Here is a 115,343-nt window from a genome sequence, read left to right on the forward strand (position 1 = left end):
CGTTCATTCTGGCGATGAACGCCAAGGCCAAGGCGCTGGGCATGAAACACACGGCCTACGTCGAACCCACTGGCCTGTCGGTGTACAACGTGTCGACCGCACGCGACCTCACCAAGCTGGTGATGGCGGCGCGCAAATACCCGCTGCTCAGTGAACTGAGCACCACCGAGCAGAAGACTGTGACGTTCCGCAAACCGACCTACACCCTCGGTTTCAGCAACACTGATCATCTGGTGCGCAAGGACAACTGGGACATCAAGTTGACCAAGACCGGCTTTACCAATCAGGCCGGTCACTGCCTGGTGCTGCTGACCAGCATGGCCAACCGCCCGGTTTCAGTGGTGATTCTCGATGCGTTCGGCAAATACACGCACTTCGCCGATGCCAGCCGCATACGCAAATGGATGGAGACCGGCCAGAGCGGCCCGGCCCCCGAAGTGGCCCTGCAGTACAAGAAGGAAAAGAATCTGGTCATGAGACAGACCGGTATTCAAGCAAGAGACTGAGTCACACAGGCAACGAAAAACGGTCGCGATGCTTGCACATCGCGACCGTTTTTATTTACCCGAGCAACGCTCAGTTGTATTGAGTGACCAGCTTGGTATTCAGGTAAGCCTCAATGGCTTCGGTGCCACCTTCGGAACCGTAACCGGAATCCTTGATCCCGCCAAACGGCACTTCCGGCAAGCCGATGCCCTGATGGTTGATCGACAGCATGCCCGCTTCGATATAGGTGCTCAGCGCCTGAGCAGTCTTCATCGACGTGGTGAAGGCATAGGATGCCAGCCCGAACGGCACGCGGTTGGACTCGGCGATCGCCTCCTCTAGTGTGTCGAACGGCACCAGCAGCGCAACAGGGCCGAAAGGCTCCTCATTCATGATGCGCATGTGCGGCTTGAGGCCACTCAACACCGTCGGCTCGAAGAAATAGCCCGGTCCTTCGCCAGCCTTGCCACCCGCAGACAGCGTCGCACCACCGCGCACCGCGTCATCGATCAGATCGACCAGCGCAGGAATACGTCGATCATTGGCCACCGGGCCCATGGTAGTGCCCGCCTCCAGACCGTTGCCAACCTTGATTTCACGGGTCAGCCCGACGAATTTCTCGGTGAACGCATCCAGCACCTTGCGCTGCACCAGAATTCGCGTCGGCGATACACAGACCTGCCCGGCGTTACGGAACTTGGCGGTGGCCAGCACGCGAGCGGCGAGATCGATATCCGCATCATCGAACACCAACGCCGGTGCATGGCCGCCCAGCTCCATGGTCGCCCGTTTCATGTGCTTGCCAGCCAATGCGGCCAGCTGCTTGCCGACCGGCGTGGAGCCGGTGAACGTGACCTTGCGAATGACCGGATGCGGGATCAGGTAACCGGAGATTTCTGCAGGGTCGCCGTACACCAGCCCGATGACGCCCGCTGGAACGCCCGCATCGGCGAATGCGCGGATAAGCTCGGCAGGCGACGCCGGCGTCTCTTCCGGGGCCTTGACGATGATCGAGCAGCCCGCAGCCAGCGCCGAGGACAACTTGCGCACCACCTGGTTGATCGGGAAATTCCACGGCGTGAACGCAGCAACCGGACCGACCGGTTCCTTGATGACCTTCTGCTCGATGGACACGTTACGCGATGGCACGAGACGGCCATAACTGCGACGCCCCTCTTCGGCCAGCCAGTCGATGATGTCCGCCGCCGACAAGGTTTCCATGCGCGCTTCGGCCAGAGGCTTGCCCTGCTCCTGCGTCATGATTCGGGCAATGCTGTCGGCACGCTCGCGAACCAGGTTTGCCGCTTTCTGCATCAGCTTGTAGCGATCATAAGCCGAGGTCGCACGCCAGGTGGCAAAGCCACGCTCGGCCGCCGCCAGGGCTTCATCAAGGTCGGCGATACCGGCATGCGCCACAGCGCCCAGCGCCTCGCCCGTCGCCGGGTTGATGACTGACAGCGTGCGGTTGTCGCGACTGGCGCGCCACTGACCATCGATATAAAGCTGTACGTCTGGATACATGAACACTTTCTCCATAAGTCGCTGAAAGGAACGGTGTGGCCGATGGATCAGACTCGCTGATCAGCACCGGCCATCGGCAAAAATACCAAGCGCTACGGCTCGTCGATCTTGCGACGCGTCGTGACGCGCGTCGACAATCCCACAACACGTTTGGGCCCCGTGGTCTCATTGGCCTGCGCTATGCTGCACTTAAGACAATACTCAACTTACACAGCCTGGATTCGAGCCACCAGTCAGGGATGACGGGATCATGAACGCACAGTCTGCCGCACTGCATCATCATACGCCCCGCCTGACTGTCATTGATCCTCGCGGGCTGGAGATTCGCGCGATTGATTTCTGGCGCAACCCGTTAATCGACACGCCGGAACGACTGGTAAACCGCGCCGCTCATGACGCTGCCGGGCATCCGGTCAGCTGCTGGGATGCAAGGCTCTGGGAAAGCCAGGCTGCGGTCAATATTGCTACTGTGTTCTCCCTGAGTGGTCAGGCGCTTTTCAGCGACAGTGTCGATGCCGGTTGGCGGCTGATGCTGGCCGGTGAAAGCGGCGAGGTCGTGGTGAGCCGGGATGGCCGTGGAACTGAGCGAAGTGTGCAGTATGACGCCCAGCTCAGACCCGTTGCCATTATTGAAAACGGACGCTGCGTCGAACGGCGGCAATACGGCGGCGCGGATACTCAGGGCCATAACCAGTGCAACCAATGCATACGCCATGATGACCCGGCTGGTTCACGAATGGATGCCGAGTTCGCCCTGACGGGCGGCGTACTTGAACAGACGCGGCATTTCCTCTTCAATCCCGAAAATGTCGACTGGCCAGAACCGCTGGCAGAACGTGATGCCTTGCTCGAATCTGGTCCAGGTGCAACTACGCGCTGGGCACGCAGTCCGCCTGGCGATGTCATCTCGCAAACGGACGCCCAGCGTAACGTCCAGACCTTTGCCCATAGTGTGGCAGGTCATATCGAGGCCATTTCACTCAGCCTCCCCGGGCAGACAGAGCGAGTTCTGGTTCACAGTATCGATTACGACGCTCAAGGCCACGTAACCTCGGAAACGGCTGGCAACGGCGTTATGACCAAGGCGTTGCATGACGCCGCAAATGGCCGTCTGATTGAACTCGAAGGCACACGGGCAGATGGCCAACTGCTGCAACATCTGCTGTATGACTACGACCCGGTGGGCAATGTCCTGCGTATTGAAGATCGCGCTCAGCCGACGCGGTACTATCGCAATCAGCGCCTTGAACCGGTGTCGACTTATCAATACGACACGCTGTATCAGTTGATCCAGGCTACGGGCACGGAGTCCGCGAAACGCAATCAAGGCCCGGTTTTTCCATCATTCCAGTGTCCCCTCGACCCGACGCAGCTGGCCAAATACACGCAAACCTATCGTTATGATGCGAGCGGCAATCTGCTGCAACTGACTCACACTGGCACCCAGTCCCACTCGCGCACCCTGGTCACTTCGCAAACCAGCAATCACAGCCTGCCGGTTATCAACGATCGACCGCCGGATGAAGCGGCCATCGCTGCCGCGTTCGACGCCAATGGCAATCTGAGTGAGCTGCAAGCCGGGCAAGCGATGAGCTGGGACTGGCGTAATCAGTTGCAGCAAGTGCGGCCGGTGGTTCGGGCAGCGGGTGACGACGACAGAGAGCGCTATGTCTACGACGCCAGTGGGCAACGCCTGCGCAAAGTCCACACGACCAGGGCGAAAGCCGTCGTGCACAGTGCCGAAGTGCGCTATTTACCAGGCCTGGAGGTGCACAGCAACAGCGCCACAGCCGAGACTTTGCACGTTATCGTCACCCAGGCCGGGCGCAACGAGGTACGGGTGTTGCACTGGCAGGCGGGTCAACCCGAAGGACTTGAGAACGATCAGGTTCGCTACAGCTTCGCCGATCATCTGGGGTCCGGCACCCTGGAGCTGGATAAAAACGCGCACATCATCAGCCAGGAAAGTTACTACCCGTTTGGTGGTACCTCGTGGTGGGCAGGGCGCAGTACGATTGAAGCCAGCTATAAAACCATTCGTTATTCTGGCAAGGAACGCGATGCAACAGGGCTGTACTACTACGGCCTGCGCTATTACGCGCCATGGTTGCAGCGATGGATCAATACGGATCCGGCGGGCACAGTGGATGGGATGAACCTGTATCGTTTTGTCAGGAATTCGCCTTTGCGGTTTGCTGATCAACAAGGGGCTGCTCCTTACGACGTGCCCATTACCGTTGTCGTTGCAAAGGACCTTTCCGAGTTCTCGCCTGAGCAGCTATCCAAAATGTATGACGCCAAGGATGCTGCCGTTTCGTTATTGGGGTTCACGCGTTCCGAGCTGCTAAAAGCATCACCGAGGCGAGACGTAAACAAGGCTTTCGACGCAACCTTTGGGGCGCTGGCCCCCAGCGCTCGCGCCGCTACGAGTATCGACGTGGAGGATTCCTTACGGCAGATGCATGAGCTCATTGAGGGCATCGGCAGTCCAGAATCCGATCTGACGCTGTTTCTTTTTGATGGACCCGAGCACATTCTCGCGTCGACTCATTTTCAAGGCGAGTTTGATGAATCGGTCGAACGGATTGGGGTGTCGGCCTCCCTGCTTGCCAACTACGATGTGCTGGAAGTTGCACGTTCTCTTATTCACGAGGCCTCCCATGTCCGCCTGAATACAATGGATGCGTTTTATTATCTGACGGATCCTGACAAGCTCCTCGTCGATGGAGCGGATACCGCACAGGTCAAGGCGTGGTCCGGCGAGTTGCGAAAGTCATTAAGAAAAATCTCGAAGCATGGCCCCAATGAAAAACGATTCGATCCAGCCAACTATATAGTCGCCATGCAGGCGTTGACCGAGAATGCGCACACCCCGGCACAGCGAAAACAAGAGTTCCTGAGCACCACAACGACCAGAACTTCATTGTTGCTGATGAATGCCGACACGCTTTCGTCGCTGGTCATGGCGACCGGACAGTCTGCCCGGTATGCGCAAACACGGATAAATCAGTCTGGACATTAGACGATTAATGGCAGTACCCGCTTGTGCAAATACAAAGTGTCATTGACGCCTGAAAAAACGGTGCCTGCCTGGGCACCGTTTCAACAAAATAGGCGTTGTCGGGGTAATTACAGAATCGGCTTGCCGCCCGTCACTGCATAGCGCGAGCCGGAAATGTAACTGGCTTCGTCCGAGGCCAGCAGCACATAGATCGGCGAAACCTCCACCGGTTGCCCCGGGCGCCCCAGCGGTGTCTCGCTACCGAAGCTTTTCACGTCTTCATCGGTCATGGTCGCCGGGATCAGAGGCGTCCAGATCGGGCCGGGTGCCACGCTGTTCACACGGATGCCCTTCTCGCCCAGCAACTGCGCCAGGCCACCGGTGAAGTTGGCAATCGCGCCCTTGGTGGTCGCGTAAGCCAGCAGCGTCGGCTTTGGCATGTCCGAATTCACCGAACTGGTATTGATGATCGAGCCGCCCCGTGGCATATGCGGAACCGCAGCCTTGCAGATGCGAAACATCGCGGTGATGTTGATATCGAAAGTCTTGACCCACTCTTCGTCGGAGATTTCGTCCAGCGTTTCATGCGTCATCTGGAACGCAGCGTTGTTGACCAGCACATCGATGCGACCAAACTCTGCAACGGTCTTGCTCACGATGTCTTCGCATTGCTGCTTCTGTGCCAGGTCGCCCGGCAACAGCAGGCATTTGCGGCCCGCCTCTTCGACCCAGCGCTTGGTTTCTTGCGCGTCCTCATGCTCGTTCAAGTAGGAGATCGCGACCTGCGCGCCTTCCCGTGCAAAGGCAATCGCCACTGCGCGGCCGATGCCGCTGTCAGCGCCGGTGATCAGAGCGATCTTGCCCTGCAGACGTCCGGAACCCTTGTAGCTCTTTTCACCGCAATCGGGATAGGGGTCCATCTTGCCCTGCATGCCTGGAACTTCCTGTGGCTGACTGGCAAATGGCGGCTTTGGGTATTCTTCGTTCATCTGAATAAATCTCGCTGAATAAAAGTTCTGACTGAAGTGCTGAAGCCCTTGCCGATCGCCTGTGGCGGATAGGACAAGGGCTTTCAACCAAAGGGCTGGTCAAACGCGGCTATCACGCACCTGGCTTGAGCACTACCTTGGTCCAGCCTTCATCACGCGCATCGAAGTGCTTGTAGGCGTCAGGGCCCTCTTCAAGCTTCAGGCGATGGGAAATGATCTGCGACGGCTTGGCGCGACCGTGGTGGATCAGCTCGGCGAGGCGACGGTTGTAAGCCTTGACGTTGGCCTGACCGGTACGGATCTGCTGGCCCTTGAACCAGAACGAGCCGAAGTCGAAGGCCATCTTGCCTTCCTTGGCGAGGTCGCTTTTGGCGCCCGGATCCTGTGGCACGAAAACGCCCACGACACCGATTCCGCCAGTCGCCTTGGTCGAGGCAACGAGGTTGTTCATGGTGACGTGATTGGCCTCGTGACCATGACGGTCGCAGCACTGATAACCGACGCACTCACAGCCTCGGTCGGTGCCTTTGCCATCGGTCAGATTGAGGATCTGATCCACCGCGCCCTGCTCCAGCGAGTTGATCGGCGTCGCGCCCATCTTCGCCGCGAGGGCCAGACGATCAGGATGGTTGTCGACCACGAACACCTGCGAGGCGCCCTTGATCATTGCCGAGTGGGCAGCCATCAGACCGACCGGGCCGGCGCCATAGATGGCAACGCTTTCGCCAGGCAGCAGCCCGGCCAGCTCGGTGGCATGCCAGCCGGTAGGAAATATGTCCGAGAGCATGACGTAATCTTCTTCACGCTCGGCGGCATCTTCGGGCAACAGCAGGCAGTTGAAGTCGGCATACGGCACGCGCAGCAACTCGGCCTGGCCACCTTCGTGATCGCCCATATCGGCAAAACCATAGGCCGCGCCAGCGCTGCCAGGGTTGGCGGTCAGGCAATAACCGGTCAGGCCCTTCTCACAGTTTTCGCAAAAGCCGCAGCCGATATTGAACGGCAGGCACACCCAGTCGCCCACCTTGATGCGGTCAACGCCGGCGCCCACTTCAATCACCTGGCCGAGGTTCTCATGGCCGAAAATGCGCCCGGTCTCGAACGACGTGCGGCCTTCGTACATGTGCAGGTCCGAGCCACAGATATTCGTGGAGGTCACTCGGACAAGCGCATCTGTCGGCTTCTGAATCTTCGCATCCGGTACGTTTTTGACACTGACGTCACGCGGACCGCTATAGACGATGGCTTTCATGTTCGGAGTCTCCTCAGTAAAAAATTCGTTAGGGCTTTTTAGGGCTCACCGAATATCTGTCACAACCAGAAGGCGCCTGTTCAAAGCGATTGCCTTTACACCTGACGAATGGTCATCGATGAGTGCGAGATAGGCTCTGTACGAAAAGTCGGCGAGCGAAGGTCAGGCGAGGCAAAAACAGGCGAGGAAGCGGAGTCTACGTGTTGTAAATGAGCATTCCGAGCCTGTTTTTAACGAAGCATCACCGAGCGCAGCCACTTTTCGTACAGAGCCTAGAGCTGTGGGCGCGTATGGATTGAGGTAAATGAGATTAACGACAAGCCCGGTAGCCGCCGCAAATAAAGGATTTGCATGCTCGATCTTATGGTATACCATCAGACGAAATACAAAATTACTCGCTCTGGGAGTCATTCATGAGCTTTGAAATTCGCAAGATCGTCACGTACACCGAAGAAACCTTTATCGAGGGCGGCAAAGCCACCGACAAACCGGTCACCATGATCGGACTGGCGGCGGTGATCAAGAACCCCTGGCTGGGCCGTGGTTTCGTCGAAGACCTGAAGCCGGAGATCCGCGCCAACTGCTCTGCACTGGGCGAGCTGATGGTCAAGCGCCTCACCGATGCGATTGGCGGTGCGGAAAGAATCGAGGCCTACGGCAAGGCTGCAGTGGTCGGCGCGGAAGGTGAAATCGAACACGCCTCGGCAGTGATCCATACCCTGCGCTTTGGCAATCATTACCGTGAGGCCGTCAAGGCCAAGAGCTACCTGAGCTTCACCAACAAACGCGGCGGCCCAGGTACGTCGATCCAGATTCCGATGATGCACAAGGACGATGAAGGGCTGCGCTCGCACTACATCACCCTGGAAATGCACATCGAAGATTCGCCCCGCGCCGACGAAATCATCATAGTCCTTGGCGCCGCCAACGGCGGACGCCTGCATCCGCGAATCGGCAATCGGTATATCGACCTGGAAGAGCTGGCCGCCGAAAAGGCCCAGTGATCCATCCCCTTTAACGTCCGCGCAGGAGCGATCCATGATTCAGCTCACCGCTGAACACACCCCGGCGGGTACCAGCTATCTGGCTACCGGCCAAGGTCACCCCGTGGTGTTGATTCACGGGGTGGGCCTGAATAAGGAAATGTGGGGCGGCCAGATCGTCGGGCTGGCCACGCATTATCAGGTCATCGCCTACGACATGCTCGGCCACGGCGCCAGCCCGCGCCCCGATCCGGACACCGGCCTGCCGGGCTATGCCGAACAACTGCACGAGCTGCTGACACATTTGCAGTTGCCGCAGGCGGCGGTCGTCGGTTTCTCCATGGGCGGCCTGGTGGCGCGTGCGTTCGCGCTGGAGTTTTCCCAGCACCTGTCGGGGCTGGTGGTGCTCAACAGCGTCTTCAATCGCAGCGCGGAACAGCGTGCCAGCGTCATTGCGCGCACCAGCCAGGCTGCCGAGCATGGCCCGGACGCCAACGCGGGCGAAGCGCTTTCGCGCTGGTTCAGCCGTGAGTATCAGGCGGCCAGCCCGGCGCAGATTGCAGCCATTCGGCACAACCTGGCCAGCAACGATCCGCAAGGTTACCTGACCACGTACAAGCTGTTCGCCACTCAGGATATGTACCGCGCCGGGGATCTGGGCGATATTCGCGCACCGACGTTGATCGCCACCGGCGAACTTGACCCGGGATCGACGCCGGAAATGGCCCGCGAGCTGGCCGCACGCATCCCCGGTGCCGAGGTCGCGATATTGCCCGATCAACGCCATATGATGCCGGTTGAATCGCCGCGTCTGGTCAACCAGGTGTTGCTTGGTTTCTTCGAAAAGATCGGCCTCGACAAACCGGCGTCCGCTCACCATTCGATCAAGGGGATTGTTGCATGAGCCTTACCCGCTTTCAGATGTGCATCGACGGTCAGTGGGTCGATGCGTTGTCCGGCAAGACCTTCGACAGCCTCGACCCGGCGCTGGCCGAACCCTGGGCGCAACTGCCGGATGCTGACGAAGCCGATGTCGAACGGGCCGTTCAGGCCGCCCAGAAAGCCTTCGAGGGTCAGGCCTGGCGCGGCCTGACCGCCACGGCGCGCGGCAAGCTGCTGCGCAAGCTGGGCGACCTGATTGCCGAAAACAAAGAGCAACTGGCGCAGCTGGAAAGCCGCGACAACGGCAAACTGATTCGCGAGACCCGCGGGCAGGTCGGCTACCTGCCGGAGTTCTTTCATTACACCGCAGGGCTGGCTGACAAGCTCGAAGGCGGCACCCTGCCCCTCGACAAGCCGGATCTGTTCGCCTACACCGTGCACGAACCGATGGGCGTGGTGGCCGGGATCATCCCCTGGAACAGCCCGCTGTACCTGACCGCCATCAAGCTGGCACCAGCACTGGCTGCTGGCAACACCATCGTCCTCAAACCTTCGGAACACGCCTCCGCCACCGTGCTTGAACTGGCGCGTCTGGCACTTGAAGCCGGCATTCCGCCTGGCGTGGTCAACGTCATCACCGGTTACGGCCCGACCACTGGCGCAGCCCTCACCCGGCACCCGTTGGTGCGCAAGATAGCCTTCACCGGCGGCGCGGCCACGGCGCGACATGTGGTGCGCAGCAGCGCGGAGAACTTCGCCAAACTGTCGCTGGAGCTGGGCGGAAAATCACCCAACATCATCTTCGCCGACGCCGACCTGGACAGCGCCATCAATGGCGCCGTCGCCGGCATCTATGCGGCGTCCGGGCAAAGCTGTGTTTCCGGCTCGCGACTGCTGGTGCAGGACGAAATCTACGACGAATTCGTTGAACGCCTGGCCGAACGCGCCAGTCGGATCCGGATCGGCAATCCGCAGGATGAAGGCACCGAAATGGGCCCGATGGCCACCGCCCAGCAACTGGCCGTGGTAGAAGGCCTGGTAGCTGACGCGCTGGCCGAAGGTGCACGCCTGCGTCTGGGCGGCAAGCGACCGGAGCTGGACAGCAAAGGCTGGTTCTATGAACCTACGCTGTTCGAGTGCGATCACAATTCGATGAAGATCATGCAGGAAGAAGTGTTCGGTCCGGTGGCCTCGGTGATTCGTTTCAAGGACGAAGCCGAAGCGCTGGCCATCGCCAACGACTCCCAGTTCGGCCTCGCCGCCGGCATCTGGACCCGTGACCTGGGACGCGCGCACCGTCTGGCGCGGGATATTCGCTCAGGTATCATCTGGGTGAATACGTATCGAGCCGTGTCGGCCATGGCGCCTATCGGTGGTTTCAAAAATAGCGGCTACGGTCGTGAGAGCGGGATAGACTCCGTGCTGGCCTACACCGAACTGAAAACGGTGTGGATCAACCTTTCGCAGGCGCCCATGCCTGATCCATTTGTCATGCGTTAACGAGGCCGCTGCGATGATAGAACCCGGTATTTACAAAGAAGTCATGGCGTCATTCCCTTCGGGCGTGACCATCGTCACCACCCTGGACCCTGAGGGCAATCTGGTCGGCATTACTGCCAGCGCATTCAGCGCGCTGTCCATCGACCCGGCACTGGTGCTGTTCTGCCCCAACTACGAATCGGACACTTACCCGGTGTTGCGCGACAGCAGGAAATTCGCGATTCACCTGCTGTCTGCCGATCAGCAGACAGAAGCCTATGCGTTTGCCAGCAAGGGCAAGGACAAGACCAAGGGCATCGAGTGGCAGTTGAGCGAGCTGGGTAACCCGCTGCTGGGCAACTCCACAGCGATCATCGAGTGTGAACTGTGGCGCGAATACGACGGCGGCGATCACGCGATCATTGTCGGCGCGGTAAAAAATCTGATCCTGCCCGCGACGCCGGTCACACCGATGGTCTATCACCGGGGCAAGATGGGCGCACTGCCGGCCATCGTCTGAGGCGGCGCAGGGCGGTTTTGGTGGTTGCAGGCACGGGCGTGATAAACTCGGCCGCGACCCGGGTTCATCCGTCCGGGCCATGCAGCAGCCCGCGCAGTGTGCGGGTTGCCGACATGAGCGAGACTTTATTTCCAGTCACGTTTTTACTTTGACAGCCCCATTCCGAGCACACCCGATGAAACGCCTGCCTCTCGACGACACCTTCAAGGTCAACCGCAACCCCGTCACGCTGCGCGAGATCGTGCTGGACAAGCTGCGCAGCGCAATCATGAACTTTCAGCTGCTGCCGGGTGACCGTCTGGTCGAGCGTGATCTGTGTGACCGCCTCGGCGTGAGCCGCACCTCGGTGCGCGAAGCACTGCGCCACCTGGAATCCGAAGGTCTGGTCGAGTTCGCCGATGCCAAGGGCCCGCGCGTTGCCATCATCACGCTGGCTGACGCGTGCGATATCTACGAGCTGCGCTGCGTGCTCGAAGGCCTGATCGTTCAGCTGTTTACCCTGCGGGCCAAACCCAAGGACATTCGCGCACTGGAAAAAGCCCTGGAGGAAAATCGTCAGGCGCTCAAGGAAGGCGAACTGCAGCAGGTGATCGACTCGGTCCAGGGTTTCTACGATGTACTGTTGGAAGGCTCGGGCAACCATGTGGCCGCGACCCAGCTACGCCAGTTGCAGGCGCGCATCAGCTACCTGCGCGCCACCTCGGTATCCCAGGAAAACCGCCGCGGTGCCAGCAACAAGGAAATGGAGCTCATGGTCGAAGCGATCAAGAGCGGCGACCCGCTGGCCGCGCATCAGGCGTCGGTCGATCACGTACGCAACGCCGCACGCGTGGCGCTGGAATACCTCAAATCCAAGCAGGACGAAGTCAGCAAAGTCCGTGACATCGTCGCCCCCGTCGCGCTGAAAGAACCTCGCATAGGTCGCTGAAATGGCCACACCGCGCTTCTGTCCCCAATGCGGTAGCGCTGATCTGGTTAAGCGTGTGCCGTCGGGCGATACGCATGTGCGGTTGGTCTGTGGCGGCTGTCAGTACATTCACTACGTCAACCCGAAGATCATCGCGGGTTGCATCATCGAGCAGGAAGGCAAGTACCTGCTCTGCCAGCGTGCCATCCCGCCGCGCCCCGGCACCTGGACGCTGCCTGCCGGTTTCATGGAAAACGGTGAAACCACCGAGCAGGCGGCGCTGCGTGAAGTCTGGGAAGAAACCGGTGTACGCGCCGAGATTCTTTCGCCCTACTCCATTTTCAGCGTGCCGCGCATCAGCGAAGTCTACATCGTGTTCCGTGCCATCGCGCTGGAGGTGACCGGCCAGTTCGGCCCGGAAACCCTGGACTACAGATTCTTCGCCGCCGAAGACATACCGTGGGACAGCATCTATTACCCCGCTATCCGGCAGATACTGGAACGCTATATCGAAGAACGTCAGGCCGGTGTCTACGGTATTTATATCGGCAACGACGACACCGGCAAGGTGCACTTTATCCGGTGAACGCCTGAAGCTTTCAGCTCGCCACTGAACGCCTAAAACTGCCCCTCGACGATCACGATCTCGGCCTTGGAAGCGCCCTGCCTGTGGCTCATCGCATTCTGATACTCGGGCGACTGATAACAGGCCAGCGCCTTTTCGTAGGATTCAAATTCGATAATCACCGTGCGCTGCGGCGTGCCGCGCCCTTCAAGCGCCTCGGAACGCCCGCCGCGCGCCAGGAACCTGCCACCGAACAGCTCGAAAGCCGCCGGGGCGCGCTGGGTGTATTGGCTGTACTGCTGGGGGTCGGTCACATCAACGTGTGCAATCCAATAGGCTTTCATCGCGATCTCACTGTTTCATTGATAGGCAATCTGTGAAATATTCTGTCTTATGGTATACCACGATTCATCCACCCATAAAACCGGGAAACTGACTATGGCGTTCGATCGCATCGAAGACATCATTGAAGACTACCGCCAGGGCAAGATGGTGTTGCTGGTCGACGACGAAGACCGGGAAAACGAAGGCGATCTGCTACTCGCCGCCGACTGCTGTTCGCCGCAGGCAATCAGCTTCATGGCTCGCGAAGCGCGCGGTCTGATCTGCCTGACGCTGACCGACGAGCACTGTCAGCGTCTGGGCCTGGAACAGATGGTGCCCAGCAACGGCAGCGTATTCGCCACCGCGTTCACGGTATCCATCGAGGCGACGACGGGTGTGACCACCGGCATCAGCGCGGCAGATCGTGCGCGTACCGTGCAGGCCGCCGTCAACCCGCACGCGGTACCGGAGGACCTGGTGCAGCCGGGCCATATCTTTCCATTGCGCGCTCGCGACGGCGGCGTGCTGACCCGCGCCGGGCATACCGAAGCGGGCTGCGACCTGGCCCGGCTGGCCGGTTTCACGCCAGCGTCGGTCATCGTTGAAGTGATGAATGATGACGGCAGCATGGCCAGAAGACCCGACCTGGAAGTGTTCGCCAAAAAGCACGACATCCGTATCGGCACCATCGCCGACCTGATCCATTACCGCCTGAGCACCGAACACACCATCGTCAGGATTGGCGAGCGCGAACTGCCGACCGTGCACGGCACCTTCCGTCTGTTCAGCTACGAAGACCGCATCGAAGGTGGCGTGCACATGGCCATGGTGATGGGCGACATCCGGCGCGACGCCGCCACGCTGGTACGCGTGCATGTGGTCGACCCGCTGCGCGACCTGGTCGGCGCCGAATACAACGGGCCTGCCAACTGGACACTCTGGGCCGCCCTGCAACGTGTCGCACAGGAAGGTCACGGTGTGGTAGTGGTGCTGGCCAATCACGAATCGTCCCAGGCGCTGCTGGAGCGCATCCCGCAACTCACCCAGCCACCCCGTCAATACACCCGCTCGCAATCGCGCATTTATTCCGAGGTCGGTACGGGCGCACAGATCTTGCAGGACCTGGGCGTCGGCAAGCTGCGCCACCTCGGCCCGCCACTGAAATACGCAGGGTTGACCGGCTACGATCTGGAAGTGATTGAAAGTATTCCGTTTCCCGGCTGACCAGGCAAAAACTCGTCACGCGAGCCCGATAATCCGCCGCCTGCAACCACAGGCGCTGACCGGAAACCGGACCATGAAGGCGTTTTGAGAGGGCAAAACGCTTGCAGAAAGTTTGGAATACCATAATATGACATTCCATAAATACAAGATCTGGTCAGACGCGCCCGACAAGGGACAGCACTAATAACAGCACCTGACCTGTACAAGGTTTCAAGGCCCATTGGACCTACTGCTCCCGATTACGCGGGCAAGAAAAGCCCGCTCAAAACACAACAAATGAGGGCGTAAAAATGGTGTTGAACAAACGTGCAACAGCAGTCCTGGCCGCTGGCGTGCTGGCTTTCTCGAGTGTCGCCGCTATTGCCGCCGAGAGCGTCAACTTTGTGAGCTGGGGAGGCTCCACGCAGGACTTCCAGAAGGAGGCCTGGGCGGCTCCATTCAGCAAGGCCAGCGGCATCACCGTCGTGCAGGATGGTCCTACCGACTACGGCAAACTCAAGGCCATGGTCGAAAGCGGTAACGTGCAGTGGGACGTTGTCGATGTCGAAGCCGACTTCGCCCTGCGCGCCGCCAGCGAAGGCCTGCTGGAGCCTCTGGACTTCAGCGCCATCAAACGCGATGAGATCGACAAGCGCTTCGTGACTGACCACGGTGCCGGTTCGTTCTTCTTCTCCTTCGTGCTCGGCTACAACGAAAGTAAAGTCGGCGGCAAGGCGCCTGGCGACTGGGCCGCGATGTTCGACACCAAGACCTACCCGGGCAAGCGCGCGCTGTACAAGTGGCCAAGCCCCGGCGTGCTGGAACTGGCCCTGCTGGCCGATGGTGTAGCGCCCGACAAGCTTTACCCGCTGGACCTCGACCGCGCCTTCAAGAAACTCGACACCATCAAGAAGGACATCGTCTGGTGGGGCGGCGGTGCGCAGTCCCAGCAACTGCTGGCCTCCGGCGAAGTGTCGATGGGGCAGATGTGGAACGGCCGGGTCTACGCCCTGCAGCAGGATGGCGCCCCGGTGGGGGTGAGCTGGAAGCAGAACCTGGTCATGGCTGACTTTCTGGTCGTACCCAAGGGTGCAAAAAACAAGGACGCCGCGATGAAATTCATCGCCAACGCGACCAGCGCCAAAGGCCAGGCAGACTTCTCCAACCTGAGTGCCTATGCCCCGGTCAATACCCAGAGCGTTGCGCGCCTGGACTCTACGCTGGCACCTAACCTGCCGACCGCGCACGTTGCCGATCAAATCACTCTCGACTTCGCATACTGGGCCAAGAACGGCGCTGATATTGCGACACGGTGGAACGAATGGCTGGTCAAGTAAAGATGACAGCGGTTGCTCCTCGTCAATCCATGCCGGCCGGGGGTGCTTCCAGCCCCGCTGGCGCGGCCAGCCAGAAGGCGCCGGGCATGCCGCCATCCCCTTCCCTCGCACAGCGCTGGCGTGGCAGCCGCAATCTGCTTCCGGCGCTGATCTTCCTCGGACTGTTCTTCTTCGCGCCGCTGATTGCTCTACTGCTGCGCGGCGTGCTTGAGCCGGTGCCGGGCCTTGGCAACTATGAGCAACTGTTTGCCAACTCGGCCTACTCGCGGGTGCTGCTCAATACCTTTTCCGTAGCCGGTCTGGTGACGCTGTTCAGCCTGCTGCTGGGCTTTCCGCTCGCCTGGGTGATCACCCTGGTGCCGCGCGGCTGGGGCCGCTGGATTCTCAATATCGTGCTGCTGTCGATGTGGACCAGCCTGCTGGCCCGCACCTATTCGTGGCTGGTGCTGTTGCAGGCCTCCGGGGTCGTCAACAAGGCCTTGATGGCCATGGGTATCATCGATCAACCGCTGGAAATGGTGCACAACCTGACCGGTGTGGTGATCGGCATGAGCTACATCATGATTCCGTTCATCGTCCTGCCATTGCAGGCGACCATGCAGGCCATCGATCCCATGGTGCTGCAGGCGGGCTCGATCTGCGGTGCCAGCCCTTGGAGCAATTTCTTCAGAGTGTTTCTGCCACTGTGCCGTCCGGGGCTGTTTTCCGGAGGCCTGATGGTGTTTGTCATGTCACTCGGTTACTACGTCACCCCGGCACTGCTCGGCGGCGCGCAGAACATGATGCTGCCCGAATTCATCGTCCAGCAGGTGCAGTCGTTCCTCAACTGGGGGCTGGCCAGTGCCGCCGCTGCGTTGTTGGTGCTGATCACGCTGGTGCTGTTCTACTTCTACCTGAAGCTCCAGCCGGAATCACCGGTCGGCGCCAGCAACGCGAGGTAAACCGCCATGCTCCTGACACCCAATGCCATGAGCCCCGGCTTGCGTACGGGCCTGTACCTGACCACCGCCCTGATCGCGCTGTTCCTGTTGCTGCCGATCCTGTTCATCGTCCTGCTGTCGTTCGGTTCCTCGCAGTGGCTGGTGTTCCCGCCGCCCGGCTGGACGCTGAAGTGGTATCAGCAGTTTTTTTCCAACCCGGACTGGATGGCCGCGGCCATGTCCAGCTTCAAGGTCGCGATCCTGACCACCCTCGCCTCGGTGGCGCTGGGCCTGCCCACCGCGTTCGCACTGGTGCGTGGCCGGTTTCCGGGGCGTGATTTTCTGTACGGCGTCTTCACACTGCCGATGATCGTGCCGCTGGTGATCATCGCCGTCGCGGTCTACGCGCTGTTTCTCAAGCTCGGTTACACCGGCACATTGTTTTCCTTCGTCGTCAGCCATGTGATCGTCGCGTTGCCGTTCACCATCATCTCGATCATCAATTCGCTGAAGCTGTTCGACCAGTCCATCGAGGATGCTGCGGTCATCTGCGGCGCTTCACGCTTGCAGGCCATCTACAAGGTGACCTTTCCCGGGATCCGGCCGGGCATGATGGCCGGCGCGCTGTTCGCGTTCCTGGTGTCGTGGGACGAGGTGGTGCTGAGCGTGATGATGGCCAGCCCGACCCTGCAAACCCTTCCCGTGAAAATGTGGACCACCCTGCGTCAGGACCTGACGCCGGTCATCGCCGTCGCCTCAACGCTGCTGATCGCCCTGTCGGTGCTGATCATGTTCATCGCCGCGACCCTGCGTCGCCGCAACGAAGCCAGGAGTACGTCATGAGTGCCGTGATCAAAGACCCCGCCCATCAGCCACACAACACACTGGTCAGCCTGTGTAATCTGAACAAGCACTATGGAAATTTCGCCGCCGTCGACGACATTTCCCTGGACATCCAGGACGGCGAATTCCTGACCTTCCTGGGCTCCAGCGGCTCGGGAAAAAGCACCACGCTGTCGATGCTCGCCGGCTTCGAAACGCCCAGCTCGGGCGAGATTCTGGTGGGTGGCAAATCGCTGGTGAATGTGCCGCCACACAAGCGCGACATCGGCATGGTGTTTCAGCGCTACTCGCTGTTCCCGCACCTGTCGGTACGCGACAACATTGCCTTCCCGCTGGCGATCCGCAAGCTGCCTGCGGCCGAGCGCGAGAAGAAAGTCGATGCGATGCTCAAGCTGGTTCAGCTGGAAGCCTTTGCTCATCGGCGCCCGTCGCAACTGTCAGGCGGCCAGCAGCAGCGGGTCGCCATCGCCCGAGCGCTGGTTTACGAGCCGCGCATCCTGCTGATGGACGAGCCTCTGGGCGCACTGGACAAGAAGCTGCGCGAAGACCTGCAGGACGAACTGCGCCAGTTGCATCGCCGGCTGGGCATCACCATCGTTTACGTAACCCATGATCAGGAAGAAGCCATGCGCCTGTCACAGCGCATCGCCATTTTCAGCCATGGCAAGATCGTCGGTCTGGGCTCGGGCTATGACCTGTATCAGGATCCGCCGAATGCCTTCGTCGCCTCGTTTCTCGGCAACTCGAACTTCCTCAGGCTCAAGGCCCAGGGCAATGCCGTGGCGACCTTCGAAGGCAGCACACTGGCGATTCGCCTGACCGCAGGGCTGAAGACCGATCAGGAGGTGCTGCTCATGGTGCGCCCGGAGAAAGCCCAGGCGCTGAGCGTGTCCCAGGCAGCGGCCATGCCGCTTGAAGCAGGCTGGAACGAGGTAAACGCCACGGTTACTGAAGTGCTTTTTCTCGGCGAGAGCCAGACATGCTCGGTGGTCTCAGCCGGAGGCACTGCCATGACGGTCAAAGCGCTTTCTGCGAACGGCATGTCGCTCAAGGCGGGCGACCCGGTGCGCGTGCGCTGGGCGGCCGCAGACGCGTGCATCTACACCGAGTGGAGCGACAGCGACCTGAACAAGGCAGCCGGCACCCACTGACAGGGCGTTGCGTGCCTCAATGGTTGACCGGTGAAGGATGCAGGGCAAGGTAGTCGCGCAGAAACTCCACCGTGACGCGGACCTTGGCCGAACTCATCAGCGGCGAGGTATGCACCGCCCAGATGTCTGCATCCTGGCGGTAATCCGGCAACACCTGAACCAGCCGGCCCTCGGCCAGGTCAGTGCGCACATCCCATAGCGAACGCAGCAACACCCCGCGCCCGTCCAGGCACCACTGACGGGCGATTTCGCCGTGGTTGGTAGACAGGCTGCCGGTCACCTTGACGGTTTCGGCACCCTGCGGCCCGTTGAGGTGCCAGATGCCGAATGGCCGGTCGCGCTCCTTGATCACCAGGCAATCGTGATTGGCCAGCTCACCAAGATTAAGCGGCGTGCCATGAACGTCGAGGTAGCCGGGGCTCGCGCACAGAACCCGCCAGTTGTTGGCCAGATGCCTGGCGCGCAGGTGCGGGGCGATTTCGTTGCCGACGCGGATATCCAGATCGACGCCCTCCTCGATCAGATCGACCAGCCGGTCCTGAATGTCCAGGCGGATATCCAGCTTCGGATAACGCGCCGCCAGCTCCGACAACGCAGGCGCGACGAAACGGCGGCCAAAGCCCTGACTGCTGACGACCCGCAACAAGCCACTCGGCTCGCCGTGCAGCGCCGCCACTTCGTCACCCATCTGCTGCACTGAATCGAGCATGCCCTTGGCCCACTCGTAGACGCGCTCGCCATCTTCGGTAATCGACACCTGCCGGGTCGAGCGGTGCAGCAACACCACACCCATACCCTGCTCCAGCAAACGAATACGTTTGCTGACGTAGGCCGCGGACATGCCCAGCTCATCCGCAGCCCCGACGAAGCTTGAACGCCGGGCCACATGAACGAACACATTCAAATCATCGAGGCTGGGATATTTATTCACGATTCGTGTTTTCTCAGTCCATTAATCAGCTGATTATCTTTATATCGTGCGCTTATAGCATGGATGGTCTGTGCAACTCATTGATTGCACACCCGCAATGGATCGATTCAGAGAGAGCGCCACCATGAACAACAAGAAACTGCGTATCGCTGCCATCGCCGGTGACGGCATCGGCCTGGAGGTGCTGCCCGAAGGAGTGCGCGTGGTGCAGGCCGCCGCCGCACGGCACGGGCTGGAACTGGAGTTCGAATACTTCGAATGGGCCAGCTGCGATTACTACCTGAAGCACGGCAAAATGATGCCAGACGACTGGTTCGAACAGCTCAAGGGCTTTGACTCGATCTTCTTCGGCGCCGTGGGCTGGCCGGAAAAGGTTCCCGATCACATCTCGCTGTGGGGATCGCTGCTCAAGTTTCGCCGCGAATTCGATCAGTACGCAAATATCCGCCCGGTGCGGCTGTTTCCCGGCGTGCCCTGCCCGCTGGCCAATCGCAAACCGGGCGACATCGACTTTGTCGTGGTCCGGGAAAACACCGAAGGTGAATACTCGTCGCTGGGCGGGATCATGTTCGAAAACACCGACAACGAATTCGTGTTGCAGGAATCGGTGTTCACCCGTCGCGGCGTTGACCGCATTCTCAAGTTCGCCTTCGAGATGGCCAGCAAACGCGAGCGCAAGCACGTTACCTCGGCGACCAAATCCAACGGCATGGCTATCAGCATGCCGTACTGGGACAAACGCACCGAAGCGATGGCCAGCCAGTACCCCGGCATCAGCTGGGACAAGCAACACATCGACATTCTCTGCGCCCGTTTCGTGCTGCAACCCGAGCGCTTCGACGTGGTGGTGGCGTCCAACCTGTTCGGCGACATCCTCAGCGACCTCGGCCCGGCGTGCGCAGGCACCATCGGCATTGCGCCGTCAGCCAACCTCAACCCCGAGCGCCACTTCCCGTCGCTGTTCGAACCGGTCCACGGCTCGGCCCCGGACATCTTCGGCCAGAACATCGCCAACCCGATCGCGATGATCTGGTCAGGGGCGCTGATGCTCGAATTCCTCGGCCAGGGCGATCAGCGTTTCACCGCGGCCCATGACGAGATCATCACCGCCATCGAGCAAGTGATCGCCAACGGCGACGTCACGCCGGATCTGGGCGGCACGCTTTCGACTCAGCACGTGGGTGCGGCGATTGCCGAGCGGGTTTCTGCAGGCCGTTAAACGTTCGCCGGTTCGCTGCGCTGTTCCAGGAGTTCGACAAAGCGGGCCAGGCTGCGCGACACCGTGCCCCGGCGCCAGATCAGCCAGGTGTGCAGGTAGCGAAACTTCTCGGACAACGGCCAGATACTGACCGTGGCGCAGCCGGGCATGCTTTCCAGCATGCTGCGCGGCATCAGCGCCAGCCCGGCACCGGCGCTGACGCAGGCGAGCATGCCGTGGTAGGACTCCATTTCGTGGATCTTGCCCGGCACTGCCGCGTCATCGGTGAACCAGCGTTCAAAATGATGGCGGTACGAGCAATTGGCACGAAACGCATAGAGACTCTCTCCGCTGACATCCCGCCCGCGCTTGACCGGCGCATGATTGAGCGGCGCGATGATGACCATTTCCTCTTCGAAGACCGGCACGCCGTCGAGCGACGGATGCTGCACCGGCCCGTCGACGAACGCAGCCACCAGTCGACCGGCCAGCACGCCGTCGATCATGGTTCCGGACGGGCCGGTGGACAGGTCCAGCTCGACCTTGACGTTCTGCTGGTTGTAGGCGGCCAGCAGCGCAGGAATCCTGACCGCAGCCGTGCTTTCCAGCGAGCCCAGTGCAAAAGGCCCCTGTGGCTCCTCCCCGGAAACGGCGGAGCGCGCTTCCTGCACCAGATCCAGGATGCGTCGCGTGTAGTCGAGAAAATTCCAGCCTGCAGGAGACAGGCGCAAGCGGTGCTTCTCGCGAATGAACAGGTCGACGCCCAGATCCTGCTCCAGCTGCTTGATGCGCGTGGTCAGGTTCGAGGGCACCCGGTGGATGTGCTGCGCGGCGGCGCTGATGCTGCCGTGTTCAGCCACTGCCTTGAAGATCTCCAGCTGAACCAGATCCATATCATTCTCCAAACATGAACGTTACGCTCATTATTATTCAGTTTTAGAAAGCATTGCACGCCTATATTCTGGTCCCACTTCCACCTCAACAGGATGGCGCAATGACTACTGTCACCAGCAACACCCATGCAATCTCGATCAACCCTGCCACCGGCGAGCAGATCGGCCACTATGCCTTCGAATCCGCCGCCGCGCTGGATCAAAGCCTGTCGCGTGCGGCTGCCGGTTTTGCCGGCTGGAAGCGCACGCCGGTTCAGCAACGTGCGCAACTGATCGTCGCCATGGGCCAGGCCCTGCGCGATGACGTCGAAAACATTGCCCGCATGATCAGCCAGGAAATGGGCAAGCCCGTTGCCCAGGCCCGAGGCGAGATCGAGAAATGCGCCCAGTTGTGCGACTGGTACGCGGCACAAGGCCCGGCGATGCTGGTGGCCGAAGCAACTCAGGTCGAGCATGACAAGGCGCGGATCGAGTACCGTCCGCTGGGCCCGATTCTCGCGGTAATGCCGTGGAATTTTCCGGTCTGGCAAGTGCTGCGCGGCGCGATTCCGACCCTGCTGGCCGGTAACACCTATGTGCTCAAGCACGCGCCCAACGTAATGGGCTGCGCTTACCTGATGCTCGGCGCCTTCAAGCGTGCCGGCTTCCCGGAGGGTGTGTTCGAGGTCATCAACGTGACCCCGGAAGGCGTTTCAAACGCCATTGCCGACCCGCGCATCGCAGCTGTCACTCTGACCGGCAGCGTGCGTGCCGGCCAGGCCATCGGCGCCCAGGCCGGTGCGGCACTGAAGAAGTGCGTGCTGGAACTGGGCGGCTCCGACCCGTTCATCGTGCTCAATGATGCGGACCTGGATCAGGCTGTGAAGGCCGCGGTGATTGGCCGCTTCCAGAACACCGGGCAGGTCTGTGCAGCGGCCAAGCGTCTGATCATCGAGCAAGGCGTGGTCGAGGAGTTCACCCGCAGGTTCGTCGAGCAAACGCGTCAACTGGTAACGGGCGATCCTCTTTCCGGCGAAACCTACATTGGCCCCATGGCGCGCTTCGATCTGCGCGACGAGCTGGATGCCCAGGTGCAGGACACGCTCGCCGAAGGCGCCACGCTGTTGCTGGGCGGCAAAAAAGCTGAAGGCCAGGGCAATTATTACGAGCCGACCGTGCTCGGTGACGTCACCGACCGGATGACTTCGTTCAGGCAGGAGCTGTTCGGGCCGGTTGCGTCGATCATCACCGCCCGCGACGCGCAGCACGCTCTGGAGCTGGCCAATGACAGTGATTTCGGCCTGACCGCGACGGTTTATACCCGCGACCTGCAACTGGCCGAGCGCATGACCGAGGAACTGGAAACCGGCGGTGTGTTCATCAACGGCTACAGCGCTTCAGACCCGCGCGTGACCTTTGGTGGTGTGAAGAAAAGCGGTTTTGGCCGTGAGCTGTCGCACTTCGGAGTACGCGAGTTCTGCAATGCACAGACTGTGTGGCGGGATCGTCACTGAGGGTGCAGAAGATACAAAGCCCTTGCGGGACTGGCCGGGATGGCGATTCGCGTTGCTCACCAAGGAGCAGGTGTAGCCGCTGAGTATTGACTGATCAGTCAGTCCCCCTTCGCCAGCACGCTCGCTACCACCCGAGCCATCTGTGGGAGCAATGAGTGTGCTTGTGTGGGAGTGAGCTTGCTCACGAAGAGGCCCTTACGGTCGGCGAGGATCGTCAGGGCCAGACATCGCGATTACTCGTCGCCCGTATCCACCACCGCAGGCTCACCGATCGTATAGAAATGCCCGCCCGCGACGTAATGCAGGCTGCGCCATTTCGGGTCGGCCTTTTCGAATTCCCAGTGCCCGTCGTTGAACACGCGGTTGTCAGCCCAGGCGCCGACGACTTCACCGATGAACAAGTCGTAGGTCTGCTGATTGTGCGGCTCGGGAATGACCTTGCAGATCAGCCAGGCCGAACATCCGGCCACCAGCGGCGAGTCATGCCCGTCGATGCGAAACAGGTCCACATTGGCCTTGTCCAGCTTGTCCGGAGTGAAGACCTTGCTCTGGGTGCCGACGTCGAAGGTCATCTGCAATTGATCCAGATTGGGTACCTGCAGGGCAAAGTAGCCGCTCTTCTCCACCAGTCCGCGGGTCTTGGTCATCTTGTCGATGACCAGCGTCACCTTCGGTGGCGAGAAGTCCAGCGCACAGGCCCAGGCCGCAGCCATGACGTTATGCGTGCCCTCGTGGCTGGATGAGACCAGCACGGTCGGCCCGTGGTTGAGCAAACGGTAGGCTTTTTCCAGCTCGACAGGACGAATATGATTGTCCACTTGAAACCCTCGAAAAACATGATTCGTGCCGCTACCGGCAAGGCAGCGAAATAAGGCATTGTGCGTGCATCGGCAGAACTGCAGGGTGCGCCGCGCAAACCGCACGCGCCCTCTCCTTTCACCCAGTCATAAGGTTTCGGATTGAGCAGCATAGACAGCCAGATCCCCGAAGTGTTCGCCCTGGTCCTCGCAGCCGGCCGCAGCAGGCGCTTTGCCGGTGACAAGCGGCAGGCGCTTCTGCCGTGCGGGCGGACCCTGCTGACGGCAAGCCTGGAAAACGCGCAAGACGCATTCGCCAAAACGGCGTTGATATTGCGCCCTGATGACCAGGCGGATGCGCTGGGGGTTGCCTCGAACATCACGATCATCCGCAGCGAACAGGCCGAACTGGGGATGGGCCACAGCCTGGCGAGCGCCGTTGCGGCAGTGATGGACTCCTCTGCCGATGCGGTTGCCGTTGTTCTTGCGGACATGCCCTGGATACAGCCGCAGACCCTGCATGACCTGGCCAGAATGGCCGATCCCCAGCGCATCGTCCTGCCAATGCATGAAGGCCAGCGTGGCCACCCGGTGATCATCGGTCGACGATTCTGGCCGGCACTGCTGAAACTGGAAGGCGATCAGGGCGCGAAGGCCCTGATCATGAATAACCCCGAGGCGTGTGACCTACTGCATTGCGATGACCCTGGCATCCTGCGCGACGCCGACACCCCTTCAGCGCTGGCGGAAGCCTGCCGGCAACACCTCACACCTCGGCACGACTGACGCCGTTGGCCACCCGCAGGATGTCAGCCATCACCGCAATGGCGATCTCGGAAGGCGTCTTGCTGCCCAGGTTCAGGCCGATCGGCGCGTGGATCCGGTCCAGGACCTGAGCGTCCAGCCCGCCAATCCGCCCCAGACGCTCCAGACGTTTGCTGCTGGTGCGCATCGAGCCCATTGCACCTATGTAGAACGCCTCGGTACGTACCGCCTCGAGCATGCTCAGATCGTCCAGCTTCGGATCGTGCGTCAGCGCCAGCACGGCCGTCGAACTGTGGCAGCCGCCCTCGGCAATGAACACCGCAGGCAGCACGCCACGCACCTCGACACCTGGCATTGAAAACCCTGAGGTCACTTCGACACGAGGGTCACAGACGATCACCTCATAGCCCATCGCAACGGCAAAACTGGCGCAGAACTCTGCCACCGGCGACAGCCCGGCGAGCAGCACACGATACACCGCGCCCATGCGGATGCTGATCCGTTCACCATCGACCTGCACACGCGACTCGCCCATCGTCGCCGGCCCGATCGCTCTCTGCACACCGCCCAGGTGCACCTGCCTGCTGACCAGTTCGCGCCCGGCCAGCGCCTGCTCGATGGCCGCCAGATGTGCATCGACCTCAGGTTTTGGCGCAATGAACTCGATCAGCACATCCAGCACACCGCCGCACGGCAAGGCCCGCGTTGGCGCGAAGCCGCCGTCGCCATAGCGAACCACCTGATTGACCGGCTCGAACTGCCCCGCGGCAACGCGCTCGAGAAAATCCTCTTCCACGCAACCACCCGACAGAGAGCCGCGATGCTCACCGCTGCCCAGCGCCACCAGCATCGCACCCGGCCCGCGTGGGGCCGAGCCGAACGTGGAAAGAACCGTGCACAGCCAGACGGCCTTGCCGCTGGCCAGCCAGTCACGCGCCTGTTGTACTACCTGCAAATCAAGCTGTTTCATTGTTACAACCCTGCCATCAGTTTTTCCTTGCTGATCGGCAGGCTGCGCACCCGTTTGCCGGTCGCGTGATACACCGCGTTGGCCACTGCTGCGGCCAGCCCGGTCACACCGATCTCGCCGATACCTCGTGCGCCGAATTCACCCAGGTTGTAATCCGGATAATCCAGCAGCAGGACGTCGATGTCCGGTTGATCCGCATGCACAGGTACCACGTACTCGGCGTAGTTGTTATTAACCGGCATGCCGCTGCGCGGATCGTATTCACCGGCCTCGAACAAGGCCATGCCGATGCCCATCACAATCGCGCCTTCCACCTGATTGCGTGCCGCCAGCGGGTTGACCACTTTGCCCACGTCAATGGCGCTGACCACCCGCGAAACGCGCAGGCTGGAAATGCCCGGGTCCCAGCGCACCTCGACAAAATGCACGCCGAACGAGCGGAATGAGTACTTGCCGGCCTCAGGCATGCCACTCTGGAACGTGCCCTCGGCACGCGACAGACGCTGGCCATTGAGCACATCGACGAAGCTCGCACGCTGCTCACCCATGACCAGTTGACCGTTCTCGACCTTGATCGCTTCGGCGTCCTGTCCGGCGAACACGGCATCCTTGCTGACGGCGTACTGGCGCAGTTTCTGCAACGCTTCGCGGGTGGCGCCGGCAATCGCCGGCATTACGCTGGCAGTGACCCACGAGCCACCGGACACCGGGCCTGCCGGGAACGACGAGCTGCCCAGTTCCACTTCGACGCGCTCCATGGGAATGCCGGTCAACTGGCTGACGGTTTGCGCGACGATGGTGTAGGTGCCGGTGCCGATGTCCTGCAAGCCGCACTGAGCCAGAGCCGTGCCGTCGGAACGCAGAATGACCCGCGCATCAGTGGGCACCTGATAGGCTTCCCAATTGCAGGCGCCCATGCCGTAACCAATGATTTCATCGCCTTCGCGCATCGAACCGACGTCGGCCTTGCGTGCCTGCCAGCCAAACCGTTCGGCGGCCTTGTCGATGGCTTCAGGCAGGTGATTGCTGGACCACGACAGGCCTGCGCTCTGATCCTTGTCAGAGAGGTTCAGCTTGCGGAATGCCAGAGGCTCCATGCCACTGGCCAGCGCCATTTCATCAATGGCCGACTCCAGTGCAAACAGACCCGGTGCCGCGCCCGGCGCACGCATGGAGGTCGGCGTACCGCGGTTGATGGGGCTGATCTTGTGGCTGACCAGTACGTTATCGCAGGCATACAGGCTTTTGGTCACGCCACCGCAGTTTTCGGTGTAGTCATCGAGCATCGAGGTGTTGTTGAACGACTCGTGACGAATCGACACCAGCTTGCCGCTCGCATCGGTGGCCAGACGCAGGCGCTGGCGAGTTTCCGGACGGTGGCCCACCGTGGTGAACATCTGCGCACGTGGCAACACCAGTTGCACCGGTCGCCCGGTGACTTTGGCAGCGGCGCACGCTGCGACCGAATGCGGCCACGGCCACAGCTTGCCGCCGAACCCTGAGCCGATGAAGGGCGCGCGCACTTCCACCCGGTCGGGGGACAGGTCAAAGACGTTGGCCAGCAGGTTGCGGTGGTTGACCACGCCCTGGGTGCTTTCATAGACAAACAGTTTGCCGTCCTGCCACCAGGCGGTGCTGGCGTGCATTTCCATCGGGTTGTGTACTTCCACCGGCGTGGTGTAGGTCTGGTCGACTTTGACTTTTGCGCCATCGAACGCGCTGTCCGGGTTGCCCCGGTTGTGCCCGGCACCGCCATCGCGGGCGCCGTTGACGCGCATGCCTTCGGCAAGGTCCTTGACCGCCGGACGCTCGTCGTAATCCACCGTCACGCGATAGGCCGCCGCCCTCGCCTGCTCGAAGCTCTCGGCCACCACCAGGGCCACAAACTGGCCAGGGTAGTAGATACGGTCATCCTCGAACGGCAGGCGATGCTCGTCCGCCTTGCTGGCCGAGAGCATCTTGGCAAAGCTCAGTTTGGTGTTCGGAGTACGGTGCAGCGTGGGGAAGTTGTCATGATGAAAGATATCGACCACACCAGGCATCGCCTTGGCCTGCTGATCCTTTATGGCCAGCACGCGCCCGTTGGCGATGGTGCTGTAGACGCCATAGGCGTAAAGCATCTTGCCCATCGGATGGTCTGCGGCATAGCGCGCCTGACCACTGACTTTCTTGCCGCCGTCGATACGACGCTGCGGCACACCAATGATGTTTTCGCTCATGAGAAATTCCTAGGCCGTGAGGTCACGAAGGTTGCGGACGATGACCTGCTGACCCAGGGGGATCTTGAAGGCGTTGTGTTCATAGGCCCGCGAGCCCTTCATCGCCAGCGCTGCGACCTGCGCAAAGGTGTCCGGGTCGGCACGCTGACCAATCAGCGCACGTTCCGCCTCCAGGGCACGCCACGGCTTGGTGCCCACGCCGCCCAGCGCAATGCGCGCATCGGTAATGCGTTTGCCGTCCATCACCAGAATCACGGCACTGGATGCCAGGGCGAACTGGTAAGAGGTTCGGTCGCGCAGCTTCAGGTAAGAAGAGCGGCTGCCTGACAGCGGCGCGTCGAGGGTCACATGCGTGATGAGCTCATGGGGCGCCAGCGCGTGTTCGCGCTCTGGCGTATCACCCGGCAGCAAATGAAAGTCGGCGAGCGGGATATCCCGCGAGCCGTTGGCGCCCTGGACGGTAACCTGCCCGCCGATGGCCGCCATGCCGACACACATGTCTGACGGATGCGTGGCAATGCAGTGTTCGCTGGTGCCCAGCACTGCGTGCACACTGCGGTTCATCCCGCCAATGGCTGCACAGCCAGAGCCCGGCTGGCGCTTGTTACAGGCGGAAATACCATCGCGAAAATACGGGCAGCGTACACGCTGCATGAGATTGCCGGCGGTGGTCGCCTTGTTGCGCAATTGGGTCGAAGCACCGGCAAGAATCGCCTCGGACAACACCGGGTAGCGCTGCTGCACCAGCGGGTGGCTGGCCAGGTCGGTATTGCTGACCAGCGCGCCGATGCGCAGGCGACCATCGGGCAGCGACTCGACCTGCTTCAACGCCAGATGGTTGATGTCCACCAGTTGCTGCGGTTGCATCACGTCGAGCTTGACCAGGTCCAGCAGTGTGGTGCCACCGGCCAGATAGAAGCGTTGCCCTTCACCGGACGCTGTGCTGAAAGCCTGCGCGGGCGAAGCGGCGCGAGCGTAGTCAAAAGTTCGCATCAGGCGACACCTCCCATTTTCGAGCGCGCAGATTGCACGGCAGACAGAATGTTCTTGTAGGCACCGCAACGGCAGATATTGCCGCTCATGGCCTCTCTAACGCTGGCGTCGTCGGACGCAATGTTCGGATCCTTGAGAATCGCGACCGCGCTCATGATCTGTCCGGAGGTGCAATAACCACACTGGTAGGCATCGTGTTCCCAGAACGCTTCCTGTACCGGGTGCAGCTTGCCGTTCTCGGCCAGCCCTTCGATGGTGGTAATGCTGTCGCCCTGGTGCTGAACGGCGATCGACAGACAGGAGTTGATCGCCACGCCGTTGACCAACAACGTGCAGGCGCCGCATTGGCCGTGATCGCAGCCTTTCTTGGTGCCCGTCAGTTGCAGGCGGTCACGCAGCACATCGAGCAGAACGGCATTGGCCGGCACGTTCAGGGTATGAACTTGGCCATTGACCTTCAACTGGATGCGCTGCTCACCCGCTGCGGGCGCGTCACTGTCTTCGACCACGGGGGCCGCAGGTGCCAGAGGCGCCGCCTGCAGCATGCCGTCGGAGGGGATCCAGGTAGACAGCGTGGCCGCAGCAATGCCGGAGGCACCGAACTTCAGAAAGTTTCGGCGTGAGGGCTGCACGGTACTGCTGTCGCCAGCAGTTTCCTTGTGCTTCTTGGGTTCGGTCATCAGGATCACTCGGTAATAGCCGTCGCTGCTGTAAAGCGACGGGCGTTATGGTGTGGTCAGCGGCCCGGGCGTACTCCTGCTCACTGACGTGCTGCCTTTATTTTCAGGGGGTAATCAAAGCCAAAACGCTATCACCCGTTACAAGTGTTTAACTGGTATGCGCTACTAAAGTTCCAACTGTTTGACGGACGTCTGTATCCGGACATTGCCGCCACCCGCATGACAGCCGAGTACGGACCCTAACAGGAGGTCAGCGCGCTGATTAGCCAGCCAAGGTCACACGCCGTTATGAGCCTGGCTCATGAATGCATGGGAGCCGGATGAGCGCGTTGTTCGGAGCGGGTTGCAGACCGAGTGAGGGCCATATCCGTCTGACGGCTAAAGACCCGGGCGAAAATGCCGATACAGATAGGCAGTGGAAGGCTGTGAAGTGTCTAAATCAACGCATTCGTGGCCAATTTGATGATGGCACCTCGCAACCGGGGTGCACATTATGCGAAAATACCGCGTCTTTGCCGGTATGCCACCGAGGATGTGGCGCAGTACGCGTACATAAAATTGCGCGTCAGGCGTGCCTCCATGCTCCGATGCGGCGTCCCAGACTCCGTGAACAGGCTGACCAGGTGTGTCTTCGCACGTGGCTCAGAGGGCAAGACCCTCGGGCATCGCAGCGCACCAACAGAGCAAATGTCACTCATGACGCTGAATCCAATGATGATAAGAAGTCAGCGCAGCAGGACATAAATTGAGGTCTCGAGCGGTATTATATTGGCCTTGTATGTCCACCTCTAGTCCCCGTGGGTGCGAGTGTTTGTCGCAGGCTCGATGCATGTGACAGGCCGTTTCCCCAGGAGTAGTCGGCGGATGGCGTTTATCAGATGGATGACAGAATGTTTAAGAAAGTGAACACGGCCCTCCTGGGTCTGGCCATTTCCATGGGCCTGATGCCCGTGCAGGCGGCTGAAACCAAGAAAGTCGACGTACTGCTCGTCGGCGGCGGCATCATGAGTGCAACCCTCGCTGTCTGGCTCAACGAGCTGGAGCCGAGCTGGTCGATGGAAATGGTCGAGCGCCTCGACGGCGTTGCCGAAGAAAGCTCCAACGGCTGGAACAATGCCGGTACCGGTCACTCGGCGCTCGCCGAACTGAACTACACCCCTGAAGACAAGAACGGCAACGTCGACATCTCCAAGGCCATCGAGATCAACGAAGCGTTCCAGATCTCCCGTCAGTTCTGGTCCTGGCAGGTCAAGACCGGCGTCCTGAAAGACCCGCGTTCGTTCATCAACTCCACACCGCACATGAGCTTCGTGTGGGGCGACAACAACATCCAGTTCCTGCGCAAGCGTTACGCAGCATTGCAAGCCAGCCCGCTGTTCAGCGGCATGCAGTACTCCGAAGACCACGAGCAGATCAAGAAGTGGGTCCCGTTGATGATGGAAGGTCGTGACCCGGCGCAGAAGCTGGCCGTGACCTGGAGCCCGATCGGCACCGATGTCAACTTCGGCGAGATCACTCGTCAGTTCGTCGCCAACCTGAAAGCCAAGCAGAACTTCAATCTGCAGTTGTCGAGCGAAGTCGAAGACATCAATCACAACGACGACGGCACCTGGCGCGTCAAGTACAAGAACCTGAAAGACGGTACCGTTACCGAGACCGACACCAAGTTCCTGTTCATCGGCGCCGGCGGTGCAGCGCTGCATCTGCTGCAGGAATCCGGTATTCCTGAAGCCAAGGAATACGGCGGCTTCCCGGTCGGCGGTTCGTGGCTTGTCACTGACAACCAGACCCTGGCCATGCAGCACATGGGCAAGGCCTACGGTATCGCGTCGACTGGCGCGCCACCCATGTCGGTTCCGCACCTGGACACCCGTGTTCTGGACGGCAAGCGCGTGATCCTGTTTGGCCCATTCGCGACCTTCTCGACCAAGTTCCTGAAAAACGGTTCCTACTTCGACCTGCTGACCAGCACCACCACGCATAACGTGTGGCCGATGACTCGCGTCGGTATCGAACAGTACCCGCTGATCGAATACCTCGCCGGTCAGGTGATGATGTCTGACGACGATCGCTTCGCTGCTCTGAAAGAGTACTTCCCGAACGCCAAGAAAGAAGACTGGCGCCTGATGCAAGCCGGTCAGCGCGTACAGATCATCAAGCGTGACGAAGAGAAAGGCGGCGTTCTGAAGCTGGGTACCGAAATCGTTGCTTCCAAGGACGGCAGCATTGCCGGCCTGCTGGGTGCTTCGCCAGGCGCCTCGACTGCAGCGCCGATCATGCTGGGCGTACTTGAGAAAGTCTTCAAGGACAAGGTAGCGACTCCGGAATGGCAGGCAAAACTGCACCAGATCGTGCCTAGCTACGGCACCAAGCTGAACAACAATCCGGATCGTGTTGCCGAGGAATGGGCTTACACCGCCGAAGTCCTGCAACTGACTCCACCGCCGCCGGTGAACAAGACAGGTAATGCTCCAACACCTGCACCTGCTGCACAGCCAGCGAAAAGCAATCCAGCCAGTGACATGGCGCTCTAAGGCTTTCAGAGCTTGAGCAAAGCCCCGCCAGACCTCGTCTGGCGGGGCTTTTTTTTGCAGCTGCTTTCTCACGCAAACCGTGCCGACATGAAAACACGTCGAACTCTTCGCGCCGTTCGTTCCTCCAAGCAGGACGACACACAGAGAGGAACTGCAATGAGCAAGCATACTGACAAGCCTTCCAGCCACACGCCTGTACAGTCCGCGCCAACGACAGACCAGTCCGGCAAGCCGGTTGATGTGGTGCGCAAGGACATTGCGCAGGAAAACCCCGAAACCGAAGGCGTAGACAAGGTCATCACCCCGACGTCCATCAAGGAAAAAGAGCAGGATGCCGAAACGCTTCGCGCAAAGAATCGTGAGCTGGAACGCAAGTTGAACGGCCAGGGCTGATTGCCCAAGCGGGCCTGTAGCAACCCAGCACTTGCCGATAATTCGCTAAAAAATGGCAGGCAGGGCCTCAAAAGGCCCACACCTGCCAACTTGCAGGCATTTCCCCGACATAGTCAGTTAAAGCTACGCGTTCAACGGGCACCTGTTATGGTGGCCTACTTCCTTCCATCTCTGGCTTGTATCAGCAGAGCGCATCGTCCAGGTCTCCACGCCGCACTTTCGCGGCAACCTCGCATTTTCTTGCGCTGTCCATCCGGGCCGCTGGCCGCTCAAATTTTCGTTGCGGCCGACAAAAAAACCATCTGAACCGCGTTTAGCGTTGAACGACTGCACGTCGTACCAAGCAGCGGCTGGCTGTTCCCGGCTGAAACACCCTATGGAGTTCACGCAATTGATCAAGGACATGCTGGATGCAAAGCCTGACGCAGCGCTTGAAGCTGCGCTGGCCGAATGTGCCCGAGAGCCGATCCGTGTTCCTGGCGCGATTCAGCCGCATGGCGTACTGCTCAGCGTTGCAGGCGATCCCCTTTGCATTGAGCAGGTCAGCGCCAATTGCGCAACAGAATTCGGAATGGCCGCTGACGAGTTGCTGGGCAAGCCTTTGTCATGGCTGTTATCGCCCGAACAGTCGGCCCTCATCGACCATGCGTACGGCCACCCCGCTGCCCCACACATTGACCCGATAAAACTGACGATCGGAACAGCCCACTACAGCGCCTCGCTGCAGCGTGCCGACGATGTGCTGATAATCGAGCTGGAGCCCTTCGTGGAAACCGGTCATGGGCAGTCCAGAATCATTACCCGGGTATTGCGCAACCTGCAGGCAGCCACGACGCTGGAAACACTGTTCGATATCAGTGTGCACGAGATTCAGGCGCTTACCGGTTACGACCGGGTCATGATTTACCGGTTCGAGCCCGAGGGCCATGGCCAAGTCGTTGCGCAGGCACTGACCGGGCCACTGCCCAGCTACAGCGGCCTGAACTTCCCCGGTTCGGACATTCCCGCCCAGGCGCGAGAGCTGTATCGGCTGAACTGGATCCGTGTGATTCCGGACGCCACCTACGTTCCCGTACCCCTGATACCAACACTGCGCCCGGCGACCGGGCAACCGCTCGACCTGGGCTTCTCGACGCTGCGCAGCGTGTCCCCGGTGCATTGCGAATACCTCAAGAACATGGGCGTGCGCTCGTCGATGAGTATCTCCTTGCTGGACGGCGGCGAGCTCTGGGGCCTGGTTGCCTGCGGTCACCCCGAACCGTTGCGGGTGTCCAGAGAGTTGCGCGATGCCTGCGCGATGATCGGTCAGTTACTGTCGGTGAAAATTTCCGCCATTGTCGCGACTAATATCCAGCGCGAGCGGGAAGAGAAAGTTGTCCTGCTCGGGCAACTGGCAGACGCCATGAGTCGCGCCAATCATGAGGTTCTCGACGGGCTGGTGAGCCGGCCCGAGCTTCTCATGTCGCTGACCCTGGCAGACGGTGCCGCGGTGCTGATTGACGATCAGGTTTATCTGTTCGGCACCTGCCCTTCAATCGAACAGGTGCGTGAGCTGTACACCTGGATACGCGACACCGGCCTGGCCAATCAGCGATCCAGACAGCGGGCGACGGGCTTGCAGGGTCTGGGGGTTTTCCACACCAACTCCATGCAGAGGGAGCTTGCCGACAGCGCCGTTTACAGAGACATCGCAAGCGGCGTCATCGCGTTCACGCTGCCCAAGCCGATTGATAATGCAGTGATGTGGTTTCGCGCCCAACTCACCTCCACGATGAACTGGAGCGGTAACCCGACCCACCACGTCAGTACCCGTCCGGAGAGTTCCGCGAGTCATCGTCTGCACCCAAGGCAGTCTTTCGATGTCTGGGAGCAAGAGGTTACCGGCATTGCCAGCCCGTGGTCGCGCGCAGATCTTTATGGCGCTGAAGACATTCGTCGTTCTGCTCTGGAAAGCGACCTGGAGCGCCAGGTACAGCGCGAACAGGAAGCGGTCCGTTTGCGTGATGAACTGGTCGCCGTGGTTTCCCATGACCTGCGTAACCCGATGTCGATCATCATCATGCAGTGCGGCATGATGCAAAGCTGGGCGGTGGGCGACACACACTTTGAAAATCGCAACATCCGGCGTGCGCTGGGCACCATCGAGAAAGCCACGACGCGCATGAACAGCCTCCTGGAAGACCTGCTCGATACCGCGCAGATCGAAGCCGGCCGCTACCAGCTTTCGCGCCTGCCGCTGAGTGTCACCAGCCTGCTGGAAGAAGCCTGCAGCCTGCTGGTGATGCTGACCACCGAAAAGAACATCGAGCTCAACTGCACCGCCGCGCAAGGCCTGGTGATCGATGCGGACCCGGAACGAATCTTTCAGGTACTTTCCAATCTGGTCGGTAACGCCATCAAGTTCACCCCGAAAGGTGGCCGAATCAACATCGATGCGGTAGCCGATCAGAACGAAGTGCTGTTCAGGGTCAGTGATGACGGCATAGGCATTCCGGCCGAACACCTGCCTTTCATTTTCCAGCGCTACTGGTCTGTCAAGGAAGGCAACCCGCGCGGCAACGGCCTGGGCCTGTATATCTGCCAAGGCATTATCACGGCCCACGGCGGGCGTCTGTGGGCCGACAGCTCACTGGATTCGGGCAGCGTATTTTCCTTCACCCTGCCCGTGCATCAGGGGACGGACAGTATTGGCGAAACGACATTTTTAAAGCAGAGCGGTACGACCCATCGGCTGGCGCAATCGATCTCCAGCAAACTGGAACGCCAGCAACTGGAAGACCGGCTGACCCGCGCCGGATTGCTCAACGAACTGAATCATCGGGTAAAAAACACTCTGGCGACCGTTCAGGCCATAGCCTCTCTCACCGTCAACAGCTCTGCGTCACTGGAATCCTTTCACAAGAGCTTCGGCGCGCGCCTGTTTGCCCTGAGCCAGGCGCACGATGCACTGGCGCGTGCGGAATGGATCTCTACCGAACTGGTCGACTTGATTGAGCAGCTGCAGGAGCAGGATTCGGGGGCACACAGGATCAGTTTCGAAGGCGATCCGGTGACCCTGGAACCGCGTTTTTCACTGACACTTTCCATGGTGCTCCATGAGCTGATGGCCAATGCAGTGCAACACGGTGCGCTTTCTTCGGCCTCAGGTCATGTGACAGTGACCTCTACGCTGACTGCCGAACACACTCCCCCGACGCTGAAGATCGAATGGAAGGAAACAGGCGGCCCGCCGGTCGTCGCAACCACGGTGAAAGGCTTTGGCTTGCGCTTGATACGCCGCAGCATCGAGCGAGAACTCAAAGGTCAGGCCGACATTCAGTTCGCCCGAACAGGAATCATCTGGTCAATGCTGATTCCCTGGCCAGACAAACCGGAAAGCCGTTTATGAGTTCAGAATCAGACGACCGGACCTCGCACCCCAAAGTGCTCCTGGTGGAAGACGAGACCATGCTCGCCATGTTGATGGAGATGATGCTCGAGGATCTGGGTTTTGCGACCGCCTACCACGCCAGCACGCTGAACGACGGCATTGAATATGCGCGTAACGGCGAGTACGACCTGGCCATCCTGGATATCAACATTATTGGCGGAGACTCGTTCCCGATAGCCGCTGCCATTGCCGATCGCGGCATACCCTTCATGTTTTGCTCGGGGTACGGCCGGCTGGGGATCCCCGACGCGTGGCTCAACCGGCGTTGCGTCGCCAAGCCGTTCAGTGCCGAGCAACTGAGCGAAGCGTTGAGTGAGCTGCTTGAGGTCTGAGCACTGCACCCGTTCGCACCTATTACCCAGCCCTGTTGCGCTCAACCAGTGCCTGCAGCGCGAGCGCGTCACGGACGGCGGCTCCGCTGGCCGTGTTGTCAAAGATGCACCAGGTCTCGATTTCCCGCGCCACAGACGCCGACGCTCGCCCAGCCAAACCTTCCAGATGCTCGACGGAATAGGCACTGTGATAAATTTTCGGCGCCCCGTGCAGGCGCCAGTAGTGAGCACCCTGCCACCCACCGGGCAAGTGCCCTTCACTGATTACTGACGGATCGGCGGCTACCTGCGCAATGTGATGCTCGATCAGCAGCGCCTGAGCCTGCCGCCAGGATTCATGGCGCGGTTCCAATACCACGCTGCCGGCGTACTGATTGCGTAATGCTCTGAAAAACCTCTCAGCTACCTGCGGTGCATAGTCCAGAGAGGGCGGAAGCTGGACCAGCAGACAGCCCAGTTTGTCACCCAGCGCAGTGCATTGAGAAAGGAACGTGGTCAGAACGGTCTCGCACTCGCGCAGTCGGTGTTCGTGGGTAATGAGTTTCGGCATCTTGACCGAGAAGCGAAACCCGGCGGGCACCGCCTGCGCCCAGCGTGCGTAGGTCTGAGCGCGATGAGGGCGATAGAACGAGCTGTTGATCTCGACCGCGTTGAAGCGCGAAGCATAGCGTTGCAAATGGCTGCCTTGTTCAGGAAAGTCGGGCCAGTACTCACGCGCAAGGCTCCAGCCTGCACAAGCGATATAAACTGGCGGCATAATCAATACAGCACCTTGCCGGCTTCGCGCATGAATATCTCAACAGTCTTGGGGCCGACACCGGCAAACTCGCAGAGTCGCTTCTCGAATTGCTTCCGATCCTCACTCACTTCGCGAATTCGACCTATCTTGCCCGCGTATTCGTCATTGAGCTTTGCGCACAGTGCAGACAGTCGATGCGCCGTTGACTCGTCATAGCGCACATAATGTGCCTGCCCCAGCATGGCGACCAGTTCCCGGTGAGTGCAGTGAGCAAGCTTGCGTGGAGTGTCACGCTGATGCTTCTCGACGATAACGCGATAGGCCTCGCAGGCAATGTCTGCCTGAATGCGCTTGCCCATCAGAAAGCTGGCAACGAACCACTTGAATAAGGCCTTTTCGAGGTCCTCGCTGAAACAGATATTCAGCTCTGCAGCATCAATGGTTCGTTTCATGACGTCTGTTACACCTCGCTGACGTTGCCACCGGACGCACCGTTCAAGCGCGCCTCTTGTGTACAACCGACCCTTGCTCATCAGCGGCGGTTTTCAAATAACATCGAACAGGCGACAAACGGTACCCGGCCTGACTGCCAGGTGAGCAAGATCGCTACGGTGCTGGCTGCTGATCAGGGCGCACCAAACAGCATGGTCCAGTACACACCGTAATCAGCATGGGTAGCCGTCGCATAAGCCGCGCCGACTTCGGTAAACATCGGGTTCATCAGGTTGGCGCAATGCCCCGGGCTGGCCAGCCAGCTCGCCATGGCCTTGCTGGCCGTGCTCTGCCCTGCGGCGATGTTTTCACCGATCTGCCGTCCGCCGTAACCGGCAGCGCGCGCGCGATCTGCCGGCGAGTCATTATCGAAACCGCGATGGGTAAAGTAATTCTCGCTGGCCATAGACTGGCTGTGCCCCTGCGCGGCCGTTTCCAGGGTGGTATTCCAGCTCAACGGCCGAGCCGACGGGAAAGGCCGCTTGCCACACATGCGCGGCTTGGCACGCGCGGCGTTGACCTGCGCCAGCAGCGCCCGTCCAGCCGAGCGCGCGTCTTCAAGGCTCTCGTCGATCAACGGTTTCGCCAGCACCACACGCCAGTCGCTCCCCTGCCGGGTGATGCCGATGTCCGCGTATTGCGGGTCGAGCAACGCACCGCAGTAGCGGCTCCTGAGCATGTCGAACGCTGCGTCGGCGCTTTGCACACCGGCCAGTCGTACGGTCCGCACAGTGACCGCCTGATAGCCGGCTGCCTTGAGTGCGTCACGTAAATTACCGCTGAAACCGATCGGCAGTGCCACGCTGGAATTGAGCGCCAGGGCTCTGGAGATGTTTGTCGTACGCGCTTCGCAACGCTGCGGCTGGCCGCGAAAATCATTGATTGCCTGGACCAGTTGTCGTTCTTCGGCAGCACTGACAGGGCTCGCGTAGATCGGCAACAGAGCGACCAGATACAACCAGATGCGCCAGGAAAAACGGGGCAATGCGGGCATGAGAACAGACTCTGGAAGGAAACAGCGTGGCATCAATTTCAGGGCCGGAATAAGACCTGGAAAATTGCTTATGGTTCACGCCGCACGCTTGAGGATGGCGCTGCCATTCGCTCAAAGCTTGCCGATCTCTCCAGTGGCCTCACCTATGCTGGCAAGCGTTACTTCCATATTATCGATGGCCTGTTCCAGCGTCGCGAACGATTGTTGAACGACCTCCCTGTCGTCCACCGTCTGATGACCGCGCAGGCTTTCGGCACGCTCGAGTTCACTGAGCTGCAGATCAGCCACTTCCTTGCGTAACACTTGCAGGGTTGCCCAGACTGACCTGAACTGTTGTTGGCTGCTATGACTCATGTGCGCCTCTTGGCTGATCCATCAAATGTCTCATTGAGACCTCTGCGCGACGCAATGCTCCACCTTTTTTGCAAGCAGTGTCTATTGCAGCATCAAGCCGGCAAACAGCGCCGCTGGTCCAGGCCAGCCACCATCGTTTTGAATTTACCTGTCGCGCGACGCTCTGCTGTTGATACCCGCACCTGCAGAGAAAGGAATCCTTGACCATGGCCACTGCCGAGACTTCATCGCTGCGCCGGGCAATCACGGCGCCCATGCTGACCCTGTTCATCCTTGGCGATGTGCTCGGGGCGGGCGTCTACGCATTGGCCGGCACGATCGCCGGACGCGTCGGCGGAGCTATCTGGGCGCCCCTGCTGATTGCCCTGTGCTTTGCCTTGCTGACCGCAGCGTCCTACGCCGAACTGGTGACCAAATACCCGCGTGCGGGCGGTGCCGCGGTGTACGCCGAAAAAGCCTTCGGCAAGCCGCTACTGTCGTTTCTGGTTGGCTTCTCCATGGTCGCAGCAGGCGTTACCAGCGCTGCCGGGCTGGCCGTGGCGTTCGCCGGCGACTACTTCCAGGCGCTGCTCAACTGGCCTGCGCAGTGGGTCTGCGTGGCATTTCTGGTCATCGTCGGCCTGCTCAATGCACGCGGTATCAAGGAATCGCTTTCAGCCAATCTGGTCATGACGGTCATCGAGCTGAGCGGCTTGCTGATGGTGATCGCGGCAGCGATCTGGTTCGTCAGCCAGGGGCAAGGCGTGCCGCAACGGGTGTTCGAACTGGATAGCGCCTCGCCTGCGACGGCGATTCTCGGCGCATCGCTGCTGGCGTTCTATTCGTTCGTGGGGTTTGAAACCTCGGCCAATCTAGCCGAAGAGATCAAGGACGTGCGCAAGGTCTATCCACGTGCCCTGTTCGGCGCGCTGCTGGCGGCGGGTGCGGTGTACATGCTGGTTGGCATGGGCGCAGCGATGGTCCTGCCCGTCGAGCAACTCAAGGATTCGCAAGCCCCCCTGATGGACGTGGTCAGTGCCTCGGGCCTTGGCATACCTGCGCCGTGGTTTGCGGTCATTGCACTGATTGCGGTGGCCAACGGCGCACTGCTGACCATGATCATGGCCAGCCGACTGACCTTCGGCATGGCGCGCGAAGGCCTGTTACCTGCGGTGATGGGTTCGGTGCTGCCCAAGCGGCGCACGCCGGGGCTGGCAATTCTGGCGACCACACTGGTAGCCATTGCCCTGTCCTTCACCAGCACCCTGACCATCCTCGCCGAAACCGTCGTGCTGTTGCTGCTCTTCGTGTTTCTCAGCGTGAACATCGCCGTGCTGGTGCTCAAGCGCGACAAGGTCGAAGCCGGGCACTTTCAGGTCCACTGGGTTATCCCGCTGCTGGGCATTCTTTCGTGCCTGTTGCTGCTCACTCAGCAAGGTCCGGAAACCTGGCTGCGGGCAGGCATCATGCTGGCGGTCGGTGCTGCGCTTTACGGACTGACCCGGCTGGGCAGCTCGGCGTTCGCTTCGCATCCCCGCTGAACGGCGCAGTCATTGCTTCAGCGCTTGCCGGTGCCTTGCTGGAGCCCGGCAAGCGCAAGATCCAGACCGTCGATGATGAGCTGCAAGCCGAACCTGAACTCATCCTCCACGGAAACGCCAGGTAAATGGCGTCCGGCAGCCGCAATCGCCGGGTATTCATCCGCATCCAGTGCGGAGAAAAACTCGACCAGGTCCTCGCCGTCCGAGGCTTTGCTTGCAACGTTTGAATGCTGCTGTATGGCGAAGCCCAGTACATAGTGAGCGACCGACGTATAGGCGCGGGCAGCCAGTTCGGCAGGAAACCCGTTGGCCAGAAACAACGCAATGCCCTGCTCGCGGCGCTTGAGCCCGTTAGGTCCGATCGGTATCTGAGACACCAACAGCGGCAAGATACCCGGATGCTTGCGCAATACGCGATAAAGGCGTTCGGCGCCTGATGCGCAGGCTTTTTGCCAGGCATGCTCATCGCCGCCCTGCTCCTGCGGTGCTCCTTCAGCGGCATCGGATTGATCCGCACTCATTTCGCCCAGCACGCTATCGACCACGTAAACCAGTATCTCGTCCTTGCTGGCGAAATGCCGATAGAGCGTCGCTGTACCGGACTCGAGCCGCTCCGCAAGCATGCGCATATTGAACGCCTGCGCGCCGACCTCGTCGACCGCCTCCAGGGCAGTTGCAATGATCCGTTCTGCCGAAACGGAAGGCCTGCCTCGACTTCTGCTTTTTTCCACGCGACGTACGCGGTTCATCCACCAGCGAGGGCTTCCAGGAACGGCTTGGCAATTCAGGTCTTCAGTCATTTGCAGATTATAAGCCCAACGTGATCGATTACCGCCACCCCGGTGATGCGCCAACCTGGATCACCGTCCGTCTGCTTGGCTGCCTTGTGAATGATCTGATTTATTGACACAACCCTATTTCGGATACATCGTATCCGAAATAGGAGAGACAACCACCTGCCGCTGGAAGTGGCCTACACAAAAGCGGAGTTCAGGTATGTCAGACGGCGATATTCATTTCCAGTCAAACACCTTCAAATTGAATACACATCAGCCTGTTGAGCAGGACGTTTGCGACGTCCTCATAATCGGCTCGGGGCCGACCGGACTGACGCTGGCCTGCGATCTGGCCAGGCGCGGGATCAAGGTCAGAATCATTGAAAAATCGGCTGTCCCCTTCAATGGTTCTCGCGGCAAAGGCATACAGCCACGAACGATCGAGGTGTTCGATAACCTTGGCGTCGCCCAGCCATTGTTGGGCGTCGGGCAGCTTTATCCGCCGATGAAGTTTCATGTTTCTTTCCTGAAGATCAAATGGAACATGATGAAGTACCAGAAACAGACAGCGGATATCCCGTACCCGAACGTCTGGCTCGTACCGCAATGGCGCACAGAGCAGGTGTTGCGTGATCGACTGGCTGAACTGGGCACTCAGGTTGAATGGGACACTGGAGCACTCCAGATCAAACAGGATGCCGAAGGTGTCTCTGTTCGGGTTGCTTGTCAGGGAGAGCCTCGTATCGTGCATGCCCGCTATCTGGTCGGCGCTGACGGCGGCAAGAGTTTTGTGCGCAAGCAGCTGGGCGTGAACTTCACGGGCTCCACGTCTCAGGAAGGCCGGATGATCGTTGGCGATCTGCACGTAGAGGGGCTTTCCCGGGATGCATGGCACATATGGCCGACGCGCAAAGGTGGAATGATCGGCCTGTGTCCGCTTCCGCATTCGAACCTGTTCCAGCTGATGATGCGTCTGGACGCCGACGAACCCGCTCCGGAACTCTCAGAGCATGCTATCCAGACCCGCTGGCTGGCAGCTACGGGCTCCAGGAAGATTCACCTGCACAGCCCGACCTGGCTTTCGGTATTCCGCCCCAATGTGCGGCTGGCCGAGCGCTATCGGGTCGAGCGGGTGTTCCTCGCCGGCGACGCCGCCCATGTGCATACCCCCGCAGGTGCTCAAGGCCTCAACACGGGCGTGCAGGACGCCTGGAATCTGGGCTGGAAACTGGCAGCGGTGCTGGACGGCGCGCCCGAGGCACTGCTCGACACTTACGAAGAGGAACGCAGGCCTGTAGCTGCTGCGGTGCTGGAGTTGTCCAGCGAACTCTTCAATAACACCACTGGCACCGGCTTGCCCACATTCAGGCGTGGCGACAAGGAGCGGCAGTTATTACTCAACTACCGCGCCAGCTCGCTTTCCGTGAACAGCGCCGACATCGTCGATGGCAAGGTCCAGGCAGGTGATCGCGCACCCGATGCCACCTGCTCGCAGCAGCACGGCGGACGCACGCGATTGTTCGACGTTTTCAGAGGTGGGCATTTCACCTTGCTGGCCTTCGGTACGCAGGCCATCGCTGCAATGAATACTTTCGGCAGCCATGACGAGCGATTCCTGCAGGCATTTGCGGTTCGCCCCGCGCACGTCAGTAATGACCGCTACGGTCTGGTCGATGAAACCGGTCAGGCACGTGACGCTTACGGCGTAAGCCTTCAGGAAAACATCATCTTTCTGATACGTCCCGACGGGTACGTCGGCCTGACCGCCACGGACGATTTCGTACCGGCAGTCCAGCGTTACCTGGCCACCCTGTCCCGCACACCTGGCTCCCTCGCTGGCTGCGACGCCGACATGCAGGCGACACGCGCAGTCGCACACTGATTCACGCCAGAAAGACCACTCAGAGAGCCTCGACATGAAGCACCTTTTCCTTCCTGCACTGACTGTTGTCGTATTGCCTGCCCTGTCTTTACAGCTGGCCCACGCCGAACCGGGCGATTTCAGTCTGGGCCTGGGCGCCGCCATCAGCGAAAGCCCTTACGCAGGCGTCGGCACGCAGGTCAACCCGATCCCGCTGATCAGGTACGAAGGAGAACGCTTTTACGTCAACGGCGTAACAGCGGGTTACCACCTGATCAACACCGAGTCGTTTGCCCTTGATGCCATTCTTGCCCTGCAGATGGACGGTATTGATCGTGACGATTTCGGTCGTCGCGAACTGGCTCGAAACGGCATCAACCGCGACCTGCTGGAAGACCGCGACAATGGCATCGACGCCGGATTGGCGGCAAAGCTGCGCGGTGATGCCGGCCTGCTTGAACTGGTCGCCAAAAACGATATCAGCGGTGCCAGCGATGGCTATTCGTTAAACCTCGAATACGCGTACCCCTTTACCTTGGGCAACACCCGCTTCAAACCCAACATCGGTGCCACCCACCTGTCCGGCAATAGGGTGGATTACTATTACGGCACCCTGAACGAGGAAGAACGACGCGGCATTGCCGAGTATCGTCCCGGTAGCGCCACAGTGTCCTATGTCGGCATTGGCTTTTCTCAGCCAATCGGTAAACAGTGGGAAGTCTCGGGTAACCTGCGCTATAGCGCCCTGCCGGATGAACTGAGCGACAGCCCGCTGGTGGAGCACGACACAGACAGCTCGACGTCGATGTTCATCGGCATATCGCGAAAGTTCTGATGCTGAAGACCACTCTGATAACGCCTCGAACCCACTCACCGGGAGCCCGCCGTGCTCGAACGATCACTGAGCGTCTTGATTGTCGAAGATAACCTGGCGCTGGCCGCCAACATGTTTGATTACCTGGAGGCTTGCGGGCATACGCCGGACGCCGCACCGGATGGCAAGTCGGCCATCCGCCTGCTCGCGGAAAACCGTTACGACGTCATTGTGCTGGACTGGATGATGCCGCGCATGGACGGGATCTCACTGCTGCGTCATCTGCGCAATGAATTGAATAACCCGGTGCCAGTCATGTTGCTGACTGCCAAGGACCAGCTGGATGACAAGCTGGAAGGCTTTGAATCGGGTGCGGATGACTACATTGTCAAACCGCTGGCCTTGCCTGAACTGGAGATTCGCCTGCGAGTGCTGGCAGCGCGTAACCACACGCGGGCAGACAGGCGACAAATACTGGAAATCGCTGACCTGCGCTTCGATCTCGGCACGCAATTGGTGACGCGCGATGGCATACCGTTACCGTTCTCGCCGATCCGACGAACGCTGCTGGAGGTGCTGATGCGCAACTCACCGCACGTGGTCACACGCACGCAACTCGAATCACTCGTCTGGGGTGACAGCGTGCCCGATGGCGATCTGCTGCGCTCGCACATGCACCTGCTCAGAAAAACCATTGATGGCGAGCGTGCTGCCGGGCAAAAATTGCTGCATACCGTGCAGGGCATCGGTTTTCGTCTGTGCGTGTGCGCACATGATTGACTTCGCTCGCCGACGTGGCAGCCTGCATCGCCTCGTCAGCGTGATAATTCTCGGTTTCGGGCTGCTGATGACCACCGGCCTGACCACCCTCGCGTTCATGAGCCAGGACCTTGTTGATCATCCGATCTGGAAGGATCTGCTTGAGACCGCGACCGCCAACACGCTTGCAGACGACGTGCTGCCCGCGGCGCAGAAAGACGCCAGGATCCAGGTCTGGAAACTGTCAGGCAGCACGCCGGCAGCCGGTATGCCGCCCTCTCTCGCTGCACTCGCACCTGGCTATTACAGTGAGGGCGATCTGGACCGCCAGGACGCTGACAATGGCGATCGCGACTATGCGGTGCTGGTGACCTCGCTTGGCAGAGAGCGCCTGATCGCCGCCATCGACATCAGCGATCTGGAGCGGGAGCAGAACTTCATCGCGCTGGTGGGGGCGATGTTTCTGGTACTCAATCTGATTCTGATCATTGCTGTGATCGCCTGGTTGTACGTGCGCCTGCATCTTCCGGTTCAGGGGCTGGCACTGGGCATGAAGCAACTCGACCCGGAGCGCCCCGCCCAGCGATTGCCAGTGCACTACGCTCAGGAAGAGCTCAAGGACATTGCCTGCGGAATCAACGCGCACCTGGAACGGGTCGAACAATTCATGGCCCGCGAACGCGCGCTGCTGGATCAGGCCAGCCACGAATTCCGCACGCCTATCGCCGTGATCAGCGGTGCGCTGGATATCCTCGCCAGGCAAAAACTGCCGCCGCGTGCAGCGCCGCCACTGCAACGCATGCGAGCCACCGTGGAAAACCTGACGGAAATCATGGTTGCGCTGCTTTACCTGTCGCGTGAGCCGTTGACCTCCAACCGGGATGACCCGATCGAGCTTGATCGTCTGCTGCCCGGCCTGGTCAAGGATCATGAGCATTTGCTCGACGGCAAGCCGGTGAAGTTCTCGGTGCAGATCCACCAGACCCTGACTCTGCACGTGCCGGAAGCAATGCTACGCATTGCCGTCGGCAATCTGTTGCGCAATGCGGCAGATAACACCTACGACGGCACCATCGCTGTGCGACTCAAGGATGATGTGTTGAGCGTGACCGATTCGGGTGAAGGGTTCGACACCGAGCAGGCTTCCCGGCATTACCTGTCGCTGCTGAGGAACCCGATCAGGACGGGCAGTGGCAAAGGCCTCGGGCTGTTTCTGGTGCGACGTATCTGTGAACGCTTTCAGTGGACACTGACGCTGGAGTCAATGCCGACGCTGGGCACCCGGGCAGGACTCGACTTCCGCAGTCGGCCGGTTTGACCCGCAATAAAAAGCCCCTGCCATACATAGACAAGGGCTCTTTAACTGCGCTGGCCGGTCAGCGGCGCTTCATGCGGTCGATGATCACCGCCAGCAACAGGATCGTGCCGCGAATCACATACTGGTAGAACGTATCGATGTTCTTCAGGTTCATCGCATTCTCGATGATTGCAAGAATCAGCACCCCGGCGATCACATGCCGGATCATGCCGATGCCGCCACTCAGCGAAACCCCGCCCAATACGCAGGCAGAGATGATCGTCAGCTCGAAGCCCTGCCCGATCATCGGTTGCCCCGAAGTCATGCGCGAAGCCAGGACTACGCCAGCCAATGCACCGACCAGGCCGTGGACGGCGAAAATGATGATCTTGGTGCGGTCCACGTGGACACCCGCCAGCAGCGCGGCTTCCTGGTTGCCGCCGATGGCCATGGTGTTGCGCCCATAGGTGGTGTAGTTGAGCAGCCAGCCGAAGAATATGAAGCAGGCAATGGTGATCAGGATCGGCACCGGCACGCCATACACCTGGCCATTGCCAAAGATGAAGAAGTCCTCGTTGGAAACGCCGACGGCCTTGCCGTTGGAGAAAATGTACGCCAGGCCGCGCACGATCTGCATGGTTGCCAGAGTCGTGATCAGGGCATTGATGCGCAGCTTGGCGATCACAATGCCGTTGATCAGACCCACGACCAACCCGAGCGCCAGGGCTGCCGAGACACCCAGAAATACGCTGTCGGTGTCGCGGATGACGATACTGGCGATCACCCCGGAACAAGCCAGCACCGAACCGACCGAGAGGTCGAAGTGCCCGGACGCCAGGCAAAAGAGCATGGTGCAGGCAGCGATACCTACAGTGGAAATCGCCAGGCCCAGACCGCGCATGTTCAGCGGCGACATGAAGTTATCGATGAACACGGCACACAGCAGGAAAATCCCCACGGCGGCCAGGAGCATCACCCAGTCATCGGCGAAACGACGCAGGTTCATGCCCTGACGGGGAGCCTGCAGGCTGGATTCGGTAGACATACGCACCTCTTTTTTATTGTTCATGGTCAGGGACCGATTGTCAGCCGCGCGTGCGAGGCAGAGCCAATTGCAGGAGTCGCGACTCGTCAGCCTCGTCGCGATTGAGTTCACCGGTGATTGCGCCTTCGCTCATCACCAGAATGCGGTCTGAAATGCCCATCACTTCCATCAGATCGCTGGAGACCACAATCACCGCGATACCGTCCGCGGCCAGGTTGTGAATGATCTCGTAAATCTCGGACTTGGCCCCGACGTCGATCCCGCGAGTCGGCTCGTCCAGCAGCAGGACTTTCATGGGCATCGACAGCCAGCGGCCAAGAATCGCCTTCTGTTGATTGCCGCCGGAGAGGAACATGATCTGCTGCTCGGGCGATGGCGTCTTGACGTTCATCGACTTGATCTGGCTGCGTGCGTTGTCACGCTCCCAGCGACCCTGAATCAGGCAACCGAGGTTCACGTGCCGGGGGCGCGCACCGATGTTGATGTTCTCTGCGACGCTGGACAGCGGCACGATGCCTTCTTTCTTGCGGTCCTCCGGGCAGAGCAGAATTCCAGCCTCGATGGCATCTCGGGGAGACTTGAGTGTCAGCGGTTTGCCGTCCAGTTGCAGGGTGCCTGCAGAGCTGCGGGTAAGCCCCGAGAGCAGCCGGAACAGCTCGGTACGCCCGGCGCCGACCAGTCCGAAGAAGCCCAGCACTTCGCCCTTCTGCACGGCGAAGGTGACCGGCTCGTGCAGGCCCGGCCCCAGCAGGCCGGTAACCCGCAGGCTCGGCCCCTGATGCTGGCGAGGGCGGTAGTTGTAGATGTTCTGGATATCGCGACCGACCATGCAGGTCACCAGTCGGTCATGGTCGAGATCGGCCATTTGCTCGAACGTCTTGACGAAGCGTCCGTCCTTGAACACCGTCACCGCATCACAGACGCGGAAGATTTCTTCCATGCGATGCGACACGTAAAGAATCACTCGGCCCTCGTCGCGCAGGCGCACGATGATCGCCATCAGTCGGTCGATCTCACGCGCCGACAGGCTGCTGGTGGGCTCGTCAAAGGCGATGACATGAGCATTGCGCGACATGGCCTTGGCGATCTCGACCAATTGCCGCTGCCCCAGCGAAAGGTCGCCCAAGCGTGTGTGCGGGTCAATTTCGTCAGCCAGACCCTTGAGCAGCTCGCCGGCCCGGCGATACATCGCACCGCGATTGATCAGCCCGAAGCGATTGGGCATGTGCCCGAGCAGCAGGTTCTCGGCAACGGTCATTTCCGGCACCAGATGCAGCTCCTGGTGAATCACCGCCACACCCGCCGCGATGCTCTCGGCGGTGGACTTGAACTGATAGCTCTGCTCGCCGATCTGCAAGGTGCCGCTGTTGGGCTGATACGACCCGCCAAGGATTTTCAGCAGCGTGGATTTGCCGGCACCGTTCTCTCCCATCAATGCGTGAACACTGCCGGGGCGCGCTTCGAAACTGATGTCCGAAAGCGCCTTGACGCCGGGGAAGACCTTGCCGATGCCGTTGAAGCGCAAGGCACCGCCTGTGGCGTATTGCTCGATAGCCTGTTGCATGAACCAATCTCCTAGCACGTGTGAGGGGCCTGAACATCAGGCCCCTCGTTCAGCTCACTTCCACAGACCACGCTCGGTCAGTATTTCCTGGAAGTTGGTGCGCTTGATCAGTGTCACGTCGTCCAGGGCGGTGTACTTGGGTGGTTCTGTGCCCTTGGTGGCCCACTCGTAAACATGCAACGCGGTGTCATAACCCTCTTTGCCAGGGTTCGGCAGCATAGAGCCAAAGAAGCCGCTTTCTTTCTTCTTGAGTTCGTCGATCGCATCGGTGCCGTTGATACCGATCCCGATCACGTCATCCGCTTCAAAGCCATTGGTAGAAGTCGCACGTACCCCACCCAATACGGTGTTGTCGTTCATACCGCCGATGATCAGCCTCTTGGCATCGCCTGGCAGTTTTGGCAGCGCCGAGTTGGTGGCGTCCATGCTACCTGGCACATCGAGGGTTTTCTGTGCGGTGAAGACGATATGGTCCTTCGGCAAGCCGGCTTCCTCAAGCGACTTCACCGAACCATCCGTGCGTTTCTTGCCGGTATCCAGCTCGTTATAAGTGTTGATGATCGCGTAGGTGCCTTTCCAGCCATCCTTGTCCCACTTGCGATTTTTCGCTTCCTTGGCCATTTCGACGCCCTGCTTCTGGCCTACTTCAAAGGCAGCCATGCCCAGGTAAGGCACGTCCTCCATGAAGTTGCCCTTGGCGTCGACAAAGCGATCATCCACAGCCATGACTTTCAACCCCAGCGCTTTGGCCTTGGCCACGATCGCAGGGCCGAGCGACACGTCAGGCGGGCAGATCACGAAACCCTTGGCACCGTTGGCGGCGAGGTTATCGATAGCGGTCAGGGTCTTTTCACCGTCTGGCACGGCAATCTTGATGACGGTAAAGCCATGCTCCTTGCCGGCTTTTTCGGCACCTGCCCATTCGGCCTGGAACCACGGCTCTTCGGCCTGCTTGACCAGAAAGCCGATTTTGACTTCTTCGGCAGCGGAGGTGATGCCACTCATGCCCAGAATGGCGGTAGTGACAGCGGCACAGCACAGGGAACGAATCCCGTGACGACTCAACATAGCTAACTCCTTATTTTTATTGAATAGCTACAGCGACCAGCGAGGTGGCGGTTGCAAACGCCGGAGCGTCCGAAGCCGATCAAATAGTCATACCATATAACGGATGACCGCTATGTAACCTAATGTCACCCTTGCATCTACAACCACGCTCCCGTCGTAAACAGACGGCGGCGCGACGTGTTTCTCAACCTCTCAACCGGCGAACCGCTGACACGGCGTGCCCTTGACGCCAACCTGCGCCATCAGCAGCGCGCCGTCGAAGCGACCATTTGCATCGGCAGGGGCGGCACTGGTGACGTACAACGTCTCCAGGCCAGGACCGCCGAATACACAACTGGTGGGATGGCTGACCGGCAGCTCGACAACCCGGTCAACGCTGCCATCCGGGGCAAAGCGGATCAGGCAATTGCCACCCCAGCGCGCATTCCAGACATACCCTTCGGCATCCATCGCCGAGCCGTCGGGTGAGCCTCGATCGTGTTTCGCCGCCCATACCTTGCGTGGCCCCAGACCACCGTCTGCAAGCACCGGATAGTGATAAATGACGTCGTCCAGGGTATCGGCGCTGTACAGCACACTGCCCTCTTCATTCCACAGCAGGGTGTTGACGATGCCCTGCCCGTCCAGCAAACGAGTCACCCGGGCATCAGGTTCAACGCGGAACAACCCGCCTGAACGACGCACTAAAGGCACGTCGCCGCCCTCGGCATCGATGTTGTTCTGCATGCTGCCAAGCCAAAGGTGACCGCGCGCATCGCAGCGGGCTTCGTTGGCCCGATTGCCGGGGGTGGGGTCTGCCACGCAGAATGGTCGTAAAGAAGTTTTGTCGGAGCCCAGGTCCAGGCGATAGACGCCGCTGGCCAGTGTCACCAGTGCATCACCCTGCTCGGTCGGAATAAATGCAGAGACCGGCTCGGGCATGCGCCATTGGCGGATCTGCCCGGCGACCAGCCGACACACCAGAAACCCGGCAATGTCGACCCAGTACAAAGCCTGCTCCTCGGCATCCCAGAAGGCGCCTTCGGCCAGCTTGAAACGGTGCTCGGAAACGGGCAGCCAGTTCATGAAAAATGTCCTTTGTTATTGTTGTAAAGGCACTTTTGGATATTTGTGTCGCGGTCTTGTCCAACCTTTGCCTGCACCGACCCGTTGCACGGCGTTCGGGCTGCATGGCAAAAAATTCGACAGATCGGCTAAGGTGAGTCACAAGCCTTCCGCGACGATGGCACTACTAAATAGTATTACAATTTATTTTTCAAGCACCATTTTATAGGCTATACATCCATGCATCGGCTTGAATCCGATCAAATAGTCTTACCAATAACAATAAAAGCAGGCAGATCAGATGAAAAAACATGCGCTTCTCAGCACCCTTGGACTGTCCTTGATGATCAGCACCCTGACCGCACAGGCCGCCGCACTCTCCAGCGAACACAGCGCGTTCGGCCAATTGCCTGACGGCTCTGCCGTCGAAAAATACACCCTGCGCAACAGTCATGGCGTGCAGGCCAGCATCATCACCTACGGCGCGACGCTGCAATCGCTGCTGGTACCTGACAAGACCGGCAAGGTCGAAGACATCGTCCTGGGTTTCGACGATGTGCAGGGCTACCAGAACAACGGCACGGTCTATTTCGGCGCGACCATCGGCCGCTTCGGCAACCGGCTGGCAGGCGGCAAATTCAGTCTGGATGGCAAAACCTATCAGGTCCCGCTCAATGACAAGACCAACGCGCTGCACGGCGGCACGCAGGGTTTTGACAAGCGTCTGTGGAAGGCAGAAGAAACCAAGAGCGGTGATTCGGTCGGCGTGAAGCTGACCTACCTGTCGCCGGACGGCGAGATGGGCTTTCCGGGTGCCCTGCTGACTGAAGTGACCTATAGCCTGAATGAAAAAAACGAGCTGAAGATCGACTACCGCGCCACCACCGACAAACCGACGGTGCTGAACCTGACCAACCACAGCTATTTCAACCTGGCCGGCGCTGGCAGTGGTGATGTGCTCAAACAGGTCGCCACCCTTCACGCCTCGCACTACACCCCGGTCAACGACAAGCTGATCCCGACCGGTGAACTGCCTGCTGTGGCTGGCACGCCCATGGACTTTCTCAAGCCCACCGCGTTCGGCAAACACATCAAGGCTGATCACCAGCAGTTGAAATACGCCGAACCCAAGCAAGGCGGGTTTGATTTCAACTGGGTGCTCGACACCAAGGGTGATGTGAAGAAACTGGCCGCCGAGGTCAGCGATCCGCAATCAGGCCGCAGACTGCAACTGTTCACCACAGAGCCCGGCGTGCAGCTGTACACCGGTAACTTCCTGGATGGCAGCATTCACGGCAAGGCAGGCAAGGTCTACCCGCACTGGGGCGCCTTTACCCTGGAAACGCAGCACTATCCCGATGCGCCCAACCAGCCGAAATTCCCCAGCACCCGACTGGATCCCGGCAAGGCCTACACCCAGACCACTGTGTTCAAATTCCTCAACGACTAAAGCGTTGAGCTGCCCGGCGCCTGTGATCAGAGCGCCGGGCAGCTTCAAACTCACTGATTGCGCTTCATCGCCGCAGTCAGGGTATCGACGTTGTAACGGAACATCTTCGCGTAGGTTGACGCCGGGCCGTCGGCAGGCGACAGGGATTCCACGTACAGTTCACCCCCTGGCTGAGCGCCACTGGCTTCGGCTATCTGCTTGACCAGGCGCGGGTCGCTGGAGTTTTCGAAGAAGTAGGCACTGACATGTTCAGTCTTGATCTGACGGATCAGTTTCGACACATCGGCGGCCGACGCCTCAGACTCGGTAGACAAGCCCAGCGGCGACAGGAAGGTCACACCATAGGCATCGCCGAAGTAGCCGAACGCGTCATGAGAGGTGAGGATCTTGCGTCTGGCAGCCGGAATCGAACGGATCTGATCGCGGGCGTAGGTGTCCAGTTGCTGCAACTCGACGATGTAGCGATCACCATTGGCCTGATACACGCTGGCCCCTTCCGGATCGGCTTTCTTCAGCGCTGCGACGATGTTACGCACATAAATCACGCCATTGGCCGCGCTGTTCCAGGCATGCGGGTCGACAATGCGCTTGCCGTCCTCATCCATGCTGCGGGTCTTGATGCCCTCGGACAGCACCACCGGCTGCCCCTTGTAGCCTGAAGCCTTGATGAGACGATCCATCCAGCCCTCCAGATGCAGGCCGCTGACAAATGCCAGATCGGCGTTTTTCAGCGCCTGGGCGTCACTCGGTGTCGGCTCGTAGACGTGTGGATCGCCGTTCGGACCGATCAGTGATCTGACGTGCACACGATCACCGCCGACCGTACTGACCATGTCGGCAATGACCGTGAACGAGGCAACGGCTTCGAGCGGTTTGGCCTGAGCCAGGCTGGCGAATGCCGACAACGCCAGTGCAGCCAGGGAACTCAACATCATCAATCGTTTCATGACGTACCTTTTCAGTGAGCCAGGTGAGGTTTGGGAAACAGCCGGCGCACGATGCCCGTGCGCCCGAACAACAGGGAGATGCCGTAGAACGCACTGGCCGTGAGCACGATGGCCGGCCCCGAGGCGACGCCAAGGTGGTAGGAAACGATCAGCCCGATCAGCCCGGACAAGGTCGCCAGCAGCGTCGAAATCACCATCAGGCCACTCAGCGAGTGGGTCCAGAAACGTGCGGCGGTTGCCGGCAGCATCATCATGCCCACCGCCATCAGCGTGCCCAGCGCCTGAAAGCCTGCGACCAGGTTGAGCACCACCAGCAGCAGGAACAGAACGTGGTACAGCGAGCCGCGCCCGCCGACCGCACGCAGAAAGCCCGGATCGAAGCACTCCAGCACCAGCGGGCGATAGATGATCGCCAGCAGAATCAGGGTGAAGGAGGCAATGCTGCCGACCATGTAGATCGCCGTGTCATCGATGGCCAGAATGGTGCCGAACAGCACGTGCAGCAGATCGACGCTGGACCCGTGCAGCGAGACAATCAGCACCCCGGCGGCCAGCGAGGTCAGGTAGAAGCTGGCAAAGCTGGCGTCTTCGCGTAACGAGGTCAGTCGACTCACCAGACCGGACAGCAAGGCCACTGCCAGCCCGGCGATCAGGCCGCCGAACCCCATTGCCGGCAACGACAGCCCGGCGACCATGAAGCCCACCGCCGCGCCCGGCAGCACCGCGTGGCTCATCGCATCGCCCACCAGACTCATACGCCGCAACATCAACAGCACGCCGACCGGCCCCGAGCCGATGCCCAGCGCCAGACACGCCACCAGCGCGCGGCGCATGAAGCCGAATTCGATAAACGGCTCAACCACCAGGCTATAGAGCATCATGCGTCGTCCTCGGCATCACACAACAAGGCATCCGGGCTCCAGTACTCAGCCATGTTGCGCGCCTTGCGCAGGTTGGCAACGCTGAGCACTTGCGCTGTCTCGCCCCAGGCGATGGCTTCGCGAGCCATCAGCAAGGTTTGCGGAAAGTGCTGACGGACCTGTTCGATATCGTGCAGTACGGCAATCACCGTGCGCCCCTGCCCGTGCCAGGCGCGCACCAGTTGCAACAGATCACGCGTGGTGCGCGCGTCGATGGCAGTGAACGGCTCATCTAGCAGAATCACCGAGGCGTCCTGCAACAGCAGCCTGGCGAACAACACCCGCTGAAACTGGCCAGACGACAGCGAGCCCACGCTACGCCCTTCAAAACCCTCAAGGCCGACAGTCGTCAGCGCCTCGCCGGTCAGACGCGCGTGATTGCGGGTCAGGCTGCGAAACGGGCCGATGCTGTGCCAGGCGCCCATCGAAACCGTATCCGCAACGCTCAGCGGAAAGCTGCGATCGATTTCTGCGGCCTGCGGCAGATAGCCAATTGTGCGGGTTGCCAGACGCCCCCGGTCGACGCGCCCCTGAGCAGGCTTCATGGTGCCGGCGATGGCCTTGATCAGCGTCGATTTACCCGCGCCGTTGGGCCCGACGATAGCCGTCAGGCTACCGGCCTCGAAGCGCCCGCTGATGTGGTGCACGGCCGGGCGGCGTTCATACGCCACCGTGAGGTTTTCCAGAGCGATGGCGGCACTCATGGAATCGCCACCGACCAGCCAATGGCCAGCCAGAGCAATATCAGTATCGCCAGGGAAAACAGGACGCGCTTCCAGGCCGACTGAGCCAGCACGGAACCTGCTATCGAAGCGCTTGCTGTCGAAGCGTCAGGAGGATTTTTCAAGTAAAAGTAACCTGCAACTATTTGTTACAGTATTACATATCAACCGGATAAATGTTATTAAATAACATTCATGCCGGCACCTTGCTTTCCAGCCACGCAGATAAACTCCCGCGCAGATCAGTTTCAGAATCGCCACGCACAACTCCGCCGTGCGGTACTTGTGACACTGCACGCCTCCCTATACTGTATATACAAACAGTCAAGGGGCACTTCATGCAGCTTATCGACAAGCTCAGCATTCTGGCAGACGCCGCCAAGTACGATGCGTCGTGCGCGAGTAGTGGAGCACCCAAGCGCAGCTCGCAGGACAAGTCCGGGCTCGGTTCCACCAATGGCATAGGCATCTGCCACAGCTACACGCCGGACGGGCGTTGCGTGTCGCTGCTGAAAATCCTCCTGACCAACTTCTGTCTTTACGACTGCCAGTACTGCGTCAACCGTCGCTCCAGCGATGTGCCCCGTGCGCGCTTCACTCCCGAAGAAGTGGTCACCCTGACCCTGGACTTCTATCGCCGCAATTGCGTGAGCGGGCTGTTTTTGAGTTCCGGGATCATTCGCTCCGCGGACTACACCATGGAGCAACTGGTCGAAGTTGCCCGGCTGTTGCGCGAGGTGCATGAGTTTCGCGGCTACATCCATCTCAAGACCATCCCTGACGCCGATCCGGCGCTGATCGAAAAGGCCGGCCGCTACGCCGACCGTCTCAGCGTGAACATCGAGCTGCCAACTGACCTGAGCCTGCAGACCCTGGCCCCGGAAAAAGACGTCGCGTCGATCAAGCAGGCCATGCAGACGATTTACACCGGTGAGCAGACGGTGCGCAACGAGCCTCGCTCGCCGCGCTTTGCGCCTGCCGGGCAGAGCACGCAGATGATTGTCGGTGCCGATGCCACCGACGACAGCACCATCCTGCACAGCGCGCAGTCGCTGTACAGCAACTTCAAGCTGCGCCGGGTCTACTATTCTGCGTTCAGCCCGATACCCAACAGCCCCAACAGCGTTCCCCTGGCGGCACCGCCTCTGATGCGCGAGCATCGCCTGTATCAGGCTGACTTTCTGCTGCGCGGCTATGGTTTTACCGCGGGTGAACTGCTCGACGGCCCCGGTGATCTGGCGCTGGACATCGACCCTAAACTGGCCTGGGCGCTGGGCAACCGCCAGGTTTTCCCGCTGGACCTGAACCAGGCGGACCCGGCGCTGATCGCCAGGGTGCCGGGTATTGGCATCCGCACCACGCAGCGGCTGGTCGAGCTGCGCAGACAGCGACGCATCCGCTACGAAGACCTCACCCGCATGCGCTGCATACTGGCCAAGGCCAAGCCGTTCATCATTACCAGTGATTACCACCCGCCGCACGCGGAAACCACCAGCGAGTTCCTGCATCACCAGTTGCGCGACCGGCCTCAGCCTCAGCAAATGGGCCTGTGGGGATGATCTGCCTCGACTGCGACGACCTGTTCGAGACCTGGCGACAACAGGCTCGCTGGCTGTTGAGCCATGAAATCGACCCCAGCCAGGTCAGCTGGAAGTCGCCGGATGCCGCCGACCTGTTCGGCAGTGAAGAAGAGTACCCCAGGGAAGCCGGGCCTTTTCAGGCACGGGTTCCGCTGGAGTTGGTGCAGTTGCTGGAGAGCGCCTCGCACTATCGGGGCGATCAGCGCTGGAGCCTTCTGTACGAAGTGTTGTGGCGCGTGACCCACGGTGATCGCACCGCCATGATGGCCGGTGACAAACTCGGCAGTGAATTGCATCGCCGCCTCAAATCGGTAAGGCGTGAGGCCCATCATCTGCATGCGTTTCTGCGGTTTGTCGCGCTGCCGCCCGTGGCTGCCGACGAAGCTCTGATGCGTCCGCAGTACGTGGCCTGGCACGAACCGGCCCACGATATTCTGCTCAGTGCCAGCGAGCATTTCATCGGCCGTATGGGTCAGCATCGCTGGATGATCGCCACGCCTCAGGACGGCGTGTATTACGACGGCCAACAACTGATTCATGAGCGACGCTGCCCGCAAGCCTGGCAGACCATGGCCCGGCAGGTGGAAGACCCGCATGGCGAACTGTGGCTGACCTACTACAGCCACATCTTCAACCCTGCGCGCCTGAACCCCAAGGTCATGGAAGGTCACTTCCCTTCGCGCTTCTGGAAAAACCTGCCGGAAGGCCCGCTGATCCCTGCCCTGATCACCCAGGCCCGCACCGGCAAGCAGCGTGACGGCCAGGCCAGCGACATCGCCGCCAGACGCGGCAAGAAGATTGCGCTGAAGGATTGAGCGCGTCGGTATACACAAGTCTGTTTTGACTAACGCGCCAATGCTCCGAGTTGGCATGCATTTCGTGACGCTCCGCGTCACACATCTGCTGCCTGGTATCAAGGGCAAAGGAGTCTAAGGCTTTGGTGCTGCCTGTATCTCGCACATGGGGCTTTCCAGCCCGATCCTCTAGAGCGTAACCCTTCCGTCGATGCACGTCACAGTCGAGCCGCCCACCCAGATATCCTCACCTGCACGCTGAACGGACACCCGCCCCTTGCGTCCGAGCGCAGTGCCCTGACTCACGACATAGCGCTCCGGTGCCAGGCCTTCCTCCAGGAACCAGCGAGCGATGCCGGCATTGAGACTGCCGGTCACCGGGTCTTCAGCCATACCGTCGCCGGAAACAAACGCACGCACCTCGAATTGGGCATCTACACCGTCCACATCAGCGTCCCACGCTCCGATAACGCCGATTTTCAAGCCGTCCAGTTGAACATGGTCAGGCTGCAGAGCAAGAACGGTTGCACGATCTTTCAGCCGCAGTGCGACCCAGCCAGGGCCATTATCGACCCAGCGGGCGTCCAGAATGCTCTCGGAAGCCAGCTTCAGACCGAGGCGAATCCGCTCGACAAACGTGGCGTCCACGGCGCCTGAGCGCAACAGCGGCGGCGCGGTAAATGCCAGCCCGGCGGCATCCTTGCGGATACGCACCAGGCCGATGCCGCATTCCTGAATGATTTCCTCACCGCGAGGCACGCCACCGCTTTCCAGCCAGGCGTGGCAACTGCCCAGGGTGGGATGGCCAGCGAACGGCAGCTCTTCAAGGGTGGTGAAAATACGCACGCGATAGTCGGCACGCGGGTCTGTCGGCTTGAGCAGAAACGTGGTCTCACTCAGGTTGGTCCAGCGGGCAAAGGCGGCCATCTGCTCGTCACTCAGCCCGTCAGCGCCCAGCACCGCCGCCAGCGGATTGCCGAGCAGAGGCTGATCAGTGAAGACATCCAGTTGCTTGAAATCGAACGAGCGCATCGGGGCGTCCTTTCCGGTATAAAAAACCAGAGTGCCACGTCCACAGCCGGGTGAACAACGGGATATTGAACCAACGTCGGCCACGGCGGCTCACAGCTGTGGCAGTCGCAACGCTACCTGCATGCCAGATGATAATGTGTCCAGTCACAAGAGGCAGGCCACCCGAGGTTCAAACATGCTCGACAGCCCAATCCGAGATCTGCTCGACACGCTATGCCAGGTAATGGCCGACAAACCGTTTCTGGTGGTGACCGGCGCAGGGATCAGCACCGCATCCGGCATTCCGGACTACCGCGACAAGAATGGCGTGCGGCGCGGCAAGCAGCCGATGATGTATCAGGAATTTCTCGGCAACCCTGCAGCGCGCCAGCGCTACTGGGCACGCGCCATGCTCGGCTGGCCGCGGATCCGCGCGGCACAGGCCAATGCCGCGCATCTGGCCCTGGCTGCGCTGCAGGCTGAACACGCCATTACCGGACTGATCACCCAGAACGTCGATGCACTGCACACACAGGCCGGAAGCCGGGACGTCATCGAGCTGCACGGCAGCCTGCACCGGGTGCTGTGTCTGGATTGCCAGCAGCGCAGCGACCGTGCAGGAATTCAAGAGCAGATGCTGGCGCACAACCTTTATCTGATCGGCGTCCACGCGACACAGGCACCGGACGGCGATACCCTGCTAGACCCGGCGTTCGAAGCCAGTTTCGAGGTGCCCCGCTGTCCGCACTGTGGAGGCGACAGGCTCAAGCCGGACGTCGTGTTCTTCGGTGAAAACGTCGCCGCGCAGACCGCTGCCAGGGCTACGCAAAGTGTCGAGGACGCAGAAGGTCTGCTGGTGGTGGGCACGTCATTGATGGCCTGGTCGGCATTCCGCCTGTGCAAGGCCATGGCCGAACAGGGCAAACCGGTCATCGCCATCAACCATGGCAAGACCCGGGCGGACGAGCTGCTTGAAATGAAGATCGAAGCGTCCTGTGAGCAGGCCTTGCCGTGGCTCGCCGAGCAATTGGTTTCGCTTTAAAACAGCCCCAACTGCCCACCGATCAGGGTGCTGAAATCGTCGTCCACAAACGGCAGGATCGCGTCAGCCAGCGGTTGTAACTGACGAGTCACGTAGTGATCGTAGTCAATCGGGGCGTGACGAATCTCCAGCGGTTCCGGCCCGGCGGTGGTCATCACGTAGCTGATCCAGCCGCCACTCTGGTACTGACGCGGTCGCCCCTGCTGGTCGTTGTATTCATCGGCCAGCCGTGCAGCGCGTACATGAGGCGGCACGTTGCGCTGGTAGTCATCGAGCTTGCGACGCAAGCGCTTGCGGTAAATCAACAGGTCATCCAGCTCGCCTGACAGGGTGCGTTGCACGTAGTCACGCACGTAATCCTGATACGGCTGGCGTTTGAAGATCCGCAGGTACAGCTCCTGCTGAAACTGCTGAGCCAGTGGCGACCAGTCGGTGCGTACCGTTTCGAGGCCCTTGTAGACCATCTCCTCGGAACCGTCAGCACGGGTCACCAGGCCGGCGTAACGCTTCTTGCTGCCCTCCTCCGCACCGCGCACGGTGGGCATCAGGAAGCGCCGAAAATGCGTTTCGTATTGCAGTTCAAGGGCACTGTGCAAACCGTACTCGGCGTGCAAGTGCTCGCGCCACCACTGATTGACCTGCTGCACCAGCGCTTTGCCGATGCTTGCTGCCTCCTCCTGCCCATGAGGACGGCCCAGCCAGACGAATGTCGAGTCGGTATCGCCATAGATCACCGTGTAGCCCTGCGCCTGAATGAGGTCGCGGGTCTTGAGCATGATTTCATGCCCACGCAGGGTGATCGATGAAGCCAGGCGCGGATCGAAAAAGCGACAGCCGCTCGAGCCCAACACGCCGTAGAAGGCATTCATGATGATTTTCAGCGCCTGGGACAAGGGGGCGTTCTGCTCGCGCTTGGCCGCTTCCCGACCTTGCCACACGCGCTCGACGATGGCTGGCAGGCTGTGACGGGTGCGCGAGAAGCGCGCGCCGCGAAAGCCCGGCACCGACTCGCTGTCCGCTGGATGGCGCAGGCCTTCGATCAAGCCCACCGGATCAATCAGAAAGGTACGAATGATCGACGGATAAAGGCTCTTGTAGTCCAGTACCAGCACCGACTCATACAGCCCTGGCTGGGAATCCATGACAAAACCGCCAGGGCTGGCCTCCGGCAGGCGCTCGCCCAGGTTGGGCGCCACGAAACCCTGACGATGCATCAGCGGGATATACAAATGGCAGAAAGCCGCAACCGAACCACCGCTGCGGTCGGCAGGCAGACCGGTGACCGTGGCGCGCTCGAGCAGAAAGGTCAGCAATTGGGTCTTGGCAAGGATGCGCGTGACCAGTTCGCAGTCCTTAATGTTGTAACGCGCCAGCGCCGGTTTGTCCTCGGCGAACATGCGGTTGATTTCGTCCATACGCTGATAAGGCGTGTCGATGGCCTTGCCTTCGCCCAGCAGAGTCTGCGCGACGTATTCGAGGCTGAACGACGGAAAGCTCCAGGTCGCCGAGCGCAATGCCTCGATTCCGTCGATGATCAGCCGCCCGCTCACTTCGGCAAAAAAATGGTTGTTGCGACTGCCATGCTCACGCCAGCCCATCGCTTCACCGCCACGCCCAAGCCTTAACGGCACTTGCAGGCGCTGGGCATGCTCATGCAGCACGCGTAAATCGAACTGGATAACGTTCCAGCCGATAATCGCATCAGGGTCGTGCAGCGCCAGCCAGTCGTTCAGGCGTTCGAGCAACTGCGCGCGGGTATCGCAATAATCGAGCTGAAAATCCAGCGTCTCGTCACCACCGTTGGCCGGCCCCAGCATGTAGACCTGGCGCTGCCCACAGCCCTCCAGTGCAATCGAATACAGCTCGCCGCGGGCGGTGGTTTCGATATCCAGCGAGACCAGCCTCAGATTAGGACGGTAATCGGGCGATGGTCTGATCTGCGCGTCGCACAGCACCCCATCGGCATCCGGCGTGCCGCCAAACTGCACCGGCGCGGTGATGAAGCGTTCCATCAGGTAGCGTTCCGGCGGGCGAATGTCCGCTTCATAGACGTCTACATTGCCTCTGCGCAGCAATTTTTCGATGTTCATCAACTGGCGGTGCTGCTGGCAATACACACCCAGCACCGGACGGTGACGAAAATCACAGAGCTCAAGCGGACGCAGTTCTACGCCACGTTCGGTACGCAACAACGATCGGGCCCGCTCACCCTGTTCGGCAGGAATAAAGGCGACAGAGGGCTGGCAAGGCAGGCGAATATGGCGCGGGCCCTGATCGGTGGCCAACCAGAAGTCGACCTCGGTCCCGGCGGGCGTGTCTTGCCAGTGCCGACTCAGGATAAAGCCCTGCTGTACATCCAACGCTGTTACCTCGACCGCCCGGTGAAACAAATGATTCTACTTGGCTATGAGGCTAAAGGCGCGTCTGGAGGCGAATTAGCGGCACATTGAGGGGCATGGACAATTGATTCCTCCTATTCCCGTGATCCTTATTTACTGCTTGCTCGATTCTGCGCGCTGGATGATTCTGTAGTGGTTCTGGCAATGCACTACAGCCACCCAGGTCCCGATCACGGAGAGCCCCATGAAAACCGTCGCCCAGCTACTGAAATTGAAAGACCTGCAGAACCAGCAAGTGCATACCATCGGACCGGATCAGATGGTGCTCGACGCACTCAAGTTAATGGCTGAAAAGAACATCGGTGCGCTGCCGGTGGTCGAGGGCAACGTGGTGGTCGGCATCATCAGCGAGCGCGACTATGCGCGCAAGGTGGTGCTCAAGGGACGCTCGTCGGTGGGGACACCGGTCAAGGACATCATGAGCAGCAAAGTGATCACTGTCGACTCGCAACGCAGCGTCGAAGCGTGCATGGGGATCATGACCGACAGCCATCTGCGCCACCTGCCGGTCGTGGAAGGCGGCCAGTTGCTGGGCCTGCTGTCCATCGGTGACCTGGTGAAGGAAGCCATTGCAGAACAGGCGAACCTCATTCAACAGCTCGAGCAGTACATTCGCGGCGAATGACCTGAGCAACACATCAGGCGCAGCGCGCGATTGCCGCGCGCCACACCGTTCACTCAGTCGTCCAGCGTCTTGCCAGGCGCCGCGCCCTTGACCGGCTTGCCGGGTTTTTCGGCAGGCGCGGGTTTGGCTGGCGGCTCGGGAGCCGGTGCGGCAGCTTCCTGCTCGCGCATCGGCATCTGATCGATAGTGGCGAAGATTTCCTTGGGCTCTATCGATTCCGACTTTCCGACAGTCTTATCGATCTTTTTCTCGCCGTCCTTGCCCACCAGAATGACCTTGGTCCCCACACCCGCCCCCAGCTTCAGCTCACGGATCAATGCCATGGTCGACTGCGGGTCCATGCTTTTGCCGTCGCGCTCGCCCATGGTGTTGACCACCGTGAACAGCACCATATTGCGCTGCGCAAAAGCCTCACGGTTGGCAGGCTCGTCCAGTGACTTCTTGAGCTTGATCAGCACCGGATCGATGCTGCTGGGGGCGATGATGATCAAGGGACGCGACTTGCCGCGCTCCTGTGCCAGAGGGCCATCGCTGTCAGCAGCCAGCGCTGTACCGGCAGCGACAAGCAGGGTGGCGAGGGTCAGGGACCGGATTAACATGGTGGGCTCCTTTCAAATCCATTGGGTAGCCATCGCGTACAGACCGACACGATGCTGATCTGTTCTACCGCATATGGGTCATCCCGGTACAGCCCGATGTAGTCCTTTTCCTTAATCCGTTGCGTCAGGCAGAGCGTGCAAACGACCGATCACAGGCGCTGTCGAGGCTCGCCATCAGGCCTTGGACAATCTGCCCCACTTCAGCGGCGTCCAGCACCAAGGGCGGCAACAGACGGATGATCTTGCCGCGAGTGACATTGATCAACAGGCCATGTTGCTCGGCTGCGATGCGCGTCAGTTCGGGTATCGCCTGGCGCAACTCGATCCCTATCATCAAACCCTGGCCACGAACTTCCAGCACGTTCGGGTGAGCACCCAGCGCAGTGCGCAGCCCTTCCAGCAACTGCCGGCCTTGCAGTGCGGCGTTTTCCACCAGCGCCTGCCGTTCGATGATGTCGATCACCGCGCAGCCGACCCGACAGGCCAGCGGATTACCGCCGAAGGTGCTGCCGTGGCTGCCGGGCGTGAACAGTTGCGCCGCCCTGCCCCGCGCCAGGCAAGCACCAATCGGTATACCGTTGCCCAACCCCTTGGCCAGGGTCATGACGTCGGGAACGATGCCCTCATGCTGAAAGGCAAACCACTTGCCTGTCCGGCCCATACCGGTCTGGATTTCGTCGAGCATCAACAGCCAGTCACGCCGTGTGCAACGCTCCCTCAAGGCCTTGAGATACCCGGCGGGTGCCACCTGCGCGCCGCCCTCGCCCTGAATCGGTTCGACCAGCACGGCGCAGATCCGATGCCCATACGTCGTACAAACCTTGTCGAACGCTGCCAGATCGCCAAAGGGCACTTTGATGTAATCGCCCGGCAAGGTACTGAAACCCAGGCGTACGGCCGGCCCGTCACTGGCCGACAATGTGCCCAGGGTGCGGCCGTGGAAGGCGTTTTCCATGACCACGACCAAAGGCCGTTCGATGTACTTGTGCCAGCCATGCAGGCGCGCCAGCTTGAGCGCAGTCTCGTTGGCCTCGGCACCGGAGTTGTTGAAAAACACCGCGTCCAGCCCTGACAAGGCCGTCAGTTTCTGCGCCAGGCGCTTCTGCCAGTCGATGGTGTACAGGTTGGAGGTGTGCAACAGCAGACCCGCCTGATCGCGAATCGCCTCGACCAGCAGTGGATGCGAGTGCCCCACATTGGTCACGGCTACGCCCGCCACGGCGTCCAGGTACTCGCGTCCGCTCTGGTCCCACAGACGTGTGCCCAGACCATGTGTGAAGCTCAGGGCCAGAGGTTGGTAAGTGCTCATCAGGCAGGTGGCGGTCATGAGGTGAAGCTCCTTGGGTATGTTTCGGTTTTTGCAGTATCGTTAACCACCTCAAATGGATAAACAGCGAAATACTTCAATCATTTTAAAGCCAGGATTGATAATGGATTTGTTTCAGGCAATGCGCGTGTACGTGAAAGTGGTCGAGGCAGGCAGCCTGACGGCAGCGGCGCAAGCGTGTTCGATTTCCACCACCATGGTCGGCAATCACTTGCGCGCACTGGAGGAGCGCTTGGGCGTCAGCCTCTTGCAGCGCACCACACGCCGTCAGCGATTGACGGAATTCGGTACCGCGTATTACGAGCGTTGCCTGGAAGTATTGGGGCTGGTGGCAGAGTCCGAGCAACTGGCCGAGCAGGCTCATGGCGATCCCACAGGTACGCTGCGCATCACCGCACCACTGACATTCGGTTCGGAAGTGCTGGCGCCTGCGCTGGTCGAATTCTCGCGGCGTTTTCCCGAAGTCAGGCTCGACCTTGTACTGACCAATCAACGTCTGGACATGATCGACAATGGTTTTGACGTCGCCATTCGCTTGGGCAACATTCCAGAATCGTCGCCACTGATCGCCCGTCCCCTGCAGGATTACACCTTGACCATCTGCGCCGCGCCGGACTATCTCGCCCGCCACGGCACGCCGACCCATCCCGAGGATCTTCGTGAGCATAATTGCCTGGCGTTCGCCTACCCGGCGGGAGACGAATGGCGGACTGCCGGTACACAATGGCGTATGACCGGCGCAGACGGCGACGTGCTGGTGGAGGTCAGCGGTTCGATGGTGGCCAACACTTCCGCCGGTCTTTATCAGGCGGCTCGTGCAGGCATGGGCGTCGTGATGCTTCCGGATGCACTGGTACAGCGCGACCTGCAGGAAGGCCGGCTGTTTGCGTTGTTCCCGGACTACCATTTGCCCCGACGACCGATGAACCTGCTGTATGTGCAGGACCGTTATCGACTGCCCAAGCTGAGAAGTTTTGTGGAGTACGCGACGGGGCTTTGGGGGCGGTAAGGACTTACCGCCGGAGGGTCACCGGGTCGCCCCCTGCGCGCGGCCTTTGCGGTGCGCGCCGGGGTTTACCGGGAATGAACGTCAGACCCGGAATCGACTGACCAGGCTTTGCAGATGCACGCCCAGACGAGCGAGCTCGACGCTCGACGCAGCCGTCTCTTCACTGGCGGAAGCCGTCTGTTCGGAGATGTCTCGCACATTCAGGACACTGCGGTTGATCTCTTCGGCAACGGCGCTCTGCTCTTCGGCGGCAGCGGCGATCTGATGGTTCATCGTCTCGATCGTCGAGATTGCCTGCGTCATGTTATTGATGGAAACACCCGCATTGCGTGTCAGCTCGACACTGTTTGCAGTCAGTGCCTGGCTGTTGTCGAGGATCGTCGCCACCTGCGCCGTGCGGGTATGCAGGCCGCTGATCAAGGCCGCGATCTCTTCGGTCGACGTCTGCGTGCGCTGGGCCAGGCTTCTCACTTCGTCAGCCACCACCGCAAAGCCTCGGCCTGCTTCGCCCGCACGCGCTGCTTCGATTGCAGCGTTGAGGGCCAGCAGATTGGTCTGCTCGGCAACGGCCTTGATGACATCGAGCACGCCACCGATCTTGTTGCTTTCGTTCTTGAGGTCGTCCATCGCGGACTTGGAGTGAGTGACCTCAGTCGCAAGCTTCTCGATCTGCGCAACAGCCTTGGACACCACGCCGTCGCCTTCGCGAGCTTCTTTCGAGGCGTTGACCGCAGCGTGTGAAGCCTGCTCTGCGTTGCGTGCGACTTCCTGAACGGTCGCAGACATTTCGTGCATCGCAGTGGCGACCTGATCGGTTTCGTTCTTCTGGCTGTTGACGCCGGCACTGGTCTGCTCGGTGACGGCCGACAACTGTTCGGCGGCACTGGCGATTTGTGTCACGCCATCGCGCAGACCACCAATCAGCTCGCGCAGGTTACCGGTCATGCGCATCATGCTGCCCTGCAGCTGGCCCAGTTCATCCTTGCGGGTAACCACCTGGTTGTGCGTCAAATCACCATCAGCGACACGCTCGGCCAGTTTCAGTGTGTCACGCAGCGGGCCAACGATAAGGTTGGTAATGACCCATGCCGCCAGGGCGCTCATGATCAATGCTGCAATCAGCCAGACAGAGAGCAGCATCTTGGCCTGACTCACATCCTCCACTCTCAGGTTGACCTGGTTCTCGGACAGCTTGTCAGCGCATTCAAACAGGATGCCGATGTCTTTGGTGATGCCTGCCTGAGCCAGATCAATCCTGGCCTGCGCCGCGGTGAACTGATTCAAGGTGTTCTGGTAGCTGATCATCGAGTCCACAAGGTGCTTGATGATCGCCGACTGGCCATCGAAACCTTGCAGATTTCTGACAAACTCGATAACCGTGTTCATCGATGTTTCCGCTGGAGCACGGTTTTCCGCCTTCAGCGAATAGGTGTAGCCACGCAAGTCGAAGCGCATTTTCTGGAACAGCGTCATCGCCTGCACGATGGCATCGCGCTGCGCGGGAGTCCCGTCATCGGATCGGGCAACGGCGTTGAGCTTTTGCAAATCATCAGCGCCTGCATCGGCGTACTGGCCAAACACCGAACGGGTCGCCTCACGGGCAGCGGTTGCCTGCATGAGGTTGTCGTAGTGAATACGGTAATCCTTCAAGGCGTCTGCGGCAGTATTCACCAACGGTACGTTCAACGGAGAATCGAACACCTTCTGCGCGTACTTCACATGATTTTCGAGACCTTCGAGCGCTTTCAACCAGTTGCTGGCGCGCTCGGCGTCATAGTTGACCGAATAGGCCAATCGGGCAATGCGGACATCTCGCGTGAGTGCGCTCAGCTTGCCGATGTCGGAAATCCGCTCGCTTCGTTCGCTCAGTGAGGTGATGCCTGTCCAGCCTGTCAGCGCGATCAGCACCGTCAGTACGATGACCAGAGCAAACCCGAGCACGAGCTTGGACCTGACAGAAATATTGCGCAGAGTGTTTATCACAGGGAGTCGCTCTTTCGTTGGTCATCAGTGGAGTACAAGAGGCCTGTCCTTGCCAGCTAGAGTGGAGTACAAGAGGCCTGTCCTTGCCAGCTAGCCATACAATCCACAAATGTCGGCAGCGAGGCTTCAAACTTTAAAACTGGCGTCAATATTTCGCTTGAAAATAAATCCTCGCAGGCGCGACCAACCCCGATGGCATTTTCATTGCAGTCAGTTAGCATGGGCCGTTACCCACACTTGGGTATTCTGGAGAAGTACATGAGTCTGGAATTGATCGCCTCAAAAAGCAGCTTGTTGACCATCGAGGAGCGCGCTGCGATTGCCGAGATCGAGGCCACGACCAATGTGCTGCGCCTTGTCACTCGCCTGACAGGCATGCGCTTCGCTGGTATCGCCAAATTTACCGACGCAGACTGGATCGCCTGTTCTGTCTATGACCCCACTGACCTGGGTATCGACGACGGCGATGTGTTCGAACTCGAGACCACGCTCTGTAACGAGTTTTGTACCAATCCCCAGGCACTGTTCGTGCCGCAGATCAGCACGAACGGCCGGTATGCGAACCTGCCAGTTGTGAAGCGCTACGCCATCGAAAGCTATGCTGGCGTGCCGATCTACCTTCCCGACGGACAGCTGTATGGTGCGTTATGCGCTCTGGACTCAAGAACGACACTGTTCGACGACCCCGATCTGGCGGAAACCCTGACCCTGTTCGCCCGATTGATCGGGTGCATTTTCTTCGCCAACATCAACGAAGGCAGCTGATCCGGGGCTGCGTCCTGAAGCAACGCTGTCGACTCACGGGCTGCTCTGCCAGCGCATGCAGCGGCTAAGACTCGAGCAAGTCGCTGCTGAACTGGCCTTCGTCGAGTTGCAGGCGATGTCGGGACGGTACAGGTGTGACCGGGTGATCGCCGTCCAGCAAGGCTTCTGCAGGCAGATCAATCCCGAAATGAGGAAATGGCTCCTGAGCCAACCAACCGCCAGCGGCCAGAACCAACAATAGAAAAATACCCGCAATGGGTTCTTTGGGTCTGCACATTCTCGTTTCTCCAATCCGGCAAAACGATCCGGCTCACAATGAGCCATTCAGTATAAAAGCCTGGGCGTCAACCGGCTCTCGCAGTCGGCGCATCAGGCGAAGGGCTCTTCGCCCTGCAACTTGGTACGATGCATCATCCGCCCGCACTCGGGGTCATAGGCTTCGGCCCGGTGCATGGTGCCGGTGTTGTCCCAGATCACCAGATCACCGACCTGCCACGCATGGCTGTAACTGAACGCCTCGGACGTGGCCCACTCGCGAAGGCCGACCAGAATCCGCGCACTTTGCGCCAGGCTGAGGCCAACGACCTGCTGCGCGGTGCAGCCCAGAATCAGCGACTTGCGACCGGATCGGTGCTTCCAGACCAGCGGCAACTCCTTCTCGCCGATCGCCTGCATGGCCTCAAGCATTGCAAGGCCAGGCTCCGGATTGTAATAGAGTAACGATGCCCATGGGGCATGAATGACGCGCAGACCGTCGTAATGCTGTTGGTCAGCGCTCGATAACCCCTCGTACGCCGCGTAAGTGTTACAGAAACCCGTGTTGCCTCCCCAACTGGCGCGCACCTTGCAGGACAACAACGACGCCAGAATGGGTGAATCGCTGCTCGTACCGTCGATGTGCCAGTAGAGCGAACCTTTGAGAAACTCCGCACCTGCCGGATTCTCTCTCACATCCAGGCTGATCCGGGTGATGTTCTGCCCATCGCCGGGTTCAGGGCAGAACGTACCCAGGGTGCGAGTAAAGGCAATCTGCTCTGCGTCGGAAAAATGAATCTGCGGGAACACCAGCACCCCTCGCTGCTCCAGCAGTTCCCGGATCTCCCCAGCGAATCGACCCGACAGCAGTTCCTGCTTGCCGTTGAAAATACGCGAGCCAATACCTGGCTTTATGGGTTCCTGCGACAGCTGAACGAGCGAAGTGGCTAACATGGTGCGACCCTCTTCATAAGTGAACACAACGGTACACTTATGAAGAAATGGAAGCAATAGCCCTGTTTTGCCGCGGGACGTTTTAAAGGGAATGCAGGTAATTACCCAAGTGATCGTGCAGGAAGAAAGCGAGCAATACTCCGATAAGCATTGCCAGCAAATCCAGCGCTCTGGCCTTGCCCCATATCGGCGTGCGCTCCCGGAGTCGAAAATACCAGGGGCCCGTACAGAGAATCAGACCCTGCCCCAGGAACCAGACAAGGGCAATGAAAAGCCCAGTGCTTAAAAGGCTATCGTTTCTGACAATCAGAGAACCTGTCGACTGACTCAAGGCAGCAAAATAAAGGCCGACCACCCCGATGACCGCCATCACCAGCCCAATGGGCCAGGCTGGAAAGCCACGACGCTGTACGTGCTTTTCAAGGTTCGACCGATCCCCCTCCAAGAGCTCGATGGTTCTCGGCCATCCTGCGATGCGAGCAAGCGTCAGTACGTCATGGCCGTTGCTGTTGGTCGCCGCAGAATCTGCCCCCATGTACAGAAGCGTGGCGACGAAATTGCAATTACCGGCGAGGGTTTCGCGATGGATCATCTGCCAGCCCGAGTCGTCGTAGTCAGTGGCCAGACCCGGGTCATCACGAAGGCCCTCTTCCACGGCACCCTGTGCGTTGAGTCCCATCGGATGCTCAAGCCGCTCCAGCTTGTTCAAGGCACGTTTATCCGATGCACTGTCCAGTGCGCGAGAGAAGCAGACCGGTGACTTGCCCTCTGCTGGCGGAACAAGCATAACGGTCCCCGCCTCACCAAAGTCCAACCCCCACGCCTGGTCATGCTCGACGCGCTCGGCCGCAGACATGCCGGACCGCAGGGCATCGATAGTGAAACCGCCGAATGCGCGACCGCCAAATACATAGACCCAGTCATTCAAGCGGTCCAGGAAAACCGACACAGGGTCCCCGGCATTTATCGAACTCACCCATACAGGCTCATTCATGAGAATGCCCGAGAGGGTCAGGCCGTCGAAATCGACATCCGTGACCCACATGTTCTCAACCGACGGGCTGTCGGGATCGGCTGAGTCAGTCGTGAAGGACACCTTTACCGCAGCCAGGTCCAGCGCTTTCACAATTCGGCGACGCTCCCAGGACATCTCGCGCCAGAAGAATCTGAAGGTGCGCTGCGCACTGGCAACCGCGACACGAAAGTCCTCGCTCTCGCCTTCAACACCGTAAATTTTTTGCTCCGTCATTGGCAGGGTCATTCCTTGTTTGATGAGTGCGAACAGAATGGCGGTGTCGCTGGCCCTCATTCAATTCGGCTGTTTCAAATACATTACTTCTTGAGTCACTGTGGCGCCAATCTCGATATTACCTGCTTGCGGCCAGGATAATCCGCTGCCAAAGTACCTCGAACGAACGCCTGATATGCAATTCAAGGAAAGAATCAACGTGCACGCCCCTGCCCCGCAAATCCTCATCCAGCGCATGGCCGACATTCACCTCGAAGGTGTCACAGCACTCTATAACGAGCCTGCGGTGTGCCGTCAGGTGTTGCAGATGCCTTATCAGTCCATCGAAGTCTGGCGCAAACGCCTGGCTGCCAGTACCGAGCGACACGTGAAACTGGTGGCTCTCCATGGCAACGAGGTGATTGGCAGCATTGGCCTGGAGCAGTATTCGCGCAGTCGGCAAAGCCATGTCGGCGCTATCGGTATGGGCGTCGCATCGGCCTGGCAGAGCAAGGGCGTCGGCTCGAAGTTGCTGGCAACAGCACTGGACATCGCAGACAACTGGATGAACCTGCGCCGAGTGGAATTGACCGTGTATGTCGACAACGAAGCTGCCCAGGGTCTGTATCGAAAATTCGGTTTCGAAACAGAGGGCCGGCTGCGCAACTACGCGGTGCGCGATGGCCTGTTCGTTGATGCCTTCAGCATGGCGCGGCTCAGATAAACCGTGTCCTTCAACACCGCTATTTGAGCGCTGCGTTAAAGCATGCAAGGATCAGCCATGAATCAATTTCCCCGAAGCAACCGACATCACCACCACAGCCCGCTTCAAGGTGCTGCGGTTGCTTGTGCTCATCGATTGGCCAGACACAGATCCACATTCTGACCCATCAGTGAAACCGACCAAGGCGCCCATGGCGCCTTTTTTATTGCCTGAAAAAACTGGAGATCATCACCCATGACCATGCTACGCGGAACCCGCATCGTGACCGGAACAGAAGCCGCAACCCTGCGTGACACAGAAAACCGTTTCCGGAGCTATCTTCATCGAAGCCGGGGCTGAGGAAGCGATAGTGCCGGCCTTATGGGGCCAGGACACCTTTATCGAAAAAGCCGGCGGCAGCGAAATCATCGGCCAGATGTGGGCCTTCGAGGACAAGGCCGGACGCGCCTGTTGCCTGATACCCGAAGCCACGGCGCTGTTTCAGGAGCGCAGTGAAGCGCTGCTTGAGGGGCGACGTGACGCAATGTTTTTCTACGTCGCACGCTGTTATCGCTACGAGCGCCCGCAAGCCGGACGCTACCGCGAATTCACCCAGCTGGGGCTGGAAATCCTCAGCCCTTCACCGCAGCAGGCGTTGCTGCGCAGCCAGGCCATCTGCACCGGTTTTCTGGATTCGCTGGGCCTTGACTATGAACTCAATACCGCCGTGAAACGGGGCCTGAGCTACTACCTGGAAGGCAACGGCTTCGAGGTGCGATGTTCGCGCCTGGGTGCGCAGCAACAAGTGGTCGGCGGCGGCGCCTATCGGGAGGGTGCCGGGTTTGGCATCGGCCTGGAGAGGCTGGTATTGGCGCTTGGGTGCGGCCAATAACCCCCCATCCTGTAACTGGCCGTAGAAGCGCAACGCGTTACACTGCGCTTCTACCCAGCCCCGACCCGAGGCCCCCGTATGAAAGTTGGTGTGATTTCCGACACCCACGGACTGCTCCGTCCTGAAGCCATCGCTGCGCTACAGGGCTGCGCACAGATCATCCATGCCGGTGACATCGGCAGCCAGGACATCGTCGAGCAACTGACCGCCATCGCCCCCCTGCACATCGTGCGCGGCAACAACGACATGGATGCAGACTGGGCAACCCCCATCGCCGATCACCTGCGCTTCGACATCGAGGGCTGGGAGGTCCTGCTGGTCCACGACATCGCCGACGTTCCAGCGCTGTTGGATGACAACGTGAAACTGGTTGTTACCGGCCATTCACACAAACCCCTCATCGACTGGCGCGGCGACACGCTGTATCTGAATCCGGGCAGCGCCGGACGGCGGCGTTTCAAACTGCCGGTGACGCTGGCAATACTTGAAATGAATTCAGATGCGATTGAGCCGAGCCTGGTGCAGTTGGTTGACTGACAACGGGGCTGACGCTGAGTATTTCTTCAGCAAGAAAACGGAGTTTCGAGCAATGATTATCGTCCCCACGCTCCGCGCTCATCGTTATACACAAGCCTTGAAGAGTCCTAAATACAGGGCTGACACCCCGATGATTCTCGTTCCCACGCTCCGCGTGGTAATGCATTTCGTGACGCTCTGCGTCACCTTGCAGCCATGGCGCATTATTCGATTCGGCCCGAGATACAGGCAGCGTCAGAGCCTGAGACTCCTTTGCGCTTGATACTGCGCAAGCCTGAAGATTTGTGACGCAGAGCGTCACCCGATGCATGCCAACGCGGAGCATTGGCACGATAGTCAAGCCTCTGCTCGAGACTCATCCCCGTAACGATAAGCGCTCCAAGTACCGATGCAACACAGGACCTATAGAGATCCTGCGACTTATACAAGGTCATTTCTATTAATCAGCGTTCCAGTCCATTCACTGGCATCACAGCTGCGCAGGCATACGAAAATCGCGCAACGCACTCATATCAAATGGATTGGGTGCCCGCTGGCTCGACAACAGATAGTTGGCGCGCATGCCGCCCACGTCGGCCTTGAGCAGCAGAACATCGCGCCCTTTCAAAGGCTCGGTCTGCATCAGATCCAGAAGGCGAAACAGCGACCAGGGACCGGTGTTCTTTTCAATCCCCAGTGGCCTGCCAACCATGCCTTCCATTACCAGACTCGTACGCCCCTCTTCCGCATCGGCAGGCCATTTGAACAAGGTCGGCACGATGGGACCATGCCGATACTCCAGTGACTGCTCGCCGAGCCGGAACTCTGCGCGGCGAACACTTGGGTCGAGCGTATAGGGTTCAAGGGTAAACTGCACCTGCAGTTCTTGCGCGCGATGGGCAAAGAAACTTTTGCGGATTCGATGCACACCTGCCATCTGATCCAGATACGCACGGCTCATGGGCAGGCTGTAGCCGTCAATGCTGCGCAGTTTGTATCGCCCCGGATCGCCACTGACGAATGGCCTCATGTAGCTATCAAAGAAGCGTTCGGCTATCCCCTGCGAGCCGAAGAACTCACGAAAATCATTAAGCGCCACATCACTGCTGCTGTGTGCATGAAACGGATAGCGCTTGTCGAGCGATTGCTCATAGAAACTGTAAAGCTCGGCCTTGTAGCGCTGGTTAAGGTACCGATGAGACTGATACAGCACAAAGCTCCAGGTATCCTCCGCAAGCGTATTGAGCAACCCGCCCAGAGGCTGCGCCAGACCGGTCGCCGCGTTGCGCAAGTTGCTCAGTGCATCCCGCTGTCCGGACATTCGTCCCTTTGCCATCTCGTAGGCGGCAAGGTCGGGCTGACCGGAGCGTCCCAAGGCAGCCATTTGCATCTGCAATTCATTGATCGCGTTAAGTGCGGCAATCAGTTCGGGAGTGGGACCATTATCGCCATCCAGTAACCGATGCAAGCGATCAAAACGGCGCTGCAATGCTTTCTTTGCCGTCCCGGGCAGACTGGCAGTAACCGCCTGCTGCATTGTCTCGCCGATCGCGGCCACCTGAGTGAGGGCCGAAGGTCTCGATACTGCTTTGTCAGCGTCAGCCTTCATCGCGTCAATACTGTCTGCGAGGACCGGGAAAAGCGTGTTGTCACGTACTTCGATCAGTAATTGCAACAACGGCGAATGGGCTGCCGTCAGTCCGGCCATCTGCACTGCGGCCGCACCAGGCCCCTCGAAGGGTTGCAGCGAAACCCGTCCGATGGCCTCGGCCCAATGATCCGCATAATCCCGGAAATACAGCTTTTCCAGCTCGACCATCAGGGCCCGCAATTGTTGGGCATTGAGCAGCGCGCCCTCACCCAGAACCCAATTGCCATGCATGAGTTCGGTCACCAAACCCGTGCCACGAGTGACGAAATATTGCTCATAACCATGGCGGGTATAGAGCCCGGGAATTCGGTAGTCAGTACCCGCCAGTAAACCTGCCTGAGAGCCGACGTGGTGGGCCAGACTGTAGTCCGGGAGTGTACTTGCCCTTTCGCGCAACACTCGATAAACAACGCTGGCAAAGGACTCGTTGCGCAGAACCCGTCGAGCCTGTGCCACTAGCGCGTCGTTTACAGGGTAGGCAAAGGACTGAGCAAGCAGACGCTCGAAATGCTGAGTCAGCTGGTTCTGAGCCTGCGCATGACCGACATAACGAACTGACCAGTCGGTCGCTACCCACGCCTTCAGCGCAGAGGGTTCCCGGTGCTCGTCCTTGACCAGCATCAGGTAGGCGCGCAGGCTATCCAGCAACTGCTCGCGATCCCCCAGGTTGGCCATTATGCGCGCCTCGATCATGTGGGCCACGCGTGGCAGCAACTGCCTCTGCAGCTCCGCATGATAGGTGCGCATCAGAACATCGTTGGCAGGTTCGCCCTGGTAGAGGCCACTTCGTTCATACAGAAGGACCTCATCGCCATCCGGAAATACTTGGGCTGCCAGATAAAGCGTGTTCAAGCTATCAAGAACCGTCAGCAGATCGTCCTCGGCGCTAAGTGATGATCGTTGTTGCGCCCACTGCTCGCCCAGAACACGCAGTCTTTCCAGCCGGTCATGATTGGCACTGAAACCGGTCGCCCACAGCACACCGAACACAGACAGGAGCAACAACGCCGCGCAACACATACCCCGCTGACGCCACTGAATCTTTCGGCGTGCTGTTTTATCGAGAATCGCGAGATCGGCCTCAGGGAAAATCACATGTCGTAACAAATCATGAATGAACCGCGCTTTTCCGCTGTAGCGGGTCAGTGATCCAGTATCGCTTTGCCCATCGGATGGCTGATCATTCTGCAAAAATTGCGGCGCTCGGGTCAGGTAAAATCCACGCAACTGACTGGCCCGCTGATAGCGATTTCCGGAAAATGCCAATTCTACAAAGACGCTCAGTCGATACGCGATGCCTCCAAGCTGGTTGGGAAACTCAAGCATTTCCCCTCGGCGTCGGCTATCCCGCTCCTGATGAATGCGGGTGATCACCTGACTGCCAAGGCGTTGCAGCAACGTATCGAACGCCTTACCGATAACATCGACATCGCTACCTCGCTCGCCTTGCTGAAACGTAGTGCCGAGGACCTGCTCACTTTCTTCGCGGGAGAGTTGATCGAAAAAGGCGTCGAAGCCTGCGATCAAGTCGCTCTTGGTCAGTACCAGATAAACCGGCACATCGACATGCAACTGATGAAATACGTCGTCCAGGCGAGCACGCACGTCTTCAGCGATTTTCTCCAGGCGCTTGTCGTGCTCATCAAGCAGAGTGTCGACCGGCAATGTGACCAGCACCCCGCTGAGTGGATGCGTGCGGTGGCGGCCTCGTAACAACTCCAATAACGTGGTCCAAGCACTGCCGTCGACCTCAGGCACGGGCTGCTGGAGATAGCGCCCGGATGTGTCCAGCAGGACTGCCTGCTCAGTGAAATACCAGCCACAACTGCTGGTGCTGCGCATATCGTGCGTCAGCTTGCGCCCTCGCCTGTCCAAGGGAAAATCGAGCCCGGAAAAATCCAGCAGACTGGTCTTGCCGCTACCTTGGGGGCCGATCACTACATACCACGGCAGTTCATTTCGGCCCCGAGCGCTCAATACGCCATACAGGTCCGAATCCTTGAGCACGCGCAAGGCATCCTTGAACCGGCCCACGAGTTCCAGGCGCTCTTTTTCCACCGCAACAGTTTTACGCAGATGCTCCTGGCCTGCCGCGCTTTCCTCCGTCTTCCTTTTCTGCCAGCCGCTGCGCCAGTTGGAAAATACAACCCCGAGCCCCCAAATCAGCAACAACGCACTGATAGTTGCCAGACGCACAACGGGACTCTCCCAAAACCTGTTATCGGCCATCGCCAACAATGGGCCAAATATCCAGATACAGGCGGCCAGCGTCAGTACCAATAGCAGCGACCAGAACCAGCTGCTGCCCAATAGCGTCATGAGTTTTTTAAACAAGTTTTTCACTGCATCTCTCATTTCAAGACCGCCGCTCGATGACTACCGCATCCGCAGACTGATAAGGCCTGAGTACGGCATCACGCTGCTCGCCGAGTACCCAGGCAAATGCGCAATACAGCGCGGTCAGACTTATGGCGGTGAACAACACAATCAGCCAGGCAGGCATAATGCGCAGCCGGACGGCTGCGCCGGAGCGTGCGCCCTGCCAGTGAGGCGAAAGCGTTCGCGAAACATCGCCTCTTACGTGTTTTATCTGTAGATAGAGGTTATGCCGGATATCTTCCAGCTCATTGCCATTGCGACGATGGGAGCGGTACTTCCCCTCAAAACCGAGTGCCAGGCACAGGTACATCAACTCAAGCATCGAGAGATGCCTGAAAGCGTTTGCGGAGAGCTTTTCAAGCAGTTGAAAGAATTTTTCGCCGCCGAAGGTTTCCTTGTGAAAGCGGCTTAGCAGACTGATCTTCGACCAGTCACTCTGGCTACCCCAAACCGTGTTCAGCACAGCTTCATCCACTACCGTACACAGCACATAGCGCGCGGCCAGCAGTTCATCGTTCGCTATCGCGTTTCGCCTTGCCCTGGCTTCGAACAGTTTCACCTGATCGGAAAGCTGTACGTTCAGAAGATGGATATCTCCAACGTCATCTGCTGCACCCAGCTTTGCCACCTGAGCCAACAATTCGCTGGCTGCAGCAACCAGTGGATTGACGTGGCTACCGACCTTTCTTTCCGATACTCGACGGGTGCTGTAAAGCAACTGCTCCTGCAGACCTTCGAAAAGATTCGTGTGGTGGTTGTCGGTGAAGTAGCCGCTTCCCGACCCGCTATTATCCCGGTCGAAAGCAGCATGATCTTCGAGGCCGCTTCGCACATCCGCCACCCTGTTCAATTTCTGATCGCCCAGAACTGCAGTTCAAGACCGGGAAATTCACCTGATACATGGAAAGCGAATCCTCCCGACTGATCGATTCCGGTCTGTTCCCGGTCATCGACATCGAGAATGAAATAGCTCTTGGCAGCATGAAAAGGTATTTGCCGAGGCGCCACAGGCAGAGGCCTGATACGTAAACCCGGCAAATGCAGGCTTACCAGCTCGCGAATACGTTCCACCGAGCCGACTTTAAGATGCGAAGGCAGTCGCAGACGCAGTTCTTCGGCATCGCAATCTGCACGGGCAGCAATAATGAACGAGGCATCCCCCAATAGCTCACGATCCACCCGAGGCGAAACCAGAACTCCATACTGCCGGGGCTGCAACTCCAGTTCCTGAGCCTGCTGTTCGAGAACCATCGACAGCATTTGTCGAATCTCGGACATTACGCCTCTGAATGTGCTGCCTTGGTCACTGTGCTGGTAAGTAACCTCCAATCGAGGACGTCTGCTTTCATCGCCAAATGTCGATAACTCGCCCAACAGCGACAGCAGTGCACGGTAGAGTTCTTCAGGGTGGACGCTTCGAATAGTGAGATAGTGTTGAAAAACCAGTGCATTGCGATTAACCAGTTGCAACATCATCAAATCGCTTGCCTCTGCGCCACTGGCCTGACCGCGAACACCGATACGCTCGGCAATCGCGTCCCCACGGTGATTCAGCAAACCTGCCACTTCCCTCAGGCACGACATCACATAGCGGGAACCGCTAGCGCTCATAAAGGCAGGTGAAAATTCGAGGTCCAGCGACAGCGCCTTATCAGGGCTGCAGATCAGAATGTGGCAGACCTTGAGCATGCTGTAGGTGTGCTCTCCCTGGGGCTCCCCCATTAACAACCGAAACTCCGGACGGGCGCACAGCACTGGTGTGGAACGGTCTTCACCGGCGTTTGAATCGCGGATGCTCGCTGAATAGCTTGTAAACCGTGCGACCACATCCGGCTGTTCATGACTGCGAGACTCAATGCAATTGCCCGCCACGATCGGCAGTGCCAGGTACACCGACACGTTTGAAGTATTGGGAGGAATATCCAGCGCCAAAGGACTCTCATGGCCGCGTATATCGAAGACACTGCCGTCCGGCAGGATGCCCGAGGCCTGGGCAATCACGATCTGCCCCGAACCCAGAAATTGCGGATCAATTTCCAGAGCTGTAAAGCCCCAGTTGTAGGCGCCTGCCAACTGAGTCCGAATCCGCAATTGATCGTCATAGTAACGATCGTGATGCTGAAAGTGCTGCGGGCGAAGCAGCATGCCTTCCTGCCAGATAACCTTGTGCAAATTCATAGTGAATTTCCTGTGCGAGTTGGGCTGTCTGCCCGTTGCAGGCCGGAATCCCCCAATACAAAAACAGCGCTGTTCTGTTGGTTGGGGAGTATTTGAATCACCTGACGCCAGCGAGCCTCGGACAGGTTGCGATAAGCCGCTAGCACAGCGATATAACGACTGCTGTGGTCGAGCTTCAGCTTCAACTCAATACTGTCGCCAGGACGAAGTTCAAACTCTTCGCTGGCCACCAGATCATTTCCCAACGCCTGCCCGGTGCGTTTATAAAGCGAGAGAAAATCCATGCTCTCAAACGTCACGGGACGCCGAAGTTCAAGCAGCTTGAAAACAACCGGAGACGGTCTGCCATTCACATCGGGATTCAGTCGATCATTCGCGCTCAGTCTGATATCCAGACGTGTCTGCGTTGAGTACGGCGACAGTGCAGAGCAACCTGAGATCAAAACCAAAAGTACTATCAGTACCTTTTGGAAGACTCGGGTAACACAAGAGCTCACCGAGATCATTTCTGGAAATCCTGACGCAGGGCAGCAATCGAAAAAGCACGCGACGCCGACATCTCTTTTTCAGGAGTCGAGTCCTGCCGCAACGCATTCAGTGGGATGGAGGGTTCTGGACTGCCCAGCGCGCGGTATTGATCATCACTGAACTTGAAATGACCTGTGCACCCTCCAAGGCACATCAGCGCAATGAATGTGATAGGCACAGTGCGCCAACAATGAAAGTTCATTGGAACGTCTCCAGACAAGAAATTAACTAAACGTGATTATTGAATGGCTAGGTACGCCGTCCATGAGCAGCGCCGATCTTTAGATGTGCCAGACGGTAAAGCAGCGTGCGCCGCGACACCCCTAACGTGCGTGCTGCAAGGCTACGGTTACCGCCGCTGTCGCGCAGACTCTCAAGCAGAACGCCACGCTCGAACTGTTCGATGCGCTCACGCAGTGAAAGACCAGCCGGATGGCTTGTCGATTCGGTGGCAATGGGAAAGTGTTCCGGTCTCAGCTCCGCGTCGTCGCATAACAATACGGCACGCTCGACGAACCCCTTCAGCTCTCGAACGTTTCCAGGAAAGGCGTAACCCGATAACGCACTCAATGCGGCTTCCGACCACTGCACGGGCTCTCGCCGTGAATTCTGGCAGGCTATGTCCGAGAAATGCCGGGCCAGTATTTCGATGTCTTCCACGCGATGACGTGGCGGAGGAAGCTCGATAGGGAACTGCGCCAGACGGTAATAGAGGTCTTCTCGAAAGCGCCCTTCGGCGACCAATGTCGGTAGATGGCGATGAGTCGCCGCGATGATTCGCACATCTACCTTGCGAACGTCGTTGCCGCCCAGTGGACGAATCTCGCCCTCCTGCAAGACCCGCAGAAGCTTTGCCTGTAATTGCAGCGGCATATCGCCAATTTCGTCGAGTACCAGCGTGCCGCCATGCGCTGCGTCGAACAGGCCAAGCCGATCACGATCGGCGCCGGTAAACGCGCCTTTGCGATAACCAAAGAGTTCGCTTTCCAAAAGGGCTTCCGGAAAGGCGGCGCAATTCTGTACCACGAGCGCGTTGGAGCGACGAGGTCCGTGTTCGTGAATGGCACGAGACACTATCTCCTTGCCTGTCCCTGTCTCGCCCGTCAGCAATACCGTGCAAGTACTGTCGAGAATCTTGCTCAGAAGATGGGTGGTTCGATCCAGGGCAGCGCTACGCCCTATAAGTCCAAAGCGCTCTGCCGGTAGGGCGCGCCAGCGCGGATGAAGCCTCGCGCCCACTAGCCTGGCTGATGACTGCAGAACGGATAATTGAGAAATCACGAACGACCCTAGCGCGCCCAGAGATTCTGCGTAGCCTTCCAACTCTCCAGAATGCCTGCTCACACATACCAGCACCCCGACAGTTGTCCGCTCACGATTGTGCAGCGGAACGCACAGCAGTGATTTCCACTCTTGCGCCTCTACCGGTAGAAAGCGGGTTCCGTAAAGACTGCTGCTGATTTTCGGCACGCTGACAACCCGGTTCTGAAGCAGACAGAACTGCAGTAAAGGCTCGTCGTAGTAGTCTTTAAGTGAAATCGTTTTCTGATCAGGCTGAATGATGCTATCGACGGTCTGCGCAGCAAGGCAGAGGCGTTTGTGGCTCGCGTCGAGCAAAAACAACTGGCTTGCCTGGCAGCTACTGAGCTCGGCAGCAGATAGTACAAAATCATGCTGCAACGACTGGCTATCGGCTGATCGGGAGAGCGCCGAGTATCGCGAAACCAATGTTTGCGCATAGCCTAATGAGTCGTGTAGCGAATGAAAGGACGAGACCACCTTATTCGAACTCACAGACAACACCACCTGAACTGTCCAGTGTTGCGTGAACCCTGACGACCTTGTCACCACGGCTCATGGCGCCAAGTAAATGGTCTGCTATCAAGGGGGTCAGACTGGACTCCAGTAACTGATCGATCAGCCGGGCGCCGCTGTCGTCTTGCGTACACTGCTCAAGCAGATAGCAAACCAGATCATGCGAATAGCTGAAGGTCAGGCCACGGGATTGAAGCCTCTCGCCAAGACGAGCCAACTTTAACTCGACCAGTTCACGCAGCGCCGACCCCATGATCGGGTAATAAGGCACAACCCGCATTCTAGCCAGCAATGCCGGTTTGAAATGCACACTCAGTATCGGTTTCAGCCTGTTTTTCAGCTCCGTGACATCAGGTCGTCTGCCCTCTTGGCAGCTTGCATGGATCAGATCGGCACCCAGGTTGGAGGTCATCAGAATGAGAGTGTTGCGGAAATCGATTTCCCGGCCCTCTCCGTCGTTGGCCGTGCCTTTATCGAAAATCTGGTAGAACAGATTCAGTACATCCGGATCAGCCTTCTCCACCTCATCGAGCAGAATGACTGAATACGGTTTGCATCGAACGGCATCGGTCAACATCCCCCCTTCGCCATAACCGACATAGCCCGGAGGGGCGCCGATCAATCGGGAAACGGTATGCTTCTCCTGAAATTCGGACATGTTGATCGTCGTGAGAAAACGTTCGCCGCCATACAACAGATCAGCCAGAACAATGGCTGTTTCCGTCTTGCCCACTCCGCTGGGTCCGACCAGAAGAAATACCCCTGTTGGGGCACCGGGTGCATTCAAACCCGCAGCCGATGCCCGGACTGCCTTTTCAATGGTCAGCATCGCCGGCTCCTGACCCCGGATGCGCATACGCAGTTCTGAGGAAAAGCTGTTGATTGCCGGGCTGTGCTCCTGAGCCAGACGCGATACAGGAATTCCAGTCCAACCACCCACTACTTCAGCTATCAGCCTGGGGCATACCTCAAAGCTCACGAGACGCTCGTTCATCTGAATATCGATCAGGGTCTGTCGAACCTGGGCCAACTCGGACGCAAGCGCGCGTATGGACTCACACTCATTCGCCTCAGCCGACTGTGCTGTTCGGTCAGCCAGTCGCTTGCGCAGGTCCAGCAGACGCTCGACGGCTTTCCGTTGATCAGCCCACGTACACTCCAGCGCTACAGCCTCGCTCCGCAGCCGTGACAGATCGGCAGCCAGCGTATCCAATGCCTTGTCATCAACCGACAGACCGGCATTGGCATCACGCCGTGCTGCTTCGAAATGCCTCTGCTGACGCGCCATCTCGCTTCGTAGATATTCAAGACGCTCAGGCACGGCGACCAGAGCGATTCGTGCTCGAGCGCAAGCTGTATCAAGCAGATCGATTGCCTTGTCCGGCAATTGGCGCCCGGTGAGATAGCGTGCCGAAAGCCGGGCTGCGGCGACTACAGCATCATCGCGCAGATAGACACCATGAGTACGTTCATATAGCGGAGCAAGCCCGCGCAGAATGGTGATGGCCTGCTCTACTGTCGGCTCCAGCACCCGGACCGGTTGAAAGCGACGTGCAAGCGCCGGATCCTTTTCAAAATATTGTCTGTACTCGGCCCACGTCGTCGCTGCAATGGTCCGTAACTCGCCGCGTGCCAATGCCGGCTTCAACAGATTGGCCGCATCCGAACCACCCGCCTGCGCACCGGCGCCGATGAGTGTGTGAGCTTCATCGATGAAAAGAATAACCGGACTGGATGAGGATTTGACCTCGTCAATCACGCCCTTCAAACGACGCTCGAACTCGCCCTTGATACTGGCACCCGCCTGGAGCAGCCCCATATCCAGAGACAGTAATTCAACGTTTTCCAATAGATCGGGGACTTCCCCGTGAACGATTTTAAGCGCCAGCCCTTCGACAACCGCAGTCTTGCCGACACCCGCCTCGCCCACCACAATGGGGTTGTTCTTGCGTCGACGAGACAGGATATCGATCATCTGACGCAGACAGTCATCACGGCACAGCACAGGATCGAGCAACCCCTCCCTGGCCTGCTGCGTCAGATTATGAGTGAAGCGTTCGAGCAGCGAATCACATTGATTCACTGACGGTTTTGTTACCTCCGGCATCTGTTCGGCAAGGGCATGATCGCGAAAGCGCTCGATATTAATCTTCGCCAATAATGGCTGGTATGGACGGTCGGCATAGCGCAAGGGATTACGCAGCAAGGCAAGAATCAACGCAGACTGATCAATCAGGCTTTGGCCCAGATCCAGATTGGCAATCAACAGCGCGTCCTGAAGCCATTGAACAAGTTCGGCAGAAAATGCCGGGCTCCGGGTAGCACTTTGCTCGACTGGCGGGTGAAGAAACCCTGCAAGTTCGTCAGCCCCAACCTCGGCGTCCAGTAGCGCACGGGCAAGCATCCCATCAGGTCTTTCCAACAGGGCAAGCAACAGGTCTTCAACCAGAATTTTGCTGCTGCCTCTCGCAACGCAGCGTTCGGCCGTTCCCTCCAGTTCTCCGCGTGTAGGCGCATCGAGGGCATTGACGAGTTGCTGCAAATCTACATCGATCATGAGTCGTCCTTAATGTATCGGTCTGTTGAGCATGACCAGCCCCAGGGCATGCTCGCGCCCGAGCCAGGTGGTCCAGCCCAGGTGACAGGTGTTCGATTGGCCAATGCGCAGTTCTCTGATGTCTTCATGGCGCAGCTCAAGACAAACGTCGTAGTCCAAAGGATCGCGTAACGTGAATCGGACAAGAGCGCCCAACGGACGGTAGCCGGGGCCGATGGGTAAAAATTCGTGGAACCGCTCCCAATCGAGTTCTTTCACGTGGACGCGAAATTTGCCACTCCGATCAGGGACCCGATTACCCAGAACAACAGTGCGTCCTAACTGATGATTGGCCACTCCAAGGCAATTAAGCTGAGAGCTGCGAATATCGACGGTTCGCTCAACGCACTGCTCGATAAACAGCTGAGCGTGCTTGAAGTAATAACGAAGCACCGACTCGATCAAGGCGGCGGAATGAGCGCGCAGGCTCAAGAGCCCCAGATAGGGCAACAACCGTTTCCAGTTCAATTCGGGAGTTTCGCGAATGCGCTGCCCGTGCAGGCCGATCAGTGCGAACAGCTGTTCGGAAAACGGATCTGTCGCGCCACGGGTGAACATGGCGTGATAGCGATACTTGCGCCATACGGGGAGCATTAACATCTGCAATCGACGATTAAAGATATCCAGAAAATCGCGAGTCACATTAGGCTTGTCCCGCTCACCCAAGGCTTGTTCAGCATAAAAAGCGGGTAATGGAGAGCCGGAACCGACCAGGCTCACCACATTTAGATCAAGTCGTACGTGCAGCTGACCCTGCTCGTAAAAAAGCTCCATGCATTCAATATCACTGCCAGGAAATCCAAGACCCGGATTTGCCCGCAACTCGAGAAAATCATGAACGCGGCGCTCATCCGTATCGGGATGGATTTCACGCAAAGTATTGAGAATCAGCGGTATCGCCTGATAAACAGAGTACCGCCGTATGTCCTGACTCAGCCTGGCTAAAGCAGCGGTTGCATGCCCATGCGCGGTGCCCATTCGTATCCTCCACCTTGTGTGCTCTTTACATGAAGTTCGTGAAAGGAATTCAGGCTCGCGTAGAGCGCAAAGAATTCGTTTAGGACGGAGGCGAACAAGAACAAACTGCCCTCCCCTGCAAAGCCGTCAGGTTCGACGGTCAACTCCGTCCTGACTCCCCTTACAGGCAGCCCGTCATGCAGGCAGTCGATATGTTGGTGCCGAATGGACTTCAACCCGCCCAGGAGATGCTTACTGACTTTCTCTGCCTGCGAATCGTAATACCGAGGCAAATCGTACGTTTCGAGAATCACTTTCAGTGCTTCGATATTTTCGAGCGACAAGTAGTTGAGCGACATGTTACTGATCACACGCCAGAGAAAATCCCCGTCCATGGGTGGCGCAAATGTTTTCGTGGCAGGCGTTATATTTCTGAAACGCAAAAAGTCAGGGGTGCCCTCGCAGGGTTTACATAGGCCTCCTGCCTTGATTTGCAACGGAAGGTCGCCGTTAGTGCATGTCATCTCAATGGACATTGTCTCGTCAGTTCGCCCAGCTCGAAGACCGAAGCTTAAAAATGTATCAAGCCCCTTGTGCTGCAGCGAAGTACGATGCCTCACGCTGTAGTAAGGCGAGTCACTATCCACATCGACCGCAGCGTCATGTTCAAACGATTCGAAGGGTACGTAATTCTGATAGCCCAGCCCTCCAGGCTGCCAGCCAACCACCTTATCGACCGAGTACACACCACAACCGCCGTGTGCGTAATGCGCAGGAATGAGCAGATATTCGTCCTGCCGGGCATCCGCAAGAATGGGCAAGGCATCCTGTTTGAACAGGTTCACGACCGGCGTGCAGTAAAGCTTGATGTTTTCGAGGGTAGGACGAAGGAGTTGCATGTCCTTTCCTTGCACATCAAAAACAAGTTGTAGCCCGCGCGCGCGCTTCAGCAGGTCGTCAGTCAATGAGTGAATGACATCGAAACCGAGAACATCGACAAAAAGAAACTTCTCAGGGAAAAAGAAATACTCTTGCAGGTAGCGATAGCCCCGAAAGGTATTGAGTGGGTAGGGAATCAACGACTCCTCTTCAGCGAAGCCTACAGGTTTCACTTGTTCCACAGGAATGATCAGTTCGATCGCTTTACCTGAAGAGTTCAGTAACGGTTCGCCCATCGCATCAAGAGGCAATAATGTGATGCCCTTGAGCTTCTGCATTATCGCGAAGTAAATAGCTTGGCTGACGCGACGCTCACCCGCCAGGTGCAAGCGCAACTGACTGAACTTTACCTCGCCTAAATGGCTGTCTCCATTCATCGCCAGACACAGCTTCAGCGTTGTCCCGCCCCCGCTTGACGAACAATAGAGGTGAGTCAGTTTCAACGGTAATACCTGAGTGGCAAAGCAGGTACGGAAATGGCACACCTGATCATTCACTGGTTCGCTTTCTACAGGTGTTGCTCGCTCCACAACGAAACCCGGGCCGGAGCCGTCCAGAGCGTCAAACTGAAGCATGCTCACCGAGGGCAGAGGTCGAAGGTAGTTGGGCCATAACAACTGCATGAGGGAGTGGGTCAGCTCAGGTAAATCTTCATCCAGCTTTTGACGCAAACGGCCCGTCAGGAAAGCAAACCCCTCAAGTAAACGTTCTACGTCCGGGTCCTTGCCCGCCTGCCCTAAAAAAGGAGCCAGCGCCGGATTACGCTCGGAGAAGCGACGCCCAGACTCTCGGAGAGCCGTCAGTTCTTCTTGATAATAGAGGTTAAATGACACCGTTTTTCTACCTGGCCGGTCGTAAATCGATAATGAAAAAAATCTGGGTATAAAACTGTAGATAATCGGCGCACCGCCTCGCGAGGCGAAAAACTTACTCAAATAATGCTTATTTTGCCGTCGCCACCGAGCATTGCAGAAAATCGAATGGACTTCTTTACACCTGCAATGTCCAGAGCCGCACCGATCGAGAATGTTCGCCTCAGCAGACAACCTTCGTGTTCTTCCACCGTCACGTGAACATCGAACAATCGTGGTTCATATGTTCGAATCATCTTTTCGATGATCATGCGAGAGTGCCTCAGCGTATCGTCAAGGCTCAGCCCCATATTGTTCAAGTCAGGGAGACCATAATCAGGCAGCATCTTTACGCTACCGGCGCGCGTACCCAGCATCTTGGTCAGATGAGCTGATATCAACATCATTAACTGCTCTTCCTTGTCAAAAGACTGCTGTTGCAGTACGTCACCTGCCAAGCGTTGAAAGAGGCTACCTTTTGGATTCATCATCAATAGATGATCTACTCTTTATCCATTTTGCCGACCAGCGACAGCGTAAAGTCAGCGCCCATGTACTTAAAATGAGGACGAACATTCAGACTGACCCGGTACCAGCCAGGATCACCCTCAACATCACTGACAATGACCTGTGCCGTGCGCAGCGGTCGTCTGCCACGCACTTCTGAACTCGGATTCTCCTGATCCGCAACGTACTGACGTATCCATTTGTTAAGCTGACTCTCCAGGTCCGCTCGCTCTTTCCAGGAACCTATCTGCTCTCTCTGCAGCACCTTGAGGTAATGTGCGAGGCGATTGACGATCATCATGTAGGGCAGTTGAGTGCCTAGCTTGTAATTAAGCTCGGCTATTTTCCCCTCTGGATTGTTGCCAAAAAACTTGGGCTTCTGTACTGAGCTGGCAGAAAAGAACGCTGCGTTGTCGCTGCCCTTGCGCATGGTTAATGCGATAAAGCCCTCTTCCGCCAGCTCGTATTCACGACGGTCAGACACCAGTACCTCAGTCGGAATCTTGGTCTCGATTTCACCCATGCTGTGGAAGTGGTGTAAAGGCAGGTCTTCAACAGCACCACCGCTCAAAGGACCAATGATGTTGGGGCACCACCGAAATCTGGCGAAGCTGTCTGTCAGCTTGGTAGCAAATGCATAGGCCGTATTGCCCCACAAATAGTGCTCGTGGTCGTTCGAGACGTTTTCCTCATAGGCAAACGTCTTCACCGGATTTTCCTTCGGCCCGTAGGGGCTGCGTAAAAGAAAACGCGGTACTGTCAGTGCGAAATAACGCGCGTCTTCCCGCTGCCGAAAGCTTTGCCATTTGGCGAACTGCGGCCCTTCGAAGTGATCTTTCAGATCCTTTAGGTCGGGCAGACCGGTGAACTGCTCAAGCCCGAAAAAATTGGGACCTGCGGCCGCAATAAAAGGTGCATGCGCCATGCAGGCAACGCTTGAAACGTACTGCATGGTCTTCACATCGGGAGCGCTTGGCGAGAAGAAATAATTGGCAATGATCGCGCCTACGGGATTACCGCCAAACTGACCATATTCAGCGGTATAGACATGTTTGTAGAGGCCCGATTGAACCACTTCAGGCGAGTCTTCAAAATCGTCCAGAAGATCTTGCTTGGAAACACTTAACAACTCAATTTTTATATTTTCGCGAAAATCGGTTCTATCAATCAGTAACTGCAGCCCGCGCCATGATGCTTCCAACGCCTGAAATTCTGCATGATGGATGATCTCGTCCATCTGGCGACTCAGCTTGACGTCAATCTCGGTAATCATCCGATCAACCAGCGCTTTTTTGACCGGCTCGTCGTTATTACGCGGTTTCAGCAGTTCTTCAATAAATGCAGCCACCCCTCGCTTGGCAATACCATAGGCGTCGTCACAAGGCTCTAATCGGGTATGTGCAATAATCTGATCGAGAATTCCATGGTGAAGTTCACTTGCATCGCGCTGCGGTATGGCTTTTGTGTTCATATGTTAATTCCTGACAATGGGTCCGATGTTACTGTTGCGCCGCGACATCCAGGCCAAGCTCATCCAGCACGTTCTTACGCGATGTTTCATCCGTAATGACCTGCTCGATGGCCTTACGAAAAGAAGGCATGTTCCCCAACGGCCCCTTGAGCGCCATGAGGGCGTTGCGCAGCTCCATCAACTTTTTAAGCTCAGGAATCTGTTCGACGAGACTGGCAGGGTTGAAGTCTTTCATCGAAGAGACCTTGATGCTGACAGTGAGATCGTCAGCCCCGCTTTCAGCCTGCAAGCGGTCAGGTACATTCAGTACCAGCTCAAGCTCCTGCTTCGCCAACACATCATCGAAATTGTTCTTGTCGATACTGATTGATTTACGGTCCTCAAGCTTTCGCTCGTCCGCGCGCTGTATGAAATCGCCAAGAACCAGCAACTTAAGTGGCAGCTCTATTTCTTCCTGCGCACCACCAACAGCAGGCTTGAACGTCACGTTGATCCGCTCTTTGGGCGCTACAGAGCCTTCTCTGGCCATTCCATTTCCCCTCAATTTATTAAACTGTACGTTAGCCATCAATAAATCTTTCAAGGTCGTGATGACACAACCTCTGGTAAATCACTTCTTTGCGCGCTGCTGCCTTATCGTTAAGAGCCATTCGCTCATAACAGCTATATAACAAGCGCGACACGTCGAGGAAGATCGTGGGTTCCCATGCCGGGAGGCTTGCTGATTGAAACTCCCGATCAAGAGACTCAAGTTGAACCTTCGCTAACTCATATTTATTTGCATCGATACAGAGACGTGCGATGCATAGTTTGCAGAAAAATCGCTCTCGCCCGCCCTCTAAACCATTCATTCGATCACTCACTAATTGCACAGCAGCTTTCAGCCCTTTTGTCTGCAAAACCGGCAGTGCATCGTGGTACAACGAATTTCGTTCTGAGGCGTCATGCTGACTTTCGCTGCCATACGCATTTCCGACATGGACCTCGGCAGGCAGGATATAAGTGGCGATCCACTGTAATGTCTCCGCGTCTGCAAACGGCACACCGTCGTGAAAGCGAAGTTCAACAAGGTCTGGAATGCGCTTTAAAAGCAAAGCAAACTGAGCTTCCACTTCGCGCATTGCCGCTTCGCCCCCCAGGGCTTTCAGACAGTTCCAGACCATTCGCTGACCATCAAACCAAAAAGGCGACCCCGCAAGACTTGCTTCAACATCCACAATAAGGTCTGCGTAAAGACCCTGTTCGAATCGCTCTTGGTAATTGCTTAATTTGTCAGCGGGCAACCTCCTTAACGGGGTTATTTTTTCACTGTTTCTTTCAGGAAGACTGTCCACTGCATACCAGGTCTGCGAACGACCCAGGCGGAAAGCTCGCGGATCTGTCGTTTTTTGCTTAAGCCACCATCTGCAAAGGCTACGTACGGAGTACTCCTGCACACTTAAAGTCCGCTGGGCGTCTTTCTCGTTGTCGATGTGAGAGTCACTTGAAAATAACTGGACCGCAGCCTGCTTGACGCGCTCCACCACCTTGACAGGCTCTTTCTCAACTTGCTCAGCGCGCTGAATCATACGGGCGAGCCGTCTTCGCAACGGCAGCAGCAACGGGGCATCACTTCCCAGATACAGATTAAATATTTCATCCAGGCCATCAAGCTGTCTGAGCAGTTGCTGGAATTCAGGAAGCTGGTGAGTAATGGAAATATCCTCTCCCAGCGCCTTGTCGAGTTTCATCAAGAGCCATTGCATGGCCGCTGAACGTGTTCGTAATTTTTTGGGATGAAAAAGCAGCCAATGCTCTTTGCACACATAATGAATCAATCCCAGCCCCGCAGATAATCCGTTAACAGACTCGCATTCATATAGAGCCCACGCCAGCCAACTGGCGACGCGCAGGTCTTTGGACTGATTTGAAAGGATATGTTCGCAGCCCTCTCTGATCCGCAGCCAGTCTACATTCACTTCCCCGAGAATGGCCTGTGCACCGCCCAACTCACGCTCCAAGGCTTCAAACGCCGTAGAAAAACGGATGTCTTCGCCTGCATAATCACCCGTTGCGACAGGATGCCGGGCCAGATCCAGATATCGAATAGAGAGCTTGTCTTTACTGGCCACTGCTCATATTCCCGCACGCCGTGCATTTCATTGTGAACGAATTGTCTAACCACTCATAAAGCCAGGCAGACCTTATCGTCATAAAAACCAGCAAGCAAGATGACACTTGATAGATAGTAGACTTTCGGAAAATTCTTACAAACAAACGAAGAGAATACGTAGGAACGCATATAATTTATGTACCAAAATATTTAACAACCTAACTATCTATTGACTAAACACGCTATCACATGCTCATCAGAACACACATATATATTTGGCTTAAAACTCACCCAGGAGGCGCCATTAAACGGCCAGCAACCTTGCCAATAGCACGTACAAAACCCATGACCTTCCGCACAAAAAGACCAGATATAGAAATATGGATATATTTGGATAGAATCCTGGAAAGCTGCGCAAAAAAATGAAAATAGTGTGCAGAAACTTGCGCAAGTTACTCGAAAAAATTCACAACGAGCGTCACCCTCATAGCCAAATCAGCTGACAATACTGACTTAAGAGATACCTGGCACGTAACTTGTTATAGCGATGCTTCGATCTCCAAGCCAATTCGCTTGTGAGGCGCCACCGACTGTAAGGAAGGACGTTAATGCCTACACCCGCCTATATGACTGTCATAGACGCCAATCAGAAAATACTGACAGCAGGAGCTTTCACAGCAGACTCTGTCGGCAACGTCTATCAGGAAGGCCATGAAGATGAAGCAATAATCCAGGCATTCAGCCATAACATCATTACACCCTGTGATCCTCAGTCAGGGCAGCCTACTGGCCAACGCATTCATGGTCCTGCGTGTGTCACGAAAATTTTCGACAAGACCTCGCCATTGCTTCTGGAGGCTCTTTGCTCAGGCTCAACACTAAGCAAAGTCGAAATCAAGTGGTACCGGACGTCCATCGATGGCAAGCAGGAACACTATTACACCACCACCCTGGAGGATGCGGTCATCGTCAACATCAAGTCCTACATGCACAACTGCCAGGATCCGCAGAACTCGCACTTTGGACACTTGGAGGACGTTCAATTCAGCTATCGCAAAATAACCTGGGACCACGTAAAGGCCACTACTACCGGGTCTGATGACTGGAGAAGTCCGAAGTCGGCATAACTCCGCTGCCCCGGCGGTTCGACAGGATCGGCGGGGTTTTTATAAACCGGCTAGACACGGTGGTCCCTATGATGCTGAACCCCGCTGATCGACCTTACTTCAGCCTGAGCGTCGACGGCCCTGAGCATGATTTTCAAATCCTTTCCTTTACCGGCCACGAAGCTATCAATCAGCCCTTCTGTTTCAAGCTTGAGCTGGTCAGCGAGCGCACGTCGATGGATCTCGAAAGCCTGCTGAATTGCCCCGCATTTCTGCAGTACACATCCAGGGGCAACGGCATTCATGGAATGATCGATCAGGTTTCCCAAGGCGATTCCGGCAGGCGTCTTACACACTACTCAGTCACCTTGCGACCGAACCTGGCACGGCTCAGACACCGTACCAATCAGCGTATTTTTCAGAATCGCACGGTACAGAAGATCATTGAGCAGGTACTGGAAGAACATCACCTGATGGGCGATGCCTACAGCTTCCAGCTTGGTACGACTTACCCGGAGCGCGAATACTGCGTTCAGTATGGCGAGTCGGACCTGCACTTCATCCAGCGGCTTTGCGAAGAGGAAGGCCTGCATTACCACTTCAAACACAGCCACACGGCACATCAACTGGTGTTTGGTGATGACCAGACCGTATTTCCGAAACTAAGGCCGGTTATCTATAAGCAGGACAGCGGCCTGGTGCCCGGTGATTCGGTCATCAAGCGCTTCAGGTTGCGCCTGGAAACACGTACAAACAGCGTTACCCGCCGCGATTATCACTTTGAAAAACCGCTTCTGAAAATGGAAGGTTCGGCGTATGACAACGCCTGGCCGGAGCTGGAGAACTATGAATATCCGGGCGGCTTCACTCACCGGGGTCGGGGCGCGCATCTGGCGAGCCGCGCACTTGAGCGCCATCGCCAGGATTACCGGCTGGGCGATGGCCAAAGTGATCAACCCACCTTGGTCAGCGGCCATTTTCTACCTTTGCGCGAGCACCCCAACGAGGAATGGAACGACCTGTGGCTGTTGACCGAAGTTCGTCATGAGGGCCGCCAGCCGCAGGGGCTTGAGGAGTCCGCCTATGCATTACAGGACAAGGGTGACTTTCATCAGGGCTATCGCAATACCTTTCTCGCTACACCGTGGCAAGCCTCGTATCGCCCTCCCCGGCATCATCCCAAGCCAAGAATATTCGGCAGCCAGACTGCTGTGGTCACCGGTCCGAAAGATCAGGAAATACACTGCGACCGGCACGGTCGGGTCAAAGTGCAGTTTCATTGGGACCGCGAGGGGCAGGCCAATGATCGGAGCAGTTGCTGGGTAAGGGTTTCGTCCGGTTGGGCCGGTAATCACTACGGCAGCATGGTCATCCCGCGAGTCGGTATGGAAGTACTGGTGACGTTCCTTGACGGCGACCCTGACCGTCCATTGGTCAGCGGCTGCCTGTACCACGCAGAGCACGTCCCGCCCTACGACCTGCCTGCACATCAGACGCGCAGTGTATTCAAGACCCTGAGCAGCCCCGGTGGCAATGGTTCCAACGAACTGCGCATCGAAGACCGGGCCGGTCAGGAGCAGATCTACATTCATGCCCAGCGCGACTGGGAGCAGAACATCGAGCATGAGCAGAAAATCCGGGTCGGTCATCATCGGCATGAGCGGATCGAAGGCAACAGCTACAGCGAGTTCAAGACCGAGGAACATCGGACTGTCGATGGCGACCGGCTGACCGAGGTAAAAGCGAGCGATCACGTCACGGTGGGCGGAACCCGGCACATCAGAGTGGGTGATGGATTACTGGCCCACGCCGGACAGGAAATCCACCTCAAAGCCGGTAACAAACTGATCATTGAGGCGGGGCTTGAAATCACGCTAAAAGCAGCCGGCTCCTTTATCAAGATCGATGCCAGTGGCGTGACCGTGAACGGGTCTCAGATAAAGCTCAATTCGGGGGGCAGCCCCGGAAACGGCTCTGGAGCAACCCCGCTACTTCCAGGTAATGCAGAGCGACCAGAAGCTGGCGAATCAGGTGACATGCTGATCTCCGCACAGCGACAGGCAATGACACGCAGCCCACTTTGTAGCCAATGCTCGCAAGCAACCGAAGAAACGAAAAAATGAATCAAGCCAATTACCTGTTGATTGACGGAGTGCTGAGACCTGACGCCGTAAAGCAGCTATACCAGTACGACGAGCCTATCGAGATCGCTCCGCTTTATCTCGGCACACGGTGGGCGGAGATCATGGATTTAGGCCCTGTACTTGTGCGCACGGCTCATCCCTCCGAACTCATTGCGCAGTGGCATCGACATCCTGAACAACGTATCGACGCCTGCATTTTTTCCAGCAATGCGTCCTTGAAAATCGTCTCTGAACATTTGCAGCGTTTCCTGAGCCCCCTTGATTATCTCGGTCATTCAAGTCTGCTGCGCTTCGCAGATCCGCTGGTGATGCACTACTGGCTATCGAGCTATGACCCTGAACATTTGAGCTCGACGCTAGGCCCAATCGATCAACTTTGGGTTCAGAGCCCCCAGCGCAGTTGGCAACAAAACCTCGATCCAGCGATCACGACATTTGTTAACGAACGTGCGCAAAAAGTCTCTCGATCGCATTTTTCTCTGGTGAGCGAACGTCAGTTGCAAGCCTTCGAAAGCTGCTATCGATGGCTCTTCGAAGGGCGAATTTATGAATGGGTCAAAAAGCAGGATCCGCTGGCCTTTCTGGACCAGAGCGACGATCAGATCGAAATCTGGCTGACGCATGTCGTGGACAGCGCAATTGAGTGGGGGCTGGTCAGTGAATATGCATTGGCGACCTGGGCAGACATCTGCCACGACTGGGGTCTTGGCTTTGCGAGCTCGCCACAGGGCCACTACCAATCCTGGTGTGCTCAACACCCCGAGCAACAGCGCTTGCCCCCGGAACTCCGCGTAACCGGACTCGATGAATACCGTCAGAAAGTTCGTATAGACAGGGATGCCACGCATGACCGATAAATCCGGCACACATTCGCAACGACGTGCTGCAACGTTCGCCAAGATACCCGCCACGGCCACCAGTCTGTGCCCCTTCCGAAAACCTGAGGTCGCCATCGTGCCAGTGCGCTATGCGCTGGACCGCTCCCGCTACGATGCCGCGCCCGAGAAGCTGAAACCGCTACTCAAGGGCAGCCGCTGGGCGGTGATGCCGAAGCTGAAAACACGCAGTTATACCCTTCGCCAACTGTATGACGGCTATGTGTATGTCTACGACGAAACAGCCGAGACGTTGCATGAGTACGCGGTGTCAGCCGCCACAGGCAACCTGAGCCGTATTGTCTGGACCGATGCGCAGCTTGGCAGTGACCAGCGCAGTGGCGGCAGCGACGGCAAGCCTTTTCTGCTGTATCCGCGAAACAACCGGCTTCACATCGCTTTTTCAGCGCAGCAGTGGACGTGGCGAATCTGCGAACACCTGCGCTCCAGTCCGGAAAGCCGCGCTTCATGGATGAAAGCGCTGGATCTGAAACGCTACTGCACGACCATGGCCGAGCCGGATACCTTGCCATTGAACCGTATCGCCGAGGCGGTGGCGGACATCGACAAGGAGTATGTGGTCGATGATGACCGGTTTGCAGACTCGGCGATTCCTGCTGCTCGCCCGCCTTCGGATAGCGATGAAGTTAAGGCACTGTTTTCGCCAATCGGCGCTGACGTTTTCTGGCAGGGCAGCGTTGAAGATCAGGACAGCTCTCTGCTCATCGCCCTCGAAGATCCGCTGGCCATTTTCAACGATCTGGGCATGCAACTGGCCGCCGATCAGGCCGCTTACCGCAACTGGCAAGCCGGGCACGAACACAAGATCCAGATCGCCCAGACCGTCACCGCGCTATGTGGCGCTGAAAGTGAACCGGAGAAACTGCCGGCATCGGTGCGCGGCAATGCGGCGCTCACCCATCAGTACCTGAGCGACGTCGAAGCCTATTTTGAACAATGCATTTTTGAACAAGAGCAGATCGGCAACAACACCGCTCCCGGAGGCGTGCTATTGCTACCGGATATTTTCAAGAGTCCGGAGATGCGCAGATCGCTTGAAATGCGTTATGGCAGCGCGCCCTCCGACGAGGCCCTGCAAGCCTGGAAAGATCGCCACAAATGGCGGCGCGAGGTCGATCTGAGTGGTGCGCGTGCGTACCTTCAGCAGCACCTGCCAACCGGCGACACACTGCTGCAGCAGGTGCGAGACACGCAAAGCGACTTTCGGCAATGGTCGACCCATCTGGGCACGGAACCGCTCAAGCTTTTTGTCGACACCACCCACCCTGAAAGTCTGCTGTACCTGCAAACGGTCATGCTCAATCTGCAGATCATTTACGCTCAGGACAGCGCCGCCAGCGCCTGGCTCGCCGAGCAGGAAGCCAACGACAGCAGCCTGTTTGGCACCTTGCGCTACGGCTTCTCACCGGCGCTCAAACACGCCCTACACCAGGAAGCTAACGCACTGCTGAACGGCCTCGGCGACATCACCAACCTGGCCACCCGCATCGGTGAACTCAACGGCACGCTCAATCATCAGGGCTTTGCCGACAAGCCGTGGATGAAGGCGCTGAAACAACCTGTTCAGGACACCTTCAAAGCTCTCGGCCAACTGGCCAGCAGCGCAGGCAAGGCGACGTTCGAAAGCATCCTGCTGGCCTGGGTGCCTATCGACAGCCGCATGGCGGTGGGCAAGCAGCAGAACATCGTCGCACTGATACGCACGCTGTTGATCGGCCAGATTTTGCTCGATTCAAAGGCGCGTATCGCGATCGATCACAACATGCTCGCGAAGCTGAAAAACTGGATCAGCGAATGGCGGGTACTCAACAAACAGATCAGTGATACCCGTCGCAGCTGGCTCTACCCAACCGCTTACAACCCCCGCAAAAGCATCGCCAGCCACCTGCGCGCCCTCGAGCAAAAGCTTCGCCTGCACGAACTGAGCATGCCGGCCCTGCTCGACTTTCAGAACAACCAATACGCCAGGCAGTTGCAGGACGAGATTCGCCTGCACTTCCAGTCCGGCAAAGCCATCACCAAAGAATGGCTGAGCACCGCCAGGCGCTGGTTCGATGGACTGGGTGGGATTGCCGGCTCGATCACCTGGGGCGTGATCATGCTCAACTTCATCAACACCGCCTTCACCTATCGCGACCTTACTCGGGATGGAGAATTCAGTGCCAAGGACATCGGCAAGGTGACGTATGGGTTGGGGTATAGCTTTAACTTGTTGATGGCGGTGTTTGTTGAAGCGCCGTGGGCAATTATCAGGGATGCGACGCCGGTGCTGATCGATGGCAAGAATGTGGGGATTCTGGATCGCTCTGCGGGTTATTGGAGGGCGAAGGGAAATGCGGCGTGGAGTGATGCGGTACGTGGGTTCAGGGTTTCAATGGTGGCGATGGGGGCGTTTGGGATAGCGGCGTCTACGTTGGAGTTGATAGACATCTACGATGACCTGACTAAAACAAAAACAACTGAAGAGGCAACTGTCACACGTATAAAATTTGGTTCAGTAGGCCTTATGGCGATAGGCAGCACATTCCAGCTCGCTGCAGGAATTCTTCCAACCAGTTCTTATACATTGGTTGCAATGAACCCGTGGTTTAGCGTAGCAATTCTGCTAACAGGTGTGATTTATCTATTGACTAATATGGCGTTGAATTATTTCAAGCAAGATAGCGTTGGATGGTGGCTGCGAAAATGCAGCTGGTCCAAATCAATCAACTACCATTATTCAACAGATGCAGATGGTCAACTTGAAGAAAAACTTGCTCTGCTCACGATACAGCTGAGCCCTCAGGTTCATGTTAAAAGCACCACACGCGACGAAGACCATTATTTTGGTAGAGATACCCCCTATAGCGCTCCGGTACAATACGGTGCTGGTGTGCAAATTCTTCTGCCAAGCGCAGTGCGCGGACAATCAGTACATTTCAATATCATCAGTAGTAAACGTCCACTGGGCGTGCTGCCTGTAGCAAAAATTGATGACCCGATACTCGCCCCCTTTCTCGACAGAGGACAGTTCAAGAAGGTTGATCAATTTAAAAAGCTTGTCAATCAGCCCGCTCGCAAAGCCCAAGAAGATTTCACATTTCCGCTTATGCCCCCTGAAAGTGAAGATGTTGTTTGGGAAACCTGGGTGCCGCTTGAGAAAGACGCAACGTATCTGGAACTACAAATATGGTATCCCGACAGTCTGGTAAGACCTGGTCAACAGGACGTAGGCTACCTGTTTCAACTGAAACTTGATAGTCAGGGAGATACAGCAGTCGACGGGCTGGCACATGTCGAACTGGAAATAAAAGCGTCTAGTCGAATCAGCACCTTGACACTTGAAATAGCGGAATAACATCATGACTGATAAAACGAAAGCCCCTATCTTGCAAAAAACAAAAAACAACATCGCTGATGATTCAGGTAATGCTAAAATAATCAGTCCGAGCCTAGCGAGCAACGATATTTTTAACTGGTCCATAAAAACCATGGCAAGATCCCCCAATGAAATATTTTGGACCCAGCTAGGTACGATATTTATATGCGCGCTGCCCATGAGCTTCTGCATATGGCTTGGCAGGGATGTCTATCTAGAGAAGCCCTCTGAGGCACTTTTTCTGGTGTACACATTTGCGGGCGCCGCCATCTACATCATAGCGTTAGGCGTCCGCCAAAAAACCATCTACAACTACACCATCAAAACCGACAGAGCCCACCTCGAGTACTACCTCCACTACCCCGACTTCGCCTCTTCCTTTTTCAAAGGCATCGCCATCGCCGTGATCATGCTGTTCGTATTCGTCGCCATACTCACCGGCTCACTGCTCTTCCTGGTCGGCCCTGTCGCCATGGCCTTTATCGCAGCCATCAAGCTACTCAACTGGGAAAACCCCATCCACCACGAACAAAGCCTGCCATGGGGCGAGTACAACTTCGTCACTGTCGACCGCAAACGCTTGATGATCATCACGCACCGCACGGACGTCACTCTCGGCTTCGAAGCCCGCTTCCAGCACGAAGTACTGTTCAACAAGTACCTGAGCTTTCTCCAAACCGTGCTCCCCTCCACGGCCGAGTTCACCGAAAAAGCCTGGAAGTGGTAGCACACCCACGCTAGGCTCTGTACGAAAGTCGGCGAGCGAAGGTCAGGCGAGGCAAAAACAGGCGAGGAACGGCCGGGGTCGCGTTCGACTCTACGTGTTGTAAATGAGCATTCCGATTGGACTCGCATCCGAGCCTGTTTTTACGAAGCATCACCGAGCGCAGCCACTTTTCGTACAGAGCCTAACGTACACGCCGGACTTCAAGCCCTACCCAACAAGGCCTCACCATGATCCAGATCCGCCCCATGACACCGGAAGATTTCGAGCGCTTCTGGCCCACCTTTCAGGCTGTCGTCATCGCTCAGGAAACCTACGCCTACGACCCTGCACTCACTCAGGAGCAGGCTCGCGATCTGTGGATGAAGGCGCCGCTGCACACGCTGATTGCCGAGGAAGATGGCCAGCTGTTGGGCAGCTATTACCTGAAGGCCAATGCGGCAGGCCCGGGTGGTCATGTCTGCAACTGTGGCTATATGGTGACGGACGCGGCGCGGGGTCGTGGTGTGGCGCGGTTGATGTGCGAGCATTCGCAGCAACTGGCGCGCGACAGCGGGTTCCTGGCGATGCAGTTCAATTCGGTGGTCGCCAGCAATGAGGTGGCGGTCGGGTTGTGGAACAAGCTGGGTTTCGAGACCGTCGGGCGGTCGCCCAAGGCTTATCGTCATGCCCGATTGGGCCTGGTGGATTGTCTGGTGATGTTCAAGTGGCTGGCTGATGAGCCAGTGGCCAAAGAGCCTGCGCAGCCCAAGCTGATCGGCCGCAAGAATATCGAATCCGTGGTGTCGCGTCCGCGTCGAAAATAAGCATGACGCGCACATGAAAACGGGGCCTGCTCAGCATGAGCAGGCCCCGTTTTGCATTACAGCTCGGTGCTTATTTGCCAGCCCCCATGTCGGGCTGCTTCTGCAGCAATACCCGAGTCACTCGGCGCTCTTCCACACCGACGACGTGCAGGTTCCAGCCCTGCCAGCTGAGGCTGTCGCCGGTAGACGGCAGGCGATCCAGCAGGCTCATGACCAGTCCGGCCAGGGTCTGATAATCCTCGGTCGCTTTGGCCTGGAAGCCGGTGCGCTCGCGAATCAGGCTCAGGTTCAAGGCACCCGATACCACGAAGTCCTCGCCCTGCTCGACGATGTCCGGGCCTTCCACTTCGCTGGCGTCAGGCAGCTGGCCAGCGATGGACTCAAGAATGTCGGTCATGCTCAATACACCGATGAAGTCACCAAACTCGTTGACCACAAAGGCGATGTGCGTCGATTCCTTGCGCATCTGCTCCAGGGCATTGAGGATGGTGAAGCTTTCCAGCAGGTTGATTGCCTTGCGCGACATCAGTTTCAAGTCGGGCTCGTTGCCGGACAACAGCTCCTTGAACAGCTCTTTCTTGTGCACGAAGCCCAGCGGCTCATCGATACCGCGCTCGCCAATCAGCGGCAGACGCGAGTAGGACGAGTGCATCAGTTTCAGACGGATCTTTTCGGCACTGTCGTTCAGGTCGATACAGTCAACTTCCGCCCTCGGCGTCATCACAGTGCGAATCGGCCGCTCTGCCAGCTGCAGTACGCCGCTGATCATCACACGCTCACGACGGTCGAACACCGGCTCGCTGCTTTCCCCATCCAGCATGTCGGTGATTTCCTCATCGACGTCACCAGACTCCAGCTTGCGACCGCCCAACAGGCGCATCACCGCGTGGGCTGCCCGCTCGCGGCGCGGCAGGTGGCCATGGGCCGACTTCTTGCTGCGCTTGCGGGCGATCTGGTTGAACACCTCAATGAGGATCGAGAAGCCGATGGCCGCATACAGATAGCCCTTGGGAATATGGAAGCCCAGGCCTTCGGCGGTCAGGCTGAAACCGATCATCATCAGGAAGCCCAGACACAGCATGATCACCGTCGGGCGGCTGTTGACGAATTTGGTCAGCGGCTTGCTGGCAATCATCATCAGGCCGATGGAGAAGATCACCGCGATCATCATCACCGACAGGTGCTCGACCATGCCGACGGCGGTAATCACCGCATCCAGCGAAAACACGGCGTCCAGTACGACGATCTGCGCAACGATGGGCCAGAACAACGCATAGCCCGCATTACCGGCGCGCTGGGCGACATGCCCTTCCAGACGCTCGTGCAGTTCCATGGTGGCCTTGAACAGCAGGAACACACCACCAAACAGCATGATCAGGTCGCGACCGGAGAACGTCTTGCCGAATATTTCGAACAACGGCTCGGTCAGGGTCACCATCCACGAGATGCTCGCCAGCAGGCCAAGACGCATGATCAACGCCAGCGACAGGCCAATGACGCGCGCCTTGTCGCGTTGTTCAGGGGGCAGCTTGTCGGCCAGGATGGCGATGAACACCAGGTTGTCGATGCCCAGCACCAGTTCCAGCACGATAAGGGTCAGCAGGCCAAGCCATGCCGTGGGATCAGCGATCCATTCCATGGGTTATGCAGCCTCACGATAAAAATGGCAGGAGTGGTTATTGGTCACTGTAGACCAGACACCATGGCTGAACATCAGGCATGGCGTTGCAGCGTCAGGACGCGAAGGTCTGCCGGAATCCATACAGTGCAAGAGGTTAAGTAGAGAGACGTTCGAATGAAGCGGTCTGCTCGGTAACAGTGAAATCACCGGCCAGCCATACGCGATGGAAGGAGGACAACTCGGAGGCTCCTGGAGGGTATTCATACAGTCCTGAAAATCAATACGGGCGCTGATCGTACAATACCCATAGATGTTTCGTACGTTGAGAAAGTATTACAAAACTTGACCACGGCGCGTGCTCCTTGCCGTGCAGTAAATGAGCTCAGAGCGACGTTTTGTCACACCTCCAGGCACTACCAGTTGTCTGACAACAGAATGGCGCGGGTAGATGCGCCAATCCATTTGTTTTAAAATGTTTCCATAACGTCAGGCATGCGCAGTGCTTCCCGCGATCATTTTCAACGTCGCCCTTCACTGCTCGCCTGAACAGAATCATAAAAAGAAAGCCCGTCATAGACGGGCTTTTTTCGTTTTCAGCTTTTGCATCCGATGTCCTCGACGGCATCCGGGCAACCCGTTTTCTTGACCTTTGAGGTGATTTACCCATGCTGCGCATCGTTGTTGTTCATTTGTTCCAGTGGCTCAAGCGTCTGTCGTCCGCGCTGTTCTTCCGCAGCGCAGAGGACAACTATTCGCGCAGCTTCACACGCGAAAACGATGACGAAGGCCGCTGGACCTTTGTTTCGATCGTCATCGTTCTGACCCTCAGCCTTTATTGCCTGGCGGGCCTGGGTTACTACGCCAAGACCAACATCTGGGACGGCTTCACTCAGGAGCAGAAAGAGAACATCGCGCAGGCCATGGTGGTCAGCTCGCAGAATCTCTGACAGGCACTGGATTCGAACCAACGGGGGAAGCGACAGCTTCCCCCGTTTTCGTTTCACCGGTTTGTCATGAGGCGGCTTGTCATGAAGCGGCTTTTCTGCGAGAAAGCCCGCTCGCGCCAATGACAGAGCGCGCAGCAACCGGAAGCATCGCAATGAGCAAAGAATTACAGATTACCGATCTGCACCCCGGCGAGGGCAAGGCAGCGGTAAAGGATGCGCTGATCACCACGCATTACACCGGAACCCTTGAAGACGGCACTGTATTCGATTCCTCCCACGAGCGTGGCAAGCCATTTCAGTGCGTGATCGGCACCGGGCGCCTCATCAAGGGCTGGGACCAGGGCCTGATGGGCATGAAAGTCGGCGGCAAGCGTCAATTGTTCGTCCCTGCCCACCTGGCCTACGGCGACAGAAGCATGGGCGCGCACATCAAGCCCGGTGCCGACCTGACGTTCGAAATAGAACTGCTGGAAGTGCTGACCCGCGACGATTGATCAGCTTGCCTTGCAGATCAGCCTGCATCGGCCGATACCCTGACACACGGGCACACGCCTGATTGCTTGTTATCGCAGAAAAAGCCATGCTCCGGGTATGGAATTCAAGGTCTTGGCACAGGAACACGTATGGCGCTCAATAAGTCGACTCAGGAGCTGAAGCGACACCTGAAAGGGACAGCAACCAACCTGGAAAACACGGCGGAAGAAATTCTCAAACTCGCCTCACAGATGAACGATGTGGATGTCACCGCAGTGCTGCAGATGGTCAACCGTCTTTACAGCGATGCCGACCAGCTCAAAGCCTATGCTGATGAGGTCAAGGCCAAGCGAATCGTGCGCGCCAAGCCACTGTAAATCGCTGCACCTGCGTTCAGACGCGCGTTCTTCGCTCCAGAGGGCCTTCGATGCTGCCACAGCCCGCCACTTCCAGCGTCAGCCCCAGGCACCTGAGCATGCAGAAATGGCGTGGCCGGGTCGGTATGGGGCTGGTTGCGAGCCTGTCGGTTCTGGCCGGCATGACCGATGCCATCGGCTTCATGGCCACCGGCGACTTCGTTTCGTTCATGAGTGGCAACACCACCCGGCTTGCCGTCGCGATCAGTGATGGCGACCTGAGCGTGACGGTGCGTCTGACCCTTGCAATCCTTGCTTTCATTGCCGGCAACGCGCTGGGCGTGGTGGTTGCGCGCCTTGGCGGCCGGCGCGCCCTGCCCCTGCTGCTGGGCATCGCCACGCTGCTCTGTGCCGCTGCCGCATGGCCACTGGAAAGCAATATGCTCGCACTGATCTGGGCGATTCTGGCCATGGGCATGCTCAACGCCGCCGTCGAGCAGGTCAACGGGCTGCCGGTCGGCCTGACTTATGTAACCGGCGCGCTGTCGCGATTCGGTCGTGGCCTGGGTCGCTGGATGCTCGGGGAACGCCGGGACGGCTGGCGCGTGCAACTGGTCCCCTGGGTGGGCATGTTCATCGGCGCCGTGATAGGTGCGCTACTCGAGCATCGCCTGGGGCTCAACGCCCTGTTGATCAGCGGCAGTCTGTCGGCGTTGCTGGGGCTGGTTTCGCTGAAAATCCCGCACCGCTGGCAACGTCAATACATGCCACGCTGAACCCTGCGATGCCCATCTGCTGAAATACGTTTACCATACGCCGCTTTTCCTGACTGACCTGCGCCATGACCCCTGAAGCACTCGCGATTCTGCAACAGCACCTGATCGACGCGTTGAACAACGTCCCGAATGAAACCCGCCGCCTGTTTCACGGCCGTGGTCGTGTGTGGCCGGGGCTGGAGCACATCACCGTTGACTGGATGCAGGGCGTGGTGCTGGTCTCGGTGTTCAAGGAGCCTCTTGAATCCGAGCTGGCAGCATTGACGCAGCTGTTGCACGCGTTGATCGACTCACCCCAGTGGCAGCAGAGCCAGGCTCACACCCTGCTGCTGCAACATCGTTATCTGCCGCAGAGCACCACGCAATGGCTGACTGGCGAGGTCGTGGATGAATGGGTGATCACCGAAAACGGCCTGCGCTACAAAGTCGATTTCGGCAAAAAACAGAACAGCGGGCTGTTTCTGGACATGCGCTACGGCCGTGAATGGGTGCAGGCTCAGGCCAAGGGCAAGCGCATCCTCAATCTGTTCGCCTACACCTGCGGCTTCTCGGTCGCCGCCCTGGCCGGGGGTGCCGACCACGTCGTGAATCTGGACATGGCCCGTGCTGCGTTGAATCGCGGCCGTGAGAATCATCGCCTCAATGATCAAGACCTCAGCCGCGTGACCTTTCTGGGCCATGACCTGTTCAAATCCTGGGCCAAGGTCACCCGCTGCGGCCCTTATGACCTGATCATCATTGACCCGCCGTCCTTCCAGAAAGGCAGTTTCATGCTCGACAAGGACTACCAGCGTGTCCTGCGCCGCCTGCCGGAGTTGCTGGACGAGAACGGTTCGGTGCTGGCGTGCATGAACGATCCCGCGCTGGGACCGGATTTTCTGATTCAGCACACCGCAGTCGAAGCACCTTGCCTGCGCTTCGAGCAGCGCCTGGAAAACCCGCCAGAGTTCCCCGACGCTCGCGCCGAGGGCGGCTTGAAGGCGCTGGTGTTCAGGGCAGAAGGCCTGAGCCGCAGCGGGTGGGCATAGCGAGTAAGGACTGACAGCCTCTTCAACGCCGAAAAGGCTGTCAGGTTCTCAAACTACTCAAGCACCCAAATCAGGCACCCAAACGCGAGATCACATCACTGAGGCCATTAGAAAGGCCCCGCAGTTCCTGACTGGCGTTCTGAGTGCGTTTGACGTTGTCCTGATTGGTCACGGCGATGGCGGTGATTTCAGTGAGGTTGCGCGAGATGTCCTCTGCCACGGAAGTCTGCTCTTCGGCAGCCGTCGCAATCTGGCGATTCATGTCGCGAATATTCTCCACGGCCATGGTAATACGCTGCAGGGTTGCGCCAGCGTTCGCGACCTGCTCGACGCTCTCTTCACTCCGCGCCTGACCGCCCTGAATGGCCTGCACTGCATCACTGGCTCCGGTCTGCACCGAATTGATGATCTGATTGATTTCGGAGGTTGAAACGGCAGTACGCTGCGCCAGTGTACGAACCTCGTCAGCCACCACCGCGAAACCGCGTCCGGCGTCACCGGCACGTGCAGCTTCGATGGCGGCATTCAGCGCCAGCAGATTGGTCTGATCGGCAATGCTGCGAATCACCTCCAGCACTTTGCCGATACGGCCGCTGTCAGTTTCCAGCCGCCCGATGACATCGGCCGTAGAAGCGATCTCGTTGCGCATGCGGGTGATCGTCGCAATGGTCAATTGCATGACCCTCTCGCCATCCTGAGCGCTCTGGTCGGCATCATCCGCAGCTCGCGCAGCATCGGCGGCATGTCGGGCAACGTCCTGAGCGGTGGCGGACATCTCGGTCATGGCGGTCGCGACCTGATCGGTACGCTCGAACTGCTCATGAGTGCCTTGCGCCATCAACTCGGCAATGGCATTCAGCTCGCCGCCCGCCGTGTCCAGATCGGTGCTGCTGCGCTTGAGGCGGTTGAAGGTGTCGGCCAGGAAATCCCGCAGGGTATTTGCGGCAACGGCCAGACGACCCAGTTCGTCCTGTCGCGTGACCTCGACACGCGCCCCGAATTTGCCTTCGCTCAACTGGGCGACGTATTCGATAAGCATGCGAATGGGTGCAATCAGGTTGCGATTGACCATCCACAGCGCCAACAAACCGACCAGCAGCGCAGACACCAGCATCACCACGGCACCGACCAGAATGGTACGTTGGGCTTCATGGCTGATGGCAACGGACTGAGCGTCGCTGCTCTTGTGCAATTGATCGACCAGACCAGCCATCTGCTCGCTGGTCGGACGGTCGACGCCTTTGACCGCCATGTCACCCGCGCCAGCGTCACCGCCCGCAGCAACAAACGCATCACGACCGGTCCGGTAGGCCGTACCCAGCGCCTGGTGTGCCTGCTGCAGCGTCTGCACCTGGCTTTTCAATGCAGCGTCGGTGCCGTGCATTTCAGCAAGCCGACCCAGTGTGCCTTGCACCTTGCGCTCCTGTTCTTCGAATTGCCCCCAGTACTTGTCACGCTCGGAAGGCGTTTTGCCACGCAACAGGACGTTTTTCCACTCCTGCACCTGAATCTTGAATTGCAGGTTGGCTTCGTCAACCAACTGCGACGCCCGCACCGGACCGTCGATAAGGCCGCGATAAGCCTGCACGTTGTCGGAGAGAAAGTTGAAGCAGGCCAACGCAATGACCAGCACAAGCGCAAGACTACCGCCGAGCAGACCTAAAATTTGCAGCCGCAGGGATTTGGACATCGGGACGATCTCTGGAGAAAAAGAATCCGCGGGATACGCGAAAGTTGCAGGCACGTCCCTGTAGACCGATCTTGTGGATCAGGTATGTGTGGCCCCTTGGAATCAACATCGGCCCACAAGACTTTTTCTTTAAAAACCGCGATGGTCGGCAATATACCCGAGAAAAGATAAAAAACTGCCGGAAAAGGAATGCAGCCTAATCAACCTGCCCGAACACCTGGCTGGGCCGCCGCAACGACGGGTCGAACGGGTTGATTCTGGCACTGATGGCCGTGGCTTCGCGCTTGAGCAGTTCGACCACGGTCATCAGGCGATCCGGCCCCAGCCGGTCGGAGATGGTCGCCACACTGAGCGCAGCCACCGCACGACCGCTGCGGTCCAGGATCGGCACTGCCAGCCCGGCCATGCCCGGAAGCGCACCGGTGTTGCGCCCGGCGTAGCCCAGGCGCCGCACGTTTTCCACCTCCGAACGCAGAAACACCTCGTCGTACAGGTGAAAATCCTTGAGCCGTGGCAGGTTGTAGGCAATGACCGTTTCCCGCTCGTCCTCGGGCAGAAAGGCGAGAATCGCCAGACTGCCCTGCCCGACGCCCAAGGCAACACGGCCGCCGATGTCGCCGGTGAACGTGCGGATCGGGTACGGGCCTTCGCTGCGGTCCAGGCAGATCGCGTCGAAACCGCTGCGTGCCAGCAGAAACAGCGAGTCACCCAGCGATGCGGACAGGCGCAAAAGGCTGGGGCGCACCACGTCACGCAGGTTGCCGGTATTACCCGCCTTGGCGGCCAGGGCGAAGAACTCGATGCTCAACCGATAACGTTTGCTGAGCAGATCCTGCTCGACCATTCCCTCCTCCATCAGGCTACGCAGCAAGCGGTGTGTGGTGGGTTGCGACAGCCCGACACGCTGGGCGAGTTGCGTGACCCGCTCACCGCCTTCATCACAATCGCCCAGACAGCGCAGTACCGCGAACAGCCGGGAAACAGCTCCCACTCCGACCTCGGCCTTCACGTTATTCCGATCAGTGGAATTATTCATGACAATATCTCTTTATATTTCCACCAAAAGAATTAATTCAAAGAAAGATGTTATTCAGTGAAATTCCTTGTTGAGCCCATCCTAGCCTTCGCCCTACTCTCAGTCCACAGGGGCGATTTGAACAATCATCGGTAGCCGACTCAGAGCGAGCGCCAACGTCCACAGAACTGCATGACTTCATTTCGCATCTGCCCATGACAAACGCGTGCTTCGGCGCGCATGCACAAAGGTGGAAGCAGGCATGGCATTTCTGCAGCTCGAAGGTCTCTCCAAACGCTACGGCTCCATTGACGCGGTGGTTGCCACCAACCTGGCCGTCGACAAGGGCGAATTCGTTTCACTGCTCGGTCCTTCCGGCTGCGGCAAAACCACTACCCTGCAAATGATCGCCGGTTTCGTTGAAGTCAGTGACGGGCGCATTGTGCTCGACGGGCGCGACATCACCCACGCCAAACCCAGCAGCCGAGGCCTCGGCGTAGTGTTTCAAAGCTATGCGCTGTTTCCGCACATGACCGTGGCCGACAACGTTGCGTTCGGCCTGCGGATGCGCAAGGTGGCTGCCGCCGAGTTGCACCCGCGTGTCACAAGGGTGCTGGAGCTGGTGCGCCTCGGTCAGCATGCCGAGCGCTACCCGCGCGAGCTGTCCGGTGGTCAGCGCCAGCGGGTCGCACTGGCCCGCGCACTGGTAATCGAGCCGCCAGTGCTGCTGCTCGACGAGCCGCTGTCCAACCTGGACGCCAACCTGCGCGAAGAGATGCAGTTCGAGATCCGCCGCATTCAGAACGAAGTCGGCATTACCACGCTGATGGTCACCCACGATCAGGCCGAAGCCCTGTCGATCAGCGATCGGGTGGTGGTGATGCAGGCCGGTCGTATCACCCAGATCGACGAGCCATACAAGCTCTACGAACACCCGCGCACACGCTTCATCTCGGGTTTTGTCGGCAAGGCCAACATGTTGCAGGGTGATCTGGACAGCAGCGGCATTCCGCAGATTCGTCAGGTGCCCGGCGATGGCAGCCTGACCCTCAGCCTGCGTCCCGAGAAGATCGATCTGGTGACACCTGGCTGCGGACGACTGTCCGGACGCATCGTCACGCGTTATTTTCTTGGCAGCCAGTGGCTGTATCGGATTGAGACCGGCATTGGCGAAGTGACGGTAGTACGCCGCAACGACGGCCAGGCACCGCTGGAACAAGGCGCGGCGGTCGACATGGACTGGCCCGACGAGTTGCTGCGCGTGCTGGATGCCGACGAGGTGCGCGCATGAGCCTGCTGAGCGAAATGCGTCAGGGCGGCCGCGGCTATTGGCTGTCAGCTCCGGCGCTGGCGTTGTATATCGGCTTGCTGGTGCTGCCGCTGGGTCTGACCCTGGTGCTGTCGTTCAACGTGTTCGACTATCAGGTCGGGGTGAAAAGCGACAGCTACACGCTGGCCAACTATGTGGCCGTGGTCACCGACTCGTATTTCTATGAAATCTTCCTGCGCACCTTCTGGATCAGTGCGCTGGTCACCCTGCTGTGCGTGCTGATCGGCGTGCCGGAAGCCTACATCCTCAGCCGCATGGGCACACCGTGGCGCTCGATCTTCCTGATCCTGATTCTCACGCCGCTGCTGATCTCGGTGGTGGTCCGGGCGTTCGGCTGGAGCCTGCTGCTGGGCGCGGACGGTCTGATAAATCAGGTCATCCAGTTCATGGGCGGACGCCCGGTGAAACTGCTGTACACCCCGTTTGCCGTGGTCATTGCGCTGGTCCACGTCATGTTGCCGTTCATGATCATTCCGGTCTGGACCTCGCTGCAAAAGCTCGACCCCACCGCCGAGCAGGCCGCGCTGTCGCTGGGCGCCAGCCAGGCGAAAGTCATGCGCCTGATCGTGCTGCCGCAGGTCATGCCCGGCGTGCTGTCCGGCTCGCTGATCGTGTTCGGCCTGGCCGCCAGTTCGTTCGCCATTCCCGGCCTGCTCGGCGGACGACGTCTGAAGATGGTCGCCACGGTGATCTACGACCAGTACCTCTCGGAGTTGAACTGGCCGATGGGCGCGACCCTTGCCGTGGCGCTGCTGCTGGTCAACCTGCTGGTCATGCTGTCCTGGAACCGCATGATCGAAGGCCGTTACAAAAAAACTCTGGGGGAATGATCCATGTCCAAGAACGGTCCGTTAGCCCTCTCGTTTCATGCGCTGGTGGTGATCTTCATGATGGCCCCGCTGGTGGTGGTGTGCCTGGTGGCGTTCACCCCGGAAAACACCCTGAGCCTGCCCACCACCCACTTCTCGCTGCGCTGGTTCAAGGCCGTCTTCGAGCGCGCCGACTTTATCGATTCGTTCTACAACAGCCTGATCCTGGCGTTCGTATCGGCGACGCTGGCCACGCTGATCGCGGTACCTGCCGCACTGGCAATCACGCGTCATACATTTCCCGGTCGCAATTTTTTCAACGCCCTGTTTCTGTCGCCGATCATCATTCCTCATTTGGTGCTGGGGGTGGCGATGCTGCGACTGTTTGCGCTGATGGGCGTGAACGGCAGCTTCACCTGGCTGATCTTCGCCCATGTGCTGGTCATCACGCCTTACGTACTGCGCCTGGTACTGGCGGCGGCAATCGGCATCGACCGCAGCGCCGAGCACGCCGCCGAGTCCCTGGGGGCCGACCGTTTCACGCTGTTTCGGCAGATCACCCTGCCAATGATCCTGCCCGGCGTGGCAGGCGGCTGGTTACTGGCGTTCATCAACAGCTTCGATGAAGTCACGCTGTCGATCTTCGTCACCTCGCCCGCGACCCAGACCCTGCCGGTGCGCATGTATGTCTACGCCACAGAATCCATCGACCCGATGATGGCCGCCGTATCGGCACTGGTCATCGCCCTCACCGCCGCCACCATGATCCTGCTCGACCGGGTGTACGGGCTGGATCGCGTGCTGGTCGGCAAACACTAACCGGAGCTTTGACGTTATGGCATTGCTGAAACGACTGACCGAACATGACCGCCCGGTTCTGCCCTTCACCCTTGACGGCCAGCCGGCCAGCGGTCTGTTGGGCGACACCTTGCTGACCGCGGTACTGACCGCCAGCGAACACTTGCGCGGCAGTGATTTCAGTGCCGAACCTCGCGCCGGTTTCTGCATGATGGGCGCCTGTCAGGACTGCTGGGTCAGGCTGGGTGACGGTCAGCGCGTACGTGCCTGTTCGACACTGCTGGAGGCCGGTCAGGCGGTGATTCGTGAACCGGGGCGCTGTGTATGAGCGATCAGGCCATCGCCATTGTTGGCGCAGGACCGGCCGGCATTCGTGCCGCCCAGACGCTACTGGCCCACGGCATCAAGGCCTGCCTGATCGATGAAGGGCTGCGCGGCGGCGGCCAGGTCTACCGTCGCCAGCCGGACAACTTTCAGCGCTCGGCCAAGGCGCTCTACGGCTTTGAAAGCGCCAAGGCAGTCGCGGTGCACAACGCACTCGACACGCTGGCAGCGCAGATCGACTACCGGCCGCAGACGCTGGTCTGGAACGCCGAAGACCATCAACTCGATACCCTGCAAAACGGTACCGCCGCCACCCTCGACTTCAGCCACCTGATTGTCGCCACCGGTGCCACGGATCGCATTCTGCCAGTGCCCGGCTGGACCCTGCCCGGCGTGTACAGCCTCGGCGCAGCGCAGATCGCGCTCAAATACCAGGGCTGCGCGATCGGTCAGCGCGTGGTGTTTTGTGGCACTGGCCCGTTGCTGTACCTGGTCGCCTATCAGTACGCCAAGGCGGGCGCGAAGGTGCTGGCGGTGCTCGACAGCGCGCCGTTTTCGGCGCAATGCAAGGCGTTGCCGGCGCTGCTGGGCCAACCGGCAACGCTGGCCAAAGGCATGTATTACCGCGCGTGGCTGAGCGCACACGGTATTCCGGTGTATCAAGGTGCGCAGCTGACACGCATCGACGGGGAAAAACGCGTAGGCGGCATTCAATGGCAACGCAATGGCAAATCGGGCCACCTGGCCTGTGACGCGGTCGCTTTTGCCCATGCACTGCGCAGCGAGACGCAACTGGCCGACCTGCTGAGCTGTGAATTCGCCTGGAGCGCGCTCAACCGGGCGTGGCTGCCGACCCGCGATGACTGCGGACGCAGCAGCGTCTCAGGCATCTATCTGGCGGGCGACGGCGCGGGAATCATGGGCGCAGACGCTGCGGAAATGGCCGGCGAACTGGCCGCGCTCGGGCTGCTGCAAGACATCGGTGTGGTCGCAGACACCGCACGTATCGACACGCTTAAAACTGCCTTGCGACGCATCGAACGCTTCCGCCACGGGCTGGAAACCGCGTTTCCGTTCCCTGAGGACTGGGCCGCCAAGGTAGCGGATGACACGCTGGTGTGCCGCTGCGAAGAAGTCTCTGCAGGTGAGATTCGCAGTGCCGTGCAGGATGGTCATTGGGAGATCAACCGGGTCAAGGCCATGTGCCGGGTCGGTATGGGTCGCTGTCAGGGCCGGATGTGTGGCCTGGCCGCGGCCGAGATCATCGCCCGCGAGAGCGGCCGGTCCGTCGAGCACGTCGGCCGGCTGCGCGGCCAGGCACCGATCAAGCCGCTGCCGTTTGGTCTGGGAATGCAGCCCATGGAGAAGCAATCAGTGGAGACGCAACCATGAGCACGCTGATTGAAACCGATGCGATTGTCATCGGCGGCGGCATTGTCGGTGCCTCGGCAGCCTTGACGCTGGCCCTGAAGGGCAAGCGGGTCGCCTTGCTGGAACGCGATTTTTGCGGATCGCACTCCAGCGGCGTCAATTACGGCGGCGTGCGGCGTCAGGGTCGTCCATTGTCGCAGTTGCCCTTGTCGCAGCGGGCGCACCAGATCTGGGGCAACCTGCGCGAGCTGATCGGCATCGACGGCGAGTATCAGCGCTCGGGCCACCTCAAACTGGCGCGCAGCGAACAGGACATGAATGCCTTGCGCGCCTACGCCGAAGCCAGCCAGGGATTCGGCCTGGATTTGCAGTTGCTTGATCGCGATCAACTGCGCGCGCGTTATCCCTGGGCAGGCGATGTCGCTGTCGGTGCATCGCTGTGCGCCGACGACGGGCACGCCAATCCACGCCTGGTCTCGCCGGCCTTCGCCCGCGCTGCGCGTCAGGCAGGCGCGCTGGTGTTCGAGCAGGCGCCGGTCAGCGACGTCAGCCACGACGGCAACGTTTTCGTCGTCACCACCGCCACCGGCCTGACACTGCGTGCCACCTGGCTGCTCAACTGCGCCGGGGCGTGGGCCGCAGCGCTGGCCGCACAATTCAACGAACCGGTGCCGATGTATTCAGGGTACCCGGCAATGCTGGTGACCGAACCGCTGCCGATGTTCATGGATGTCAGCACCGGTGTCGAAGGCGGCGGCATTTATGCCCGGCAAGTGGCACGCGGCAATTGCGTGCTGGGCGGCGGACAAGGCTTTGCCCTCGACCCGGCGCGCGCCAGACCGGGACAGGCCGCGGTGCTGGATATCCTGCGCAACGCCGTCGAACTCTACCCGCCACTCGCCGGCGCCCAGGCGATCCGCACCTGGAGTGGCACCGAAGGCTATCTGCCGGATCGCGAGCCGGTGCTGGGCCCGAGCCTGAACCGGCCTGGCCTGCTGCATGGCTTCGGTTTTGCCGGGGCGGGCTTTCAGATCGGCCCGGCAGCGGGTGAAGCGCTGGCCGAATGGGTCTGCGACGGCGCCTCACGGATCTCGCTCGATGCCTTTTCCATCGGCCGCTTTCAGCAAATCGTCCTGCAACCCCCTGCTATCGAACCTGTTACCAACGTCATCCCATTGCACAGAGGAAGGTCGTCACTATGAAAAGCACCAAACGTCTGGCCCTCGCCGGGCTGTCCTGCCTGCCGCTGGCCGCCGCACTCCTGTCAACGCCAGCGCTGGCCGAAACCACGCTGTATCTGGGCATGAACGGCGGGACCATGGAGCGCCTGTATGCCGATCAGGTGCTGCCGGCTTTCGAGAAGGCCAACAACGTCAAGGTGGTGATCGTGCCTGGCACGTCGGCCGATATCCTCGCCAAGGTTCAGGCGAGCAAGGACAACCCGCAGATGCACGTCATCTTTCTCGACGACGGCATCATGTACCGGGCCATCTCCATGGGCCTGTGCGACACGCTGCAACCCAGCGCCAGCCTGGCCGACCTGCCGGCCAAGGCCAAAATCAAGGAACAGGCAGCAGCCGTCAGCCTGGGTGTGACCGGCCTGGCCTACAACACGCGGATGTTCAAGGAACAGGGCTGGAGCGCGCCCACCTCGTGGATGGACCTTGCCGACAAACGTTTCAAGGACAAGGTGGTGTTCCAGTCACTGGCCTCCTCGACCTTCGGCCTGCATGGCTTTCTAATGTTCAACCGTATCCAGGGCGGCAGCGAGAAAGACGTCGAACCCGGCTTCAAGGCCTGGCCGAAAACCATCGGCCCGAACGTGCTGGAATACATCGCCAGCTCGGCGAAGATCTCGGAAATGGTCCAGACCGACGAAGCTGCCCTGTTCCCGCTGACGCCGACCCAGGTCACCGCGCTGAAGATCAAGGGCGTACCGGTGGAATACGCATCGCCCAAGGAAGGCGGCGTGGTGTTGAACGTGGCTGAATGCGCGATAGCCAACAACAACCAGCCGGAGCTGGCGCAGAAGCTGGCCGCTTATCTGCTGACGCCGGAAGCACAGGCGCCTGCGCTGGAGTTCGGTGACCAGATCCCGTCGAACCCGAAAACCCCGACCACTGACAAGACACGCAGTCAGGTCGAGGCCATGGAGAAGTATCTGGAAACGGCGGTGACCATCGACTGGGATCAGGTCAATCAGATCCGTCCCGAGTGGAACGCACGCTGGAGCCGCAGTATCGAGCGCTAGGCCTCGGCGGCGGCACCGAAAGGCATCGCCGTGCGTAAAAGACGCACGCTGATTGCCATCCGGCAAATTATTTCAACTTATTACCGTGCACGGGAGTCCCACCGTTACGCCCCCTTCTTCGGGCGCATTTTGACGGTGGTTCTTTCTCTATGAGTTTTATTGTCTGCATGGGCGTGCTTGGCGTGCTGTTGATGCTATTGGCGCTCACTTCCTCTTACCTGCGCTGGATGCCAGTGACCACATCGGCCGTGTGCCTGGGATTCGGCTTCGGCATCGGCCCGATGGGCCTGGATATCGTCGATCTGGATTTCGAGAAATCCTACGAGTGGCTGGAACGCCTGACCGAAGTGGCGGTGCTGTTTTCGCTGTTCGGTACAGGTATCAAGTTGCGCCTGCCCTTGCGCGGCAAAGCCTGGCACTCAGCCTATTGGCTGGCCGGGCCGGTGATGCTGGCGACCATCGCTGGCGTGACTGTCGCAGGGCACTACATCATCGGCCTGGACTGGGGCGTGTCGTTGTTGCTCGGCGCAATGCTGTCGCCGACCGACCCGGTGCTGGCCGGTATGGTCCAGGTCAACAATGCCCAGGATCAGGATCGCCTGCGCTTCGGCTTGTCCGGCGAAGCGGGCCTCAACGACGGAACCGCGTTTCCATTCGTGATCTTTGCCTTGCTGTACCTGAGTTCCGGGGGCGCGATGAGCGACTGGGTCCAGGGATGGCTGATCAAGGACCTGATCTGGGCGGTGCCGGCCGGTTTGTTGATCGGTTACGGCATGGGCCGCGGCGTCGGTCATCTGATGATCTTTCTGCGCATCAAGAACGCCGACAGCACCACCTCGCCCAATGATTTTCTGGCGCTGGCATTGATCGCCCTGGCTTACGTAGTCGCGCAAAGCGTCGGGGCCTTTGGCTTTGTTTCGGTATTTGCCGCCGGGTTCGGGCTGCGTCAGGCCGAGGTACGTGTCACGCGTTCAGAGCTGCCGTCCGAGCACGTCGCGCAGCCAGTCCTCGGGCATATGACGTCATCCCTCGAACAGGGCACGGTCGCGCAGGTCGACGACATGAGCGATTCGCAACTGGCTGCCGGCGTGATGATGGGCGATATGCTGGCGTTCGGCAGCCTGGTGGAGCGCGCGATGGAAGTCCTGCTGATCACCCTGCTGGGCGCGGCGCTGGCGATGTACTGGGACTGGCGCGCCATCGGCCTGGGCATTGCACTGTTTTGCGTGATTCGTCCTGCCAGCGTCTGGCTGCTGGTGAGTCGTCGCCTGCTCAACGTCAGACAAAAAGCACTGGTTGGCTGGTTCGGCATTCGCGGCATCGGCAGTCTTTATTACCTGTGCTTCGCTTTGTCACATGGTCTGGCACACGACGTCGGCCATGTGGTGATCGGCATGACCCTGTCGGTTGTCGCGCTGAGCATCCTGGTACACGGCATCAGTATCCAGCCTTTGCTGGAGCGATACGAGCGCAGTGCTGCCGCCAGTCCTGACTGATCGGCCATCAAGGCAAAGCG

The 115,343-nt window shown here is 58.8% G+C and carries 101 protein-coding genes and 1 pseudogene (1 of these 102 only partly in view); 54 read left to right on the forward strand and 48 right to left on the reverse strand.

Going from position 1 to position 115,343, the window contains the following annotated elements; all coding sequences use genetic code 11:
• On the forward strand, positions 1–506 hold the 3' portion of the coding sequence (gene pbpG / locus KBY08_RS10120; RefSeq protein WP_032611021.1) for a D-alanyl-D-alanine endopeptidase. It extends 430 nt beyond the left edge of the window; 506 of the gene's 936 nt are visible here — the last part of the coding sequence; its start codon lies beyond the left edge, outside the window; the stop codon is at positions 504–506.
• A gap of 70 nt (positions 507–576) precedes the next feature.
• On the opposite strand, the gene KBY08_RS10125 is transcribed toward pbpG, so the two are convergent.
• Complete coding sequence (locus KBY08_RS10125; RefSeq protein WP_011267663.1) at positions 577–2,007, reverse strand: NAD-dependent succinate-semialdehyde dehydrogenase; 1,431 nt, start codon at positions 2,005–2,007, stop codon at positions 577–579.
• Between the two features lie 250 nt (positions 2,008–2,257).
• On the opposite strand from KBY08_RS10125, the gene KBY08_RS10130 reads away from it, so the two are divergent.
• Entirely contained in the window at positions 2,258–5,029 is a 2,772-nt protein-coding gene (locus tag KBY08_RS10130) for an RHS repeat domain-containing protein (RefSeq protein WP_129451047.1), read from the forward strand.
• 107 nt (positions 5,030–5,136) lie between these two features.
• Here the strand turns inward: KBY08_RS10130 and KBY08_RS10135 are convergent, their stop codons facing one another.
• Together KBY08_RS10135 and KBY08_RS10140 are read right to left on the reverse strand one after the other, a co-directional pair.
• A complete protein-coding gene (locus tag KBY08_RS10135) occupies positions 5,137–5,997 on the reverse strand; it encodes an SDR family oxidoreductase (protein ID WP_011267661.1) in 861 nt (286 codons plus the stop codon).
• Between the two features lie 112 nt (positions 5,998–6,109).
• Positions 6,110–7,249: a glutathione-independent formaldehyde dehydrogenase gene (locus tag KBY08_RS10140; protein WP_003405501.1), complete on the reverse strand. Its 1,140-nt coding sequence runs from the start codon at positions 7,247–7,249 to the stop codon at positions 6,110–6,112.
• Between the two features lie 413 nt (positions 7,250–7,662).
• Here KBY08_RS10140 and KBY08_RS10145 point away from each other — a divergent pair, with 413 nt between their 5' ends.
• The 6 genes from KBY08_RS10145 to KBY08_RS10170 all read left to right on the forward strand — a co-directional run bounded on the left by KBY08_RS10145 (position 7,663) and on the right by KBY08_RS10170 (position 12,606).
• The gene (locus tag KBY08_RS10145) at positions 7,663–8,253 is read left to right on the forward strand and encodes an amino acid synthesis family protein (RefSeq protein ID WP_057457943.1); all 591 of its coding nucleotides are present in this window, start codon (positions 7,663–7,665) and stop codon (positions 8,251–8,253) included.
• Between the two features lie 34 nt (positions 8,254–8,287).
• Positions 8,288–9,136 carry an alpha/beta fold hydrolase gene (locus KBY08_RS10150; RefSeq protein ID WP_054091243.1) on the forward strand — a complete coding sequence of 283 codons (849 nt, stop codon included), beginning with the start codon at positions 8,288–8,290 and terminating at the stop codon, positions 9,134–9,136.
• Positions 9,133–10,614 carry an aldehyde dehydrogenase gene (locus KBY08_RS10155; protein WP_011267658.1) on the forward strand — a complete coding sequence of 494 codons (1,482 nt, stop codon included), beginning with the start codon at positions 9,133–9,135 and terminating at the stop codon, positions 10,612–10,614. Before KBY08_RS10150 ends, KBY08_RS10155 begins: the two co-directional genes overlap by 4 nt.
• Positions 10,615–10,627: 13 nt before the next feature.
• Complete coding sequence (locus KBY08_RS10160) at positions 10,628–11,113, forward strand: flavin reductase family protein (RefSeq protein WP_003405523.1); 486 nt, start codon at positions 10,628–10,630, stop codon at positions 11,111–11,113.
• A 175-nt stretch (positions 11,114–11,288) separates the two neighbouring features.
• The gene (locus tag KBY08_RS10165; RefSeq protein WP_003405525.1) at positions 11,289–12,041 is read left to right on the forward strand and encodes a GntR family transcriptional regulator; all 753 of its coding nucleotides are present in this window, start codon (positions 11,289–11,291) and stop codon (positions 12,039–12,041) included.
• A 1-nt stretch (position 12,042) separates the two neighbouring features.
• Positions 12,043–12,606, forward strand: a complete 564-nt coding sequence (locus KBY08_RS10170; RefSeq protein ID WP_032653639.1) for an NUDIX hydrolase — start codon at positions 12,043–12,045, stop codon at positions 12,604–12,606.
• A gap of 32 nt (positions 12,607–12,638) precedes the next feature.
• Here KBY08_RS10170 and KBY08_RS10175 read toward each other — a convergent pair whose 3' ends face one another.
• Entirely contained in the window at positions 12,639–12,929 is a 291-nt protein-coding gene (locus KBY08_RS10175; protein WP_024642548.1) for a DUF1330 domain-containing protein, read from the reverse strand.
• Between the two features lie 94 nt (positions 12,930–13,023).
• Between KBY08_RS10175 and ribBA the strand changes: the two genes are divergently transcribed.
• The 5 genes from ribBA to KBY08_RS10200 all read left to right on the forward strand — a co-directional run bounded on the left by ribBA (position 13,024) and on the right by KBY08_RS10200 (position 18,363).
• Positions 13,024–14,133 carry a bifunctional 3,4-dihydroxy-2-butanone-4-phosphate synthase/GTP cyclohydrolase II gene (gene ribBA / locus KBY08_RS10180; RefSeq protein WP_024638820.1) on the forward strand — a complete coding sequence of 370 codons (1,110 nt, stop codon included), beginning with the start codon at positions 13,024–13,026 and terminating at the stop codon, positions 14,131–14,133.
• 290 nt (positions 14,134–14,423) lie between these two features.
• Complete coding sequence (locus KBY08_RS10185; RefSeq protein WP_003405534.1) at positions 14,424–15,449, forward strand: ABC transporter substrate-binding protein; 1,026 nt, start codon at positions 14,424–14,426, stop codon at positions 15,447–15,449.
• On the forward strand, positions 15,434–16,390 hold the full coding sequence (locus tag KBY08_RS10190; RefSeq protein ID WP_104653129.1) for an ABC transporter permease: 957 nt from the start codon (positions 15,434–15,436) through the stop codon (positions 16,388–16,390). Before KBY08_RS10185 ends, KBY08_RS10190 begins: the two co-directional genes overlap by 16 nt.
• A 6-nt stretch (positions 16,391–16,396) precedes the next feature.
• Positions 16,397–17,212, forward strand: a complete 816-nt coding sequence (locus KBY08_RS10195; RefSeq protein ID WP_003405538.1) for an ABC transporter permease — start codon at positions 16,397–16,399, stop codon at positions 17,210–17,212.
• Positions 17,209–18,363, forward strand: a complete 1,155-nt coding sequence (locus tag KBY08_RS10200; RefSeq protein ID WP_024659724.1) for an ABC transporter ATP-binding protein — start codon at positions 17,209–17,211, stop codon at positions 18,361–18,363. Before KBY08_RS10195 ends, KBY08_RS10200 begins: the two co-directional genes overlap by 4 nt.
• Positions 18,364–18,379: 16 nt before the next feature.
• Here the strand turns inward: KBY08_RS10200 and KBY08_RS10205 are convergent, their stop codons facing one another.
• On the reverse strand, positions 18,380–19,294 hold the full coding sequence (locus KBY08_RS10205) for a LysR substrate-binding domain-containing protein (RefSeq protein WP_024651470.1): 915 nt from the start codon (positions 19,292–19,294) through the stop codon (positions 18,380–18,382).
• Between the two features lie 124 nt (positions 19,295–19,418).
• On the opposite strand from KBY08_RS10205, the gene KBY08_RS10210 reads away from it, so the two are divergent.
• Entirely contained in the window at positions 19,419–20,513 is a 1,095-nt protein-coding gene (locus tag KBY08_RS10210; protein ID WP_024659723.1) for a tartrate dehydrogenase, read from the forward strand.
• On the opposite strand, the gene ptrR is transcribed toward KBY08_RS10210, so the two are convergent.
• On the reverse strand, positions 20,510–21,385 hold the full coding sequence (gene ptrR / locus KBY08_RS10215; RefSeq protein WP_129451050.1) for a putrescine utilization regulator PtrR: 876 nt from the start codon (positions 21,383–21,385) through the stop codon (positions 20,510–20,512). The two genes, KBY08_RS10210 and ptrR, sit on opposite strands and share 4 nt — an antisense overlap.
• Positions 21,386–21,486: 101 nt before the next feature.
• On the opposite strand from ptrR, the gene KBY08_RS10220 reads away from it, so the two are divergent.
• Positions 21,487–22,878, forward strand: coding sequence for an aldehyde dehydrogenase family protein (locus KBY08_RS10220; RefSeq protein ID WP_129451054.1), 1,392 nt, complete (start codon positions 21,487–21,489; stop codon positions 22,876–22,878).
• Positions 22,879–23,111: 233 nt separating this feature from the next.
• Here the strand turns inward: KBY08_RS10220 and KBY08_RS10225 are convergent, their stop codons facing one another.
• A complete protein-coding gene (locus KBY08_RS10225) occupies positions 23,112–23,696 on the reverse strand; it encodes a flavin reductase family protein (protein ID WP_024638824.1) in 585 nt (194 codons plus the stop codon).
• Between the two features lie 141 nt (positions 23,697–23,837).
• Here KBY08_RS10225 and KBY08_RS10230 point away from each other — a divergent pair, with 141 nt between their 5' ends.
• A complete protein-coding gene (locus tag KBY08_RS10230; protein WP_129451057.1) occupies positions 23,838–24,461 on the forward strand; it encodes an NTP transferase domain-containing protein in 624 nt (207 codons plus the stop codon).
• Here KBY08_RS10230 and KBY08_RS10235 read toward each other — a convergent pair.
• Genes KBY08_RS10235 through KBY08_RS10250 form a run of 4 tightly spaced genes read right to left on the reverse strand, consistent with a single transcriptional unit; the run spans position 24,442 to position 29,302 of the window.
• Positions 24,442–25,410 carry an XdhC family protein gene (locus KBY08_RS10235; protein ID WP_225651129.1) on the reverse strand — a complete coding sequence of 323 codons (969 nt, stop codon included), beginning with the start codon at positions 25,408–25,410 and terminating at the stop codon, positions 24,442–24,444. The two genes, KBY08_RS10230 and KBY08_RS10235, sit on opposite strands and share 20 nt — an antisense overlap.
• A gap of 2 nt (positions 25,411–25,412) precedes the next feature.
• Complete coding sequence (locus KBY08_RS10240; RefSeq protein ID WP_058398507.1) at positions 25,413–27,629, reverse strand: xanthine dehydrogenase family protein molybdopterin-binding subunit; 2,217 nt, start codon at positions 27,627–27,629, stop codon at positions 25,413–25,415.
• 9 nt (positions 27,630–27,638) lie between these two features.
• Positions 27,639–28,622 carry an FAD binding domain-containing protein gene (locus KBY08_RS10245; RefSeq protein WP_024651477.1) on the reverse strand — a complete coding sequence of 328 codons (984 nt, stop codon included), beginning with the start codon at positions 28,620–28,622 and terminating at the stop codon, positions 27,639–27,641.
• Positions 28,622–29,302, reverse strand: coding sequence for a (2Fe-2S)-binding protein (locus tag KBY08_RS10250; RefSeq protein WP_024638827.1), 681 nt, complete (start codon positions 29,300–29,302; stop codon positions 28,622–28,624). The genes KBY08_RS10245 and KBY08_RS10250 overlap by 1 nt, the downstream gene beginning before the upstream one ends.
• Before the next feature lie 890 nt (positions 29,303–30,192).
• On the opposite strand from KBY08_RS10250, the gene mqo reads away from it, so the two are divergent.
• From mqo to KBY08_RS10270, 4 genes are all read left to right on the forward strand, one after another.
• Complete coding sequence (gene mqo / locus KBY08_RS10255) at positions 30,193–31,836, forward strand: malate dehydrogenase (quinone) (protein ID WP_024651478.1); 1,644 nt, start codon at positions 30,193–30,195, stop codon at positions 31,834–31,836.
• 156 nt (positions 31,837–31,992) lie between these two features.
• A complete protein-coding gene (locus KBY08_RS10260) occupies positions 31,993–32,229 on the forward strand; it encodes a hypothetical protein (protein WP_011267642.1) in 237 nt (78 codons plus the stop codon).
• Between the two features lie 376 nt (positions 32,230–32,605).
• Positions 32,606–35,617 (forward strand): ATP-binding protein, encoded by a 3,012-nt coding sequence (locus tag KBY08_RS10265; RefSeq protein ID WP_225651130.1) that lies wholly within the window; start codon positions 32,606–32,608, stop codon positions 35,615–35,617.
• Positions 35,614–35,991 (forward strand): response regulator, encoded by a 378-nt coding sequence (locus tag KBY08_RS10270; RefSeq protein WP_058398505.1) that lies wholly within the window; start codon positions 35,614–35,616, stop codon positions 35,989–35,991. The genes KBY08_RS10265 and KBY08_RS10270 overlap by 4 nt, the downstream gene beginning before the upstream one ends.
• Before the next feature lie 22 nt (positions 35,992–36,013).
• Here the strand turns inward: KBY08_RS10270 and KBY08_RS10275 are convergent, their stop codons facing one another.
• The 4 genes from KBY08_RS10275 to KBY08_RS10290 all read right to left on the reverse strand — a co-directional run bounded on the left by KBY08_RS10275 (position 36,014) and on the right by KBY08_RS10290 (position 38,570).
• A complete protein-coding gene (locus tag KBY08_RS10275) occupies positions 36,014–36,748 on the reverse strand; it encodes a DUF72 domain-containing protein (protein WP_225651131.1) in 735 nt (244 codons plus the stop codon).
• Positions 36,749–36,750: 2 nt separating this feature from the next.
• Positions 36,751–37,182, reverse strand: coding sequence for a hypothetical protein (locus KBY08_RS10280; RefSeq protein ID WP_003405571.1), 432 nt, complete (start codon positions 37,180–37,182; stop codon positions 36,751–36,753).
• Between the two features lie 173 nt (positions 37,183–37,355).
• The gene (locus KBY08_RS10285; RefSeq protein ID WP_181007019.1) at positions 37,356–38,216 is read right to left on the reverse strand and encodes a CAP domain-containing protein; all 861 of its coding nucleotides are present in this window, start codon (positions 38,214–38,216) and stop codon (positions 37,356–37,358) included.
• A gap of 111 nt (positions 38,217–38,327) precedes the next feature.
• Positions 38,328–38,570: a hypothetical protein gene (locus KBY08_RS10290; RefSeq protein ID WP_225651132.1), complete on the reverse strand. Its 243-nt coding sequence runs from the start codon at positions 38,568–38,570 to the stop codon at positions 38,328–38,330.
• A 206-nt stretch (positions 38,571–38,776) separates the two neighbouring features.
• Between KBY08_RS10290 and KBY08_RS10295 the strand changes: the two genes are divergently transcribed.
• Positions 38,777–40,090 (forward strand): APC family permease, encoded by a 1,314-nt coding sequence (locus KBY08_RS10295; RefSeq protein ID WP_225651133.1) that lies wholly within the window; start codon positions 38,777–38,779, stop codon positions 40,088–40,090.
• 17 nt (positions 40,091–40,107) lie between these two features.
• Here KBY08_RS10295 and KBY08_RS10300 read toward each other — a convergent pair whose 3' ends face one another.
• Positions 40,108–40,839, reverse strand: a complete 732-nt coding sequence (locus KBY08_RS10300; protein ID WP_032653677.1) for a TetR/AcrR family transcriptional regulator — start codon at positions 40,837–40,839, stop codon at positions 40,108–40,110.
• Positions 40,840–41,128: 289 nt separating this feature from the next.
• Between KBY08_RS10300 and KBY08_RS10305 the strand changes: the two genes are divergently transcribed.
• The 4 genes from KBY08_RS10305 to KBY08_RS10320 are packed head-to-tail and all read left to right on the forward strand — an operon-like array spanning position 41,129 to position 45,618.
• Positions 41,129–42,748, forward strand: a complete 1,620-nt coding sequence (locus KBY08_RS10305) for an FAD-dependent oxidoreductase (RefSeq protein WP_205416962.1) — start codon at positions 41,129–41,131, stop codon at positions 42,746–42,748.
• A 34-nt stretch (positions 42,749–42,782) separates the two neighbouring features.
• Positions 42,783–43,562 carry a MipA/OmpV family protein gene (locus KBY08_RS10310; protein ID WP_011267634.1) on the forward strand — a complete coding sequence of 260 codons (780 nt, stop codon included), beginning with the start codon at positions 42,783–42,785 and terminating at the stop codon, positions 43,560–43,562.
• Positions 43,563–43,613: 51 nt separating this feature from the next.
• The gene (locus KBY08_RS10315) at positions 43,614–44,321 is read left to right on the forward strand and encodes a response regulator transcription factor (protein ID WP_011267633.1); all 708 of its coding nucleotides are present in this window, start codon (positions 43,614–43,616) and stop codon (positions 44,319–44,321) included.
• Positions 44,314–45,618: a sensor histidine kinase gene (locus KBY08_RS10320; protein WP_011267632.1), complete on the forward strand. Its 1,305-nt coding sequence runs from the start codon at positions 44,314–44,316 to the stop codon at positions 45,616–45,618. The genes KBY08_RS10315 and KBY08_RS10320 overlap by 8 nt, the downstream gene beginning before the upstream one ends.
• A gap of 58 nt (positions 45,619–45,676) precedes the next feature.
• Here the strand turns inward: KBY08_RS10320 and araH are convergent, their stop codons facing one another.
• From araH to KBY08_RS10340, 4 genes are all read right to left on the reverse strand, one after another.
• Complete coding sequence (gene araH, locus KBY08_RS10325) at positions 45,677–46,642, reverse strand: L-arabinose ABC transporter permease AraH (protein ID WP_003405587.1); 966 nt, start codon at positions 46,640–46,642, stop codon at positions 45,677–45,679.
• A 40-nt stretch (positions 46,643–46,682) separates the two neighbouring features.
• Positions 46,683–48,206 carry an L-arabinose ABC transporter ATP-binding protein AraG gene (gene araG / locus KBY08_RS10330; protein ID WP_011267630.1) on the reverse strand — a complete coding sequence of 508 codons (1,524 nt, stop codon included), beginning with the start codon at positions 48,204–48,206 and terminating at the stop codon, positions 46,683–46,685.
• Between the two features lie 54 nt (positions 48,207–48,260).
• Positions 48,261–49,274 carry a substrate-binding domain-containing protein gene (locus tag KBY08_RS10335; RefSeq protein ID WP_011267629.1) on the reverse strand — a complete coding sequence of 338 codons (1,014 nt, stop codon included), beginning with the start codon at positions 49,272–49,274 and terminating at the stop codon, positions 48,261–48,263.
• Between the two features lie 192 nt (positions 49,275–49,466).
• Positions 49,467–50,339, reverse strand: a complete 873-nt coding sequence (locus KBY08_RS10340; protein WP_103753753.1) for an SMP-30/gluconolactonase/LRE family protein — start codon at positions 50,337–50,339, stop codon at positions 49,467–49,469.
• Positions 50,340–50,619: 280 nt separating this feature from the next.
• Between KBY08_RS10340 and KBY08_RS10345 the strand changes: the two genes are divergently transcribed.
• A complete protein-coding gene (locus KBY08_RS10345; protein ID WP_103712864.1) occupies positions 50,620–51,768 on the forward strand; it encodes an aldose epimerase family protein in 1,149 nt (382 codons plus the stop codon).
• A 50-nt stretch (positions 51,769–51,818) separates the two neighbouring features.
• On the opposite strand, the gene KBY08_RS10350 is transcribed toward KBY08_RS10345, so the two are convergent.
• The 4 genes from KBY08_RS10350 to KBY08_RS10365 are packed head-to-tail and all read right to left on the reverse strand — an operon-like array spanning position 51,819 to position 54,482.
• Positions 51,819–52,715, reverse strand: a complete 897-nt coding sequence (locus KBY08_RS10350) for a metal ABC transporter substrate-binding protein (RefSeq protein WP_003410033.1) — start codon at positions 52,713–52,715, stop codon at positions 51,819–51,821.
• 11 nt (positions 52,716–52,726) lie between these two features.
• Positions 52,727–53,596 carry a metal ABC transporter permease gene (locus tag KBY08_RS10355; protein ID WP_003410031.1) on the reverse strand — a complete coding sequence of 290 codons (870 nt, stop codon included), beginning with the start codon at positions 53,594–53,596 and terminating at the stop codon, positions 52,727–52,729.
• Positions 53,593–54,339, reverse strand: coding sequence for a zinc ABC transporter ATP-binding protein AztA (aztA, locus tag KBY08_RS10360; protein WP_103753752.1), 747 nt, complete (start codon positions 54,337–54,339; stop codon positions 53,593–53,595). The genes KBY08_RS10355 and aztA overlap by 4 nt, the downstream gene beginning before the upstream one ends.
• Positions 54,336–54,482 carry a hypothetical protein gene (locus KBY08_RS10365; RefSeq protein WP_153795665.1) on the reverse strand — a complete coding sequence of 49 codons (147 nt, stop codon included), beginning with the start codon at positions 54,480–54,482 and terminating at the stop codon, positions 54,336–54,338. The genes aztA and KBY08_RS10365 overlap by 4 nt, the downstream gene beginning before the upstream one ends.
• A gap of 213 nt (positions 54,483–54,695) precedes the next feature.
• Here KBY08_RS10365 and KBY08_RS10370 point away from each other — a divergent pair, with 213 nt between their 5' ends.
• Together KBY08_RS10370 and KBY08_RS10375 are read left to right on the forward strand one after the other, a co-directional pair.
• Positions 54,696–55,916: a putative DNA modification/repair radical SAM protein gene (locus tag KBY08_RS10370; RefSeq protein ID WP_225651134.1), complete on the forward strand. Its 1,221-nt coding sequence runs from the start codon at positions 54,696–54,698 to the stop codon at positions 55,914–55,916.
• Complete coding sequence (locus tag KBY08_RS10375) at positions 55,913–56,752, forward strand: TIGR03915 family putative DNA repair protein (protein WP_011267625.1); 840 nt, start codon at positions 55,913–55,915, stop codon at positions 56,750–56,752. Before KBY08_RS10370 ends, KBY08_RS10375 begins: the two co-directional genes overlap by 4 nt.
• Positions 56,753–56,920: 168 nt before the next feature.
• On the opposite strand, the gene KBY08_RS10380 is transcribed toward KBY08_RS10375, so the two are convergent.
• Positions 56,921–57,763 (reverse strand): PhzF family phenazine biosynthesis protein, encoded by an 843-nt coding sequence (locus KBY08_RS10380; protein ID WP_011267624.1) that lies wholly within the window; start codon positions 57,761–57,763, stop codon positions 56,921–56,923.
• A 175-nt stretch (positions 57,764–57,938) separates the two neighbouring features.
• On the opposite strand from KBY08_RS10380, the gene KBY08_RS10385 reads away from it, so the two are divergent.
• Positions 57,939–58,784: an NAD-dependent protein deacetylase gene (locus KBY08_RS10385; RefSeq protein WP_024641023.1), complete on the forward strand. Its 846-nt coding sequence runs from the start codon at positions 57,939–57,941 to the stop codon at positions 58,782–58,784.
• On the opposite strand, the gene KBY08_RS10390 is transcribed toward KBY08_RS10385, so the two are convergent.
• Entirely contained in the window at positions 58,781–61,144 is a 2,364-nt protein-coding gene (locus tag KBY08_RS10390) for a DNA polymerase II (protein WP_103753749.1), read from the reverse strand. The two genes, KBY08_RS10385 and KBY08_RS10390, sit on opposite strands and share 4 nt — an antisense overlap.
• A 223-nt stretch (positions 61,145–61,367) precedes the next feature.
• Here KBY08_RS10390 and KBY08_RS10395 point away from each other — a divergent pair, with 223 nt between their 5' ends.
• A complete protein-coding gene (locus tag KBY08_RS10395) occupies positions 61,368–61,808 on the forward strand; it encodes a CBS domain-containing protein (protein ID WP_225651135.1) in 441 nt (146 codons plus the stop codon).
• 53 nt (positions 61,809–61,861) lie between these two features.
• Here the strand turns inward: KBY08_RS10395 and KBY08_RS10400 are convergent, their stop codons facing one another.
• Together KBY08_RS10400 and KBY08_RS10405 are read right to left on the reverse strand one after the other, a co-directional pair.
• The gene (locus tag KBY08_RS10400) at positions 61,862–62,407 is read right to left on the reverse strand and encodes a DUF4174 domain-containing protein (RefSeq protein ID WP_011267621.1); all 546 of its coding nucleotides are present in this window, start codon (positions 62,405–62,407) and stop codon (positions 61,862–61,864) included.
• A 124-nt stretch (positions 62,408–62,531) separates the two neighbouring features.
• The gene (locus KBY08_RS10405; RefSeq protein WP_225651136.1) at positions 62,532–63,734 is read right to left on the reverse strand and encodes an aspartate aminotransferase family protein; all 1,203 of its coding nucleotides are present in this window, start codon (positions 63,732–63,734) and stop codon (positions 62,532–62,534) included.
• A 103-nt stretch (positions 63,735–63,837) separates the two neighbouring features.
• On the opposite strand from KBY08_RS10405, the gene KBY08_RS10410 reads away from it, so the two are divergent.
• A complete protein-coding gene (locus tag KBY08_RS10410; protein WP_003405623.1) occupies positions 63,838–64,743 on the forward strand; it encodes a LysR family transcriptional regulator in 906 nt (301 codons plus the stop codon).
• Between the two features lie 81 nt (positions 64,744–64,824).
• Here the strand turns inward: KBY08_RS10410 and KBY08_RS26755 are convergent, their stop codons facing one another.
• Complete coding sequence (locus KBY08_RS26755) at positions 64,825–65,697, reverse strand: methyl-accepting chemotaxis protein (protein ID WP_371134843.1); 873 nt, start codon at positions 65,695–65,697, stop codon at positions 64,825–64,827.
• Positions 65,680–66,726: pseudogene (locus KBY08_RS26760) on the reverse strand (methyl-accepting chemotaxis protein); the annotation flags it as partial. The gene KBY08_RS26755 and the pseudogene KBY08_RS26760, both read right to left, overlap by 18 nt.
• Positions 66,727–66,984: 258 nt before the next feature.
• On the opposite strand from KBY08_RS26760, the gene KBY08_RS10420 reads away from it, so the two are divergent.
• Positions 66,985–67,491, forward strand: a complete 507-nt coding sequence (locus KBY08_RS10420; RefSeq protein WP_011267618.1) for a GAF domain-containing protein — start codon at positions 66,985–66,987, stop codon at positions 67,489–67,491.
• Between the two features lie 64 nt (positions 67,492–67,555).
• Here KBY08_RS10420 and KBY08_RS10425 read toward each other — a convergent pair whose 3' ends face one another.
• From KBY08_RS10425 to KBY08_RS10435, 3 genes are all read right to left on the reverse strand, one after another.
• Positions 67,556–67,768: a hypothetical protein gene (locus KBY08_RS10425; protein ID WP_003405632.1), complete on the reverse strand. Its 213-nt coding sequence runs from the start codon at positions 67,766–67,768 to the stop codon at positions 67,556–67,558.
• Positions 67,769–67,860: 92 nt separating this feature from the next.
• Positions 67,861–68,700, reverse strand: a complete 840-nt coding sequence (locus KBY08_RS10430; protein WP_225651137.1) for a TauD/TfdA dioxygenase family protein — start codon at positions 68,698–68,700, stop codon at positions 67,861–67,863.
• An 82-nt stretch (positions 68,701–68,782) separates the two neighbouring features.
• The gene (locus tag KBY08_RS10435) at positions 68,783–70,009 is read right to left on the reverse strand and encodes a YegJ family protein (protein WP_011267616.1); all 1,227 of its coding nucleotides are present in this window, start codon (positions 70,007–70,009) and stop codon (positions 68,783–68,785) included.
• A 139-nt stretch (positions 70,010–70,148) separates the two neighbouring features.
• Here KBY08_RS10435 and KBY08_RS10440 point away from each other — a divergent pair, with 139 nt between their 5' ends.
• The 3 genes from KBY08_RS10440 (at position 70,149) to KBY08_RS10450 (ending at position 72,060) form a co-directional block, all read left to right on the forward strand.
• A complete protein-coding gene (locus KBY08_RS10440) occupies positions 70,149–70,652 on the forward strand; it encodes a GNAT family N-acetyltransferase (RefSeq protein WP_024651495.1) in 504 nt (167 codons plus the stop codon).
• 289 nt (positions 70,653–70,941) lie between these two features.
• The gene (locus KBY08_RS10445) at positions 70,942–71,523 is read left to right on the forward strand and encodes an ATP phosphoribosyltransferase regulatory subunit (RefSeq protein ID WP_011267614.1); all 582 of its coding nucleotides are present in this window, start codon (positions 70,942–70,944) and stop codon (positions 71,521–71,523) included.
• Positions 71,524–71,601: 78 nt separating this feature from the next.
• Positions 71,602–72,060 (forward strand): metallophosphoesterase family protein, encoded by a 459-nt coding sequence (locus KBY08_RS10450; RefSeq protein WP_024659618.1) that lies wholly within the window; start codon positions 71,602–71,604, stop codon positions 72,058–72,060.
• Between the two features lie 469 nt (positions 72,061–72,529).
• Here KBY08_RS10450 and tssM read toward each other — a convergent pair whose 3' ends face one another.
• The 12 genes from tssM to tssA all read right to left on the reverse strand — a co-directional run bounded on the left by tssM (position 72,530) and on the right by tssA (position 90,022).
• Positions 72,530–76,033: a type VI secretion system membrane subunit TssM gene (gene tssM, locus KBY08_RS10455; protein ID WP_225651138.1), complete on the reverse strand. Its 3,504-nt coding sequence runs from the start codon at positions 76,031–76,033 to the stop codon at positions 72,530–72,532.
• 13 nt (positions 76,034–76,046) lie between these two features.
• Positions 76,047–76,934, reverse strand: a complete 888-nt coding sequence (icmH, locus tag KBY08_RS10460; protein WP_032653724.1) for a type IVB secretion system protein IcmH/DotU — start codon at positions 76,932–76,934, stop codon at positions 76,047–76,049.
• A complete protein-coding gene (gene tssK, locus KBY08_RS10465) occupies positions 76,916–78,247 on the reverse strand; it encodes a type VI secretion system baseplate subunit TssK (protein ID WP_225651139.1) in 1,332 nt (443 codons plus the stop codon). The genes icmH and tssK overlap by 19 nt, the downstream gene beginning before the upstream one ends.
• Positions 78,244–78,753 carry a type VI secretion system lipoprotein TssJ gene (tssJ, locus tag KBY08_RS10470; RefSeq protein ID WP_024638850.1) on the reverse strand — a complete coding sequence of 170 codons (510 nt, stop codon included), beginning with the start codon at positions 78,751–78,753 and terminating at the stop codon, positions 78,244–78,246. The genes tssK and tssJ overlap by 4 nt, the downstream gene beginning before the upstream one ends.
• A 271-nt stretch (positions 78,754–79,024) precedes the next feature.
• Entirely contained in the window at positions 79,025–80,569 is a 1,545-nt protein-coding gene (locus tag KBY08_RS10475; protein WP_412548558.1) for a sigma-54 interaction domain-containing protein, read from the reverse strand.
• Complete coding sequence (tssH, locus tag KBY08_RS10480) at positions 80,556–83,147, reverse strand: type VI secretion system ATPase TssH (protein ID WP_225651140.1); 2,592 nt, start codon at positions 83,145–83,147, stop codon at positions 80,556–80,558. The genes KBY08_RS10475 and tssH overlap by 14 nt, the downstream gene beginning before the upstream one ends.
• 9 nt (positions 83,148–83,156) lie before the next feature.
• Positions 83,157–84,164, reverse strand: a complete 1,008-nt coding sequence (tssG, locus tag KBY08_RS10485; protein WP_057457186.1) for a type VI secretion system baseplate subunit TssG — start codon at positions 84,162–84,164, stop codon at positions 83,157–83,159.
• Positions 84,128–85,915 (reverse strand): type VI secretion system baseplate subunit TssF, encoded by a 1,788-nt coding sequence (gene tssF, locus KBY08_RS10490; protein ID WP_024638855.1) that lies wholly within the window; start codon positions 85,913–85,915, stop codon positions 84,128–84,130. Before tssF ends, tssG begins: the two co-directional genes overlap by 37 nt.
• Before the next feature lie 98 nt (positions 85,916–86,013).
• Positions 86,014–86,424: a type VI secretion system baseplate subunit TssE gene (tssE, locus tag KBY08_RS10495; RefSeq protein WP_003405672.1), complete on the reverse strand. Its 411-nt coding sequence runs from the start codon at positions 86,422–86,424 to the stop codon at positions 86,014–86,016.
• A gap of 11 nt (positions 86,425–86,435) precedes the next feature.
• Positions 86,436–87,911: a type VI secretion system contractile sheath large subunit gene (gene tssC, locus KBY08_RS10500; RefSeq protein WP_024643124.1), complete on the reverse strand. Its 1,476-nt coding sequence runs from the start codon at positions 87,909–87,911 to the stop codon at positions 86,436–86,438.
• Between the two features lie 28 nt (positions 87,912–87,939).
• Positions 87,940–88,440 (reverse strand): type VI secretion system contractile sheath small subunit, encoded by a 501-nt coding sequence (gene tssB / locus KBY08_RS10505; protein WP_003405674.1) that lies wholly within the window; start codon positions 88,438–88,440, stop codon positions 87,940–87,942.
• 31 nt (positions 88,441–88,471) lie between these two features.
• Complete coding sequence (gene tssA, locus KBY08_RS10510; RefSeq protein WP_104684117.1) at positions 88,472–90,022, reverse strand: type VI secretion system protein TssA; 1,551 nt, start codon at positions 90,020–90,022, stop codon at positions 88,472–88,474.
• Between the two features lie 589 nt (positions 90,023–90,611).
• Here tssA and KBY08_RS10515 point away from each other — a divergent pair.
• From KBY08_RS10515 to KBY08_RS10540, 6 genes are all read left to right on the forward strand, one after another.
• On the forward strand, positions 90,612–91,130 hold the full coding sequence (locus KBY08_RS10515) for an Hcp family type VI secretion system effector (protein ID WP_024643126.1): 519 nt from the start codon (positions 90,612–90,614) through the stop codon (positions 91,128–91,130).
• Positions 91,131–91,201: 71 nt separating this feature from the next.
• Positions 91,202–93,232, forward strand: coding sequence for a type VI secretion system tip protein TssI/VgrG (gene tssI, locus KBY08_RS10520; RefSeq protein WP_058398523.1), 2,031 nt, complete (start codon positions 91,202–91,204; stop codon positions 93,230–93,232).
• A complete protein-coding gene (locus KBY08_RS10525) occupies positions 93,229–94,110 on the forward strand; it encodes a DUF4123 domain-containing protein (RefSeq protein WP_024643128.1) in 882 nt (293 codons plus the stop codon). Before tssI ends, KBY08_RS10525 begins: the two co-directional genes overlap by 4 nt.
• Complete coding sequence (locus KBY08_RS10530) at positions 94,100–97,486, forward strand: toxin VasX (RefSeq protein WP_225651141.1); 3,387 nt, start codon at positions 94,100–94,102, stop codon at positions 97,484–97,486. The genes KBY08_RS10525 and KBY08_RS10530 overlap by 11 nt, the downstream gene beginning before the upstream one ends.
• Positions 97,487–97,490: 4 nt before the next feature.
• A complete protein-coding gene (locus KBY08_RS10535; RefSeq protein ID WP_111522750.1) occupies positions 97,491–98,234 on the forward strand; it encodes a permease in 744 nt (247 codons plus the stop codon).
• 227 nt (positions 98,235–98,461) lie between these two features.
• The gene (locus tag KBY08_RS10540) at positions 98,462–99,037 is read left to right on the forward strand and encodes a GNAT family N-acetyltransferase (RefSeq protein ID WP_024659956.1); all 576 of its coding nucleotides are present in this window, start codon (positions 98,462–98,464) and stop codon (positions 99,035–99,037) included.
• A gap of 70 nt (positions 99,038–99,107) precedes the next feature.
• Here KBY08_RS10540 and KBY08_RS10545 read toward each other — a convergent pair whose 3' ends face one another.
• Positions 99,108–100,676 carry a TerC family protein gene (locus tag KBY08_RS10545; protein ID WP_032653745.1) on the reverse strand — a complete coding sequence of 523 codons (1,569 nt, stop codon included), beginning with the start codon at positions 100,674–100,676 and terminating at the stop codon, positions 99,108–99,110.
• 647 nt (positions 100,677–101,323) lie between these two features.
• Here KBY08_RS10545 and KBY08_RS10550 point away from each other — a divergent pair.
• The 5 genes from KBY08_RS10550 to KBY08_RS10570 all read left to right on the forward strand — a co-directional run bounded on the left by KBY08_RS10550 (position 101,324) and on the right by KBY08_RS10570 (position 104,239).
• Complete coding sequence (locus tag KBY08_RS10550; protein WP_002553776.1) at positions 101,324–101,605, forward strand: hypothetical protein; 282 nt, start codon at positions 101,324–101,326, stop codon at positions 101,603–101,605.
• 152 nt (positions 101,606–101,757) lie between these two features.
• The gene (locus KBY08_RS10555; RefSeq protein WP_177410968.1) at positions 101,758–102,099 is read left to right on the forward strand and encodes an FKBP-type peptidyl-prolyl cis-trans isomerase; all 342 of its coding nucleotides are present in this window, start codon (positions 101,758–101,760) and stop codon (positions 102,097–102,099) included.
• A 129-nt stretch (positions 102,100–102,228) separates the two neighbouring features.
• Positions 102,229–102,456, forward strand: a complete 228-nt coding sequence (locus KBY08_RS10560) for a hypothetical protein (protein ID WP_003317903.1) — start codon at positions 102,229–102,231, stop codon at positions 102,454–102,456.
• A 50-nt stretch (positions 102,457–102,506) separates the two neighbouring features.
• The gene (locus KBY08_RS10565; protein WP_003409970.1) at positions 102,507–103,211 is read left to right on the forward strand and encodes a YoaK family protein; all 705 of its coding nucleotides are present in this window, start codon (positions 102,507–102,509) and stop codon (positions 103,209–103,211) included.
• 65 nt (positions 103,212–103,276) lie between these two features.
• The gene (locus tag KBY08_RS10570; RefSeq protein ID WP_111522749.1) at positions 103,277–104,239 is read left to right on the forward strand and encodes a class I SAM-dependent methyltransferase; all 963 of its coding nucleotides are present in this window, start codon (positions 103,277–103,279) and stop codon (positions 104,237–104,239) included.
• A 70-nt stretch (positions 104,240–104,309) separates the two neighbouring features.
• On the opposite strand, the gene KBY08_RS10575 is transcribed toward KBY08_RS10570, so the two are convergent.
• Both KBY08_RS10575 and KBY08_RS10580 read right to left on the reverse strand, forming a co-directional pair.
• A complete protein-coding gene (locus KBY08_RS10575) occupies positions 104,310–105,929 on the reverse strand; it encodes a methyl-accepting chemotaxis protein (protein WP_225651142.1) in 1,620 nt (539 codons plus the stop codon).
• Positions 105,930–106,125: 196 nt separating this feature from the next.
• Positions 106,126–106,965 (reverse strand): IclR family transcriptional regulator, encoded by an 840-nt coding sequence (locus KBY08_RS10580; RefSeq protein WP_103378927.1) that lies wholly within the window; start codon positions 106,963–106,965, stop codon positions 106,126–106,128.
• Positions 106,966–107,206: 241 nt separating this feature from the next.
• Between KBY08_RS10580 and KBY08_RS10585 the strand changes: the two genes are divergently transcribed.
• From KBY08_RS10585 to KBY08_RS10620, 8 genes are all read left to right on the forward strand, one after another.
• Positions 107,207–108,235 (forward strand): ABC transporter ATP-binding protein, encoded by a 1,029-nt coding sequence (locus tag KBY08_RS10585; protein WP_104684113.1) that lies wholly within the window; start codon positions 107,207–107,209, stop codon positions 108,233–108,235.
• Positions 108,232–109,104, forward strand: coding sequence for an ABC transporter permease (locus KBY08_RS10590; protein WP_011267600.1), 873 nt, complete (start codon positions 108,232–108,234; stop codon positions 109,102–109,104). Before KBY08_RS10585 ends, KBY08_RS10590 begins: the two co-directional genes overlap by 4 nt.
• Before the next feature lie 3 nt (positions 109,105–109,107).
• The gene (locus KBY08_RS10595) at positions 109,108–109,902 is read left to right on the forward strand and encodes an ABC transporter permease (protein ID WP_003348289.1); all 795 of its coding nucleotides are present in this window, start codon (positions 109,108–109,110) and stop codon (positions 109,900–109,902) included.
• Between the two features lie 16 nt (positions 109,903–109,918).
• Positions 109,919–110,209 (forward strand): (2Fe-2S)-binding protein, encoded by a 291-nt coding sequence (locus KBY08_RS10600; RefSeq protein WP_003407557.1) that lies wholly within the window; start codon positions 109,919–109,921, stop codon positions 110,207–110,209.
• Positions 110,206–111,597 (forward strand): NAD(P)/FAD-dependent oxidoreductase, encoded by a 1,392-nt coding sequence (locus KBY08_RS10605; RefSeq protein ID WP_111522748.1) that lies wholly within the window; start codon positions 110,206–110,208, stop codon positions 111,595–111,597. The genes KBY08_RS10600 and KBY08_RS10605 overlap by 4 nt, the downstream gene beginning before the upstream one ends.
• The gene (locus tag KBY08_RS10610; protein ID WP_011267598.1) at positions 111,594–112,778 is read left to right on the forward strand and encodes an NAD(P)/FAD-dependent oxidoreductase; all 1,185 of its coding nucleotides are present in this window, start codon (positions 111,594–111,596) and stop codon (positions 112,776–112,778) included. Before KBY08_RS10605 ends, KBY08_RS10610 begins: the two co-directional genes overlap by 4 nt.
• Positions 112,775–113,827 (forward strand): ABC transporter substrate-binding protein, encoded by a 1,053-nt coding sequence (locus tag KBY08_RS10615; protein WP_111522747.1) that lies wholly within the window; start codon positions 112,775–112,777, stop codon positions 113,825–113,827. Before KBY08_RS10610 ends, KBY08_RS10615 begins: the two co-directional genes overlap by 4 nt.
• A gap of 149 nt (positions 113,828–113,976) precedes the next feature.
• Positions 113,977–115,323, forward strand: a complete 1,347-nt coding sequence (locus KBY08_RS10620; RefSeq protein ID WP_111522746.1) for a cation:proton antiporter — start codon at positions 113,977–113,979, stop codon at positions 115,321–115,323.
• Positions 115,324–115,343: the final 20 nt, after the last annotated feature.

Origin of the sequence: Pseudomonas sp. P135, from assembly GCF_020312125.1 — a bacterium.
Classification (GTDB): Bacteria; Pseudomonadota; Gammaproteobacteria; order Pseudomonadales; family Pseudomonadaceae; genus Aquipseudomonas; species Aquipseudomonas fragariae.

Bases quoted from the DNA above. Each gene is read 5' to 3' on its own strand.
- KBY08_RS10125 (WP_011267663.1), bottom strand. From the start codon at position 2,007: ATGTATCCAGACGTACAGCTTTATATCGATGGTCAGTGGCGCGCCAGT.
- KBY08_RS10130 (WP_129451047.1), top strand. From the start codon at position 2,258: ATGAACGCACAGTCTGCCGCACTGCATCATCATACGCCCCGCCTGACT.
- KBY08_RS10135 (WP_011267661.1), bottom strand. From the start codon at position 5,997: ATGAACGAAGAATACCCAAAGCCGCCATTTGCCAGTCAGCCACAGGAA.
- KBY08_RS10140 (WP_003405501.1), bottom strand. From the start codon at position 7,249: ATGAAAGCCATCGTCTATAGCGGTCCGCGTGACGTCAGTGTCAAAAAC.
- KBY08_RS10145 (WP_057457943.1), top strand. From the start codon at position 7,663: ATGAGCTTTGAAATTCGCAAGATCGTCACGTACACCGAAGAAACCTTT.
- KBY08_RS10150 (WP_054091243.1), top strand. From the start codon at position 8,288: ATGATTCAGCTCACCGCTGAACACACCCCGGCGGGTACCAGCTATCTG.
- KBY08_RS10155 (WP_011267658.1), top strand. From the start codon at position 9,133: ATGAGCCTTACCCGCTTTCAGATGTGCATCGACGGTCAGTGGGTCGAT.
- KBY08_RS10160 (WP_003405523.1), top strand. From the start codon at position 10,628: ATGATAGAACCCGGTATTTACAAAGAAGTCATGGCGTCATTCCCTTCG.
- KBY08_RS10165 (WP_003405525.1), top strand. From the start codon at position 11,289: ATGAAACGCCTGCCTCTCGACGACACCTTCAAGGTCAACCGCAACCCC.
- KBY08_RS10170 (WP_032653639.1), top strand. From the start codon at position 12,043: ATGGCCACACCGCGCTTCTGTCCCCAATGCGGTAGCGCTGATCTGGTT.
- KBY08_RS10175 (WP_024642548.1), bottom strand. From the start codon at position 12,929: ATGAAAGCCTATTGGATTGCACACGTTGATGTGACCGACCCCCAGCAG.
- ribBA (WP_024638820.1), top strand. From the start codon at position 13,024: ATGGCGTTCGATCGCATCGAAGACATCATTGAAGACTACCGCCAGGGC.
- KBY08_RS10185 (WP_003405534.1), top strand. From the start codon at position 14,424: ATGGTGTTGAACAAACGTGCAACAGCAGTCCTGGCCGCTGGCGTGCTG.
- KBY08_RS10190 (WP_104653129.1), top strand. From the start codon at position 15,434: ATGGCTGGTCAAGTAAAGATGACAGCGGTTGCTCCTCGTCAATCCATG.
- KBY08_RS10195 (WP_003405538.1), top strand. From the start codon at position 16,397: ATGCTCCTGACACCCAATGCCATGAGCCCCGGCTTGCGTACGGGCCTG.
- KBY08_RS10200 (WP_024659724.1), top strand. From the start codon at position 17,209: ATGAGTGCCGTGATCAAAGACCCCGCCCATCAGCCACACAACACACTG.
- KBY08_RS10210 (WP_024659723.1), top strand. From the start codon at position 19,419: ATGAACAACAAGAAACTGCGTATCGCTGCCATCGCCGGTGACGGCATC.
- ptrR (WP_129451050.1), bottom strand. From the start codon at position 21,385: ATGGATCTGGTTCAGCTGGAGATCTTCAAGGCAGTGGCTGAACACGGC.
- KBY08_RS10220 (WP_129451054.1), top strand. From the start codon at position 21,487: ATGACTACTGTCACCAGCAACACCCATGCAATCTCGATCAACCCTGCC.
- KBY08_RS10235 (WP_225651129.1), bottom strand. From the start codon at position 25,410: ATGAAACAGCTTGATTTGCAGGTAGTACAACAGGCGCGTGACTGGCTG.
- KBY08_RS10240 (WP_058398507.1), bottom strand. From the start codon at position 27,629: ATGAGCGAAAACATCATTGGTGTGCCGCAGCGTCGTATCGACGGCGGC.
- KBY08_RS10245 (WP_024651477.1), bottom strand. From the start codon at position 28,622: ATGCGAACTTTTGACTACGCTCGCGCCGCTTCGCCCGCGCAGGCTTTC.
- KBY08_RS10250 (WP_024638827.1), bottom strand. From the start codon at position 29,302: ATGACCGAACCCAAGAAGCACAAGGAAACTGCTGGCGACAGCAGTACC.
- mqo (WP_024651478.1), top strand. From the start codon at position 30,193: ATGTTTAAGAAAGTGAACACGGCCCTCCTGGGTCTGGCCATTTCCATG.
- KBY08_RS10260 (WP_011267642.1), top strand. From the start codon at position 31,993: ATGAGCAAGCATACTGACAAGCCTTCCAGCCACACGCCTGTACAGTCC.
- KBY08_RS10265 (WP_225651130.1), top strand. From the start codon at position 32,606: ATGGAGTTCACGCAATTGATCAAGGACATGCTGGATGCAAAGCCTGAC.
- KBY08_RS10270 (WP_058398505.1), top strand. From the start codon at position 35,614: ATGAGTTCAGAATCAGACGACCGGACCTCGCACCCCAAAGTGCTCCTG.
- KBY08_RS10275 (WP_225651131.1), bottom strand. From the start codon at position 36,748: ATGCCGCCAGTTTATATCGCTTGTGCAGGCTGGAGCCTTGCGCGTGAG.
- KBY08_RS10280 (WP_003405571.1), bottom strand. From the start codon at position 37,182: ATGAAACGAACCATTGATGCTGCAGAGCTGAATATCTGTTTCAGCGAG.
- KBY08_RS10285 (WP_181007019.1), bottom strand. From the start codon at position 38,216: ATGCCCGCATTGCCCCGTTTTTCCTGGCGCATCTGGTTGTATCTGGTC.
- KBY08_RS10290 (WP_225651132.1), bottom strand. From the start codon at position 38,570: ATGAGTCATAGCAGCCAACAACAGTTCAGGTCAGTCTGGGCAACCCTG.
- KBY08_RS10295 (WP_225651133.1), top strand. From the start codon at position 38,777: ATGGCCACTGCCGAGACTTCATCGCTGCGCCGGGCAATCACGGCGCCC.
- KBY08_RS10300 (WP_032653677.1), bottom strand. From the start codon at position 40,839: ATGAACCGCGTACGTCGCGTGGAAAAAAGCAGAAGTCGAGGCAGGCCT.
- KBY08_RS10310 (WP_011267634.1), top strand. From the start codon at position 42,783: ATGAAGCACCTTTTCCTTCCTGCACTGACTGTTGTCGTATTGCCTGCC.
- KBY08_RS10320 (WP_011267632.1), top strand. From the start codon at position 44,314: ATGATTGACTTCGCTCGCCGACGTGGCAGCCTGCATCGCCTCGTCAGC.
- araH (WP_003405587.1), bottom strand. From the start codon at position 46,642: ATGTCTACCGAATCCAGCCTGCAGGCTCCCCGTCAGGGCATGAACCTG.
- araG (WP_011267630.1), bottom strand. From the start codon at position 48,206: ATGCAACAGGCTATCGAGCAATACGCCACAGGCGGTGCCTTGCGCTTC.
- KBY08_RS10335 (WP_011267629.1), bottom strand. From the start codon at position 49,274: ATGTTGAGTCGTCACGGGATTCGTTCCCTGTGCTGTGCCGCTGTCACT.
- KBY08_RS10340 (WP_103753753.1), bottom strand. From the start codon at position 50,339: ATGAACTGGCTGCCCGTTTCCGAGCACCGTTTCAAGCTGGCCGAAGGC.
- KBY08_RS10345 (WP_103712864.1), top strand. From the start codon at position 50,620: ATGAAAAAACATGCGCTTCTCAGCACCCTTGGACTGTCCTTGATGATC.
- KBY08_RS10350 (WP_003410033.1), bottom strand. From the start codon at position 52,715: ATGAAACGATTGATGATGTTGAGTTCCCTGGCTGCACTGGCGTTGTCG.
- KBY08_RS10355 (WP_003410031.1), bottom strand. From the start codon at position 53,596: ATGATGCTCTATAGCCTGGTGGTTGAGCCGTTTATCGAATTCGGCTTC.
- aztA (WP_103753752.1), bottom strand. From the start codon at position 54,339: ATGAGTGCCGCCATCGCTCTGGAAAACCTCACGGTGGCGTATGAACGC.
- KBY08_RS10370 (WP_225651134.1), top strand. From the start codon at position 54,696: ATGCAGCTTATCGACAAGCTCAGCATTCTGGCAGACGCCGCCAAGTAC.
- KBY08_RS10375 (WP_011267625.1), top strand. From the start codon at position 55,913: ATGATCTGCCTCGACTGCGACGACCTGTTCGAGACCTGGCGACAACAG.
- KBY08_RS10380 (WP_011267624.1), bottom strand. From the start codon at position 57,763: ATGCGCTCGTTCGATTTCAAGCAACTGGATGTCTTCACTGATCAGCCT.
- KBY08_RS10385 (WP_024641023.1), top strand. From the start codon at position 57,939: ATGCTCGACAGCCCAATCCGAGATCTGCTCGACACGCTATGCCAGGTA.
- KBY08_RS10395 (WP_225651135.1), top strand. From the start codon at position 61,368: ATGAAAACCGTCGCCCAGCTACTGAAATTGAAAGACCTGCAGAACCAG.
- KBY08_RS10400 (WP_011267621.1), bottom strand. From the start codon at position 62,407: ATGTTAATCCGGTCCCTGACCCTCGCCACCCTGCTTGTCGCTGCCGGT.
- KBY08_RS10405 (WP_225651136.1), bottom strand. From the start codon at position 63,734: ATGACCGCCACCTGCCTGATGAGCACTTACCAACCTCTGGCCCTGAGC.
- KBY08_RS10410 (WP_003405623.1), top strand. From the start codon at position 63,838: ATGGATTTGTTTCAGGCAATGCGCGTGTACGTGAAAGTGGTCGAGGCA.
- KBY08_RS26755 (WP_371134843.1), bottom strand. From the start codon at position 65,697: ATGATGCGCATGACCGGTAACCTGCGCGAGCTGATTGGTGGTCTGCGC.
- KBY08_RS10420 (WP_011267618.1), top strand. From the start codon at position 66,985: ATGAGTCTGGAATTGATCGCCTCAAAAAGCAGCTTGTTGACCATCGAG.
- KBY08_RS10425 (WP_003405632.1), bottom strand. From the start codon at position 67,768: ATGTGCAGACCCAAAGAACCCATTGCGGGTATTTTTCTATTGTTGGTT.
- KBY08_RS10430 (WP_225651137.1), bottom strand. From the start codon at position 68,700: ATGTTAGCCACTTCGCTCGTTCAGCTGTCGCAGGAACCCATAAAGCCA.
- KBY08_RS10435 (WP_011267616.1), bottom strand. From the start codon at position 70,009: ATGAGGGCCAGCGACACCGCCATTCTGTTCGCACTCATCAAACAAGGA.
- KBY08_RS10450 (WP_024659618.1), top strand. From the start codon at position 71,602: ATGAAAGTTGGTGTGATTTCCGACACCCACGGACTGCTCCGTCCTGAA.
- tssK (WP_225651139.1), bottom strand. From the start codon at position 78,247: ATGAATTTGCACAAGGTTATCTGGCAGGAAGGCATGCTGCTTCGCCCG.
- tssJ (WP_024638850.1), bottom strand. From the start codon at position 78,753: ATGATCTCGGTGAGCTCTTGTGTTACCCGAGTCTTCCAAAAGGTACTG.
- tssH (WP_225651140.1), bottom strand. From the start codon at position 83,147: ATGATCGATGTAGATTTGCAGCAACTCGTCAATGCCCTCGATGCGCCT.
- tssG (WP_057457186.1), bottom strand. From the start codon at position 84,164: ATGGGCACCGCGCATGGGCATGCAACCGCTGCTTTAGCCAGGCTGAGT.
- tssE (WP_003405672.1), bottom strand. From the start codon at position 86,424: ATGATGAATCCAAAAGGTAGCCTCTTTCAACGCTTGGCAGGTGACGTA.
- tssC (WP_024643124.1), bottom strand. From the start codon at position 87,911: ATGAACACAAAAGCCATACCGCAGCGCGATGCAAGTGAACTTCACCAT.
- tssB (WP_003405674.1), bottom strand. From the start codon at position 88,440: ATGGCCAGAGAAGGCTCTGTAGCGCCCAAAGAGCGGATCAACGTGACG.
- KBY08_RS10515 (WP_024643126.1), top strand. From the start codon at position 90,612: ATGCCTACACCCGCCTATATGACTGTCATAGACGCCAATCAGAAAATA.
- tssI (WP_058398523.1), top strand. From the start codon at position 91,202: ATGCTGAACCCCGCTGATCGACCTTACTTCAGCCTGAGCGTCGACGGC.
- KBY08_RS10525 (WP_024643128.1), top strand. From the start codon at position 93,229: ATGAATCAAGCCAATTACCTGTTGATTGACGGAGTGCTGAGACCTGAC.
- KBY08_RS10530 (WP_225651141.1), top strand. From the start codon at position 94,100: ATGACCGATAAATCCGGCACACATTCGCAACGACGTGCTGCAACGTTC.
- KBY08_RS10535 (WP_111522750.1), top strand. From the start codon at position 97,491: ATGACTGATAAAACGAAAGCCCCTATCTTGCAAAAAACAAAAAACAAC.
- KBY08_RS10540 (WP_024659956.1), top strand. From the start codon at position 98,462: ATGATCCAGATCCGCCCCATGACACCGGAAGATTTCGAGCGCTTCTGG.
- KBY08_RS10545 (WP_032653745.1), bottom strand. From the start codon at position 100,676: ATGGAATGGATCGCTGATCCCACGGCATGGCTTGGCCTGCTGACCCTT.
- KBY08_RS10550 (WP_002553776.1), top strand. From the start codon at position 101,324: ATGCTGCGCATCGTTGTTGTTCATTTGTTCCAGTGGCTCAAGCGTCTG.
- KBY08_RS10555 (WP_177410968.1), top strand. From the start codon at position 101,758: ATGAGCAAAGAATTACAGATTACCGATCTGCACCCCGGCGAGGGCAAG.
- KBY08_RS10560 (WP_003317903.1), top strand. From the start codon at position 102,229: ATGGCGCTCAATAAGTCGACTCAGGAGCTGAAGCGACACCTGAAAGGG.
- KBY08_RS10565 (WP_003409970.1), top strand. From the start codon at position 102,507: ATGCTGCCACAGCCCGCCACTTCCAGCGTCAGCCCCAGGCACCTGAGC.
- KBY08_RS10570 (WP_111522749.1), top strand. From the start codon at position 103,277: ATGACCCCTGAAGCACTCGCGATTCTGCAACAGCACCTGATCGACGCG.
- KBY08_RS10575 (WP_225651142.1), bottom strand. From the start codon at position 105,929: ATGTCCAAATCCCTGCGGCTGCAAATTTTAGGTCTGCTCGGCGGTAGT.
- KBY08_RS10580 (WP_103378927.1), bottom strand. From the start codon at position 106,965: ATGAATAATTCCACTGATCGGAATAACGTGAAGGCCGAGGTCGGAGTG.
- KBY08_RS10585 (WP_104684113.1), top strand. From the start codon at position 107,207: ATGGCATTTCTGCAGCTCGAAGGTCTCTCCAAACGCTACGGCTCCATT.
- KBY08_RS10590 (WP_011267600.1), top strand. From the start codon at position 108,232: ATGAGCCTGCTGAGCGAAATGCGTCAGGGCGGCCGCGGCTATTGGCTG.
- KBY08_RS10595 (WP_003348289.1), top strand. From the start codon at position 109,108: ATGTCCAAGAACGGTCCGTTAGCCCTCTCGTTTCATGCGCTGGTGGTG.
- KBY08_RS10600 (WP_003407557.1), top strand. From the start codon at position 109,919: ATGGCATTGCTGAAACGACTGACCGAACATGACCGCCCGGTTCTGCCC.
- KBY08_RS10605 (WP_111522748.1), top strand. From the start codon at position 110,206: ATGAGCGATCAGGCCATCGCCATTGTTGGCGCAGGACCGGCCGGCATT.
- KBY08_RS10610 (WP_011267598.1), top strand. From the start codon at position 111,594: ATGAGCACGCTGATTGAAACCGATGCGATTGTCATCGGCGGCGGCATT.
- KBY08_RS10615 (WP_111522747.1), top strand. From the start codon at position 112,775: ATGAAAAGCACCAAACGTCTGGCCCTCGCCGGGCTGTCCTGCCTGCCG.
- KBY08_RS10620 (WP_111522746.1), top strand. From the start codon at position 113,977: ATGAGTTTTATTGTCTGCATGGGCGTGCTTGGCGTGCTGTTGATGCTA.